General features: G+C 59.5%; 98 protein-coding genes, 1 tRNA gene, 3 rRNA genes and 4 pseudogenes (2 of these 106 cut by a window edge). 58 read left to right on the forward strand and 48 right to left on the reverse strand.

The window, feature by feature from the left end; translation table 11 throughout:
- The 3 genes from ACA067_RS00560 to rrf (ACA067_RS00570) form a co-directional block, all read left to right on the forward strand.
- A 23S ribosomal RNA gene (locus ACA067_RS00560) occupies window positions 1-485 on the forward strand; it begins 2,408 nt to the left of the window's first position.
- A 158-nt stretch (window positions 486-643) separates the two neighbouring features.
- Window positions 644-759: ribosomal RNA gene (gene rrf / locus ACA067_RS00565) — 5S ribosomal RNA — on the forward strand.
- Window positions 760-867: 108 nt separating this feature from the next.
- Window positions 868-983: ribosomal RNA gene (gene rrf / locus ACA067_RS00570) — 5S ribosomal RNA — on the forward strand.
- 93 nt (window positions 984-1,076) lie between these two features.
- Here rrf (ACA067_RS00570) and ACA067_RS00575 read toward each other — a convergent pair.
- The 10 genes and pseudogenes from ACA067_RS00575 to ACA067_RS00620 all read right to left on the reverse strand — a co-directional run.
- Window positions 1,077-1,556, reverse strand: a pseudogene (locus ACA067_RS00575) (PepSY domain-containing protein); the annotation flags it as partial.
- 99 nt (window positions 1,557-1,655) lie between these two features.
- Window positions 1,656-2,036: a hypothetical protein gene (locus tag ACA067_RS00580; protein WP_497460172.1), complete on the reverse strand. Its 381-nt coding sequence runs from the start codon at window positions 2,034-2,036 to the stop codon at window positions 1,656-1,658.
- 163 nt (window positions 2,037-2,199) lie between these two features.
- Window positions 2,200-3,018, reverse strand: a pseudogene (locus tag ACA067_RS00585) (STN domain-containing protein); the annotation flags it as partial.
- A gap of 88 nt (window positions 3,019-3,106) precedes the next feature.
- Complete coding sequence (locus tag ACA067_RS00590; protein ID WP_497462702.1) at window positions 3,107-4,120, reverse strand: FecR domain-containing protein; 1,014 nt, start codon at window positions 4,118-4,120, stop codon at window positions 3,107-3,109.
- Window positions 4,120-4,620, reverse strand: coding sequence for a sigma-70 family RNA polymerase sigma factor (locus ACA067_RS00595; RefSeq protein WP_497460173.1), 501 nt, complete (start codon window positions 4,618-4,620; stop codon window positions 4,120-4,122). Before ACA067_RS00595 ends, ACA067_RS00590 begins: the two co-directional genes overlap by 1 nt.
- 249 nt (window positions 4,621-4,869) lie before the next feature.
- Complete coding sequence (locus tag ACA067_RS00600) at window positions 4,870-5,337, reverse strand: SRPBCC family protein (RefSeq protein ID WP_497460174.1); 468 nt, start codon at window positions 5,335-5,337, stop codon at window positions 4,870-4,872.
- A 29-nt stretch (window positions 5,338-5,366) separates the two neighbouring features.
- The gene (locus ACA067_RS00605; RefSeq protein WP_497460175.1) at window positions 5,367-8,783 is read right to left on the reverse strand and encodes an amino acid adenylation domain-containing protein; all 3,417 of its coding nucleotides are present in this window, start codon (window positions 8,781-8,783) and stop codon (window positions 5,367-5,369) included.
- Between the two features lie 13 nt (window positions 8,784-8,796).
- Window positions 8,797-9,726, reverse strand: coding sequence for a diiron oxygenase (locus tag ACA067_RS00610; protein WP_497460176.1), 930 nt, complete (start codon window positions 9,724-9,726; stop codon window positions 8,797-8,799).
- On the reverse strand, window positions 9,723-10,499 hold the full coding sequence (locus ACA067_RS00615; protein ID WP_497460177.1) for a DUF3050 domain-containing protein: 777 nt from the start codon (window positions 10,497-10,499) through the stop codon (window positions 9,723-9,725). The genes ACA067_RS00610 and ACA067_RS00615 overlap by 4 nt, the downstream gene beginning before the upstream one ends.
- Window positions 10,500-11,160: 661 nt before the next feature.
- A complete protein-coding gene (locus ACA067_RS00620; RefSeq protein WP_497460178.1) occupies window positions 11,161-11,868 on the reverse strand; it encodes a GntR family transcriptional regulator in 708 nt (235 codons plus the stop codon).
- A 196-nt stretch (window positions 11,869-12,064) separates the two neighbouring features.
- Here ACA067_RS00620 and lapG point away from each other — a divergent pair, with 196 nt between their 5' ends.
- From lapG to ACA067_RS00635, 3 genes and pseudogenes are all read left to right on the forward strand, one after another.
- Window positions 12,065-12,757 (forward strand): cysteine protease LapG, encoded by a 693-nt coding sequence (gene lapG / locus ACA067_RS00625; protein WP_497460179.1) that lies wholly within the window; start codon window positions 12,065-12,067, stop codon window positions 12,755-12,757.
- A gap of 14 nt (window positions 12,758-12,771) precedes the next feature.
- Entirely contained in the window at window positions 12,772-12,972 is a 201-nt protein-coding gene (locus tag ACA067_RS00630) for a hypothetical protein (RefSeq protein WP_497462893.1), read from the forward strand.
- Window positions 12,966-13,220: pseudogene (locus tag ACA067_RS00635) on the forward strand (EAL domain-containing protein); the annotation flags it as partial. The gene ACA067_RS00630 and the pseudogene ACA067_RS00635, both read left to right, overlap by 7 nt.
- A 151-nt stretch (window positions 13,221-13,371) precedes the next feature.
- Here the strand turns inward: ACA067_RS00635 and ACA067_RS00640 are convergent.
- The 10 genes from ACA067_RS00640 to bcsE all read right to left on the reverse strand — a co-directional run bounded on the left by ACA067_RS00640 (window position 13,372) and on the right by bcsE (window position 27,683).
- On the reverse strand, window positions 13,372-13,710 hold the full coding sequence (locus tag ACA067_RS00640; RefSeq protein WP_497460180.1) for a tryptophan synthase subunit beta: 339 nt from the start codon (window positions 13,708-13,710) through the stop codon (window positions 13,372-13,374).
- Window positions 13,711-13,791: 81 nt separating this feature from the next.
- A complete protein-coding gene (gene bcsC, locus ACA067_RS00645; protein WP_497460181.1) occupies window positions 13,792-17,325 on the reverse strand; it encodes a cellulose synthase complex outer membrane protein BcsC in 3,534 nt (1,177 codons plus the stop codon).
- A gap of 29 nt (window positions 17,326-17,354) precedes the next feature.
- Entirely contained in the window at window positions 17,355-18,491 is a 1,137-nt protein-coding gene (gene bcsZ / locus ACA067_RS00650; RefSeq protein ID WP_497460182.1) for a cellulose synthase complex periplasmic endoglucanase BcsZ, read from the reverse strand.
- Window positions 18,481-20,799, reverse strand: a complete 2,319-nt coding sequence (bcsB, locus tag ACA067_RS00655; RefSeq protein ID WP_497460183.1) for a cellulose biosynthesis cyclic di-GMP-binding regulatory protein BcsB — start codon at window positions 20,797-20,799, stop codon at window positions 18,481-18,483. Before bcsB ends, bcsZ begins: the two co-directional genes overlap by 11 nt.
- Entirely contained in the window at window positions 20,796-23,363 is a 2,568-nt protein-coding gene (bcsA, locus tag ACA067_RS00660; RefSeq protein WP_497462703.1) for a UDP-forming cellulose synthase catalytic subunit, read from the reverse strand. Before bcsA ends, bcsB begins: the two co-directional genes overlap by 4 nt.
- Before the next feature lie 20 nt (window positions 23,364-23,383).
- Window positions 23,384-24,103 carry a cellulose biosynthesis protein BcsQ gene (bcsQ, locus tag ACA067_RS00665; protein WP_497460184.1) on the reverse strand — a complete coding sequence of 240 codons (720 nt, stop codon included), beginning with the start codon at window positions 24,101-24,103 and terminating at the stop codon, window positions 23,384-23,386.
- Window positions 24,100-24,363 carry a cellulose biosynthesis protein BcsR gene (gene bcsR / locus ACA067_RS00670; RefSeq protein ID WP_497460185.1) on the reverse strand — a complete coding sequence of 88 codons (264 nt, stop codon included), beginning with the start codon at window positions 24,361-24,363 and terminating at the stop codon, window positions 24,100-24,102. The genes bcsQ and bcsR overlap by 4 nt, the downstream gene beginning before the upstream one ends.
- Complete coding sequence (bcsG, locus tag ACA067_RS00675; protein WP_497460186.1) at window positions 24,333-25,964, reverse strand: cellulose biosynthesis protein BcsG; 1,632 nt, start codon at window positions 25,962-25,964, stop codon at window positions 24,333-24,335. Before bcsG ends, bcsR begins: the two co-directional genes overlap by 31 nt.
- Window positions 25,951-26,151, reverse strand: coding sequence for a cellulose biosynthesis protein BcsF (bcsF, locus tag ACA067_RS00680; protein ID WP_497460187.1), 201 nt, complete (start codon window positions 26,149-26,151; stop codon window positions 25,951-25,953). The genes bcsG and bcsF overlap by 14 nt, the downstream gene beginning before the upstream one ends.
- Complete coding sequence (bcsE, locus tag ACA067_RS00685) at window positions 26,148-27,683, reverse strand: cellulose biosynthesis protein BcsE (RefSeq protein ID WP_497462704.1); 1,536 nt, start codon at window positions 27,681-27,683, stop codon at window positions 26,148-26,150. The genes bcsF and bcsE overlap by 4 nt, the downstream gene beginning before the upstream one ends.
- 723 nt (window positions 27,684-28,406) lie before the next feature.
- On the opposite strand from bcsE, the gene ACA067_RS00690 reads away from it, so the two are divergent.
- Genes ACA067_RS00690 through ACA067_RS00705 form a run of 4 tightly spaced genes read left to right on the forward strand, consistent with a single transcriptional unit; the run spans window position 28,407 to window position 32,099 of the window.
- Window positions 28,407-29,303 carry a TauD/TfdA dioxygenase family protein gene (locus ACA067_RS00690; RefSeq protein WP_497460188.1) on the forward strand — a complete coding sequence of 299 codons (897 nt, stop codon included), beginning with the start codon at window positions 28,407-28,409 and terminating at the stop codon, window positions 29,301-29,303.
- A 17-nt stretch (window positions 29,304-29,320) separates the two neighbouring features.
- A complete protein-coding gene (locus ACA067_RS00695) occupies window positions 29,321-30,346 on the forward strand; it encodes an ABC transporter substrate-binding protein (RefSeq protein ID WP_497460189.1) in 1,026 nt (341 codons plus the stop codon).
- Window positions 30,347-30,351: 5 nt separating this feature from the next.
- A complete protein-coding gene (locus ACA067_RS00700) occupies window positions 30,352-31,212 on the forward strand; it encodes an ABC transporter ATP-binding protein (RefSeq protein ID WP_497460190.1) in 861 nt (286 codons plus the stop codon).
- Between the two features lie 20 nt (window positions 31,213-31,232).
- Window positions 31,233-32,099 carry an ABC transporter permease gene (locus ACA067_RS00705; protein WP_497460191.1) on the forward strand — a complete coding sequence of 289 codons (867 nt, stop codon included), beginning with the start codon at window positions 31,233-31,235 and terminating at the stop codon, window positions 32,097-32,099.
- A gap of 16 nt (window positions 32,100-32,115) precedes the next feature.
- On the opposite strand, the gene ACA067_RS00710 is transcribed toward ACA067_RS00705, so the two are convergent.
- Entirely contained in the window at window positions 32,116-32,967 is an 852-nt protein-coding gene (locus tag ACA067_RS00710; RefSeq protein ID WP_497462705.1) for an RHS repeat-associated core domain-containing protein, read from the reverse strand.
- On the opposite strand from ACA067_RS00710, the gene ACA067_RS00715 reads away from it, so the two are divergent.
- The 5 genes from ACA067_RS00715 to ACA067_RS00735 all read left to right on the forward strand — a co-directional run bounded on the left by ACA067_RS00715 (window position 32,872) and on the right by ACA067_RS00735 (window position 38,767).
- Window positions 32,872-33,162, forward strand: coding sequence for a hypothetical protein (locus ACA067_RS00715; protein WP_497462894.1), 291 nt, complete (start codon window positions 32,872-32,874; stop codon window positions 33,160-33,162). The genes ACA067_RS00710 and ACA067_RS00715 overlap by 96 nt on opposite strands.
- Before the next feature lie 244 nt (window positions 33,163-33,406).
- Entirely contained in the window at window positions 33,407-34,333 is a 927-nt protein-coding gene (locus ACA067_RS00720; protein ID WP_497460192.1) for a LysR family transcriptional regulator, read from the forward strand.
- 230 nt (window positions 34,334-34,563) lie between these two features.
- Window positions 34,564-36,102, forward strand: a complete 1,539-nt coding sequence (locus tag ACA067_RS00725) for an MFS transporter (protein ID WP_497460193.1) — start codon at window positions 34,564-34,566, stop codon at window positions 36,100-36,102.
- A gap of 26 nt (window positions 36,103-36,128) precedes the next feature.
- Entirely contained in the window at window positions 36,129-37,193 is a 1,065-nt protein-coding gene (locus tag ACA067_RS00730; RefSeq protein ID WP_497460194.1) for an HlyD family secretion protein, read from the forward strand.
- The gene (locus ACA067_RS00735) at window positions 37,190-38,767 is read left to right on the forward strand and encodes an efflux transporter outer membrane subunit (RefSeq protein ID WP_497460195.1); all 1,578 of its coding nucleotides are present in this window, start codon (window positions 37,190-37,192) and stop codon (window positions 38,765-38,767) included. The genes ACA067_RS00730 and ACA067_RS00735 overlap by 4 nt, the downstream gene beginning before the upstream one ends.
- 78 nt (window positions 38,768-38,845) lie before the next feature.
- Here ACA067_RS00735 and ACA067_RS00740 read toward each other — a convergent pair whose 3' ends face one another.
- Entirely contained in the window at window positions 38,846-39,604 is a 759-nt protein-coding gene (locus ACA067_RS00740; RefSeq protein ID WP_497460196.1) for a slipin family protein, read from the reverse strand.
- 2 nt (window positions 39,605-39,606) lie between these two features.
- The gene (locus ACA067_RS00745; protein ID WP_497462706.1) at window positions 39,607-40,137 is read right to left on the reverse strand and encodes an NfeD family protein; all 531 of its coding nucleotides are present in this window, start codon (window positions 40,135-40,137) and stop codon (window positions 39,607-39,609) included.
- Window positions 40,138-40,335: 198 nt separating this feature from the next.
- Between ACA067_RS00745 and ACA067_RS00750 the strand changes: the two genes are divergently transcribed.
- From ACA067_RS00750 to pgaD, 15 genes are all read left to right on the forward strand, one after another.
- Entirely contained in the window at window positions 40,336-40,797 is a 462-nt protein-coding gene (locus ACA067_RS00750) for an aminoacyl-tRNA deacylase (protein ID WP_497460197.1), read from the forward strand.
- A 106-nt stretch (window positions 40,798-40,903) separates the two neighbouring features.
- Entirely contained in the window at window positions 40,904-41,149 is a 246-nt protein-coding gene (locus ACA067_RS00755) for a DUF2789 domain-containing protein (protein ID WP_497460198.1), read from the forward strand.
- Between the two features lie 80 nt (window positions 41,150-41,229).
- Window positions 41,230-41,475 carry a type II toxin-antitoxin system Phd/YefM family antitoxin gene (locus ACA067_RS00760; protein WP_497460199.1) on the forward strand — a complete coding sequence of 82 codons (246 nt, stop codon included), beginning with the start codon at window positions 41,230-41,232 and terminating at the stop codon, window positions 41,473-41,475.
- Window positions 41,465-41,740, forward strand: coding sequence for a type II toxin-antitoxin system RelE family toxin (locus ACA067_RS00765; RefSeq protein WP_497460200.1), 276 nt, complete (start codon window positions 41,465-41,467; stop codon window positions 41,738-41,740). The genes ACA067_RS00760 and ACA067_RS00765 overlap by 11 nt, the downstream gene beginning before the upstream one ends.
- Window positions 41,741-41,880: 140 nt before the next feature.
- Entirely contained in the window at window positions 41,881-42,309 is a 429-nt protein-coding gene (locus tag ACA067_RS00770) for a MarR family winged helix-turn-helix transcriptional regulator (protein WP_497460201.1), read from the forward strand.
- Window positions 42,306-44,378 (forward strand): FUSC family protein, encoded by a 2,073-nt coding sequence (locus ACA067_RS00775; RefSeq protein WP_497460202.1) that lies wholly within the window; start codon window positions 42,306-42,308, stop codon window positions 44,376-44,378. The genes ACA067_RS00770 and ACA067_RS00775 overlap by 4 nt, the downstream gene beginning before the upstream one ends.
- On the forward strand, window positions 44,375-44,584 hold the full coding sequence (locus tag ACA067_RS00780; RefSeq protein WP_138963642.1) for a DUF1656 domain-containing protein: 210 nt from the start codon (window positions 44,375-44,377) through the stop codon (window positions 44,582-44,584). Before ACA067_RS00775 ends, ACA067_RS00780 begins: the two co-directional genes overlap by 4 nt.
- Window positions 44,581-45,468 carry an efflux RND transporter periplasmic adaptor subunit gene (locus ACA067_RS00785; RefSeq protein ID WP_497460203.1) on the forward strand — a complete coding sequence of 296 codons (888 nt, stop codon included), beginning with the start codon at window positions 44,581-44,583 and terminating at the stop codon, window positions 45,466-45,468. The genes ACA067_RS00780 and ACA067_RS00785 overlap by 4 nt, the downstream gene beginning before the upstream one ends.
- A complete protein-coding gene (locus tag ACA067_RS00790) occupies window positions 45,465-46,913 on the forward strand; it encodes an efflux transporter outer membrane subunit (RefSeq protein WP_497460204.1) in 1,449 nt (482 codons plus the stop codon). The genes ACA067_RS00785 and ACA067_RS00790 overlap by 4 nt, the downstream gene beginning before the upstream one ends.
- A gap of 82 nt (window positions 46,914-46,995) precedes the next feature.
- Window positions 46,996-47,631 (forward strand): NADH:ubiquinone oxidoreductase subunit N, encoded by a 636-nt coding sequence (locus tag ACA067_RS00795; protein WP_497460205.1) that lies wholly within the window; start codon window positions 46,996-46,998, stop codon window positions 47,629-47,631.
- Between the two features lie 292 nt (window positions 47,632-47,923).
- Window positions 47,924-49,429 carry a YdgA family protein gene (locus tag ACA067_RS00800; RefSeq protein ID WP_497460206.1) on the forward strand — a complete coding sequence of 502 codons (1,506 nt, stop codon included), beginning with the start codon at window positions 47,924-47,926 and terminating at the stop codon, window positions 49,427-49,429.
- A gap of 260 nt (window positions 49,430-49,689) precedes the next feature.
- Entirely contained in the window at window positions 49,690-52,170 is a 2,481-nt protein-coding gene (gene pgaA, locus ACA067_RS00805) for a poly-beta-1,6 N-acetyl-D-glucosamine export porin PgaA (RefSeq protein ID WP_497460207.1), read from the forward strand.
- Window positions 52,171-52,182: 12 nt separating this feature from the next.
- Window positions 52,183-54,183 (forward strand): poly-beta-1,6-N-acetyl-D-glucosamine N-deacetylase PgaB, encoded by a 2,001-nt coding sequence (gene pgaB, locus ACA067_RS00810; RefSeq protein WP_497460208.1) that lies wholly within the window; start codon window positions 52,183-52,185, stop codon window positions 54,181-54,183.
- A 1-nt stretch (window position 54,184) separates the two neighbouring features.
- Window positions 54,185-55,540, forward strand: coding sequence for a poly-beta-1,6-N-acetyl-D-glucosamine synthase (gene pgaC / locus ACA067_RS00815; RefSeq protein WP_497460209.1), 1,356 nt, complete (start codon window positions 54,185-54,187; stop codon window positions 55,538-55,540).
- A complete protein-coding gene (gene pgaD, locus ACA067_RS00820) occupies window positions 55,537-56,061 on the forward strand; it encodes a poly-beta-1,6-N-acetyl-D-glucosamine biosynthesis protein PgaD (RefSeq protein ID WP_497460210.1) in 525 nt (174 codons plus the stop codon). Before pgaC ends, pgaD begins: the two co-directional genes overlap by 4 nt.
- Before the next feature lie 119 nt (window positions 56,062-56,180).
- Here pgaD and ACA067_RS00825 read toward each other — a convergent pair whose 3' ends face one another.
- A complete protein-coding gene (locus ACA067_RS00825; protein ID WP_497460211.1) occupies window positions 56,181-57,710 on the reverse strand; it encodes an FAD-dependent oxidoreductase in 1,530 nt (509 codons plus the stop codon).
- Between the two features lie 139 nt (window positions 57,711-57,849).
- Between ACA067_RS00825 and ACA067_RS00830 the strand changes: the two genes are divergently transcribed.
- From ACA067_RS00830 to ACA067_RS00860, 7 genes are all read left to right on the forward strand, one after another.
- Entirely contained in the window at window positions 57,850-58,410 is a 561-nt protein-coding gene (locus ACA067_RS00830) for a YbhB/YbcL family Raf kinase inhibitor-like protein (RefSeq protein WP_497460212.1), read from the forward strand.
- Window positions 58,411-58,496: 86 nt separating this feature from the next.
- A complete protein-coding gene (locus tag ACA067_RS00835) occupies window positions 58,497-60,203 on the forward strand; it encodes a vWA domain-containing protein (RefSeq protein WP_497460213.1) in 1,707 nt (568 codons plus the stop codon).
- A gap of 17 nt (window positions 60,204-60,220) precedes the next feature.
- Window positions 60,221-60,802, forward strand: coding sequence for an RNA polymerase sigma factor (locus ACA067_RS00840; RefSeq protein ID WP_497460214.1), 582 nt, complete (start codon window positions 60,221-60,223; stop codon window positions 60,800-60,802).
- Window positions 60,799-61,434 carry a hypothetical protein gene (locus ACA067_RS00845; protein ID WP_497460215.1) on the forward strand — a complete coding sequence of 212 codons (636 nt, stop codon included), beginning with the start codon at window positions 60,799-60,801 and terminating at the stop codon, window positions 61,432-61,434. The genes ACA067_RS00840 and ACA067_RS00845 overlap by 4 nt, the downstream gene beginning before the upstream one ends.
- Window positions 61,435-61,454: 20 nt before the next feature.
- Window positions 61,455-61,724, forward strand: coding sequence for a hypothetical protein (locus tag ACA067_RS00850; RefSeq protein WP_497460216.1), 270 nt, complete (start codon window positions 61,455-61,457; stop codon window positions 61,722-61,724).
- Between the two features lie 1,196 nt (window positions 61,725-62,920).
- The gene (locus ACA067_RS00855) at window positions 62,921-63,550 is read left to right on the forward strand and encodes a hypothetical protein (RefSeq protein WP_497460217.1); all 630 of its coding nucleotides are present in this window, start codon (window positions 62,921-62,923) and stop codon (window positions 63,548-63,550) included.
- Window positions 63,551-63,695: 145 nt separating this feature from the next.
- Complete coding sequence (locus ACA067_RS00860) at window positions 63,696-65,129, forward strand: hypothetical protein (protein ID WP_497460218.1); 1,434 nt, start codon at window positions 63,696-63,698, stop codon at window positions 65,127-65,129.
- Between the two features lie 197 nt (window positions 65,130-65,326).
- On the opposite strand, the pseudogene ACA067_RS00865 reads toward ACA067_RS00860, so the two are convergent.
- Together ACA067_RS00865 and ACA067_RS00870 are read right to left on the reverse strand one after the other, a co-directional pair.
- A pseudogene (locus ACA067_RS00865) lies at window positions 65,327-65,488 on the reverse strand (integrase arm-type DNA-binding domain-containing protein); the annotation flags it as partial.
- A 167-nt stretch (window positions 65,489-65,655) separates the two neighbouring features.
- Window positions 65,656-65,732: transfer RNA gene (locus ACA067_RS00870), tRNA-Arg, on the reverse strand.
- Window positions 65,733-66,081: 349 nt separating this feature from the next.
- Between ACA067_RS00870 and gabD the strand changes: the two genes are divergently transcribed.
- The 3 genes from gabD to ACA067_RS00885 all read left to right on the forward strand — a co-directional run bounded on the left by gabD (window position 66,082) and on the right by ACA067_RS00885 (window position 70,363).
- Window positions 66,082-67,524, forward strand: coding sequence for an NADP-dependent succinate-semialdehyde dehydrogenase (gene gabD, locus ACA067_RS00875; RefSeq protein WP_054050229.1), 1,443 nt, complete (start codon window positions 66,082-66,084; stop codon window positions 67,522-67,524).
- Window positions 67,525-67,721: 197 nt separating this feature from the next.
- The gene (gene gabT / locus ACA067_RS00880; RefSeq protein ID WP_497460219.1) at window positions 67,722-68,999 is read left to right on the forward strand and encodes a 4-aminobutyrate--2-oxoglutarate transaminase; all 1,278 of its coding nucleotides are present in this window, start codon (window positions 67,722-67,724) and stop codon (window positions 68,997-68,999) included.
- A gap of 125 nt (window positions 69,000-69,124) precedes the next feature.
- Window positions 69,125-70,363 (forward strand): HDOD domain-containing protein, encoded by a 1,239-nt coding sequence (locus ACA067_RS00885; protein WP_497460220.1) that lies wholly within the window; start codon window positions 69,125-69,127, stop codon window positions 70,361-70,363.
- A 98-nt stretch (window positions 70,364-70,461) separates the two neighbouring features.
- Here ACA067_RS00885 and desA read toward each other — a convergent pair whose 3' ends face one another.
- Complete coding sequence (desA, locus tag ACA067_RS00890; protein WP_497460221.1) at window positions 70,462-71,649, reverse strand: delta-9 fatty acid desaturase DesA; 1,188 nt, start codon at window positions 71,647-71,649, stop codon at window positions 70,462-70,464.
- 446 nt (window positions 71,650-72,095) lie between these two features.
- Between desA and oscA the strand changes: the two genes are divergently transcribed.
- From oscA to ACA067_RS00915, 5 genes are all read left to right on the forward strand, one after another.
- Complete coding sequence (oscA, locus tag ACA067_RS00895; protein ID WP_497460222.1) at window positions 72,096-72,278, forward strand: sulfur starvation response protein OscA; 183 nt, start codon at window positions 72,096-72,098, stop codon at window positions 72,276-72,278.
- 149 nt (window positions 72,279-72,427) lie between these two features.
- On the forward strand, window positions 72,428-73,441 hold the full coding sequence (locus tag ACA067_RS00900) for a sulfate ABC transporter substrate-binding protein (protein ID WP_497460223.1): 1,014 nt from the start codon (window positions 72,428-72,430) through the stop codon (window positions 73,439-73,441).
- Between the two features lie 69 nt (window positions 73,442-73,510).
- Window positions 73,511-74,329, forward strand: coding sequence for a sulfate ABC transporter permease subunit CysT (gene cysT, locus ACA067_RS00905; protein ID WP_064675347.1), 819 nt, complete (start codon window positions 73,511-73,513; stop codon window positions 74,327-74,329).
- A gap of 12 nt (window positions 74,330-74,341) precedes the next feature.
- Window positions 74,342-75,211 (forward strand): sulfate ABC transporter permease subunit CysW, encoded by an 870-nt coding sequence (cysW, locus tag ACA067_RS00910; RefSeq protein ID WP_497460224.1) that lies wholly within the window; start codon window positions 74,342-74,344, stop codon window positions 75,209-75,211.
- Window positions 75,212-75,214: 3 nt separating this feature from the next.
- Window positions 75,215-76,204, forward strand: coding sequence for a sulfate/molybdate ABC transporter ATP-binding protein (locus ACA067_RS00915; RefSeq protein ID WP_497460225.1), 990 nt, complete (start codon window positions 75,215-75,217; stop codon window positions 76,202-76,204).
- 117 nt (window positions 76,205-76,321) lie between these two features.
- Here ACA067_RS00915 and ACA067_RS00920 read toward each other — a convergent pair whose 3' ends face one another.
- Window positions 76,322-76,840: an Mpo1 family 2-hydroxy fatty acid dioxygenase gene (locus ACA067_RS00920; protein ID WP_497460226.1), complete on the reverse strand. Its 519-nt coding sequence runs from the start codon at window positions 76,838-76,840 to the stop codon at window positions 76,322-76,324.
- Between the two features lie 118 nt (window positions 76,841-76,958).
- Here ACA067_RS00920 and ACA067_RS00925 point away from each other — a divergent pair, with 118 nt between their 5' ends.
- Complete coding sequence (locus tag ACA067_RS00925; RefSeq protein ID WP_497460227.1) at window positions 76,959-77,324, forward strand: response regulator; 366 nt, start codon at window positions 76,959-76,961, stop codon at window positions 77,322-77,324.
- 154 nt (window positions 77,325-77,478) lie between these two features.
- Here the strand turns inward: ACA067_RS00925 and ACA067_RS00930 are convergent, their stop codons facing one another.
- Entirely contained in the window at window positions 77,479-78,483 is a 1,005-nt protein-coding gene (locus ACA067_RS00930) for an AraC family transcriptional regulator (protein WP_497460228.1), read from the reverse strand.
- A 100-nt stretch (window positions 78,484-78,583) separates the two neighbouring features.
- Here ACA067_RS00930 and ACA067_RS00935 point away from each other — a divergent pair, with 100 nt between their 5' ends.
- The 5 genes from ACA067_RS00935 (at window position 78,584) to ACA067_RS00955 (ending at window position 84,281) form a co-directional block, all read left to right on the forward strand.
- A complete protein-coding gene (locus tag ACA067_RS00935; protein WP_497460229.1) occupies window positions 78,584-79,657 on the forward strand; it encodes a fatty acid desaturase in 1,074 nt (357 codons plus the stop codon).
- 565 nt (window positions 79,658-80,222) lie between these two features.
- On the forward strand, window positions 80,223-80,804 hold the full coding sequence (locus ACA067_RS00940; RefSeq protein WP_497460230.1) for an alpha/beta hydrolase: 582 nt from the start codon (window positions 80,223-80,225) through the stop codon (window positions 80,802-80,804).
- Between the two features lie 55 nt (window positions 80,805-80,859).
- A complete protein-coding gene (locus ACA067_RS00945) occupies window positions 80,860-81,789 on the forward strand; it encodes a sigma 54-interacting transcriptional regulator (protein WP_497460231.1) in 930 nt (309 codons plus the stop codon).
- A gap of 285 nt (window positions 81,790-82,074) precedes the next feature.
- On the forward strand, window positions 82,075-82,857 hold the full coding sequence (locus ACA067_RS00950; RefSeq protein ID WP_497460232.1) for a MetQ/NlpA family ABC transporter substrate-binding protein: 783 nt from the start codon (window positions 82,075-82,077) through the stop codon (window positions 82,855-82,857).
- A 323-nt stretch (window positions 82,858-83,180) separates the two neighbouring features.
- A complete protein-coding gene (locus tag ACA067_RS00955; protein ID WP_497460233.1) occupies window positions 83,181-84,281 on the forward strand; it encodes an RHS repeat-associated core domain-containing protein in 1,101 nt (366 codons plus the stop codon).
- A 16-nt stretch (window positions 84,282-84,297) separates the two neighbouring features.
- On the opposite strand, the gene ACA067_RS00960 is transcribed toward ACA067_RS00955, so the two are convergent.
- A complete protein-coding gene (locus ACA067_RS00960) occupies window positions 84,298-85,458 on the reverse strand; it encodes an AAA family ATPase (protein ID WP_497460234.1) in 1,161 nt (386 codons plus the stop codon).
- A gap of 182 nt (window positions 85,459-85,640) precedes the next feature.
- Here ACA067_RS00960 and ACA067_RS00965 point away from each other — a divergent pair, with 182 nt between their 5' ends.
- From ACA067_RS00965 to ACA067_RS00975, 3 genes are read left to right on the forward strand one after another with little or no spacing between them, the layout of a single operon-like run.
- Window positions 85,641-86,744, forward strand: a complete 1,104-nt coding sequence (locus ACA067_RS00965; RefSeq protein ID WP_497460235.1) for an efflux RND transporter periplasmic adaptor subunit — start codon at window positions 85,641-85,643, stop codon at window positions 86,742-86,744.
- Window positions 86,741-87,808 (forward strand): efflux RND transporter periplasmic adaptor subunit, encoded by a 1,068-nt coding sequence (locus tag ACA067_RS00970; RefSeq protein WP_497460236.1) that lies wholly within the window; start codon window positions 86,741-86,743, stop codon window positions 87,806-87,808. The genes ACA067_RS00965 and ACA067_RS00970 overlap by 4 nt, the downstream gene beginning before the upstream one ends.
- Complete coding sequence (locus tag ACA067_RS00975) at window positions 87,805-90,858, forward strand: efflux RND transporter permease subunit (RefSeq protein WP_497460237.1); 3,054 nt, start codon at window positions 87,805-87,807, stop codon at window positions 90,856-90,858. Before ACA067_RS00970 ends, ACA067_RS00975 begins: the two co-directional genes overlap by 4 nt.
- A gap of 119 nt (window positions 90,859-90,977) precedes the next feature.
- On the opposite strand, the gene ACA067_RS00980 is transcribed toward ACA067_RS00975, so the two are convergent.
- The gene (locus ACA067_RS00980; protein ID WP_497460238.1) at window positions 90,978-91,607 is read right to left on the reverse strand and encodes a class I SAM-dependent methyltransferase; all 630 of its coding nucleotides are present in this window, start codon (window positions 91,605-91,607) and stop codon (window positions 90,978-90,980) included.
- A gap of 149 nt (window positions 91,608-91,756) precedes the next feature.
- On the reverse strand, window positions 91,757-92,119 hold the full coding sequence (locus tag ACA067_RS00985) for a DUF6124 family protein (RefSeq protein WP_497460239.1): 363 nt from the start codon (window positions 92,117-92,119) through the stop codon (window positions 91,757-91,759).
- 444 nt (window positions 92,120-92,563) lie between these two features.
- Here ACA067_RS00985 and ACA067_RS00990 point away from each other — a divergent pair, with 444 nt between their 5' ends.
- Window positions 92,564-95,329, forward strand: coding sequence for an RHS repeat domain-containing protein (locus tag ACA067_RS00990; protein ID WP_497460240.1), 2,766 nt, complete (start codon window positions 92,564-92,566; stop codon window positions 95,327-95,329).
- A gap of 107 nt (window positions 95,330-95,436) precedes the next feature.
- Here ACA067_RS00990 and ACA067_RS00995 read toward each other — a convergent pair whose 3' ends face one another.
- The 11 genes from ACA067_RS00995 to ACA067_RS01045 form a co-directional block, all read right to left on the reverse strand.
- Window positions 95,437-96,081: a methionine ABC transporter permease gene (locus ACA067_RS00995; RefSeq protein ID WP_497460241.1), complete on the reverse strand. Its 645-nt coding sequence runs from the start codon at window positions 96,079-96,081 to the stop codon at window positions 95,437-95,439.
- Window positions 96,071-97,204, reverse strand: a complete 1,134-nt coding sequence (locus ACA067_RS01000) for a methionine ABC transporter ATP-binding protein (protein WP_497460242.1) — start codon at window positions 97,202-97,204, stop codon at window positions 96,071-96,073. Before ACA067_RS01000 ends, ACA067_RS00995 begins: the two co-directional genes overlap by 11 nt.
- A gap of 2 nt (window positions 97,205-97,206) precedes the next feature.
- Entirely contained in the window at window positions 97,207-98,016 is an 810-nt protein-coding gene (locus ACA067_RS01005; protein ID WP_497460243.1) for a MetQ/NlpA family ABC transporter substrate-binding protein, read from the reverse strand.
- A gap of 127 nt (window positions 98,017-98,143) precedes the next feature.
- On the reverse strand, window positions 98,144-99,496 hold the full coding sequence (locus tag ACA067_RS01010; RefSeq protein ID WP_497460244.1) for an LLM class flavin-dependent oxidoreductase: 1,353 nt from the start codon (window positions 99,494-99,496) through the stop codon (window positions 98,144-98,146).
- Window positions 99,496-100,689, reverse strand: coding sequence for an SfnB family sulfur acquisition oxidoreductase (locus ACA067_RS01015; protein ID WP_497460245.1), 1,194 nt, complete (start codon window positions 100,687-100,689; stop codon window positions 99,496-99,498). Before ACA067_RS01015 ends, ACA067_RS01010 begins: the two co-directional genes overlap by 1 nt.
- 38 nt (window positions 100,690-100,727) lie before the next feature.
- Window positions 100,728-101,969, reverse strand: a complete 1,242-nt coding sequence (locus tag ACA067_RS01020; protein ID WP_497460246.1) for an SfnB family sulfur acquisition oxidoreductase — start codon at window positions 101,967-101,969, stop codon at window positions 100,728-100,730.
- A 380-nt stretch (window positions 101,970-102,349) separates the two neighbouring features.
- Complete coding sequence (locus tag ACA067_RS01025; protein WP_497460247.1) at window positions 102,350-103,114, reverse strand: hypothetical protein; 765 nt, start codon at window positions 103,112-103,114, stop codon at window positions 102,350-102,352.
- A 483-nt stretch (window positions 103,115-103,597) separates the two neighbouring features.
- Window positions 103,598-104,353 carry an L-cystine ABC transporter ATP-binding protein TcyN gene (gene tcyN, locus ACA067_RS01030; protein ID WP_497460248.1) on the reverse strand — a complete coding sequence of 252 codons (756 nt, stop codon included), beginning with the start codon at window positions 104,351-104,353 and terminating at the stop codon, window positions 103,598-103,600.
- 4 nt (window positions 104,354-104,357) lie between these two features.
- Window positions 104,358-105,023 carry a cystine ABC transporter permease gene (gene tcyL / locus ACA067_RS01035; protein ID WP_497460249.1) on the reverse strand — a complete coding sequence of 222 codons (666 nt, stop codon included), beginning with the start codon at window positions 105,021-105,023 and terminating at the stop codon, window positions 104,358-104,360.
- The gene (tcyJ, locus tag ACA067_RS01040; RefSeq protein WP_497460250.1) at window positions 105,023-105,817 is read right to left on the reverse strand and encodes a cystine ABC transporter substrate-binding protein; all 795 of its coding nucleotides are present in this window, start codon (window positions 105,815-105,817) and stop codon (window positions 105,023-105,025) included. The genes tcyL and tcyJ overlap by 1 nt, the downstream gene beginning before the upstream one ends.
- A 317-nt stretch (window positions 105,818-106,134) precedes the next feature.
- Entirely contained in the window at window positions 106,135-107,127 is a 993-nt protein-coding gene (locus tag ACA067_RS01045; protein WP_497460251.1) for a D-cysteine desulfhydrase, read from the reverse strand.
- 191 nt (window positions 107,128-107,318) lie between these two features.
- On the opposite strand from ACA067_RS01045, the gene epsC reads away from it, so the two are divergent.
- Window positions 107,319-108,245 carry a serine O-acetyltransferase EpsC gene (gene epsC, locus ACA067_RS01050; RefSeq protein ID WP_064675376.1) on the forward strand — a complete coding sequence of 309 codons (927 nt, stop codon included), beginning with the start codon at window positions 107,319-107,321 and terminating at the stop codon, window positions 108,243-108,245.
- A gap of 430 nt (window positions 108,246-108,675) precedes the next feature.
- Entirely contained in the window at window positions 108,676-110,631 is a 1,956-nt protein-coding gene (betT, locus tag ACA067_RS01055) for a choline transporter BetT (protein WP_497462707.1), read from the forward strand.
- A gap of 25 nt (window positions 110,632-110,656) precedes the next feature.
- Here betT and ACA067_RS01060 read toward each other — a convergent pair whose 3' ends face one another.
- The gene (locus ACA067_RS01060; RefSeq protein WP_150747215.1) at window positions 110,657-110,917 is read right to left on the reverse strand and encodes a hypothetical protein; all 261 of its coding nucleotides are present in this window, start codon (window positions 110,915-110,917) and stop codon (window positions 110,657-110,659) included.
- Between the two features lie 334 nt (window positions 110,918-111,251).
- Here ACA067_RS01060 and mgrA point away from each other — a divergent pair, with 334 nt between their 5' ends.
- Window positions 111,252-112,289, forward strand: coding sequence for an L-glyceraldehyde 3-phosphate reductase (gene mgrA / locus ACA067_RS01065; protein WP_497460252.1), 1,038 nt, complete (start codon window positions 111,252-111,254; stop codon window positions 112,287-112,289).
- Between the two features lie 145 nt (window positions 112,290-112,434).
- Here mgrA and tauD read toward each other — a convergent pair whose 3' ends face one another.
- From tauD to tauA, 4 genes are all read right to left on the reverse strand, one after another.
- Window positions 112,435-113,277: a taurine dioxygenase gene (tauD, locus tag ACA067_RS01070; protein WP_497460253.1), complete on the reverse strand. Its 843-nt coding sequence runs from the start codon at window positions 113,275-113,277 to the stop codon at window positions 112,435-112,437.
- Window positions 113,278-113,414: 137 nt separating this feature from the next.
- Window positions 113,415-114,248, reverse strand: a complete 834-nt coding sequence (tauC, locus tag ACA067_RS01075) for a taurine ABC transporter permease TauC (protein ID WP_497460254.1) — start codon at window positions 114,246-114,248, stop codon at window positions 113,415-113,417.
- Window positions 114,245-115,039: a taurine ABC transporter ATP-binding subunit gene (tauB, locus tag ACA067_RS01080; protein ID WP_497460255.1), complete on the reverse strand. Its 795-nt coding sequence runs from the start codon at window positions 115,037-115,039 to the stop codon at window positions 114,245-114,247. Before tauB ends, tauC begins: the two co-directional genes overlap by 4 nt.
- A 15-nt stretch (window positions 115,040-115,054) precedes the next feature.
- On the reverse strand, window positions 115,055-115,343 hold the end of the coding sequence (gene tauA / locus ACA067_RS01085; RefSeq protein ID WP_497460256.1) for a taurine ABC transporter substrate-binding protein. Its footprint extends 689 nt past the window's final position; the window shows 289 of its 978 coding nt (coding positions 690-978); the start codon falls outside the window, past its right edge; the stop codon is at window positions 115,055-115,057.

The raw sequence follows: 115,343 nt of genomic DNA on the forward strand, positions 1-115,343 counted from the left end.
CGCTCAACGGATAAAAGGTACTCCGGGGATAACAGGCTGATACCGCCCAAGAGTTCATATCGACGGCGGTGTTTGGCACCTCGATGTCGGCTCATCACATCCTGGGGCTGAAGCCGGTCCCAAGGGTATGGCTGTTCGCCATTTAAAGTGGTACGCGAGCTGGGTTTAGAACGTCGTGAGACAGTTCGGTCCCTATCTGCCGTGGACGTTTGAGATTTGAGAGGGGCTGCTCCTAGTACGAGAGGACCGGAGTGGACGAACCTCTGGTGTTCCGGTTGTCACGCCAGTGGCATTGCCGGGTAGCTATGTTCGGAATAGATAACCGCTGAAAGCATCTAAGCGGGAAACTAGCCTCAAGATGAGATCTCACTGGGACCTTGAGTCCCCTGAAGGGCCGTCGAAGACTACGACGTTGATAGGTTGGGTGTGTAAGCGCTGTGAGGCGTTGAGCTAACCAATACTAATTGCCCGTGAGGCTTGACCATATAACACCCAAGCAATTTGCTGACTCGAAAGAGCACCAGATTGCGGTGTGTGAAGACGAAACGAACCGAAAGTTCGAGAGACTCACAAAACACCTGACTATCACATACCCATTCGCTGGAGCGTAAACCGAAAGGTGAACGACCTGGCTACCGAATTTCTTGACGACCATAGAGCATTGGAACCACCTGATCCCATCCCGAACTCAGCAGTGAAACGATGCATCGCCGATGGTAGTGTGGGGTTTCCCCATGTGAGAGTAGGTCATCGTCAAGATTAAATTCCGAAACCCCTATCTGCGTATGCAGGTAGGGGTTTTGTTTTAGTAGAAGTCACCATTTTTTGCTGGCCCGTTACCGCGGTAACGGGCTGGTCACAGAATTTCTTGACGACCATAGAGCATTGGAACCACCTGATCCCATCCCGAACTCAGCAGTGAAACGATGCATCGCCGATGGTAGTGTGGGGTTTCCCCATGTGAGAGTAGGTCATCGTCAAGATTGAATTCCAGAACCCCTGTCTGCTAACGCAGACAGGGGTTTTGTCTTTCCGGGATCTGTAAAAGCTTCAACCTTGACCTGGGTGACGACTATCCTTTGCGTGCCTTGCCGCGGAGCCACCCGCTTGCGCCACCAGATATAGATCCCCGTCCCCGCCAGGACTGCAATCAAAACGCCCAATACCGCGATCATGACCTGTCCGGTAAACCCAATGATCCGCCCGCCGTGTATGGATAATTGCAGCCGATAAAAACGTTCTCCCAGGGTGCCTTGCCCGGCTATTTCCTGCCCCAGTAAACGCCCGTCCGTACCGTGGAAGAATAGCCAGGACTTCCCATGGGCCTCGGTATCGTGTTGCCCGAACCCCGCCCCATAAAAATTGTACTCAAAGCTGTAATACAGCTCCCCGATCGCCGCTGTCAGTCCCAGCCTTTGCCCTTCCTGCGACGCCCGTTCATAAGCCTGTTGATAACTCAGTTGAGTAACCCCCAACGCTTCGGCAGGGATTCGCCCGCGGGCCTCATACACACTCGGTTCAATTGGCGAAAACAGTGACACCGCGGGCTTGAACACCGTAAGCGCTCCATAAACCCCACCTGCACATGAAGCGCCGATTCAAGGATGCTGAGCTCCCATTTCTCGCTCGGATCGATCGATCCCCCGGACGGTCTGTTAGTCGTTACGTGTCTGTTCAAGCCGCTTATCAATCTCGCTTGGCGGCAAGTTCGGCGTCGAGTGAAGCGTCAGCCAGACGGCCCGCAGAATGTTGATCGCGGCCATGTTCAGGTGTTGTTCGGCGGCGTGCAGGGCCAGTTCGGCTGCCAGGCGCTTGTCGGCAGCACTGAGGTGCGCCGTTTTGTGGGTCATGTCCGCATCGACGTTGGCCAACAGCCCCTGGAGTTCCTGCACCGCCTGATCCGATGCCTGACGCATGTCCGCCAGCAGGCGGCTGGCTTCGGCAGGCGTCATGGCCAAGGCGCGGACGCTGCGAAAAGTCAGGCGGGCGGGCAAGGTGGCCAAATTGAACCCCGTCGAAATTAACTTGCCAATCATGCGAACAACTCCTGTAAACGAGTGTTTCAGCAGCGTATCAGAGTAAATCGCAAAAAAATGTCTGCTCATCGCTTGCCAGAATCAACTCTCCGCCTCTTTTTGGCATCAAGCGTCTGATCGTCGTCAGAACCCTCGAACGATGGGCCCATAACAGCGTCGGCGCGCCCGGCGAACTGCGACCATAGAGCACCGACGACGGCCCCTTGAGGATATCGACCCGTTCGAGGAAATAGGGGTCCACCTGCATGGTGCTGTAGGTACCGCTGTCCCCCATCGACTTGAGGCCATCAAGATAGATGTTATCCACCGAACCGTCGTTGAAGCCCCGCATCGCCACATAGTCATAACGATGAGTCGCGCCGTACGGGTTGGTCAGCACTCCAGGGGTGTAGCGCATGGCCTGGGACACGGTTTGCGAACCCTGGTCGTCCATTTGCTCGCGAGTCACCACGGACACGCTTTGTGAGGTTTCCAGCAGCGCGGTACTGGTCTTGGTGGCGATCTGGCTGTGAGTCGCGTTGTAGCCCTCCATGCTGCCCAGCGCGTTGCCCAGGACGAAGCCTTTGATGTCTGTGGTGGGCAGGGCCAGGGCTTCGGGTTCAGCGCCGGACCGCAGCACATAGCTGCTGCCATCCTGACTGACGGCCACAAGCCCCGTGCCATCGAGCAAATGACTCAACGCCTGATCCGCCAAATAGTCGCCCTGTAATCCCGGCGATTGAAGGCCTTGGGTTTGAGCCGGAGTCGTCGACAGGGTGATGCCCGCCTGGCGCGCGAATTGGTTGAGCACATCGCTCAAGGGGCCGGCGGCAATGTTGTAGCGGTGGCTACTGGCCTCGCTGCCCTGTGCTGCAATGGCGAGTGTCGGCAGCAGGCCAACACCCAATGCGGTCGAGAACAGCGCCGCGCGGATGGCGTGGCGCAGGACGCCTGATTCCGCGGCGTAAAGGAGAGGGTTCTTGTTGAGGACGCGCGCAGTCATTGTAGGTTTCCGTAGTAAGTCGCTGAAGTCAGAATTGCAGTGCTTACTGACTAAGCCGGGCGTGCACGGAAAACCCGCCAAAAATAATTCAGGCCTGCCGCTCCAGCGTCACCCACCAGCGAGTGCGATAGCGCAGTTGCACCGGCAGGGTGTGCGGCAGGATGGCCAACAACTTATCGGTGTCTTCAAGACGGAAAACCCCGGACAGGCGCAAGTCGGCAATGTCCGCCGAGCACGTCAGATAACCGTGCCGGTAGCGTGCGACTTCATTGAGGAAATCCCCCAGGCACATGTTGCGGGTCACGATCAGGCCGTCGACCCAGGCACCGGCATCCATGTTCAGCGGCGGTACCGACTTGGCCTGGTGGTGATCGATCAAAAAACTCTGCCCGGCGTCCACCTGAATCGGCACACCGTCAGCGGCCAGCGGCGAATGGATCGCGACAATGCCACTGGTGACGCTGAGTCGAGTGCAGTCGGCCTCCTGGCGCAGGATGAAACGGGCACCCACTCCTTCATACACGCCGTGGCGACTGTGCACCCGTAACGGTCGATCAAACGAAGAGTCTTCGTCGATTCCGCCACAGGTCACGATGATTTCGCCGCGGGTCAGTTTGATCAGGCGCTGCTGCGCGGTGTAATCCAGATCCACCGCACTGGCGGTGTTGAGCTCCAAGCGTGTGCCATCGGGTAGCTGGAAGCCACGTCGCTCGCCGGTGGCGGTGGCGAAGTCGGCGGTCCATTGCTGCCAGCCCACCGCATCCTTGCTCAGCCAGGCGGCAGAGCCCATCAGCAATACACCCGACAGCAACTTCAGCGCCTGGCGTCGGCCCAGTCCCTGGGCGCTGTTTTCCAGCGTGTTGAAGGCGACCTGTGCGCCAGGCACCGCCCGCAGGTTGATGCTCAGTTCGGCATGCAGGGATTGCACTCGTTGCCAGGCCAGTTCGTGTTCATGGTGTTCTGCCCGCCAGCTATCGCATTGCTGACGCAGTCTTGGATTGGCCGCGTTATTACGCAGCCGCAGCAACCAATTGATGGCTTGCCTGACCACCTGCTGATGCGGCTCGCCGCGGCGATTCAGCACTGAACTATCCACCGGCATCATGCTTCATACCGCAACACGTAGCAGTGATACAGCGCGTCGGCCACATAACGCTCCACCGAGCGCAAGGACAAGCCCATCTGTTCGGCAATCTGCTTGTGGGTCAGGCCTTCGCACTGGGCCAGCAGAAACGCCTGACGCACTTTCGGTTTCAGACCTTCAAGCATGCGAGCGATGCTTTCCAGCAGTTCGAGCACCAATGCCCGAGCCTCGGCGCTTGGGGTTTCGGCCTCGGGCAAATGGGCGATGGTTTCCAGGTAGGCGCGTTCGATTTCCTCTCGGCGCCAATGGTCGATCACCAGGCCGCGGGCAATGGTGCGCAGAAAGGCGCGTGGTGCCTTGAGCTCCAGGCGTTCGGTGCGTTGCAGCAGGCGAACGAACGTGTCCTGGGCCAGATCCGCCGCATCGGCGGCATTGCCCAGTCGAGCGCGCAGCCATGTGTTGAGCCAACCGTGATGGCTACTGTAAAGCGCCTGTACTGCAAACTCAGGTGAGGACATGAACGCGACAGCCCGGACGTCACAAATGATAATTAGTCGCATTGTCATCAAGGGCTGGGGAATTTGCAACTGCTGCTGAGCGGAACGTCAGTGAAACCGCGTTATCGTTCTTCGCGAGCAGGCTCGCTCCCACATTGGATCTTCACTGAACACGACACATGTGAACGACTGAGATCCCTTGTGGGAGCGAGCCGGCTCCGGGCGGCGTTCCGACGAAAGCGGTGGACCATTCACCGCTAAATGAAAGCCCTACGCAAACAGCTTCAACACATTGTTCATCGCATCATCGGCAAACCCCTGCACGAATTCCTTGAACCCCGACAAGGCTTCGGCACCACCCTGCGCCGGTTCGGCAATGATGGTCCAGGTCGCCCGCGACTTGTCCGCCCCCAGCGCTTCAACACTCATCGCCGCCCACAAGTTAGCCACGCCCAAAGTGTTGTAGATCGTGGTCCAGGTCATGCTCCGTGCCTGCTCATCCCGGGAATTGAGTTGTTCAACTACCAGATTGCCGTCCCTGAAGAATTTCTTGCGCAGGGACGACACGCCTTCGCCGGTCATCTCGATGTGCGACAGCGCCGGAATGAAGCGGTCGAAACCGGAAAAGTTGCCGACCACCGCCCAGACTTGCGCGGCATCGGCCGGTACTTCCACCGAAGACAAGACCTGGCAGCCTTGAGGGTTTTTGATCAGGGTATCGGGTTGCAGAGTACTCATGGTATTGCTCCGTTCGGGGTTGAGATGAATCAGATGAAATTGATTTCTTTGAGGTAGTCGCAGCCGCGACGCAGCAGTGCCGGGGATTTTTCCGGGTAGTGCGTGCCCATCTGGCGCACGCCAGCGTGGGCGTTGTCGTGGCCAATCATCGAGATATCGCCGATGTCTTCTTCGAAGCCGTCGAGGTAGAAGCCGAGTACGCCGAACAGCGCGTTATCGCTGTCGACCCGGCCCAGTTGCTGCTGCCAGTCGGCGACGCTGACCATCGAAAACTCCCGGCCGGCCTCGCGAAATGACGCAACGTAGGCGTCCCAGCTCAAGGGTTCGGGGTTGTGCAGGTTGAACACCGCTTTGTCGAACTGATAACGGCTGGCGTGAAAGGCAATGAAGCGGGCCAGAAAATCCACCGGCATCAGGTCGAAATTCAGCGTGAACTCCGGTACCTGACCGAGCTGAATCGACCCCTTGAGCATCAGCATTAACCGATTTTTGTGCGGTTGGCAGACCCCCGTGAGGCTGTTGAAACTGATGTTGCCGGGGCGATACAGATTGACCCGGACTCCACGCTCGCGAGCCCGCTCGAGGATGCGTTCAGCGACCCATTTCGACAGGTTGTAGCCGTTTTTGATGTAGATCGGTGGGGTCTGTGCGGCAGGCAACTCAAGGACCCGACCATCGGCGGAAAGGGTGCTGGAGGCCGAAAGCGTCGAGACGAAGTTGAAGATCTTTTTGCTGCGCCCTTCGCACAATCGCAGGCATTCGAAAATCGGCTCGACGTTATCCCGCGCCAATGACTCGTAATCGAGGACGTGATTGACGTTGGCGGCGTTATGCACCAGTGCGCCGAACTCCCGGTCCAGTCGCTCATAGACATCCGCGGCGAGCCCCAGCCCGGGGCGGGTAATATCCGCGGCATAAACCCGCACCCGGCTCAGGTCCAGATGCTCCAGGCGGTTCTCTCGCAAGGCGTGAGTGAAACGTTGCACCGCCGATTGCCCGCCACCCTCACGCACCAGGCATGCGATTTCACTGGCGCCCCAGGCCAGCAATGCCTCAACGATGTGCACACCGACAAAACTGTTGGCGCCAGTAACGATCACCCTGTGCACATCACCCATGCGGCTGACCGGCAAGGGCTGCATATCCAGTTCGCGGAAGGCATCGGCCATGGCCTGTTCGCACAACACTTCTTCGGTGCCGGAGCCACGAACCAGCGTCGCCAGTTTGCTGATGGTCGGCAGTTCGATGAAGCGGTTGATCGAGATGCTGCGGCCGAATTCTTCACGCAGTCGCAGGAGCATGCGCGACAACAGGATCGAGTGGCCGCCCAGGTTGAAGAAGCTTTCGTCGGTGGAAATATCACTGGCCGGCAACTCCAGCAACTCGGCCCAGATCGCCAATAACAAGGCTTCATCGGCACTGGCGGGCAAGCGCCGTGGGTGGTGCTCGGTCATGCTGACGGGCAGTTCCAGCAGCGCCTTGCGGTCAACCTTGCCGTTGCTGGCGAACGGCATGCTCGCCAGTTCGGTCCATGCCGTGGGTTGCATGTAATCCGGCAGGCACTCGATGGCGTGTGCTTTCAGCGCTTCGCGAGCGGTGCCTGGGTGGTCCTCCCGAGGCTGCGCGAGGAACGCCAGAATCCGCCGTTGGCTGTCGATGACTACCGCCACCTGACGGTACATCTGACTGTCGCGCAGGAAGCGTTCGATCTCTTCCGGCTCGACCCGAAAACCACGAATCTTCACCTGATTGTCCCGGCGCCCGCAGAGCTCGATACCTTCGCTGGTCCACTTGGCCATGTCGCCGGTGCGGTAGGCGCGCAGGCGCTCACCATTGGCCAGGCTCAGAATCAGATAGCGTTCGGCGGTCTGCTGCGGGTTGTTCAAATAACCCAGGCACACCCCCGGGCCGACGATGTACAACTCGCCTGTGGTCTGTTCAGGCACCGGTTGCAAATCCTCATCGAGAATCAGCACCTGGCTGTTCGCAATCGGCGCGCCGAGGGTACGGTTGCTGTCGCCGCTGCGCAGCTGTCGCGCGGTGATCAGCACCGTGGCTTCGGTCGGGCCATAGAGGTTGTAGAGTTTGCCTTGGCGAGTCAGTTGCTCGATGACCCAGGGCTCGCAGACATCGCCGCCGGTCATGACATGCTCCAGGCACTGCAATTGATCCAGCGGCAGGATGCTCAATAGCGCTGGCGGCAAAAAGGCGTGGCTCAGTCGTTGGTACCGGATCAGTTCCACCAGTTGCAACGGGTCGCGACGTTGATCGTCGCTGGGCACGATCAACTCGGCACCCTGCAGCAGGGTCGGGAAAATATCGATCAGCGACGAGTCGAAACTCAATGACGAAAACTGCAATACCCGGCTCTGTTCGGTCAGCTGCACGTAGTCGGCGTACCACGCGGTGAAGTGGGCGAGGTTGGCCTGGCTGAGCACTACGCCTTTGGGATGGCCGGTGGTGCCCGAGGTGTAGAGCGCCATGCAGGGGGCGTCGAGATCGGGTCGCTGGCGCATCAAGGGTTGATCGAAATCTATATCACCGATGTCGATGCGGCTGATATCCAGCCCGGGGATTTCGTCCGCGAGCGGATGTTGCCCGTCATGCAGCAGCAACACCGCCCCGGCATTCGACAGGATGTACTGCTGGCGTTGCAACGGATGGCTCGGCTCAAGGGGCAGATACACCGCACCGCTGCCAAGAATCGCCAGAATCCCCGCATACAACGCGCTGCATTTAGGCAGGCAGATCCCGATCACCGATTGTCCCTGGCGCTGATCGAGCAATGGTTGCAAACGCTGTGCAATGGCGCGGCTCAGGGCATGCAGTTCGCGATAACTCAGAGAGGTGCCGGCGACATTCAGCGCCAGTCGCTCGGTGGACTGAATGAAGCGCTGCTCCAGGCGCTCGATCATTGGCGTTTGCGCCAGATGCAGCAGCCAGGGTTCTGCGGTGGTGTTGAGTCGATGGACGAAGGCCAGGCTCTCCAGAAACAGGAGATTTTCCACCTGCTCGAATGAGGTGCAGGTTGCAGGCGCGGCGAGCAGAAAATACTCGGCATCCCGGGAGTAGCGGCTGATCAACAGCGCCACGTGGTCCATTAGTTCTGCCACTGCTCGCACACGCAGCGCCTGACCGTTACCCGAAGGCTCATCGGCGATAGGCACCCGATTCAGCAGCGTCGAACCGTACTGGCACAGCAGTTCCAGCGGCGGCAGGCCTGAGGCTCCCGGAGCGCCGACGCCCAGTTGCAGTGTCAATCGCGGTGCATCGCCAAAGGAATGAACGGGGAGGCTGGCGTCATCGATCAGCAAATCGACGTGACCCGTCGGTTGCTCGTCGAGGGATGTCAACTGCCGTGGCGAATGACCCTGTTGTTCGAGCTCCAGCGTCAGGTCGATCAAAGCCTGGCTGCGTCCAATGAGCAGAATGTCGAGACGTCTCATGATGTGCTCCTCGTTAAGCCAGGTAGTCGCCCAGGGCGTCTTGCACGCACGGCGAGTCGAGCAGTGAACTGCTGCGAAAAAACCGCACGATGTTGGCGACCAGCGGGTGATGGCGATTGATCGGGAAGGCCAGCCCCGAGACTTCGCGCTTGAGTGCGCGGCGTGCGACATCGCTGATCGGCAAGGACTCGATCAGCTGCAAATCAAAAGACTTCTGGATGTCGTTGGTCAGGTACTGGCCGATGAACACCGGCAGGATGTGCGCAATGCATCGACGGTCGTCTTCGCTTGCGGTGTGCCAGTAGATGCGTACCAGCCGCGTCCAGAAGCCGGAGTGGCGGCCCTCGTCGAGCAAATGGTCGGCCATCAAGCCCTTGATCGACTGCTTGACCGTGTCGTCCTTGGCGAACGCCGCGACATCTCCAGTGACGGTGTTCTCGGCGATGGCCACACAGATCAGTTCCACGGCGCTGCGCAGATGCTGCGGTGCGAGTGCGACGGTCGCTGGAATTGCCCGGCTCAATTCGATTTCATCTGGCAGCGCGATCGGCGTGATGCCGGTCATGGCGATGGTCTGCTGCATGAAATCCATGGCCACGAGCGCGTGGTAATCCTCGTCCACCACCACCGTCATGGCGTCGTAACGACAGGCGAAGGGGAAGGCCAGCGGGAAACGGTTTTTCGCGATGCTGCGGGCGGTCTTGTCGACGATCTCGGTTTCGAAGATCACCACGTCGTTGATGAACTTGTAGAGCGTCTGCACCAAGGCAAAATCGCGCTGCTCGGGGCACTCGCGCAGGAAGGGTTCGCTCAGCACCAGCGGCTGACGGCTCAAGGGATATATCAGCTTGTCGTCGTTCTCCAGCACGCGGCGTGGGCGGGTGCGGATGGTGGCGCGGCTCTCCCAGGCGTCGGCGAAGGATTGGTAGTCGGCGGCGTTCATGCGTTCACCTCGGCCACTGCTTCGCTCATACTCAGGCGCAGGCCATCCCACAAGGCGATGCGGCTCTCCACGGCAGCGATGGCGCTGGCGTAGACATCTTCTTCACGTTGCGAATCGCCATCGACCAACCGCGCGAGAAGTCTTTGCGCCGCCGGGCCGTGGTCTTCGGAATCGACTTCGATATGCCGCCGCAGGTAATAACGAAAGGTCGGTGCTTGCTCGATGCCGATGCCCCAATCATCGAGAATGCGCTGGAACATCTGCGGGATCACGCTTTCGCGACCGTGCAGAAAGGCCGCCGCGACGCTATGGCCCGGCGCGTGCAGTGCGGTGTGCAAGGTGTGGCGCACAAACTGCGCAGCCGCCGGCTCGACATCCACACTTCGCAATGCGACGTCATAGCTGACACCTTCCCGTTGCAGCGCCACGAAGCGCTCCACGGCGGCCGTACTTGCACCGACTTCGCGCATGGCATCCAGGTACAACTCGAAGTGGCTGTAATGACCCCGCGCCGGACGGTCATCGGACTCTTCACCCAACACTATCTCGTTGATCAGGCGCGCAGCCTGCGGATCTCGTGGCGGTAACCAGGGCAGTTGGACGCAGGTCAGTTCCTGTTGCAGGCGTTTGGTCAGCGACATGAAATCCCATACCGCAAACACATGGGATTCCATGAAACGTTGGAGTACCGGGAGCGAATGTATTTCAGAAAATATCGGGTGTGCGCTTAGTTCTGCTTTTTTCTGATTAAGACGGTCTTTAGTCGTTGTCATGGGTGAGCCTGTAAGTGATCGGGGAATAACGCGTGATTAATAAGTAACGGGCGCTTCAAGTTTTTACTGGCGAGCGAGCGCCTCGAACTAATTGATCCGAATGGGTGTATGTAAATCGCCTGATTACGGCCTGTCAGCCAATGTTTATTGGCAGCGGAAGAAAATTAATACACGAATAAAGTTCCAGGCAAGATATTTTTTTATTATTTTAAAGTTTAACTTTATTTGGCGTGACAAGTTCCAATAAGACTTTTCATTTAAGTTTTATTTGGATGTGGTTACTCCTTCCGGCTTATATAAGTCAGAATCGAAAAAGAGAGTGAATGCCTCACTCGAAGTAACTTTCTAATTAAGAGCGTCAAGGTGATCTGAGGGGGTGGAAGTGGGCCGGGAATGCCGCCGATTCTTCCTTTTCCCGTGACAAGACTCCTTCCGTTGGTTCTGGGTGCGAGGACTGCTCCGCTTCGTGCGGTGCGTCACCCGTTCATTATTTATCGACAACCCAAAGAGTGAGCGTAATTCAAGGCAGCCGCCATCACCGACGCGTGAAAGCTGTCGGTGCAATGATCCGGCTGGAGGGGGGGAGCGAAGGCAGCGGGCGCAATCGCGGCAAACAAGAACGAGCAGTTTGATTTGCTTGCTCAGGCCTGCCGCTGGGTTACTACGAGATTTTCCTGTTCTTTGCCTCAGGGCTATCGAGGTAACGTGTGATGACCTCGACCGCGCGATTAAGATGCTTTTCGAGCATCTTCACCGAGCGTTCGATGTCGCGGTCTTCCACGGCCCGTAACATCGCCCGGTGATCTTCCTGGGACAGTTTGCCCAGGCCCATGGCTTCCAGGTTGAAGCGCAGGAAGCGTTCTTCCTCGTTCAGGCCGTCTTCCACCAGCTTCAACAGCCGCCGGTTCGGCGCCTTGCAGTAAAGCGACATGTGGAACAGCCGGTTGAGCCGGCCGATTTCGGTATAGTCGTGTTGCGTTTCCAGTTCATCGATATAGCGGGCGGCCTGTTCAAAATCCTCCTGGGTCAGCAACGGGATCGACAAGCGCAGGGCTTCGGATTCCAACAGGATCCGCAGCGCGTAAGTTTCAACGGCATCGCCCTGAACCAGCGGTGCGACCACCGCCCCTTTATGCGCGATCACGTTGAGCAGCGATTGGGCTTCGAGCTGGCGCAAGGCTTCGCGAACCGGCATGCGGCTGACGCCGAACAGGTCAGCCAGGTCCTGCTGGCGAAGGGCGGCGCCGCAAGGGAGGCGACCATCGAGGATGGCAGCACGCAGGGTTTCTTCGATCACCGAGCGGGCCAGATGAGCAGGAATCGGCCCGTGGACCTTGATGCTGCTGAGAGGGTTGGGCTTCTGTGTCACTACAACGCACCCTGATTGATTGAGATAAATTTTGGATCCAAAGGACACTAGTTAGTGTTGTACAAGATGTCAAACAATGTAGAGGACCTGTATCAAGAGTTTAGCGCGTCACCAGTGATCTCACCGTGCCATTGTCTTTTACCGGGCCAGCCTTCACCATCAATCGACCCTATCTGCCCAACCTGGAAGCCTCGCCTTGGCGGCATGTTTCGCGATTCCCCGGACATTGCGCTGGCTATGCGGCGCGTTGCTGCTGGCTGGCGTCATGCCGGGCGGGCTGCACGCTGACTGGGACTTTTCCCAGATCAGCCGTCGGGCGCAGGCATTATACGGACCGCTGGGCGAAGGTCAGCAACGCATCAATGCCTGGCAACAATTGCTGGCCACGCAGAAGCAAATCAACGAGCCGGAACAGCTCAACCTGGTCAACCAGTTCTTCAACAGACAGCTGCATTACGAAGAAGACATCGACCTGTGGCGTCTGGTCGATTATTGGCAAACCCCGATCGAAGCCTTGTGGAAAGGCGCCGGCGATTGCGAAGACTTCGCTATCGCCAAATATTTCAGCCTGCGCCATCTCGGTGTTTCCAGTGACAAGTTGCGCATCACCTACGTCAAGGCCGTGAGCCTGAACCGCGCCCATATGGTGTTGACCTATTACTCGAGTCCTGAGGCCGTGCCGCTGGTGCTCGACAGCCTGATGGATGCGATCAGGCCCGCCAGCCAACGAACCGACCTGCTGCCGGTCTACGCTTTCAATGCCGAAGGAGTGTGGCTTCCGGGTGCCAAGGGCAACAAACAGATGGGTGACACCAAACGTCTGTCCCGTTGGCAGGATGTGCTGAAGAAAATGCAGGCAGAAGGTTTTCCTGTCGAGACGACCCACTAGGAGCACGCCCACAGATGTCTCTGTGCAAACAGCTGTTGATCGCTATCTGTCTGTTCCTCGTGGTCGCGTTCACCGGCAACTTTATCGTCAGCCTGGAAAGCTCGCGTGCCCAATACGTCAACCAATTACGCTCTCACGCCCAAGACGCCGCGACCGCACTGGCGCCCTGCCATGGCTCGAGCGCTTTGACTGGACCGCGCGGCTGGACCGTCTGATGGTGATCGGCAACCTGGCGCGGCTTGGGTTGGCGTATCTGAAGATCGACGGCAGCTGCATCCGGGCGATTGATCAGGAGAGTGACAAGCGATTGTTCATCGAGGCGATTCAGCGGGCTGCCCATAGCATTGATCTGCCGTTGATTGCCGAACGGGTCGAGACTGAAGGAGAGTTGTTGGTGATGCGTGAGCTGGGGGTGTATGGGGTTCAGGGGCGGTTGTTTGGGGAGCCCAAGCCTTGGGAGTAAGGCTTTCGACTTTGCGTCGTCAGTGAGTCCGCCTTCGCGAGCAAGCTCGCTCCCACATTGATTCTCGATCGAGCACAGAACTTCATTCACTGGAGATCCCTTGTGGGAGCGAGCTTGCTCGCGAAGACGTCAGCGTAGGCAACGAAGAAGCTCAGATCAAGCCCGCCTCATCATCATCAACCAAACGACTCAACCCACCCAGCGCCTCACGGGCCTGGGACCGGTCCATGAGCTTGGCTTGCGCGGCGGCCGGCAGGTCGGTCACGCGGATCACCCCTTTGCTGGTCAATACCTGGATCAAGTCGTCGAGTACCCGGATCATGTCCAGGTCGCTCTGCTTGAGCTGTTTGAGGCTGGTGGCCATGACCTCGCTGGCGAACCAGACCTGCAGGTCAGGGTGGTCGGCCGACAGCGTTTCGGTAGCCTCGGCGTAGGCCTGGGCTTCCACGCGCATCAGTCGGCCTTCTGTATTGCGTTGCACATAGAACATGGCGCATCCCTCGGAGTTGATTCCATGACAGCCAAGAGCAGCATAGGCCAACGCTGGCCATGCATGGAGTGATCGGAAGGGTCAGCGCATGTCCGCGTACGGGGTGACCGGCTCGATGGGCATCGGCAGATTGCCTTGCCATTCATCGAAGGTGTATCGCAGATACAGCAGGGCGCGGCTGGGAGCATAACCTTCGCTGTGTTGATAAGTGATGCCCGAGCCCAGCACCAGATGATCGGACAACCTGCGCTCGATCAGGGCTTGCAGGCGGATACCGACACCATTGCTGCTGCTGGCCTCCTTGGTCAGGCTGGCGTTGCTGTCAGTCGCGAACCCGGCATCGTTGAGCTGGTTCAGCACACTGTCGACTGGCTCGTGTGGGTAAAGATCGCTGGCGCTGGTTTTCGAATAGGACCAACCGACAGAGCTTTCCAGCGTGGCCGACCAGTTGGCGTTGCGCCAGGCATAGTTTAACGGCACCCCGATTGAATAATACTGCTGCGGGCTGTAGTAGCCGCCTTGCCCCAGTGTGTATTCACTCAGGTCCTTGTCATAACCCCAGTACATCAGGGTCAGACCGGTACGCATGCGTTCATCGGCTGTGTCGATGAGCCGGTAGTAATAGCCGCCCATGGCCGAGAGGCGCTGATTGTCCTCCACATTTTTGCCAAGCAACCAGTGTGCGCCCAGGCTGGCCCAGACCCCATCGACACCACCTTCGTCATGGCTGAGGCTCAAGGTCAAGCCATTGCTGGTGACACCTCCCCAGCGAGTGCCGGTCAGTGGGTCGACGGCGCCGGCATACGACACCACCGAGTTGCTCATCGGCCGTCGCGAACCGGTCAGGGTCCAGCCCACACTTTGCCAGTCACTGCTGTAGCCGACACCACCCAGCCAGTTGCCGATTTCGAAGCCTTGTGGGGTGTGACCGAGATCGATGGCCCACTGGTCGTTCTTCCAGCCGACCGCAAGGCCGGGGCCGCTGGTGCTGAGCGACGTGCTGGGACAGCCACCGGTTGCCAGCGCACAGGTACCGAATGCCTCTTGGTGCCGACCATTGGCATCGGTATCGAAGCGAGTCGCTTGCAGGTCGACCTGTTCGGCCTGGACAAAGCCCTGGCCTTCGGCAAGCGGCATATCGATGCGCAAAATTGTGGTTTGCGTGGTGAGGTCGGAAATGCCCGGGTCAGAATTATCAGTGCGCCAGGCAAAGTCCTGATAAAGGTTCACGGTCGGATTTTGCTGTTGGTACAGCTCATCGACATCTGCGCGCAGGCTGCGCAGCATCCAGTCATCACTATCGTTGGCGCGGCTGGCTTCGGTCATCGCGACGTTGTTGCGCGGGGTGGACTGTGCTGACTCGGTCAAGCCAGCCGCCACCATGCTGCGGGCATAGTTATCGAGGGCCTGTTGTGGCTGGTCCTTGGTCATCAGTCGTGCGGCGTCGCGGTAAATCAGCGGATCGGTCTGCGGCGATTGCAGCAGTTGCGCGTACAGGGCGTTGGCCTTGCCCGGTTCTCCGACCGAGGCCCAGGCATTGGCCACGCGTCGGTGCCAGCCTGGCGTCGGGGCAACTGGAGCTTTGAGATTGCCCAGTGCCTCACGGGCTTGAGGTTGGCGAGCGGTAGCGATCCAGGTTTCGATCAACCCCAATTGCGCGTCGGGGTCCTGTGGTTGTTGCTTGAGCACCGCGCGGTAGTACTGTTGCGCCTGTGGGTAGTCTTCGCGCTGGAAAGCCCAGTCGGCCAACGTCGACAGATCATCGACGGTTGGCTTGCGCAGCAGCAAGGCAATGGCTTCGGGCTCGTGGCCGGCATCGCGCAAGTTCTGCGCCTGGGCCAGTAACTGTCGACGCTCGCTCCGGGCGGCCAGGTCGCGCATGTTGTCGGTCCAGTCGGCCTTGGGGATGTGCCCCAGGCTGGCGAGCACCTCGCTGTCGCGATTTTCGGTGGCCAGGTACAAGGCGTGGGCGTAGCGGGCTTCGGGGTTTTGGCCCTGACGCAACAATAGCTGGCGGAACGCATCGTCGGCTTCGACCGGTTTGCCCAAGGCAAGCTCGGCCCCAGCCAGGCGATAAGCCAGCCAGGGGTTGTCCAGGTCCAATACGCGCATCTGTTTGAGCAAGGGCACCAGTTGCGCCCAGTCCGAGTGCTGCGTCACCGCGTCGGCCTTCAGGCTCAGGCGTTCAAGTTGAATGCTCTGACGCAGGCCGGTGAATTCGGCTTGATTGCCGGTGGGCAGCGTGTCGAGAAACGCTTCGGCCTTTTCGCTGGACTGGGCTCGGTACAGACGCACCAGCCTGCGCACAGCGCTGGCGTTGTCCGGCTCCAACTTGCGTACCTGCAGCAGCAGCGCTTCGGCGGCGATATCGTCCGACTCGGCGCTGGCGACGTCACTCAGGCCAATCAATGCGTCGGTATTGCCAGGGTCGAGCGTACGGGCTTGCGTAAACGCCACGCGTGCCGCTGACAAGTTTTTGCCTTGCAGCGCCAGGTTACCTTTTTGCAGCGCCATCCAGAGGCGAGAAGCGTCTTGCAGATCGCGCCATTTGGTGATGTAGAAAGTGTCTTGCTCAAGGCTCAGTGCGCGGCTGACGGCCTCGTTGGCGGCCGCGTATTTGCTTTGGCGCATAAGCGCAACGCCCAAGGCACCGTGCAGGCTCGAGTCTTGGGGGTAGGCCTTGAGTGCACGACGCAACATGGCTTCAGCGCCGACTGGATCGGCATCGTTTTCAAGCAGGACCTTGGCCTTGCTGCCGGCCAGCCAGGCGGGGTCGGCAAGCAGCCGACGCTGTTCGGCCAACTGCCTGGCGGCTTCTTTGGCTAACGGTGAGTAAGGGTAATAGCTCGTGAATGCCTGCCAAGCCTTGGCCGTTTCGGGGCTGACCGGCAGCTTGACCAGGTAGTTGTATTCAGTTTCTGCCGCGCCAGCGCTTGCCAGCGGATCGGCAGCCAATTGGTGCAGCACCGCCAGGGCCTCGTCATCTCGATCCTCGGCGAACAACAACCCGACCAGCATCTGTCGCAGGCTGGCGCTACCCGGGTAGTTGTTGTCCAGATTGCGCAACGCAATGATCGCCGGTTGCCGCTGCCCGGGCAGACGGCTACGGATACTCCAGTACTCCACGGCTGAGGCAAGGTCGGGTGGCTCATCGCCGAACAGCTGCTCGTACGCCGCGGTGGCTTCGTCGAAGCGCCCGGCCGCTGCAAGCAGGCGAGCCTGCTGCAAGTCCCTGGCACCGTTGGCACTCTGCAGTTTGACCAGCGCCAGGGCTTGGCGCAGCGCAGGTGAGCCGGGGGCCTGCTGGCGCAGGCGATTCATCAGTTGTTCGATCCATTGCGCGTTTACGGCCGGGTCCTGCCGGGCAGGATTGGAGCGCAATGCCTGGCGGATCTTGCCGACCAGCACCTGCGGGTGGTTGGGCGCGATCAGTTCCAGGCGCGCCAGCGAGTCATTGATGAGCTCTTCACGGAACATTGCCTCGCCAACACGCATCTGCTGCAGCAACCATTGTTGCTGCGCCTGTTGCGTGTCCGGGGCTTGCGCGGCCAGTGCCGACGGGCACAGGTAAAGGCTGGACAGGAGCGTGCCGCAAGTCAGAAGGGATCGCAGCATGGATATTTTCGCCGCTGTTTTTCGCAGGACTAGCCTTTGCATGAACCCTTCCAATTTGGCACCAGCCGTCCGTCTTTATCGAATCGGTAACGTTGTTCGTCCCAGCCTTGGCCGAACATCAGCAGCGATTGGTTGTAATAGGCGTCTGCCGGCGGAGGGGCCTGTTGCACACGTTCTCGCTGAACGGCAGCCGCTGCATTAGCGCCACTGGCGGACAGCAGTGGCAGCATTGCCGCGGAAAAACCGACAGGCCCGGTGCCAGTGGCGATGCCGCTGACACTGTTCACATGCTCGGGCGTATAGCCCAATTGGGTGGTCGCCTCAACCATCGGTTTGAAATGCGCCATCAGTTGCGTGCGGTGTGGAGCGTCCTTGGCCAACATGCCGAGCCACAGGTACACACGGATGGCGTCATAGCTGCCGTCCGTGCCCTTGGCATCCGGGCCCCAGCGCTGGCCGGCCTGCCACATCAGCCAATCGGGCGCGAAGCCTTTGGGCGAGGTTTCAACCAGCATGCGCCGAGTGTTGTCCGCCAGCTCTGCCCAGACCGGCGCTTCGCTGGAAAACCGCGAGAGCAGTTGCAGTGGCAGGTAGCTTGGATTCAAGCGCACGCCCTCGGCGGACTGGAAGCCCACATCGCCCGGCAGCAGCATCAGCCCCAGGCCAGGCAGCTTGTGCAGGGTTTGCGCTGCGCTACGCCAGAGTAGATTGCGACCTTGAGTTTCGAGCTCCGGGCGTTGCCACAGACGCGCTGCTTCCAGCAGGCTGTAGGCGATCCACAGATCAGCATCGCTAGCATTGTTGCTGTCCAGCACCTGCCACTGTTCATTCTGGGACTCGCCCCATTTCCAGGCCGGCAGATGACGGTTCAAGTCGCCCGCGGACAGGTTGTTGCGGGTCCAGGCCAGTAGCCGGTCGAACGACTTGCGGTCGTTGGCGACCAGGGCGAAAAACAGCCCGTAGCTCTGGCCTTCCGAGGTGCTGATGTGCTGCTCGGAAGACCCGTCGATGACGCGCCCGTCCTCGCTGATCATCGCCTGTTTATAGCGTTCCCAGGCTGGCCACGGACAACTGCTCGCCGCCGCCGAGTGTGCTGGCTGCAGCGCAAGTGCAACAGCCAGCGCCAGGCCTGGCAATCCGCCAAGTACTGCACGCTTACTCTTCATAAGCCAGACGTCGACGCGCCGCCCACTGCAGGACTCGCCAGACCAGGAAGGCGGTCAGCAATACGCCGGTTGCGGCCATGAAGGCCAGCAGGATCGGGTGGTCCGACAGCTTGAACCAGAGCATCAACCACCATGGCAGATGACCGACGTAGTACGGCTCACCCACCATTTGGCTGCTCACGCCACTGCTGCGGATCAGCACCACGGAACCGGCTACGGCGCCCATCTTGCCGCTGTCGGCGAGGGTCTCGCGCAATAACTGGTAGTCGCTGTCCTGGGTGGCCAGCAGCGCAACGATGCTGCGCTGCTCATGGAAGGGTGACTTCATGCCGACCATGGCCGCGATAGGGCCTTTGGCGGACACCTCGACCCGGCTGGCGGCCAGGTTACGCTCACCGCCGTACTGCCATTCCTGCGCAGCAGTGCGGCCAGGCTGAGTATTGCTGGCCTGCAGCAACCAATCGCGGGAGCGGTCGAGCAGCAGGTTCAAGTCACGACTGTCACGCACGTCCGGGGCCAATGTGCCGAGTATCAGCAAGTCGGCATCGAGCTTGGCGGCATCGCTCCAGTTATCGCTGACATGCAGACCGAAGGCCGGAAGGCCGGAGCGTGCGGAAATACCCGCCAACGCCTCCAGGTAAGTACTCAACTGAATGGTCGACGGTTGTGGCGACAGCAAGACCATGGTTTCCGACAGGTCGGCCATGCGGCTGTAAGGGAACCCACTGCGGGCGAAGGTCTTGAGGTCAGGCATCGCAATGTAGTGGTGATAACCGGACATATCGATGCTGGACTGATCGTCGATCACTGCCTGGGTGTCGACCGGCAACGAGCTTTGGCAGCGGTCGCGCTGAGAACTGCTGGCGGTGCTGGCAAAGCTGAAGTTGAAGCTGAGGGTATTGCGGTCACCAATTTTCAGCGCCGGCACCGACAGGCGCTCGCTGGTGTTCGCCGATTCGCTGGAGAGTACGGCCAGGCGCAGTTCATCCAGTCGGCTGTTGCTGTTGCCCGGCAATGGCAGGCTGGTGATGAATTGGTTGTTCAGGCTGACGTTCAGCCGTGAGCCGTCATTGGTCACTGCCGGTGGTGTGTAGCGGTACTTGGTCTGCAGTGGGATCCCCTGGTTACGCCAGACGAACAGGTCCGGCGGCAGGTTGATGTCGAGATTGATCGGCAGCGGCTGTACACCGCTGACACGCAACTGCTCGGGGTATTTGACCAGCTCGGCGAAGCGCACCGGGCGATCGGTGCGCATCCAGTTCGGAGCGTCGTAGGGTTTGCGGGGCAGAATCTGCTGGACCTTGTCGACCGTCACGCGTGAGCCGCGAAACAGGTCGCCACCCAGGGCCAAGGCCTTCACCGCGGTAATCAGGTCGGCCTCGTTGCGACCCATGACCAACAGCACTTTGCTGTAACGATTGGCGGGGTTGTCGATGATTTGCACCACCGGTGCATCCACTGCCGGAAATGTCTTCAGGTCGGCGAGAAAGGCTGGGCGATGATCGTTGGTGGCGAAGACGATCGAAGGCAGAGCCTTGTCCTTGGCTGTGGCGCCGGGCAAGTGATCGAACGCTACCGGGAATCGGGTCCCGCGCCAGCCGGCCTGGCTGCCGAAATACGACGCGAGGATACCGGCCGCGCGCTGCTCCTCCAGGGTCGGGTTCGCGGCAAATACCATGTTCAACACCGGGCTCTGGTAGTCGCGTGCGTCGAAGAACGGCAGCGGGAACCAGGCCAGATCATTCTCCGCGCTGAGCGCCTGCTCGGTGACCGAAATTTGGCTGACGCGGCTGATGTTGACCCACAAGGCGCTGTTTGACGGTTCTTCACAGATGTCGGTGTAGTGACCGACGAATTCCAGCCGTACACGATTGAAGTCACTGATCAGGCGAGGGTCGAGCGCCACCTGCCGAGTGACCTTTTTACCCAGCTGGTCTTTTTCGATCGGCAGCACATTCATCAACACATCGTTGAGGTAGATACGCAGGTGGGACAAGGTCGGGATCAGTGCGGGGGATGGGGTGTATTCCAGTTGCAGTTTCGCATCGCTGGCGATGCGGTCGCGGCGCATGGTGAATTCGATCTGATCGGTGTTGTTCGTGCCCAGCAACAGGCTGTCAGCCGGGCGCCCCAGCTGCGCGAAACTGCGCTGTACATCCCAGCTTGGCATTACCGATGTGGCCACAGCGGGCTCCAGCACGGTGGCAGCCGTCGCGGGTGGCTGAACCTTCAGGGTCTGCGCCTGAGCACAGCCAACGGCCAGCAACACCAGGCATGCCAATAAGGATTTTTGCAAATAGCGGCTCATGATGCGCTCACCGGACGAAAAGAAAGAGAAGAGACAGCCTTCGGAAAGCGCGGTACATAGCTGATCACCCATGCGCCCAGGCGCACGAATGGAGAGGCCAGCTTGCGGGTCCAAGCAGGCAGGTATTGGTAGAGGCGGTAGTAGCCCATGGTGCCCAGCTTGAGCACATCGATGAAGCTGCGCAGGGGCCGGTCCTGGATGAAGTCTTCATTCCAGTTCAACCAGGCATCGGCACGGGCAAAGGTGCACTGTACGTAATCGATTTTTTGATCGGCGGGCAGGTCCTGCAGGCTCACACCGACAAAGTTCTTGTGGCTGCGGCTGACGAAGCACGGGAACAGAAACTCCCGTTGGCCGCGCTGCATCAGCAGCGACACGCGGCTACCAACCGGCAGCGACAACGGTACTTCAAGCTCGATACCCGCCCCGCCGTCGGAGTAGTCCACCAGCATGCCGGGATAGAAATGGCCGTTCTCCAGCCGAATGGCAACCGGAAGACGCGCCTGGACCCGGTGCGTTTCCCTGACCTGGCGAACTTCTGCAGCGATGGCCACCGCGGCACCGACAATCAACAGGTTGTAGATCACCCAAAGGCTGCTCACCAGGGTGGTGCCGATCTCGTTGGCCGGGCCGTAGATCAGGCGCCATACCGCGAAACCCAGGCCTACTATGTTGAGCAGTGCGAGCACCAGATAAGGCTGCGCGATGCGCCAGTCGAACTGGTTCTCGGTCATCAGGCCGCCTTTGGCGGTGACGTTGAACTTGCCTTTTTTCGGGTTGAACAAGGCGACGGTGGTCGGGCGGGCGATGTACCAGGCCAATACCGTTTCATAGACTTCGCCCCAGAACGTCAGGCGATGTTCGCCCTGCATGCGTGAGTTGGTCAGGCTGGCATGCAGCATGTGCGGAATCACATACAGGACGATCATCATCGCCGGGGCGTAAATGATGTAGGCATGCAGCAACAAAAATGCCAGGGGCGCCGTGAGGAACACCAGGCGCGGCAAGCCTGCCAGGAAGTGCATCATGGCGTTGGCGTAGCAAATCCGTTGAAAGATCGTCAGGCCCTTGCCCAGCAACGGGTTGTCAGTTCGGAATATCTGCGCCATACCCCGCGCCCAGCGAATTCGCTGGCCAATATGTGCGGACAGGCTTTCGGTCGCGAGCCCGGCGGCCTGTGGAATGCGCACGTAGGCCGAGTTCCAGCCGCGGCGGTGCAGGCGCAACGCGGTGTGCGCATCTTCAGTCACGGTCTCGACGGCAAAGCCGCCGATGTCGTCTATCGCCGAGCGACGCAGTACCGCGCAGGAGCCGCAGAAAAACGCGGCGTTCCACATGTCGTTGCCGTCCTGCACCAGGCCGTAGAACAGCTCGCCCTCGTTCGGCCGTTGGCGGAAGGTGCCGAGGTTGCGCTCGAATGGGTCCGGCGACAGGAAGTGGTGGGGCGTCTGCACAAGTGCGAGTTTGGGGTCGCGCAGGAACCAGCCGACGGTTAGCTGCAGGAAGGAACGGACCGGTACATGGTCGCAGTCGAAAATGGCAATCAGCTCGCCGTCGAGCTTGAGCAACGCCTGGTTCAGGTTGCCGGCCTTGGCATGCTTGTTGTCCGAACGCGTGATGTAGTTCACCCCGGCCTCGGCGGCGAACAGGCGAAATTCCTCGCGCTTGCCGTCGTCGAGAATCGAGATTCGCAACTTGTCATGGGGCCAGTCGATACCCAGTGCTGCGTAAACGGTGCCACGAACAATCGACAAGTCTTCGTTGTAGGTCGGGATCAACAGATCGACCGTTGGCCACAGGCGGGTATCGGCCGGCAATTGCGCCGGGATGCGTTGCAAGGGCCAGCAGGTCTGGATATACCCCAGTAGCAGTACCAGCCAGGAATAGGTTTCGGCAATCAGCAGCACGACGCCGCAGACCAGGTCCAGCGGGGCTGCCCAATTCAGCGTCGAGGTATAGCGCCACCACAGATAGCGGCAGGAAACGATGATCGACAGCACAATCAGCAGCAAGGTCGGGAACCGCCCGGGAACGCGGCGAATCACCATCGCCACGACCCAGAGCAAGAACACGAACATCAATTGCGAACCGTAACCGAACGGCTCGGTGATACACACAACCACCAGAACCAGGCCGACAGCAGCGCAGATATAATTCAGCCAGTGCTGTTGGCGAGGGCTGAGGGTCTGCCACCATTTCTTGCCGGCATGGACCGTTACGCTGTGTTTCGCCTGCTGCGGCAACCTATTGAGAAACAAGGCCACGCGATCCCATAGCCGCAGGTTCGACTGGCCCAGGTCCTGAACCCATTGCGGTTTGCTTCTGCGGCGACGCTCGGGCATCGGCCTGGCCACCAACAGCCACAGACTTTGCAGGACGATACGTAGCGGGTCACCCACACTCGGCGCCTTGTTGGCCACGTGCGGGTACCAGCGTTGGCGCTGCTCCAGCAGCGGCTGCCAGACAGGCGACTCAAGGCGCAGGAATACCCAGGCCAGCGTGGTCAGTGTCGCCAGCCAGAACGCCGTCGGTGGGTAACAGTCGTACCGTCGACGTAAATGCATGTAGGGAAAAATCCGCGCGATCATTGCGCCTCCCGGCGTCGGGTCAGGCACCAGGTCGCCAGGCTGAGGGCGTCCTGGGCAGACAGGCTGGCGGGCGCGTATTGACCGACAGGCTGCTTGAACGCCAGGGCTTCGCGCAGGGCTTCGTCGCTGTGCACGGTAAAGGGCAGCAGACGCGAGGCCAAATGCTTGCGCCAAATCAGCAACAAGTCGCGCTGCAACTGGCTGCCGGGGTCAAAACGGTTAACCAGCAGCGGCGCCGTGCCGCCTTCCTGCAGCATCAATACATGGCAGGCGGCGTCGGCTTCGGTCACGCGGATCGGGAACGGGCACGGGCCGATCGCTGAGTGCCCCGGTAAACGCTGGGGCAGATCGAACAACACCCAATCGTAGTGCGCCGTCAGGCTTGCCTGGCGCCGAGCCCAAAGAATCGGGTCGTCGAGCAGCTGCTGTTCGATACGCATGGATTCTTGCCAGGACAGGCCGCCATAAGGCAAAAGGGCAAACGTGGGTGCCAGGCTCCAGGCCTGGGCATGCCAATCGTCGCCATCGAGCATGGCGCGCGCCCAGCCGAATTTCTCGCTGGCGACCAGATTGAAGTGCAGGCGCAGCAGGTTTTCCGGGCACATATCAACCATCAGCACCCGCTCCCCAAGCGTGTGCAGCGCATAGCCGACAGCCGCCAGAACCGAACTGGTCCCCACGCCGCCACGCACGCCACGCAGACTCAACGCTGTCACCTCAGTGCTCCGAATTTACTCTGCCGGATCGGCTGAGCCACCGGCAATGGCGGCTCCGACGACGCCAGCGTTGGAAAGCCGAACTCTTCGAGCAGCGGCCAGCGGCGCATGGCACGGTTGAGTTCCAGCTGCGCCGAAATATCGACGTATTCAAGGCCGGGCAGCTTCAACTCGACCTTGAGGCGGGCGATGTCATCGGCGCGCTCGGTGCGTGACAGCGCCTGGTTTTTTACTGGAATCTTTGCGGGTAAGGCAGCCATGTACCTTTCTCCTTGATTCGAACATAAGGCTTGCCGGCATAGTCGACTACGACTGTCCCGGCGTTTTCCGATACCGCCGGCGTTTGCGGCAGATTGGCGAGCAGGGTCTGCCAGTCGGGGCTTTGGCCGTCAGGCGCAAGGGGGGACGCGTACAACCGCGAAATGATTTCCGAGAGGGCCAGGTAGCTGCTCGGCTGGGTGACATGGACCGGTCCGCTGCGCAGATTCTTGCCCATGCCCACCAGCTTGATGCCCACCGGAACGTGGGTGATCGAAGGGCTCGGGATCTCGCGCATGCCGGAAATCTGCATGCGGTCGCCATGCAGGGCCGCACCGTGTTCCGGCACGATCACCACAGCCACCCGGCGCCCACTCTTCTCCAGTTCCTTGAGGAAGACATTCAGGTCCTCCAGCAGGGTTTGCGCGCGCGGCTTGTAGTCGGCACTTCGGGTGCCGCCATCGGCGGTCAGGGCACGGTTGCCGTCATGCAAGGTGGTGGTGTTGTAGAACAGCGCCACGCGTGCGCTGTCCTGGCTTTCACGATGTTCCCACCATTTGTCCAGCACATCACGGTCCCGCCAGATCGGCGAGCCGTCGAAGGCGACCAGCGCGCGCTGTAAATCGGCGGTGCTGACAGCCGGCGCCGGCAATGCACCTTGCGCGCGCACTTCATCGATGAAGCCTTCAAACTGGCCGGTGTGGTTGAGCATGACTTCGTTCTCGAAGCCCAGCTTGCGCAAGTCATCCATCAGCAGGCATTGCTCGGGTGCTATCGCGTACAACTTGCTGTGCGATTGCTGGCCGCAACTGGCGCGCAACAGGCGAATCGCCGCCGGGCCACTGTAGGAGGTAGCGGAGTTGAAGTTGTCGAACACCACGTCCATCTGTGCCAGCAGGGCGTTATCGCGCAGGCCGACAGAGTCCAGGTCATCCCAGGCCAGTGAGCAGATGTTGATCAGCAACAGGTCGAACGGCTGCGCCGTGGCGTCCGCCGGCTTGAACTCGACATGCCGTGCGGCTTCGGTGTCATAAAATTTTTGCAGGTAGGCCTCTAGCGTCTTGCTGTCCGGTTCGCCTGACGTGATGGCCTGGGCAGGTGTGGCCGACTGCGCCAGCGACTGCGCTGGCACTTGCAAGGGCCACAGGTTGCTGGCGCTCAGCCAGGCAAAGGCGGCCAGCGTAAAGGTGGTGAGGCGCAGCCACTGGTGGATGAAAAAGTACGCGACCACTATCAGCATCAGCGCGCCGCACAGGTTCCAGTCGATGAAGCGGCCGGCCAGCTCAAGCAGGTACTCCGGGGTGAAATTCAATACCCCGGGCTGGTCGAGCAGGCGACTGAAGGGCGGCAGCCAAGTGTCCTGATAGAGCAGCGCCACTCCCACCGGAACGGCAATCAGCGTGCGCAGGGCGGCCAGATGGCGCTGGCGCACCGGAACCAGCAGCACGGCGGCGAAGACCAGGTTGGGCAATACCTGCAGGTTCAGGTAACCGCCCCACAGCAAGGCCAGCTTGATCAGAAAATACAGATTCCAGCGCCCGAGACCCGGCCAGGTCCAGGCGTTTCGCTGGACGGGCAGGTCGGGTTTTTCAAACTGGCTCATCGGTATCACTCGCAGCAGGCGCTTGAGGCGCGCGCCGACGCATGCCACAGGGCTTCAAATAACGGGGCGACAGGTGTCGCCGCGACCAGCGCAGAGCGCGCTGTTCAACAGCACGCAGCAGCAGGACCAGGGCCAGGGTCATCAGGCAACTGGCCAAGATGACTTGCAGCAGTTGGGAATACATCATGGGCACGGTTCCGACAGTGGCAGGCTGATGCGTTGCGGGGTGTAGCCGGCACGGGCAATCGCCTGGACCAGGTTATCCGTCACTTGTTCGCTGGCCATGCGGTGCGCCTCGGATTGATGGGGCGCGTCGAGAAAGGCCTGGCGAGGCAAGTCATCGACGGTCGACAGCGGCGTGATTGCGCTGAAAATATCGCGCCACGGCAAACGGCAGATATTGCCCAGTGCAGGTTCCAGTCCATCGGCCCGGCAGGCGAACAGAAACAGATAGAAGTACCCGTCGAGCACGCAGGCGATGTCGCCAAAACGGCGCAAGGTGATCTGGTTCAGGTATTGGTCGATGTCCAGGTCACCGCGTGGACGTAACCGCAGCAGTTGGTGGGTGACCTCACCCGAGGCGCCGCTGTAGATCTGGTCCAGCGTGGTGATGAATGCCAAGGGGGCCAGCAAGCCACGTTGGGCAGGGGGGCGCAGGCGATCGAACAGCATCTCGACGTTGGTCACTTGGCGATGCCGCCAGATCTGACCCTGAACGCTGTCCACCAGGCTCAGGAAATGCGCCAGCGGTGTCTTGAACGGCACGATCAGGTTAGCGCCGCAGGCCAGCAACAGGCGCTCGTCGCGATAGCGCAGGCAGGGCTCCATTTCGCGCACGATGACCTTCAGAGCAACGCCGCAACGCTCGCGCAGCGCGTGAAGACGGCGGGCCAGTAGCTCGACTTCCTGGTTGCTGTTCAGCGCCATGATGACACTGGCCGCCCGCGCACGACCCGCCTGCTCCAGCAAGTCATCGCGATGTTCGAACAGCCGCCATTGCTCGGAAAGCGGCGGTGCGCCTTCGAGGACCGAGCGCTGAGTCAAGTAAATGCGCTGATCGTCAGTTCGCGTCTGCGGCGGGTTGGATAGCTGTGTGACGCTCAAGCCGAAGACATCATTTTCAAGTACAAGGTCGAATGCCTGAGCGGCGCATACACCCATTTCGCTGTGCCAGAAGTTCAGCTGGTAGCAAATGCCGCCGTCGCGTCGATAAAGCTGGGCAAGTCCGGAAATATCTTCATTGAGTGCCAACAGGCGTTCGTGCAGCGCAGGCGCCTGGCCGTGGCAGAGCACCAGTAAGGTGCAAGCCCGTTCACTGAGCCATTGGCGCATGCCGTCGATCCATTGTTGCAGCTGGGCGTCGGAGAGGTTTTCCACGTGGCTGGCAGCGAGCATCAACACCAGGTAGCTGCCTTGGCGAATGTTGATACGTGAAAGATCATTCGCGAATGCATTGAAGGCAGCACGAATGGCGGCCTCATCAGGCACCGAAAACATTCTCAGCGCACCGGGGCCGGCATCGCTGGCCATTGAGTCGACCACGGTGGTCGGGTCTTGGCCGCAGCAGGTCAAGGTCGCCGCGTGGGTTTGCTGCAGCGCCGACAAAAACTGACGGGCAATAAGGGTCGCATCGGCCGGGTGATCCAGCGCGATCCAATACAGACCTGCCTTTCGCAGGCATATGTGCTCATCCTGCAGGTGCCGGATGGCCAAAGTCACTTGACTCAAAATCTGCTACTCCCCTGATCCTGAATGCATAGGACGCGCCGGGCTGACTGACAGCCGTGCGAGCCTGACGACAAGAAACCATCCAACGTCCGCGCACAGCCGCATGGCTTCGCAAGCGGGCAGCAGGGAGTTCACGATTGGGATTAAAACGTCTGAATATTGGCGAGATCTGTCCCACAAACTATTTGTGTGTCAGGAAATCGACGATTCCTACCTGCCAAGGATGTGGGTTTTTTCTTAGTTCTATTAGACCTAAGGCACATGGCAGTTATTGCGATGAGGAATGGGCGCGCAATGTGTGATATCAGGTTGGGGGTGTCAATAATTTGGACGTTGGTGCAAGTTTTTTTCCGACGAGCGGTAGGTGTTCTGACATCGCGTCATGAAACTGACGCCATTTTTTGCTATTTCGTTGTCGCCGCTTCGCATGGAGCAACTCAGAACAACACTCTGAATCGGTTTCGGATCCTGAGTGTTCCATTCACGAGACATGTTTGAAGCAGCCTGTTGTTCGCTAGAGGCAAATTCTGCCGAGGCGATCGCCTGAAATATATATATTCCTTATTGATATTTAAAATAACTCTTTTATTCCTATATCTTGCAGTTCTGCGTACCTGCCGACCAATCGGCGCGCCGCACGACACGAACCAACACGGGACCTCCGTGAGTTTCTGATCGACGCGCGCCATTGAGCGCCGTGCGTGGGAGTGATTTATGTCTGCAGCTACCGCTAGCCCAAGCGCCGCGACCATCGCGCCGCAAACCTTCGAAATTCGCCCGTTCAGTGGCGCCGTCGGTGCCGAAATCATCGGCCTCGATCTGTCCCGCCCGATCAATGACCAGGACTTCGCTCGCATTCACCGGGCGCACCTGGATCATCACGTGGTGGTGTTTCGCGACCAACGCATCACCCCCGAGCAGCAAATTGCCTTCAGCCGCCGGTTTGGTGTGTTGCAGATCCACGTGCTCAAGCAGTTCCTGCTGGCCGGGCACCCGGAAATTCTCATCGTTTCCAACATCATCGAAAACGGCCAGTCCATCGGCCTCGGCGACGCGGGCAAGTTCTGGCACTCCGACCTTTCCTATAAGGAACTGCCGAGCCTCGGCTCGATGCTGCACGCCCAGGAACTGCCCGCCGAAGGCGGCGACACCTTGTTCGCCGACCTGCACAAAGCCTGGGACAACCTGCCCGAGGCACTGCGCAAAGCCGTCGAAGGTCGCTCGGCCGCGCACTCCTACACGGCGCGCTACAGCGAAACCAAATTCGAAGGCAACTGGCGCCCGACCCTGACACCGGAGCAGCTCGCTCAGGTCGCGGAAGTGGTGCACCCGATCGTGCGCACTCACCCGGAAAACGGTCGCAAGGCGTTGTTTGTCAGTGAGGGTTTCACCACGCGCATCGTCGGTTTGCCGGAAGACGAGAGCCAGCAACTGCTCGCCGAGCTCTACGCCCACAGCGTGCTGCCGCAGAACATCTATCGCCATCAATGGCAGGCCCACGACCTGGTGTTCTGGGACAACCGATCGCTGATCCACCTGGCAGCCGGATGCCCGAGCCATCTGCGCCGCAAGCTGTATCGCACCACCATCCAGGGCGACGCGCCTTTCTGATTTGTCGGAGAATTTCCATGTCCAAACGACTTCCATTTGCGCCCTTGGCCGCGGCCATCGGCCTGGGTTTCAGCCTGATTGCCGGCAGCCTGGTGGCGCCGACCGCAGCCCATGCCGAAGGTGAAATCCGCATCGCCGAACAGTTCGGCATCGTTTATCTGTTGCTCAACGTGGTGCGCGATCAAAACCTGATCGAGAAGTACGGCAAGCAGGAAGGTATCGACATCAAGGTCGACTGGACACAGCTCTCGGGCGGCGCGGCGGTCAACGATGCGCTGCTCTCCGGCTCCATCGACATTGCCGGTGCTGGCGTCGGTCCGCTGCTGACCATCTGGGACCGCACCCACGGCAAGCAAAACGTCAAAGCCGTGGCCTCTCTGGGCAATTTCCCTTATTACCTGGTGAGCAACAATCCCAAGGTCAAGACTATTGCCGACTTCACCGAGAAGGACCGCATCGCGGTGCCGGCGGTGGGTGTCTCGGTACAGTCGCGCTTCCTGCAATACGCCGCTGCCAAGCAGTGGGGCGACAAGGAATTCAACCGCCTCGACAAGTACACCATCGCCGTTCCGCATCCTGACGCCACGGCGGCACTGATCGCTGGCGGCACCGAATTGAGCGGGCACTTCTCCAACCCGCCATTTCAGGATCAGGCGTTGGCCAATCCCAATGTGCATGTGGTGCTCAATACCTACGACCTGCTCGGCCCGAACTCGCCGACGGTGTTGTTCGCCACAGAGAAATTCCGCAACGAGAACCCGAAGACCTACAAGGCCTTCGTCGAGGCGCTGACCGAAGCGGCGCAGTTTGCCCAGAACGATAAAGGCGCGGCGGCCGATACTTACATCCGGGTCACCAAGGCGAAAATTGATCGCGCTGCACTGTTGAAAATCATCGACAACCCGCAGTTCGAATTCAGCGTCACGCCGAAAAACACTTACCCGTTGGCCGAGTTTCTCTACCGTGTTGGCGCGATCAAGAACAAACCGGACTCGTGGAAGGATTATTTCTTCCAGGATGCCAAACCACTGCAAGGGAGCTGATCGAGATGAACGCCCCCTTGCAAGGCCACACGGCCAGCAACCCGATCGCCGCAGCCCAGGCGCTGCTGTCGGTCGACAAGGTCAGCCTGGAGTACCGCACGCCGCAACGTGTGGTTCGGGCGACCCATCAGGTCAGTTTCGAAATCGATCCGGCGGACCGTTTTGTGCTGCTCGGCCCGTCCGGTTGCGGTAAATCAACGTTGCTTAAAGCAGTCGCCGGATTCATCCAGCCGTGCGAGGGCGAAATGCGGCTGCAGGGACAAACCGTCACTGCGCCGGGGCCCGACCGGATTGTGGTGTTCCAGGAGTTCGATCAGCTGCCGCCATGGAAAACCGTCAAACAGAACGTGATGTTCCCGCTGCTGGCCTCCCGAACCCTGAAGAAAAAGGAAGCCGAAGAGCGGGCGCTGCACTACCTGGACAAGGTCGGGCTGGCGGCGTTTGCCGATGCCTACCCGCACACCTTGTCCGGCGGGATGAAGGCTCGGGTGGCCATCGCCCGGGCATTGGCGATGCAGCCGAAAATCCTGCTGATGGACGAACCTTTCGCGGCGCTCGATGCGCTGACCCGGCGCAAGATGCAGGAAGAGTTGCTACTGCTCTGGGAAGAGGTGCGCTTCACGCTGCTGTTCGTCACGCACTCCATCGAAGAAGCGTTGGTGGTGGGCAATCGGATTTTGCTGCTGTCACCCCATCCGGGTCGCGTGCGGGCGGAAGTCCACAGCCATCAATACGATTTGCACAGCCTCGGCGGCGTGGCATTTCAGGCGTCGGCGCGGCGCATTCATCGCTTGTTGTTCGATGAAGGCCAGTCTCCGGAAACCGAGCGCGAGCTGGATTTTTCCGACATCCGCATCGCTTATTGAGCCATTGAGAGGAGTGCCCGATGAGCCAGTTTTCATCTGCGCGACAAGAATTCGAAACCGTGTTGCAACCCCTGACGAGCGTGCCGCTGGAGCGGGAATTGCCCCTTGGTCAGCGTCTCTGGCAACAGGGCTGGATTCGTAAAAGCCTGATCCTGATTTTGCTGGCGGTGCTGTGGGAAGTGGTTGCCCGTATTCAGAACAACGACCTGCTGCTGCCGAGTTTCGTGCAAACCAGCAATGCGCTGTATGACGGCCTGCTCAGCGGCGAGTTGCTGGGCAAGGTGTGGATTTCCCTGGTGGTGTTGCTCAAGGGGTACCTGATCGGCATCGTGCTGGCGTTTGCCTTGACCACCTTGGCGGTGTCGACGCAATTCGGTCGCGACCTGCTGAGTACGCTGACCTCGATGTTCAACCCGTTGCCGGCGATTGCCCTGTTGCCGTTGGCGTTGCTGTGGTTTGGCCTGGGGCAGAACAGCCTGATTTTCGTGCTGGTACATTCGGTGCTTTGGGCGTTGGCGCTGAACACCTATGCCGGGTTTCTCGGCGTCTCGGAAACCTTGCGCATGGCTGGGCGTAACTACGGCTTGAAGGGCATGCGCTTCGTATTGTTCATCCTGATTCCCGCTGCGCTGCCGTCGATCCTCGCCGGGTTGAAAATCGGCTGGGCCTTCGCCTGGCGCACGCTGATCGCCGCTGAACTGGTGTTTGGTGCTACCAGTGGTAAGGGTGGCTTGGGTTGGTACATTTTTCAGAATCGCAATGAGCTGTATACCGACAAGGTGTTTGCCGGGTTGGCGGTGGTGATTCTGATTGGGTTGCTGGTGGAGAATCTGGTGTTTGATACGTTGGAGCGGGTGACGGTGAAGCGGTGGGGGATGCAGCGGTGAGATAGAATTCCCGTGTCTATCTCCTTTGTCGAATGGTCATTCCCGAGGTTGACAGACCATCTATTCGATTCAGTTCTTGTCGATGAAGTCGAGCGGAATGCCCAATAGCCGGAAAATCTCCTCCGACGGTTACTGTATCAACAGGAGCTATTGAGAATGGTGAGGACGCTTCATCTAATGGACTTGAGAACAAGGCAGGGTCTTGTCTTGAGTAAGCGGGCGGTCTTTGACCAGCGGTTGCGGGCAACATCGTTGAACTGTTGAGAGGATAGGCGGGGGGTGGTAATGGGGGCGCAGCTCCCGGGGTGCGACGAGGGGGGGAGGAGGCGAAGTAAGCAGGGGGGCTGCCGCTAGGCCTCCGGAAGGGAGCCTCGTACCACCCTGTATGTCTAAAGTCGGTGCGCAGTGCCCGAGTGCCAAGATAAGTTGAGGCTGCACTCGATATCACACTTGTAGCGGAAAGTAGTTGAGTAGCTTGGGGGGCATAGTCAAACATCGCCGAAGCTCCGGCAGCGAGACCTGTCAGTCCGGATATCGTCCCGAGACCGTTTGCCAGGCTAAGTCGCCCGCCATTTATAACTAAGCTACTAAGATTTAAGCCTATTCCTAGAATGGAAGTAAAATATCCAAATGCACCGATATCCCTTGCACTGGAAAGCAGTGCAAGTGCGCTCCAATGTCCTGTCGGATCCGAACGATTTACCGGATCCCCCACGCAATACATATACGGATTCAACCCGCCCCGCCCAAACGGACTCCAGCTGTCCGGGCTATGGAAACGCATCAATCGCGGGTTGTACGCACGATAACCGTTGCCCAGCAAATACCAGCAGGTTTGCGCCTCGCGCAGTCCGCCGTTGAAGCCCAACCGCGTCGCGACTTCCTGTTGCGCAGACTGATGGCCGTAGACGGTGTAAGCCAGGCGATTGATGTCATCACCAGCCATTTCGACAAGCACCGATTTTTGGCTATCAGTCGCCAGCAAAACCGTGCGTTGCGTGTTCGATTTCTGTTTATCAACCGGATCTGTTGGGGGCATGGAGTGGCCTTCCCGGGTAAATGAGCGAAGTTAGTGCCGTCCTTTGGTTTTACGCGCTTGCGCCGAGGTTGAGAACTATCAGAACTGCTAGGGTGCCGCATCGCAGGAACACGCTCATTTGTAGGAGCGACGCTTGGTCGCGATGGGGCGGCGCGGTCCCTAGGTAGACCGCGTTATCGTTCATCGCGAGCAAGCTTGCTCCTACAGCGGGGGGATAGGCTGATAGCATTGCGTCTGAATCAATCCTGGTCAGTTAAGAGTGCTCAACATGCAACTCCCGGACATGAACCTCCTGGTCGCCCTCGATGCGTTACTTGACGAAGGCAGTGTGGTGGGCGCGGCGCGGCGTATGAATCTCAGCCCGGCGGCCATGAGCCGTACGTTGACGCGGATTCGCGAGGCGATTGGCGATCCGATTCTGGTGCGGGCCGGTCGTGGCCTGGTGCCGACGCCCAAGGCATTGGCGCTGCGCGAGCAGGTGCGGGATGTCGTCGAGCAGGCGGCTTTGCTGTTCCGCTCCGCCGATGAAGTGGAGCTGGGGAGCTTGCGGCGGCGGTTCAGTATTCGCGCCAACGATTTCTTCGTGGGGGTCTACGGCGGCAAGCTGTTCGACACGATGGAGCGCCAGGCGCCGCACTGTGAGTTGCGTTTTGTCCCGGAGGGCGATGGGGATGACGAAGCCTTGCGTGAAGGCCGCATCGATTTAAGTGTCAGCAACAACCGGCCGCTGATGCCGGAGGTGAAGGTTCAGAACCTGTTTTCCACGCACTTTGTCGGGTTGGTGCGCGAGGACCACCCGTTGTTTGATGAAGAAATCACGGCTGAGCGCTTCGCTGGTTTTTCCCACATCAGTATGTCCCGCCGTGGCATCGCCCGTGGCCCGATCGACACTGCGCTCAACGCGCTGGGATTGGAACGGCGGGTGGCGGTGATTGCGCCGAGTTTCCATGCGGCGATGTTTGCGTTGCCTGATTCCGATCTGATTCTGCCGGTACCCAAGGAGGCGTTGCTGAGTGTGCGGCGTCTGGGGTTGAAGCTGCGTTCATTCACCCTGCCGATTCCGCTGCCGACCCTCATGCTGACCCAGGCGTGGCACCCGCGTTTCGACAAGGATCCGGCGCATCGGTGGATGCGCGAGACGCTCAAGGCATGTTGCGATGCGACGTGGCTGGCCGCACAACCGCCTTCCAACTGAACGCTGACCCCCTGTAGGAGCTGGCTTGTCGGATCGCCGCACCGCAGCGAAGGCGATTTTTCATCCTGCATCTTCATTGACTGGTCCACCGCTTTCGCTGGCAAGCCAGCTCCTACAGGGGGTTTTGTATTGCTGCACCGGACGCACTTATAACTTGCCGATAAGTTGATTTTCGTCAGCTCCCGCACTTCTTAAAATGCTTCGGTAACCCATTCCGGAGCTTGTAACAGATGACTTCCCTCACGGTCACGGCACCTCTTGCCGCGGCCACCCCTGCGGCCGCGGTCACCCCGCCGGCGTTCGGCCCGCGGATCATCATCGGCCTGGTAGGCGTGTTGCTGGCGGTGCTGGTGTCGGGCCTGAACGAGATGGTGACCAAGGTTGCCCTGGCCGACATTCGCGGCGCATTGGCGATCGGCTACGATGAAGGCACCTGGCTGGTTGCCAGTTACACCGCGACTTCGGTGGCCGCCATGGCGTTCGCGCCATGGTGTGCGGTGACGTTCTCGTTGCGGAGGTTCACGCTTTGCGCGATCAGTGCGTTCACCCTGCTGGGCGTGCTCTGTCCGTTCGCCCCTGACTACGAAAGCCTGTTGGTGATGCGTACTTTGCAAGGCCTGGCCGGCGGCGCGTTGCCACCGATGCTGATGACCGTCGCGCTGCGTTTTTTGCCGGCCAGCGTGAAGCTCTATGGCCTGGCCGGTTACGCCTTGACGGCCACCTTCGGTCCCGGCCTTGGCACTCCGTTGGCCGGGTTATGGACCGAACATGTCGGCTGGCAATGGACCTTCTGGCAAATCATCGCACCCTGCCTGATTGCCATGGTCGCGGTGGCCTACGGCTTGCCCCAGGACCCTCTGCGCCTGGAGCGTTTCAAGCAATTCAACTGGCGCGGTTTGCTGCTGGGTTTTCCGGCGATCTGCATGCTGGTGATCGGCATCCTGCAGGGCAATCGGCTGGACTGGTTCGAGTCGAGCCTGATCTGCGGATTGCTCGGTGGCGGGCTATTGCTGTTGGTGCTGTTCCTGATCAACGAATGGTCGCAGCCGATCCCGTTTTTCAAGATGCAGATGCTCGGCATCCGCAACCTGTCGTTCGCCTTATTGACCCTGGCCGGGGTGCTGGTGGTGCTGTTGGCGGTGATCATCATTCCGTCCAGCTACCTGGCGCAGGTCCAGGGTTATCGCCCGGTGCAGACCGCGCCGATCATGCTGCTCGCGGCATTGCCACAGCTGATCGCACTGCCTTTGGTGGCAGCGCTGTGCAACCTGCGCTGGATCGATTGTCGCTGGGTGCTGGGTATTGGGCTGAGCATGCTGGTGCTGTCGTGCATCGGTGGTTCGCAGCTGACGTCGGTGTGGATTCGTGACGATTTCTATGCGCTGCAACTATTGCAGATCTTCGGTCAGCCCATGGCGGTGTTGCCGCTGTTGATGCTCTCCACCGGTAGCATCAGCCCGCTGGAAGGGCCGTTCGCCTCGGCCTGGTTCAATACCGTGAAAGGCCTGTCGGCGGTGATCGCCACCGGTGTGATCGAAGCGCTGACCACGTCCAGGCTGCACTTTCATTCGACCATGCTGGTGGACAGCCTCGGTAACTCACCCCTGGCCGACAGCGACAGCGCGGGCCTTGCCCACCGGCTGCACGAACAGGCCGTGGTGCTGACGGCTTCGGACCTTTATCTGTGCATGGCCGGTGTCGCCCTGGCGCTGATCCTGCTGATTTTCTGGTTGCCGACGCGGATCTATCCACCGCGCGCGCCGACTTGAATGCTCCACTGAAACAGAAGGTTTTTATGATGACTCAAGCAAAGCAAAAAGTGGCCGTTGGCGCCGTCGCGATGGTGGCGATCGGCGTGCTGGTTTATCTGCTGGTGCCGGGGATTTTCGGCCAGCGTACGCAACAAAGCACCAATGACGCCTTTGTCTCGGCGGACTTCACCCTGGTGGCGCCGCGCGTGGCCGGGTTTATCAAGGACGTGCTGGTGGAAGATAACCAGCAGGTCAAGGCCGGGCAGTTGCTGGCGGTCATCGATGACCGCGACCTGCGCGCCGCCGCGCAGGCCGCTGACGCCGAGATGATGATGGCGAGGGCGCAACTGCAAAATGTGCGGGCGACTCTCGAACGTCAGACTTCGGTGATCGCCCAGGCCCAGGCCACCGTCGTATCCGCCAAGGCAGAGATGGCCTTCGCCGAGCATGAATTGAACCGCTACAACCACCTCGCCGGGGTTGGTGCCGGTACGGTGCAGAATGCTCAGCAAGCACGCACGCGCATCGACCAGGCCAGCGCGCGGTTGGCCAACGCCACGGCGGTACTGGCCGCGGAGCGCAAGCAAGTGGAGATCCTTGGCGCCCAGCGCGACGCGGCCGATGGTGGCTTGAAACGGGCGCAAGCGGCGCTGGAAATGGCCAGTTATGAGCTGTCCTATACGCGCATCATTGCGCCTCAGGACGGCATGGTCGGCGAGCGTGCGGTACGCGTCGGCGCGTATGTCACGCCCGGGAGCAAGATTCTGGCGGTGGTACCGCTCGCTCAGGCTTATGTGATCGCCAATTTTCAGGAAACCCAATTGACCGACGTGCAGCCGGGGCAGGACGTGCAGGTTCGCGTCGACAGCCTCGGCGGTGAAGCGCTGCGCGGACGTGTCGAGAGCATCGCCCCGGCCACCGGCGTGACCTTTGCTTCGATCAAACCGGACAATGCCACCGGCAATTTCACCAAGGTTGTGCAGCGGATTCCGGTGAAGATTGTTCTGGAGCCTGGGCAACCGCTGGCTGAGCGGTTGCGGGTGGGGATGTCGGTGGAGGCGAGGATCGATACGGCGAGCTCTGGCGAGCATGAGGTTGCTCAACGATGAAGATCTTTGTCGACTGTTCAGGCGCCTTCGCGAGCAAGCCCGCTCCCACATTTGATCTGCTGAGTGCCCAAGCTTCATGCACAAAAGGAGATCCAGTGTGGGAGCGGGCTTGCTCGCGAAGAGGCCGGTTGCCTCAACTAACCCTTTGCGCCTTACTCGTCCTGAGCCTGTCAGCCTGCACCGTCGGCCCGGACTTCGAGAAACCTCAGGCGCAACAAATCGCCGAGTGGAACAAACCTTCCAATGCCGCCACCAGCCAAGCCGTCACCGAAACCATGGACGAACGCTGGTGGGAGGTGTTCCACGACCCGAAACTCTCGGCCCTGACCCAACGCGCCCTGACCGACAACCTCGACCTGAAACTCGCCAGCAGCCGCTTGCAACAAAGTCGCGCCGCGCGTCAGGTGATCACGGCCGAGCGCTATCCAAATACCGCCGCCACGGGCAGTTACGGGCGTAAACGCAACAGCGGCAAAGGCCTGAACGATCCGTCGGGCAACAACGGCGACTCTGCATTCAATCTGTGGGACGCCGGTTTCTCCGCGTCCTGGGAGCTGGATTTCTGGGGCCGGGTGCGTCGCGAAACCGAGGCCGCCGATGCCACCCTGGAAGTCGCGGAAAACGACCGCCGCGGCGTGCTGTTATCAGTACTCGCCGACACCGCCCAGGACTACATACAGCTACGCGGTGTGCAAAGTATCCGAGTCGTCACCGAGCAGAACCTCGACGTCGCTCGCCATAGCCTGAAGCTCTCGCAACTGCGCCTGGCCGACGGCGTCGCCACCGATCTGGATGTCGCCGAAGCCGCCGCGCAGGTCGCCGCCATCGAATCGCGCCTGCCGGCACTGGAGCAGCGTCAGTCGCAATTGATCAACGCCCTGAGCCTGCTGATGGGCGAGCCGCCGCAGGCACTGCATGCCGAGTTATCCACAGATGCGCCGGTGCCGCAAACCCCGCGCCAGTTGGCCATCGGGCTGCCGTCGCAATTGGCCGAACGCCGCCCGGACATCCGCCAGGCCGAAGCCCGCCTGCATGCCGCCACCGCCAGCATCGGTGTGGCCAAGGGCGATTTCTATCCGCGCATCACCCTCTCGGGCAATGTCGGTTCCCAAGCCATGCAGCTGAGCGATTTTGGTTCCTGGGGTTCGCGCTCGTTCGGCATCGGCCCGCAGTTCAGTCTGCCGCTGTTCGATGGCGGGCGCCTGCGTGGCATGCTGCATCTGCGCAAAGCACAACAGCAGGAAGCGGCACTGGCCTACCAGCAAACCGTACTGCGCGCCTGGCATGAGATCGACGATCAACTGTCCGCCTACAACGCCAGCCAACTGCGCCGCGACCGCCTCGCCGAAGCCGTACGCCAGAACCGGATCGCCTTGCGCACCGCGCAACAGCAATATGTGGAAGGGGTGGTGGATTTCGTCAACGTCCTTACCGTGCAAGGCGAGTTGCTGGCGACTCAACAACAGTGGGTCGAAAGCTCGACCGGGGTTTCGCTGGCGATGGTCGGGTTGTACAAGGCGTTGGGCGGGGGATGGGAGTCGGTGTACCCGGCGGTAGAGACGGTGCAGCGTTAAGGTTTGGTACGGCCAAAAGATCGCAGCCTTCGGCAGCGCCTATAAAGGCTGCGATCTTTTGAGGCTGTCACGTTCAACTCATTCCTGCGCCGACAAATTCGCCATGCCCTTGAGCAACTCGATAGGCAGCGGGAAGACGATGGTCGAGCTCTTGTCTCCGGCGATCGAACTCAGCGTCTGCATGTACCGCAGCTGCATGGCACCCGGCTGGCGGCCCAGCATTTCGGCGGCCTGCATCAGTTTTTCCGAAGCCTGCAGTTCACCTTCGGCATGGATCACTTTGGCCCGGCGCTCCCGTTCGGCCTCGGCCTGTTTGGCAATCGCGCGAACCATCGATTCGTTGAGGTCCACGTGCTTGATCTCGACGTTGGCGACCTTGATGCCCCAGGCGTCGGTCTGGGCATCAAGCACTTGCTGGATATCGACGTTCAAGCGCTCGCGTTCGGCGAGCAGTTCATCCAGTTCGTGTTTACCGAGCACCGCCCGCAACGTGGTTTGGGCCAGTTGGCTGGTGGCCATGAGGAAGTCTTCAACCTGGATGATCGCCTTCTGCGGATCGAGCACGCGGAAATACAGCACCGCATTGACCTTGACCGAGACGTTGTCGCGGGTGATCACGTCTTGCGGTGGCACGTCGAGGACCACGGTACGCAAGTCGACGCGAACCATCTGCTGGACCACTGGAATCAGCAGGATCAGGCCGGGTCCCTTGACCTGCCAGAAGCGCCCGAGCTGGAACACCACCCCCCGCTCGTATTCGCGCAGGATACGAAAGGTCGACCCCGCCAGTGCAATCAGCAGTAACAGCAGCGCGGCAAAACCCAGTTGCAAGCCCATGGTTATTCTCCACCCGGCGCCGCGTCAGCCGCGGCCACTTCCAGCAGTAATCCCTTGCGTGCCACCACCCGGACCCGTTGTCCGGGTTGCAGCGGTGTGGCGCTGAGTACCTGCCACTTTTCTCCTTGCAGGTGCACCCAGCCGTTATAGGCATTGCCGGTCAGCGACATTACCGGCGTCACGCTGCCAACCAGTCCTGCATCGCCACTGACGGTGTCGCGCGGTCGGGTTTGCAGTGCGCGGATCAGCAGGAAAATCAACAACAGGGCACTGATCAGGCCCAGGCCGATCATCAACGGGACCGGCACCTCGGTGTTGGTCAGGATCACTGCGCCGATCACGAACAACACAATGCCGCCCAAACCGATCACGCCGTAATTGGGCAATGCCGCCTCGGCAATCAGAAACGCGATGCCAAAGGTGATCAGCCAGATCCCGATGGGGTTGGGAGCCAGCAGGACAACCGTGTCCGCAGCGAAGACCGACCCGCTCAAGGCCAACAACAGCGCAACCGCACAGCAACGAATGTTCACTTGACCCTCCGGGAGAGTCATTGATGGTTCTTTATACAGTCTAGCTGAGCTGCATGTTGTACGAATTTTGATCAGTTGTTGACCCTGTCCGGCGGGCAGATTTCCCTCGTGATTGCACCAGCGGGCCTAGACTTTCAGTACAGAGAAAAGTGTTAACCATCGTCCACCAGACACTGTCTGCAGACATCGAGGTGAATCATGCGTATGGCAAAAACAGTGCAGAGCAGCCTGGAAAAGGCCAACTGCGAATTTGACGTGGTCAGCCACCCACACTCGGCCAGCAGCCTTGAAACGGCGCGGGTCGCGGGCATTCCTGCCGAACGGGTAGCCAAATCGGTGATCCTCGACGATCGCCACGGTCATTACCTGATGGCCGTGCTGCCGGCGAGCCGTCACCTGGACCTGAGCAAAGTACGGGGCAGCGGCGAATGGCAGATCTCCCGGGAAAGCACCCTGGCGCATCTGTTCACCGACTGCGAACGCGGCGCCGTGCCGGCGTTGGGTGAATCCTATGGCCTGGACATGGTCATCGACCCCTTGCTGACCCGGCAGAAAGACATCTACCTGGAGGCGGGAAACCACAACAATCTGGTGCACATGAGCGTGCCGGAGTTCCTGAAAATGGTGCCGCATGCAGAGGTTTGCGAGTTGAGTCAGTAGTTTTTCGGCGTCGTCATCGCGAGCAAAGCTGGCTCCTACAGGCGTATGAATACCTGTGGGTGCGGGCTTGCTCGCAAATAATATGTCCGTCACCAAGGAGCCCGACATGGAATCCCCAACCCACAGCCTCCCCTCGCTATTCAAACAACTCGGCCTGGACAGCGACCCGGTCAGCATCGACAAATTCATCGCCACTCACTCACCGCTCAAACCTGAATTGCATCTGGCGGACGCGTTTTTCTGGTCAAAAAGCCAGGCGGAATTCTTGAGGGACGAGATACTGGATGACGCCGATTGGGCGGAGGTGGTGGATCAACTGGATGTACTGTTGAGGAAGGGGCGGGGGGTATAAATCTGACAGAAGGTATTTTCCTTGATTGTTCGAAGAGCAAAAAAAAGACCAGAATTACGACCTTATTTGAGGTCTTAATTATGCAAAATGTTCTAGCCGATATGGCCGTCAGTGTTTCCGAGCTGAAGAAGAACCCATCTGCGGTACTGAGCGGTGCTCTAGGTGGACCAGTGGCTGTACTGAATCACAATCGAGTCATGGGGTACATGGTTCCCGCGGATGTTTTCGAGCGCATGGTCGAGCGTCTAGATGACCTTGAATTGGCAGAAATCGTTCGTTCTCGCCGTCACGAAACGCCGGTTCCGGTAACACTGGATGACTTATAAGCTCGAATTTCTGCCATCAGCCCGTAAAGAGTGGGACAAGTTGGGGCATACGCTGCGTGATCACTTCAAAAAGAAACTGGCGGAAAGAGTCCCTCGAGTCCCGTCAGACTCGCTGCACGGCATGCCTGACTGCTACAAAATAAAGCTGAAGTCATCGGGATACCGACTTGTTTACGAAGTTATCGATGAGCGTCTAGTCGTTTCTGTCGTCGCGGTCGGTAAAAGCGAGCGCGGCGATGTTTATGAGCGAGCCAAGAAACGTTGAATTCTTCTACTCGCAGGCACAACGCTCGGCACAAATTTGTTACAAAACTTGACCAGGTTTCCCTTCAAATGTCATATTGATAGTTAGCAAACTAACAGTGTGTATTGTCCTTCGTGCCGAAAAACCTCGACGCTCTCCAGATGAACCTCAGCAGCTCCATGGTGGTGGCCGCCCGGCATTGGCGAAAGATCTGCCAGACCACGCTGGTCAACTATGGAATCTCCGAAGCCTGTGCCGTCCCGTTGTTGATGATCGGGCGTCTGGGCGAGGGCGTGCGACAGGTGACGGTGGCGCAGGCGGCGGGGATGGAGAGTCCGTCCCTGGTGCGCCTGCTGGATCAACTGTGCCATGACGGTTACGTCTGCCGCACCGCGGACGCTCATGACCGGCGCGCCAAATGCCTGAGCCTGACCGAGAGCGGTCGGGTGTTGGTACAGGCGGTCGAAATCGAATTGGTGCGCTTGCGTCACGAGGTGCTCGAAGGCATTGAGCAGAGTGATCTGGAAGCGGCACTGCGGGTGCTCAGGGCGTTTGAATCGGCCAATCACTCAGCGGTGGCCAATTCTTGAACGGTTTTTTTTCCGGAATGCCTCCGGCGCGGGATTGGTTCTACGGTGTGCGTACGTTCGCGGCGTCGATGATCGCGTTGTACATCGCCATGCTCATGCAAATGCCCCGTCCTTATTGGGCAATGGCCACGGTCTATATCGTTTCCAGTCCATTTGTCGGTCCCACCAGTTCCAAGGCGTTGTACCGCGCTGTCGGCACCCTGCTCGGCGCCGCCGCCGCGGTATTTTTCGTGCCGATGTTCGTCCAGAGTCCGTATGTGTTGGTGGTGGTCATCGCCCTGTGGACCGGGACGCTGCTGTTTTTGTCCCTGCACCTGCGCACTGCCAACAGTTACGCCCTGATGCTTGCGGGTTACACCTTGCCGCTGATCGCCTTGCCGGTGGTGGATAATCCCCTGGCGGTATGGGACGTGGCGGAAGCGCGCACTGAAGAAATCTTTCTCGGTATCGCCGTTGCGGCAGTGGTAGGCGCGATGTTCTGGCCAAGGCGGCTGGCGCCGGTGTTCAACGATTCAGTGAGTAAATGGTTTACCGATGCTTCGACCTACAGCCTGCGATTCCTCAGCCGCAGCGTGCAGCCGGACGAGGTCAGCGCCCTGCGTTCATCGATGGTCGCGACCTTCAACACCCTGGAATTGATGATCGGCCAGCTGCCCCATGAAGGCGCACGGCCGCAAACCGTGCGCAACACCAAGGAACTGCGCGGGCGCATGATTCACCTGTTGCCGGTGATCGACGCGCTCGACGACGCGCTCTATGCCCTTGAGCGACGCACACCCGAGCTGGTGGACAGGTTTTCGCCGCTGCTGACTGCAACCGCCGAATGGCTGAATCACAAAGATGCCGATCTCGGCCGTTGGCAGGCACTGAAAAACCAGCTCGAAGCCCTGCAACCCTCCGCCGAGGCCTTGGACGATCGCAAGCAGTTGCTGTTTTCAAACGCCCTGTACCGCCTGGGTGAGTGGATCGATTTGTGGCAGGACTGCCGCAGCCTGCAATACGCCATCCAGTGCGAAAGCCAGGACAGCTGGCGCGCGGTGTATCGGCACTGGCGATTAGGGCGGTTGTCGCCGTTTCTCGACCGTGGGCTGATGCTCTATTCGGCGGTGTCCACAGTCACTGCAATTATTGTCGCGTCGGTGCTGTGGATTCTGCTCGGCTGGACCGACGGCGGTGCCGCGGTGATTCTGGCGGCGGTGGCGTGCAGCTTCTTCGCCTCGATGGACGATCCGGCACCGCAGATCTACCGGTTCTTTTTCTGGACGGCGATGTCGGTGCTGTTCGCCAGCCTTTACCTGTTCCTGATCCTGCCTAACCTGCATGACTTCCCGATGCTGGTGCTGGCATTCGCCGTACCTTTCATCTGCATCGGCACCCTCACGGTAAAGCCGCAGTTCTACCTGGGCATGCTGCTGACCCTCGTCAACACCTCGTCTTTCATCAGCATTCAGGGGGCCTACGACGCGGACTTCCTCAGCTTCGCCAATTCCAACCTGGCCGGCCCCGTGGGTTTGCTGTTCGCCTTTGTCTGGACCCTGATCGCGCGGCCGTTCGGTGCGGAACTGGCGGCCAAGCGCCTGACCCGTTTCAGTTGGCGCGACATTGTCAGCCTCACCGAGCCGGCCTCGTTGGCCGAACACCGGCAGTTGGGCGTGCAGATCCTCGATCGACTGATGCAGCATCTGCCGCGGCTGGCCATGACCGGCCAGGACACCGGCATCGCGTTGCGCGAAGTGCGCGTGGCACTGAACCTGCTCGACTTGCTCGCCTACACGCCGCGAGTGTTCGGTGTGCCGCAAGCGCTGTTGCACCAGGTGGTGGTCGAAGTCGGCGAGTACTTCAAAGCGTGCCTGAACGCGGGGGAACGCTTGCCAGCGCCGAGTCCGTTGCTGATGACCATGGACCGCGCGCGTCGCGCCCTGAATCGCGATTGCGATGACGGCACGCGTCTGCACCTGCTGCATGCCCTGAGCGGGCTGCGCCTGGCGTTGTTGCCGGGTGTGGAGTTCGTCGGCGCAGGCGAACTCGAAGAACCGCTGCCCCATGGCATCGATGGAGCGCCTTTATGATCGGTGATCTGGATATCAGCGGCGTGTTCCTGCCGACGCTGCTGGTGCTGATGGGTATTACGTACATGTTGTACCTGTTGGTGCACGGGTTGCTGACGCGCCTGCACTTTTACCGTCTGGTCTGGCACCGGGCATTGTTCAACGTGGCTCTCTACGCTTTGCTGCTCGGCGCCGTGGACTCACTCAGTCGATACCTGATGACATGAAAAAACCGTTTTTGACCATCGGTCGCGTGGTTCTGACCCTGCTGATCGTGACCTTCGCCGTTGTCGTCGTCTGGCGCATGGTGATGTATTACATGTTCGCGCCCTGGACCCGGGACGGGCACATTCGTGCCGACATTGTGCAGATCGCCCCGGACGTCTCCGGTCTGATCCAGCAGGTGGATGTACGCGACAACCAGTGGGTAAAACGTGGTCAGGTGCTGTTCAGCATCGACCAGGACCGTTTCAAACTGGCCCTGCGCCAGGCGAAGGCGGCGGTTGCCGACCGCAAGGAGACCCTGGCTCAGGCGCAACGGGAAGCCAAACGCAACCGCGGCCTCGGCAATCTGGTACCGGGCGAGCAACTGGAAGAAAGCCAATCCCGGGTGGCCCGGGCCGAGGTGGCGCTGATGGAAGCCCAGATCGCAGTGGACAGTGCCCAGCTCAACCTCGACCGCTCGACCGTTCGCAGCCCGGTGGATGGCTACGTCAATGACCGTGCGCCGCGCAATCAGGAATTCGTCACCGCCGGACGCCCGGTGTTGTCGGTGGTGGACAGCCATTCCTTTCACATCGATGGCTATTTCGAAGAGACCAAGCTGGATGGCATTCATGTCGGTCAGCGCGTCGACATTCGGGTGATCGGTGACCGTGCACGCCTGCGCGGGCACGTGGAAAGTATCGTCGCCGGCATCGAAGACCGCGATCGCAGCAGCGGCAGCAACCTGTTGCCCAACGTCAACCCGGCGTTCAGTTGGGTGCGGCTGGCCCAGCGGATTCCGGTGCGGATCGCCTTCGACGAGGTGCCGGCGGACTTTCGCATGATTGCCGGACGCACGGCCACGGTGTCGATCATGGACGATCAAACCCGGGAGACTGCGCAATGAGCAGGGCCCCGGGTTTGGCGGTCGCCGGATTGGGGCTGTTGCTCTCGGCCTGTCAGGTGGTCGGGCCGGACTATCATTTGCCGGAGGAAGCCGCCGTCCACCGTGAAGACCTGCAGGGTGATCTGGCAGTGAACGGCACGCGTGTCGTCTCCGCGCCGGTGCCCGGCGATTGGTGGCGTTTGTACCAGGATCCGCGTCTGGACCAATTGGTGCAGCAGGCCATGGCGTCCAATACCGACTTGCGGGTGGCGGCGGCGAATCTGTCCCGGGCCCGCGCACAGGTCGACGAAGCACAGGCGGCGGGCGGCTGGAGTGGCGGGGTGAAGATCGGCGCCCAGCGTTTGCAGGAGTCCGGCGAAGCGTTCTTGTTACCGGAGAAAGTGCCGGTGGCCAACGTGGGCGACATCGGCATTACCACCTCGTATCAGTTCGACCTGTTCGGTACGTTGCAGCGCGGGATCGAAGCGGCCAAGGCTAATGCCGATGCGACTCAGGCGGCTGCGGATACGGCCCGAATCACCCTGGTGGCCGACGTCGTTCGGGCCTACACCCAGGTCTGTGCGGCCAACGAAGAGCGGGAAATCGCCCAGCATTCCCTCGACCTCCAAGCCCAGGGCACCACGCTGATCCAGCGTTTGCGTGACGCCGGGCGTGGCGATGAAACCCAGGTCACCCGCTCGCAAACCCAATTCAAATCCTTGCGCGCCGACATGCCTCGGTATGAGGCGGCGCGTCAGGCCGGGTTGTTCCGGTTGTCGATGCTGCTGGCCAAACCGCTGGATCAGCTACCGGCCGGCACTGCCAGCTGCGTCGAGCTGCCGAAAATTACGCAGTTGTTGCCTGTGGGTGACGGCGCCACCTTGCTCAAACGCCGTCCCGATATTCGGCAGGCCGAGCGCCGACTGGCTGCCGCGACGGCTGGAATCGGTATCGCCACCGGCGAGTTGTACCCGGACATCAGCATCGGCGCGTCCGTCGGTACCGTTGGCATCCTGGAGAACCTCGGCAAACCGGCGACCAATCGCTGGGGCTTCGGCCCATTGCTGACCTGGACCGTTCCATCCAACGGCTCCCGGGCGCGAATTCGTGAGGCCGAAGCGACGACCCAGGGCGCGCTGGCGCATTTCGACGGCGTGGTGCTCAACGCCATTCGCGAAACCCAGACCGGCCTGGCCCAGTACTCCGCCTTGCTGCAGCGCCGCGATGCCTTGGCGGATGCAGAGCAGTCGGCGCAACTGGCCGCGGAGCAGACCCACCGCTTTTTCACCGCCGGTCGCGCCTCGTTCCTGGCCGATCTGCAAGCCACGCGCACTTATACCGACGTACGGGCGCAACTGGCCGCCGCCAACACCCAGGTTGCCATGAGTCAGATCGATTTGTTCCTGGCGTTGGGCGGTGGTTGGGAAAGCGGACGAACGCAAGCCTCGAACCCCGGCAAACCCTGAGGCCGTTGCTATGCTTTGACTTGATGAGATCGCTCGCCGAGCTCATCGATCCAGGCACGCGTTGGTCATGGGGATACCAATAATGAAAAACCCTTATGCTCCCGGCTTCTGGTGCGCTATTGCGGCGTTGGTGCTGCTTTCGGCCACTTATTTCTACGGCATCATGTTGGCCCATCAAATCGACAAGGCGCTGATTTTCCTCGACAGCGCCGCTGCGCTGATTGCCGTGATGGCTATCGTGGTGGTGGCTTGGGCGTCGGTCCAGAGTCAGCGCATCAAGAAAAGACAATGCGAACAAGGCAAGACGCTGGTGCTGATCTGGGACACCAAGGTGGCTTTGCGTCGCGTCGAAACAGTGTTTGACCGGTATTTCTGGGGCAGCTACTGGCAACCGGGGCGCACGTTCCAGGAGGTCATGGGCGAACTCACCGGGACGCCGCTGGAAAAAAGCCTCGAAGCGCTGAAAAAGCAATGTCTGGAGCTGGACAAGCAGATCGCCGAAGACGGCCGGCACTGGCTCAATAACGCCCGTGAACTCTCCGATGTCGCCACCGCCATGGCGCGGGAACGCTATCAACTGGACTTCTGCGACCCGCGCGCGGAAGTGACGGGCGGGGCGGTGATCAATCGGGATTTTGAGGTGTTGGTCTATACGTGGACGGCGCGGCTTAAAAGCTTTGATCATCAGTTGGACGAAATTGAGGTTCAGTATTCCTGAATTGATGTTGCCTGGGCTGACGCCTTCGCTGGCAGGCTCGCTCCCACAAGGGTTATGTGTCGATCACGAATCCCCTGTGGGAGCGAGCCTGCTCGCGAAAGCGATTGAATGACCACCGAAACTCTCACCCTCCACGCGCGGTCCATAGACACTCTTTAACCTTTAAACATTGGGTCGCCCGGTGCGCCTGATGCTAATCTGCATTCCACTTTTAGCGGAGTCGAGCCGTGACCCGTCAAGGGTTCAGGGAAGACGACCACACCTTCAACAATGGACATTGACTGGGTCATTCATGAATAAATCAGCAGGCGTGCTTCTGGGAATTGTCGTCGCCATCGGTGCAATCAGTGCCGGCGGTGCCTGGTACACCGGTACCAGGCTAGAAGGCGTGCTCAACACTTCGATCGCCGACGCCAACAAGGAATTGCAGGCCGCGCTGGTGGGTTCCAACGGCACGGCGTCCCTGGAACTGGTGTCGCTGGAGCGCAACGTATTCAGCAGCACCGCGCACTATCGCCTCAAGGGCGAAGGCGAGATGTTCGGCGAAGCACCGGTCGAACTGTTATTCGTCGATCACATCGAACACGGTCCGCTGCCGTTTTCGCGCCTGGTGTCGCTGAAGTGGCTGCCGGTCATGGCCACCAGTCACTACGAACTGGAAAGAACCCCGACCACCGAAAAATGGTTCATTGCTGCCAAGGATAAATCCCCGGTCACGGGCGTGGTCAACCTCGGCTACGACAACTCCACCAACGGCACCCTGCAAATGCTGCCGCTGGACGTGGCCCTGGATGACAAGTCCAATCTGAAATTTTCCGGCCTCAACCTCGACGTCGCTGCCAGCGCCCAGGCGCAGAAGGTCAAGGCCAACGGCTACATGGATAGCCTGACGCTGACCACAGTGGCGCAAGACCAGACGCCAGTGAAGGTTGAACTGAACGGCCTGACGTTGGCCAGCAACCTGGAAAAAAGCACCTACGGCTACTACACCGGCGAGAACACCCTTGAGCTGACCGATAGTAAAACCACCTTCGGCACCAGGCAGTCGATACTGGGTTTCAAGAAATTTGAAATGAAGAACAAGACCGAAGAGTCGGGCACCAGCGCTTCAGGGCGTGCCGATTACAAGGTGGGCGAAGTGTCCTTCAACGGCAAGGCTGTCGGCTCTGCGCAGATGGCCATGAGCCTGAAGAACCTCGACATCCCGGCGACTCTGTCGCTGGTGCAGATTTACCAGACCAAACTGCAACCGTACGAGAAAGCCGCCGCCGAGGCCGCTGCCGCCGGTGAGCCCGTGCCAGAGCTGGTCCTGACCCCGGCCGAAGAGGCCCAGGTCAAATCCGGTCTGGAGAAATTGCTGGCCGCCGGTCCGCAGGTTGCTCTGGAGAATCTGTCGTTCCACACCACCAACGGTGAAAGCCGCGCCAATCTGGTGCTCGACCTGACAAAGCCCAAGTCCATGGACTTGCCACCGGATCAACTGACCCGGCAACTGATCGCCCTGCTGGACTTCAATCTGCAGGTGTCCAAGCCGATGCTCGTTGATTTGCTTAGCGTCCAGGGGCAAATCGACGGTCAGACCGACGCCAAGCTGATTGCCGACCAGGCCACCGCCACCGCCGACATGTTTGGCAGCATGGCGGTCGGTACCCAGCTCGCAAAACTCGAAGGCAGTAGCATCGTCACCAAACTGCACTACGCTAACAACCAGGTGGAGTTCAACGGCCAGAAAATGACGGTCGAAGAATTTGCCGGCTTCGTGATGAGTAAGCTTGGGGGGGCTGGAAACATCCAGTAAAACCGGGGCTTACACACTGCACGCCCGGCCTCTGCTCCAAGCAGACGTCGGGCGTTTTGCTGTCTGGCATTTAAGACGGGACGATGGACGACGCCTGTAGTTTCACGATTCTGAACAATTATTGTGTTCCCAATTACCCAGCGAGCTCGCATGCAAGACTGCCCTCAATAAAGTTTGGCTGGGTCACCTGGACCAGCTTTCCGTTACGAAAGGGCAAAGAGGGCGTTGCGGCCCGGCTGGCCATGTAAGGATGCTGACGTATGCCGAGTATTGTTGCCCCTTTTGTTCAACGTGGTATGCGACCGCTGTTTCGCGTCGCGTTGTGCAGCCAGTTGATCTGGCCGATGTTAGCGTTTGCCTATACCCCTTACGACGAAATGGTGCTCGATGCCCGAGCCGGTCACTACACGCCCGCGCTAACCGCGTTGCGTCAGGTACCACCGGGCCAGGCCACCACCGATCAGATCAGCGACCACTTGCAGATCGCCAGTTGGGCCGGCCTGGACGCCGAAGTGATCAAGGTTTATGAAACCCAGGGGCGCAATCTGGACCTGCCGGTTGCAGCCCTGACCGCCACTGCGCGGGCCTACCGCAACCAAAAGCGCTGGGACGATGCGAACCGGGTCTACAACAAGGCCCAGGCCATCGAACCGGATAACCAGGAAGTGCAGCTGGGGCTGGCGCTGAACCAGGCTGACTCCGACAAGCCCGACCAGGCGGTGACGCGTGCCAGAGCGCTGGTGGCGGCCCAACCCAATGACGTCTCCCGCCGGATGGCCCTGGGCTACGCCTTGAATCGTGCCGGCAAACAATACGATTCGTTGTTTGAATACGATCAGGCGTTTGTCCGTTCCGGTAACGATCCGCAAGTCGCCAGGGAGTATGTGGGTGCGATGCAACGTGCTCACCTGCCGGAACCGGCCTTGCGCCTGGCCCGCCAGCGGCCGGGTTTGATCGATCCGGTCACGACTCGTCGCCTCGAAGGTGACCTGGCCGCAGAACGCGTGCGCCTGGCTGAAATGCCTACCCGCAGCGAATCGGAGCGTTATGTGATCGCTGATCGGGCCCTCGCCGATTACGACAAATTGATTTCCACCTGGTCCTCGGATCCGCAGGCTCACGATGACGTCATCCGCTGGCGCATCGACCGCATGGGTGCCCTCAAGGCCCGCTCGCGCACCGCCGAGGTCATCAGCGAACACCACACACTGCAGGCCGAAGGTGTGGAAACTCCGACCTACGCCCAGCGTTGGGTCGCCGCGTCCTACCTGGACCAGCGCGAACCGGAAATCGCCAGCGATATGTATCGCGAGATCCTGCTCAAGCCGGATGCCGATCCTGCCAACCGTTTGATAGACACCAGCGCGCTTTACTACGCCTTGCTCGAAAGTGGCGAGGCTGACGAAGCGCGCATAGTCGCCGAGGAGCTGGCCAAAACCCAGAGACCACGCGTCGAGCTCAAGGGTCTGCCCGGAGGCAACCCCAACGACGAATGGATGGACGCGCAACAACTCGCTGCCCAGGCCGGGACCTACAGTTCCGATCTGCCGCATGGCGAGGAGCGCCTGCAGGCCTTGGTCGAGCAGGCGCCGGGCAACGTCAGCCTGCGTGTGGCTCAGGCCGATCTGTACCTGGCGCGAGGCTGGCCGCGGCTGGCCGAGAGCAAGCTCAAGGAAGCCGAGAGCATGGCCCCGCGGGACATTAACCTGGAGGTCGCCCAGGCCCACACCGCCACGGACCTGCAGGAATGGCGGCAGATGGATGCGCTGACCGACGACGTGGTCGCGCGTTTTCCCGATAATAGTCAGGTCCAGCGCTTGCAACGTCAGCGTGAGGTCCATGACATGTTCGAGCTGCGTGTAGAAGCGTTCGGCGGCAAGACTTATGGCGGCGATGACGACAACGTCGGCGCGGTCAACGGCAGTAAAGATTTCGGCATCGAAACCACGCTGTACAGCCCGCCCATCGGTGAAGACTGGCGTGTGTTCGCCGGTGCCGGTTATGCCGAAGGCGACTTCCAGGAAGGAACCGGTAACCATAACTTCCAGCGCGTCGGGCTCGAACGCCGGACCCGGGACTTGACCCTGGAAGCGGAAGTCTCCAACCACTCCTATGGCTTCGGTTCCAAACAGGGCGCGCGTCTGGCGTTCGCCCATGACATCAACGATTACTGGCAGTACGGCGCCAGCCTGGAATACTTCGCCGCGGCGACGCCGTTGCGGGCCTTGAACAGCGACATCACCGCCAATGGCGGCAGCGGTTTCATTCGCTGGCGGGCCAATGAAAGTCGCGAGTGGAAATTCGCGGTCAGCCCGTCCCACTTCAGCGACGGCAACAACCGCGTCGAAGCCTTGCTCACGGGGCGCGAAGGCATCTACAGCGCACCGAACGTGCAAGTCGATCTGGGATTGGAAGTCGGCGCCAGCCACAACTCCCTGTCTGACGACGTACCGTATTTCAATCCCAAGTCCGATCTCAGCGTCCTGCCGATGGTTAGCGTCAATCACATGCTCTACGAGCGCTATGAAACTCGATGGAGTCAGCAGTTCCAGGCCGGCGCGGGTACTTACACCCAGCAAGATCACTCCACCGGAGGCATGGCGCTGTTGGGCTATGGCCAGCGTTACAGCTGGAACGACGTGGTGGAGGTCGGCGGTATGTTAAGCGCAATCAACCGGCCATATGACGGAGAGCGGGAAACCGATCTGCGTCTGATGGTCGATCTTACTTTCCGCTTCTAGAGGGGTTTGAAAATGGCCTTGATGTCGCGTTTCTTCCTCCTGCTGGGAGTGCTGTTGATCAGCGCATGCGCCCAGCAAGCTCCGGCGTTTGCGCCGCCGACCGAAAGGCCGGTGATGGAAAGCGAAGCCCCGTGGCCGAAAAACCATGTACTCGGCATCGCCTATCACGATGTCGATGACAAGGACCCGGACCAGGCGGTGGTGGCCGTGCGCACCGAACGCCTGATCGAGCAGCTGGCCTGGTTGCGGGAGAACGGCTACCAGCCGGTCTCCGTCGACCAGGTCCTGGCGGCACGCAAAAAAGGAGGCCCCGACCTGCCTCCCAAAGCGGTCATGCTCAGTTTCGACGACGGATATTCGAGCTTCTATACCCGCGTGATGCCGGTGCTGCGTGCCTATAACTGGCCTGCCTTGCTGGCGCCAGTCGGAACCTGGGTCGACACACCGCTGGACAAACCGGTGGATTTCGCCGGCATGCCGCGCAAGCGCTCGGAATTCCTGACCTGGGATCAGGTAAGGGAGGTTTCCCAGTCCGGACTGGTGGAAATCGCTGCGCACACCGATGCCAATCACAAGGGTATCCTGGCTAACCCCCAGGGCAACCTGGAGCCGGCCGCCACAACCCGGCGTTACGATCCAGTCGCCAAACGCTATGAAACCGAAGCCGAGTTCCAGGCCCGCCAACGCGTGGATATCTTGGCGATCTCGGAGAAAATCCACAAAGTCACGGGTAAAAAGCCGCGAGTCTGGGTCTGGCCGTACGGCGCGGCGAGCGGCACCACGCTGCAAATCGTCAATGATCAGGATTACGAGATGGCCTTGACCCTGGAAGACGGGCTCGACACTCTGGATACCCTGATGAACAGCCCGCGTTACCTCGTTTCTGCTGACCCGGAAGGCGCGCGCTTCGCCAACAGCGTCGTCTCGGTGCAGTCGAAGAACGCAATGCGCGTCGTGCACGTAGACCTGGATAACGTCTACGACCCGGACCCGGCCCAGCAGGAAAGAAACCTGGGTAAACTGATCCAGCGCATGTCCGACATGGGCGCCAATACGGTGTTCCTGCAAGCCTTCGCCGATCCGAAGGGTGATGGCCTGGTGCGTTCGCTGTACTTCCCCAACCGTCACCTGCCGATGGCCGCCGACATTTTTGACCGCGTGGCCTGGCAGTTGCGCACTCGGGCCCATGTCAAAGTCTACGCCTGGATGCCAGTGCTGAGCTTTGCCCTGGATTCGAAGCTGCCGCGAGTGACGCGCTGGGACCCGGAAACCGGCACGACGGCGGTCGATCCGAACCAGTACAAACGCTTGTCGCCCTTCGATCCGAACGTACGGCGCATCATTGGTGAAATCTACGAAGACCTCGCACGCATGTCATCGGTGCACGGCATTCTGTTTCACGATGACGCGCTGCTGTCGGACTTCGAAGACGCAGGCCCCGATGCCCTCAAGGTCTACGCCGCCAACGGTCTGCCCGGCTCGATTTCCGCGCTGCGCGCCGATCCTGCCGTGCTGCAGCGCTGGACGCGTTTCAAAAGCCGCTACCTGATCGATTTCACCAAGGAGCTGACTGCCAAGGTTCAAGCCATTCGTGGTCCGCAACTGAATACGGCGCGCAACATTTTCGCCGAGCCGATGCTCAATCCCGAGAGTGAAACCTGGTACGCACAGAATCTGGATGACTTCCTCGGCACTTACGACTGGACGGCGCCGATGGCCATGCCGTTGATGGAAAAACAGTCGTATGAAGATTCCGAAGCCTGGCTCGAGAAACTGGTCGCCACGGTCAAGGCTCGCCCCGGCGCGCTGGATCGCACAGTGTTCGAACTGCAGGCACGGGACTGGACGAAAGAGACCCAGGCCGACATCGAGGGCGAACAGTTGGCCGAGTGGATGCGAGTTCTGCAGCGTCAGGGCGTGACCAGTTTTGGCTACTACCCCGACAACTTCCTCGACAATCTGCCCGACCTGAAATCCGTACGGCCGGCCCTCTCCAACAAGTGGAATCCATAACATGCTGGATAGACTTCTGGCTTTACTGGTTCTGGCGATCGTCCTCGGGATTCCTCTGGGGCTGATCTTTCTGCTCACCGGACAATTCCTGATGGACTTCGTGTTCTTCTATCCACTGTTCATGTCGGGACTGTGGATCGCGGGGGGGCTGTATTTCTGGCTGCACTGGGAGCGGCACTGGCCGTGGAACGAAGACACCTTGCCGCCACCGCTGGCCGGCGAGCCGCTGATTTCGATCCTCGTCCCTTGCTTCAACGAAGGCGACAACGTCACTGAAACCATTCATGCGGCGCTGGGCCAGCAGTACCCGAACATCGAGGTCATTGCGATCAACGATGGCTCGAAAGACAACACCGGCGCCATACTCGACGCCTTGGCCGTGCAGGATCCGCGTTTGCGGGTGCTGCACCTGGCGGAGAACCAGGGCAAGGCCGTGGCCCTGCGCATGGGCGCCATTGCAGCGCGTAGCGAGTACCTGGTGTGCATCGACGGTGATGCGCTGCTGGCACCCCATACTGCGGCTTATCTGGTCGCGCCGTTGCTTGAAAACCCGCGCCTCGGCGCAGTGACCGGCAACCCGCGGATCCGTACCCGTTCGACCCTGGTCGGCCGGGTGCAGGTTGGCGAGTTCTCCTCGATCATCGGTCTGATCAAACGTACCCAGCGCGTCTTCGGGCGGATCTTTACCGTCTCCGGCGTGGTCGTCGCTTTCCGTCGCACGGCCCTGCACCGGGTCGGCTACTGGAGCACGGACATGATCACCGAAGACATCGACATCAGCTGGAAGCTGCAACTGGATCACTGGAGCATTTTCTACGAGCCCCGTGCGCTGTGCTGGATCCTGATGCCCGAAACCCTGGGTGGCCTGTGGAAACAGCGTCTGCGTTGGGCCCAGGGCGGTGCGGAAGTGCTGTTCAAGAACATTCGTGGCATCTGGCAGTACCGTCATCGTTATCTCTGGCCGTTGCTGTTCGAATACTGCCTGTCCACCGGCTGGGCGTTCACGTTCCTGCTGTCGATAATTCTATGGCTAGTGGGTCTGTACATCGCGTTGCCGGAAGTCATCTCGGTGCCCCAAATGTGGCCACCGGCGTTTACCGGCTTGCTGCTGGCAGTGGTCTGCCTGATGCAGTTCGGGGTCAGCCTGCTGATCGATCGCCGCTACGAAAAAGGTTTGGGCAAGACGATGTTCTGGGTGATCTGGTACCCGCTGGTGTTCTGGTTGGTCAGCCTGCTCACTACGTTGGTCAGTTTTCCCAAAGTGCTGTTCCGTTTACGTCAGAAACGTGCGCGCTGGGTCAGTCCAGATCGCGGCATTCGGCCGCCAGGTGCCGATGAAGAGGAGATCGCCAAATGAAAATCATCACAACCCGGCAGCGGCCAGTGCTTATCGTGGTCGATACCTTATTCACCGTCCTGGCATGGGCCGGATTCCTGTATTTATTGTTCTTGGGGATCTGGCCATTGATCGGACCCCACGAAGGTGCCCGATTCAGCGGCCCAGCGTTCGACGCCCTTGGCACCCTGCAGGTTTATTTATGGGTGGCGGTGTTCAACGCCTTGGTGCTGATCGGGTGGGCACGTTATCAACAACGTAAAAGCAAAAGCTTCGCTCAGCGTCGTATGCCGGCCCCGGTCATCGACGATCAGGGTTTGAGCAAAAGCTTCAAGCTGACCCGTGAACGGCTGCACAAACTGCGCAGCCCAGGTTCGATGACCATTCACAATGATCACGATGGCGATATCTCGCACGTGGTCAGCCACTTCTTTACTATCGATCCCCGGCAGCCGCTCTCCCTGCATCCTCTGGAGAATCCAAAAGTGGTCCGTCGTCCATCCGACGATGACGAAGGCAAAGAGCCGGTAAACCGCGCCTGAGCCTGACACGTACGCCCGTGTAGGAGCTGCCGCAGGCTGCGATCTTTTGATCTTGCTCTTTAAAGATCAAAAGATCGCAGCCTGCGGCAGCTCCTACACCGGTTATGCGAGGCTCATGGTCAGCCAACATCCCGAATCAAGCGCCACGCCTCGTCCACCGGCAGTGGTTGTTTCATCCGTTCAGCGAGCATCGCCATTGCCCGTTCTTCATCGCAGGCTACGGCGGCCGCCACCACACCGTTCTTGCAGAACAGGCCGATAAAGGGCGGATGGTACGGGTCGCCCTTGAATTCGACTTCGTCCCCCGCCTCGGCATGGCCAAGGTAGTCGTAGTTTTTGCCGAAGTGCCAGGTCCAGAAAAACGGCACGTCGAGGTAATGCTCGTCGCCGCCGAGCATGTTCGCTGCCGCGATCCGCGCCTGTTGCTGTGCCAGGCGCCAATGCTCGATGCGCTGAGGCTGGCCATTGAGCGGGAAGGTCGCGATATCACCGGCGGCCCAGAGCCCATCGGTCACGCGCATACCGCCGTCCACTGTCAGTGACTGATCTTTTTCCTTGGGCAAGTCGGCAAACGGTCCGGTTGCCGGGCTGACGCCAATGCCGACCAGCACCAGGTCCGCTGGCAAACGTTGACCGTTGTCCAGTTTCACCGCCTCGACCTTGTCGGTGCCTTCAATCTGCGCGGCTTCGCCATCGGTGTGGAATACCACGCCGTGGGCCACATGCCGGGCACGAATGGCCTTGCCGACCGTGTCGCCGAATTGTTTGGCGAAGGGCACGGCATGGCGGGCCAGGACAGTGACGTCCAGACCGTATTCGCGCAGGGCCGAAGCCGACTCCAGGGCAATGAAACTGTCGCCGATGATCACCGCGCGCTGGCCAGGTTTCGCAGCGGCCAGAATCCGCTGCGCCTGATCCTTCGAGCGCAGCACGAAGACCTGCGGCAAATCGGCACCGGGCAGCGTGAGCGGGTTGGGCGTACCGCCGGTGGCGAGCAGGGCGGCGTCATACGTCAGCGACTGACCGTCAGCCAGTCGCAGGGTTTTATTCGCCGCATCCAGGCTGGCTACTTCACCCTTTATTCGTTCGATTCGCTGCTCCTGGTAGAAGTTTTCATCTCGCAGCGGTGGGACTTCTTCCGGCGGCATCTCACCGGCGATCACGAATTTGCTCAGCACCGTGCGGTCGTAGCCGGCCTCGGCTTCGCGGTCGATCAGCAGCACGCGGCCGCCGAAACCTTTTTCGCGCAGTGCCGCCGCAGCCGCCGTACCTGCGGCACCGGCACCGACGATCACGAACGTGCGCGCATCGTCAGCCGGCGGTGTGCTGCCAGCCGGCAGTGGCCGGTCATCGACCCAGACCTCGTCTTCGCGCAGTTCAAGCGGGTAGCGCTTCAGGCTGTCCAGCGACGGCGGTTCACACAGCGCACCGTCTTCGATCCGGTACGCTGCCTTGTGCCAAGGGCAGATCAGGCGCCCATGACACAGCGCACCCTCGGCCAGCGGCGCCCCGGCGTGGGGGCATTCACCCTGATAGGCGCGCAATTGATCGCCGACTCGCAGCAGGACGATTCTGGTGTCCGCGATCCGGACTTCCAGGCCACGGTTCTCGGGCACATCGGCGAAACGGGCGACGCGGTGCAGGGCCATGATCGCTCTCCTGACGGACGTTTCAGTTAAGAGTCCGGGGTTTCTCCCGAGGTTCAGCCCATTCCCGCTGCCAAGGCACGAACGGTCCGGCTATAGTTTGCACGCCGACCACGGCCCCACCCGCACAAGGTGCTCCGGTATGACCCGATTGACCTCCCTGAACCCTTGGCTGGCGGCCGTTGCAGTCGCCCTTTGCATGCAATTTCCGGCGCAGGCCCAGGAGCGCTTCACCCTCAGCATTCCCGGTGTTTCGGACAATCGCCTGTTCACGTCGGCAGCCGCCAGCGATGCTGCCGGTTGTGGCGGCAAGAACCAGTCCCCGGCCCTGAGCTGGAACGCCGGTCCCCCGGGCACCTTGAGCTACGCCATTGTCATGCACGACCCGGACGGCCAGAAAGGCCTGGGGGTCGACCACTGGATTCACTATGGCATCAAAGCCACGACCCACCAGGTCCCGGCCGGTGTCGGCGCCAAATCCGCCCTCGAAGGTGTGGGCGGCAGCAACAGCAAAGGCACCACCGGCTACGTGGGTCCTTGCCCACCGGTCGGCGACAGCTCCCATCACTACATCATCCAGCTCTATGCCCTGGATCTTGCGCCAGACGCCTTGCCCGCCGGCCTGAGCCGCGCGCAGCTGATGGAACAGATCAAAGGCCATGTGCTGAAAAACAGCAGCGTGGTGCGGCGTTACCACCGCTGAAGTTTTTTCACATCGGTTTAACCCGAACCGGTCGGGCTGCCCGTCTCAGAGGATGAATGGATCAATTTCTTCCTGAGGTCAGCCCCATGTCCCTCCCTCTGCATTTCCTCCGCCTGGCCGCCCAGGGTTTCGCCGCCGGATTGTTGCTGGCCGTTGCCGGTTGCGGTGTTTCGTCCAAGCCTGATTCGGCCTCGGTTTCACCACCGGTTCAAGGTGCGATGAAGACTGAGTCGCTGGTGCGTCACGAAGCGGTCATGGCGGACACCTCGATGGCCAAGCGCAGTGTGCGACCGGCACCGATGGCCGGCTATGCGCCAATGCCTGAATCTGCTCCGGGAGGTTATCGGGACGAGCTGCGTGAACAGTATCAAGCGCTGGCCGACAATCCGATTCATAGCGTGACCGAAGCGCCAGTATCGACGTTCAGCGCCGACGTCGATACCGGCGCCTATGCCAACGTCCGCCGCTTGCTCAATCAAGGGCGTTTACCGCCCGAAGGCGCGGTGCGCCTGGAGGAAATGGTTAATTACTTCCCTTACGATTACGCCTTGCCCACCGACGGCTCGCCCTTCGGTGTGACCACTGAGCTGGCGCCATCGCCGTGGAACCCGCATACCCGATTGCTGCGCATCGGCATCAAGGCGTCGGACCGCGCAGTGGCCGAGCTGGCGCCGGCAAACCTGGTGTTTCTGGTGGACGTGTCCGGTTCGATGGACCGTCGCGAGGGGTTGCCGCTGGTCAAAAGCACCCTGAAACTGCTGGTCGATCAGTTGCGCGACCAGGATCGGGTGTCATTGGTGGTCTACGCCGGCGATTCGCGCGTGGTCCTGGAACCGACTTCCGGACGGGAAAAAGCGAAAATTCGTACAGCCATCAATCAATTGACCGCAGGCGGCTCCACCGCTGGGGCGTCGGGGATCGAGCTGGCTTACCAAATGGCACAACAGGCGTTTATCCCCAAGGGTATCAATCGCATCCTGTTGGCCACCGACGGCGACTTCAACGTTGGCATCAGCGACTTTGACAGCCTCAAACAAATGGCTGTGGATAAACGTAAGACGGGCGTGTCCCTGACCACCCTGGGGTTTGGTGTGGATAACTACAATGAACACCTGATGGAACAACTGGCCGATGCCGGCGACGGTAACTACGCCTACATCGACAACCTGCGCGAGGCGCGCAAGGTGCTGGTGGATCAGCTCGGTTCGACGCTCGCCGTCGTGGCGAAGAACGTGAAGCTGCAAGTGGAGTTCAACCCGGCACAGGTCAGCGAGTATCGGTTGTTGGGGTATGAGAATCGCACGTTGAAACGCGAGGATTTCAGCAATGACAAAGTCGATGCGGGTGAAATCGGAGCAGGACACACGGTCACGGCGTTGTACGAAATTGTGCCCAAGGGTGAGAAGGGTTGGCTGGAACCGCTGCGATATGGCCATTCCGCAGCAGTTGTCTCCGCAAAGACCGGGGAAATGGCTATGTTGCGCGTGCGATATCAGTTGCCTGAGGGTGGGAGTAGTCGCTTGATCGAGCGGCCGATCGTCAACGGTGATGCCGGTAAAGCCAGTGGCGACCTGCGATTTGCCGCTGCCGTGGCAGCGTTTTCCCAGCAGCTTAAGGACGGGCGTTATACCGGTGATTTCAGCCTGAAGGACACCGAAACTTTGGCCCGTGGCGCGCGGGGGGACGATCGATTCGGTCTGCGCGCAGAGTTCGTGCAGCTGGTGGAGTTGGCGCAGAGCCTGCGAACCTCGACCGCGTCGAATCAGCAGCCCAATGACAACCGGATAGAGTGAAAGAGGCCAGCGCTGACATGTCCGATCCTGAAATCAGCTCAGCCGCCAGCAGCGACGAATCGCTGCTAGCCCGCTATCGCTCCGGCGACGGGCCGGCGTTCGAGATCTTGTACGCCCGTCATCGCCAGGGGCTTTATCGATTCCTGCTCGGCCTGAGCGGCAAATCCGAACTGGCCGAAGAGGTCTATCAGGAAACCTGGCTGAGCCTGATCCGCAGCAGTAGTCAGCCACAAGGTCGAGCGAATTTTCGTACCTGGCTCTACCAGATTGCCCGCAACCGCCTGATTGATCACTGGCGCAAACACGGCATCCACAACCCCTTGCACGACAGCTATGACGAACAACTCCATGCCCTGAGCGACGAGGCGGCAGATCCCGAACAACTGCTGAGCCTGAGTCGCGACAATCAACGTCTCGAAGCCGCCCTGCAAAACCTCCCCGCGGACCAGCGCGAAGTGTTCCTGCTGCGCGCTCATGGCGAGCTCGACCTGCCGCAGATCGCCACCCTCACCGAAACACCGCTGGAAACCGTCAAGAGCCGCTTGCGCTACGCCCAGCAAAAACTGCGTCGGCTGCTGGCCGAGGAGGTACTGACATGACTGACGCCCGCAAAACGCCGCAAGACCAGGTGCTCGAGCATTACCGCGAGCATGCGACTGGCGAACCATCGTCTCATCTCGACGCCTTCATCCTGGCCACCGCACACCGGGAAGTGCCCGTGCCAAAGCCGAGCCTGTGGCAACGCTGGGTCCAAGCTTGCCAGAAGCCTCGTTGGCAGGTCGCATTTGCCAGCCTGATCGGCGTTGCGCTGATGTTGGCGCTGGTGCAGCGCACACCGGAGCAAGTGCCGAGCTACGACTTCGCCCCAGCGCCAAAAATGTCTGCACCGGTCGCAAAAAAAGAAGCGGCAGAAGCGCCACCGTCCGTTGCCCGCTCCTTGGCTGCTCCGGCAGGCGCCATGTCCGCACCGGCACCCGCACCAGCGGCGCCAACGGCCGATTTCGCCGCCCCTGCGCGGAGCGAATCGATCAACGCTGAAATGGCCGATGAAGCAAAGGTCAGCAAACGTGCAACAGCTCCGGCGAAAACGCTGGATGAGCAACTGCATGAGGTTCAGCGCCTGCAAAATACCGGTCAGCAACAAGCCGCCGATGCGCTGTTGAAAACATTGCACAAGCGTTTCCCTGACGAAAACCTCACAGCCCGAATGAAGGAATTACAGAAAAACTGAGGTGCACAGCGGTCGCCAATTTGGCATCGACACCCGAAAGCGCGCACTATCGGCCCATAGCCGATGCGCTGGAGGATGCCGTGGCAAAAAAAATCGACCGCATCGCCCAAATGCTCAATTGCCCGGTCAAGGGTGAAGAACTTCGGCGAGCAGTAACTGAGAGTCGTAAGGAGTTTCTGCTGGCGAAGCAGGAAGAAGAGGCGCTTGAGAAAGAAGTCCTGGATGAAGAGTTGATCGAGGACGAAGAAGACGATGACGAATACGACGAGTTCGACTGGACGACCGAATGAAAAAACGCCATGTCGTCAAACGCCAACCTGTGGGGTGGACGCTGCGCCGTTGTAGGAGCAAGCTTGCTCGCGATGGTCGTTAACGATAACGCGTTTCTTCTGAATAAACGCTCGCCCTCGAGACCCTCGTCCGAACGCCGCCCGGAGCAAGCTTGCTCCTACAGAGAAGTCAGAACGTGTAAACCGTATTCAGGACGAGACAGCACCCACAAAAAAGCCCCAGACCCTAAGATCTGAGGCTTTTTCGTTTCTACGTATGGTGCCAGGCGTCGTTTGAACTGAGCTCTGCGGGCCCGTTATATAAGGGTTTGGTTGGTGGTGTTTCGGTTAGGCATACACGTGGGCATACACGGTCCCGGCTACTGCTAGGCTATCGCCCTGAAAATTTACCCTGTGCAAGACCTAGCACTGGTTCCAAGATCCTGCGGGTTTCCGACCCCGTACCCACTGAACATCCCCAGGGTCCCAGGCGAGTCGGTGCCCCAGTCGATGCCTCTCCCTGTTCCTTTGTTGGCAGACGGCACCTCAAGCGTCCTGGTGTTCGGTGACCCAGCGCTCGAATTCTCCATTAGTCGATACCAAGCCAGTATTGCTTTCGCTGGCGGCGCTATCACTGATGGGGTGTGGGGCTCGAAAAGACGTGTTACAGGTGTTGCGGGTGATACAAGCTGTGCTAACTAATTGAATTTATTAGACTTTGTTGGTGTTACACACCATACATCTTACGCGTGCAATGGGTGTTACAAACCAAATAGGTGTTACAGCAGCGTTTACAAATTTGGGTAAATCGTTGGCCGCGATCGGCCAAAAGCAGACGTTGAATTGTCGTTTTCCTGCTTGCACTACGTCGAAGGGATGACGTACACCTCTCGAAGGTGCGATAGGGACTCAGAAAAGGTTCGCCTTACCAGTCACTTCAAGGACGAGCTGATTGAGCGCTATGACGAGCAAGGCGAACAACTCAACATTCGCTCAATCTCACAATTTGTCTCACCCCTCATACCCATTCCGCACCCCTGCTGCTTCAGAAACAGTGCAGATTCTGAACAAATGTGTCACGTAACAACCTCAAGTAACTTTAACGGCTAACATCCCCACGTGAGGAAATTGCCAGCACGGTATAGCGAGTAGAGCACTAGAGATCGGCAGGCGATCCATGACTCATTCCAAACTCAATAATCGACGGGAGCCGCGATATGAACAAGCTGGGTGCGATTTTTCTTCTACTCGTGGCAGGTAGCACCCATTCTGCTGAACGACTGAAAACCGTTCAGGTGTCGGGACTCTCCGTTCCCGGTACCCAGGCGCTGGTGAAAGCGCAAGGATTTACAGAGTGTGTTGATTTCCAAAACTACCTATCGTGCACACGCAGCAAGCCGATGGTCATTTTTGGCGCAACGGCCAATAGCGCTGAAATAACACTGGATGTCACCGACAACTTTGCCAGCGTGGCGGATCCTATGGGAAGCCCCAAGATCGCGGGTGTGGCACTGGAGAAACTGACCTATCGATCCATTCGCCTGGAATTTCAACCAAAAGAGCGCGAGGCTCTGGAAAAAGCACTGCGCGCTGATGGATGGTTCGCCGTAGGCAGCGTAAAACGTCTTGAGTTTTATAAGGAAGGCATCCCGGCAACCTTCCGCGTCGGCAGCGCCTATACCACGTTGAGTCCCGTCGACATCAACGAGGTTAGAAAAAAGGCTTCCAGACTGGAGGCAAAGGCCGACTATTCAAGCATCAACTCGGACATACCCGATCCGGCGCGGGCAATGCAGCGTGACTCAGAGCCTCATGGCGCCGGCTCAACTCGCCCGCCGCGATTTTAATCAGCCCCATTATCAGTCCTTCCATAGCACCTGAAGCACTCTAGGCCAGCAGGTCTAGCCGTTGGTCGCTTGTCGACGACGCGTATTGGCCGCTTTGGACTCAGAGTGTGTAAAAACTTCGTCAAAATTGAATTTTTGCGCGCCTATGCGAAATCTGAAAATTATCGGCTGCTCAAAAACCTGGATTTTTGGCTTCAGTCCCCGGAAAACCTTGGATCGGCATGTATGGAAAATATACGATCGGCGCGAACAACAAATGAGGATTTTATTGGCTGGCGAGAAGTCGATACCGCACAGCATTGCGACACTCGACAAGGTCCACGGTGTAGCGCTGGTGAGGGATATTGTGGGATGGGAAAACACACACATGAACAGTAACCCACATCAGCGGTTCGCTCACTCTTTGGCACGCGCCGCGTTATGCGCTGGTGCGCTCTGCTTAAGCGCGGCAAATGCGCAAGCACGGCCGCACGACCAGGAAGATTTGCGCTCCTATATGCATGGCATCGAAGCGGTCAAAGGGGCCGACGGCCGTTTTTTGATTTTCATTAGCAGTTCCGGAATTCCACCAAAAGGCGAGGATGAAAACGGCAACTGGCCGCACGACATCTACCTTTCGAAATGGGGAATCAATGATACGCGGATCAGTCCGCCCACACTATTCATCCAAAAGCGGGAAGCGCAAGAACCGGTGTCGGTCGCCCAAACAACTGACGGCAATGTCATGCTTTCGTTTGAAGACGGCTGGAATACCACGAACGAAGTCAATCAACGTTATGGCGTTTACGATGCGAAGCTGCGACCGATCGCGCCGTATCCGCGCGTCGTTGCGACCGGCGGACATTCCGGCCATGTTGCCGCGGCAGGAAAGCATTTCGTCGTGTTGTATTCCGAGGACTGGGTCAACGGTGGCGGTGTCGATGATCTCGGTACCGGCAATGGTGTATATGCAAAGGTCTTCGATAGTCACGGCCACCTGCTCAGTACGTCCGATGTCGCACCCCAGCGGCGTGAATGGTGGCCGATGATTGCTGGTTCCAGCAATCGCGCGCTACTGGTCTGGCAACAATTCGTACCTGATCAAACCTCTGCAAATTTGAAGATAACGGTACTCGATCCTGAGACCGGGAAACTCTCCGCCCATAAGATCCTGAGATCCGGCTTGAATTACTACACCTACAAAGCCAAATATATTCCATTGATCGATCGTTTTCTCGTGACCGGTACAACGGTGAACGGTAAAGGTTTTGCGTACTTGATCAACAACGACGGCGAAGTCAGCGCGACGTTGGAATGCATGCCGGCAACTGTGAGGGGAGCCGATGTTGTCGCCAGCGAGAATATCGCCTATACGCCTTCGCAAGACAACCGCCTTCTGCACCTGGAGCTCACACCCTCTTCAATCAAGCTGAAAGCTGTGCAGCGCTCGCCGCTAACTTGGTCCTATATCGGGAGCCTCGGATTGATGCGAAATCCCTCTTCAATTCATTGGATATCGCTGACAAAGAATGGAGTCGAGGAAACCGATTTTGATTTGCGCAATGCGGTGCAACCCGATCGATCCGACCTGTGCCGATGATGGTGCTGAGGACGATGAGCCGTTTTGATCTGCACCGGAAATACCCCGCCGCATGCCTGCATGTGGTGGGGTCTAGTGCCTCTGTCACTGGGGCACGACTGCTAAGCTTATCCACAACTGCTAATGCAAAAATCAGCAATCCGCCCTGGGTCAATTTTCAATCGGCAGGGTGGGTCAGTTTTCAATCAGCGCCAACAGTCTGGTTTTTTGTAGCGCAATTCCCAAGACTTCTGCCCATTGGCTTTGACCCGAAAATACAAGCCGTTGCCGTCTTGCTCCCGGTACGTCGCACTCTCAGGCTCCAAGCCTGCAAGAGTAGTGTCAGCCAGTGGGCGGCGTTTGATTTCAGTACGCTTCACTGCGTGTATGCCTCCAGTTCAATGAATCTCAAAGCATACACGTGGGCATACACGGCGTGCAGTTATAGGGGTAGACAGGGATGGATAGCCAGAAACAAGAAAGCCCGCACGGGGCGGGCTTCTTGGGGTGTTTCGTAGACTGTCTGAGACAGGCCTAGACTGCTATATGGTGCACCAGGCGGGATTCGAACCCACGACCCCTGCCTTCGGAGGGCAGTACTCTATCCAGCTGAGCTACTGGTGCAATGCGGGCGCCATGATACTCATATGCGGTGCGGGCGTCCATGCTGCTGAATCGCCTGTGTTTTTAAGCGCCAAACGACCGTTCGCTACGCTGATCAGAAAAAACACGCAAATGCGGCGTTTTCGTTCTTTTTTTCGAACAGGCTATTGTCCTTTACCCCCTTTGATCCTAGGATTCGTTTGAGATTTCAAACGCTCTTGTCTGGGTGCTGAACCGCACGAGTTTCAATCAGTGCGCTATTTATGTGCTTCAGCCCGGTGAATGATTTCCCTGACGGCAGCCTATAAGGCGCCTTTCTACAATCATAATTCGCTCCGCGCTTGCCGCGGTGCTGTTAAGGAAAGCCGACATGCAGCTTAAAGACACCCAGTTGTTCCGCCAGCAAGCCTTTATCGATGGCGCTTGGGTTGATGCGGACAATGGTCAGACGATCAAGGTCAACAACCCGGCAACGGGCGAAATTCTGGGCACCGTGCCGAAAATGGGCGCTGCCGAAACCCGCCGTGCGATCGAAGCCGCTGACAAGGCGCTGCCGGCCTGGCGTGCACTGACCGCCAAGGATCGCGCGAACAAGCTGCGTCGCTGGTTCGAACTGATCATCGAGAACCAGGACGACCTGGCTCGCCTGATGACCCTCGAACAAGGCAAGCCATTGGCCGAAGCCAAGGGCGAAATCGTTTACGCCGCTTCCTTTATCGAGTGGTTCGCCGAAGAAGCCAAGCGCGTCTACGGTGACGTGATTCCGGGTCACCAGCCAGACAAGCGCCTGATCGTGATCAAGCAGCCAATCGGCGTGACCGCAGCGATCACTCCGTGGAACTTCCCGGCCGCGATGATCACCCGTAAAGCCGGCCCGGCCCTGGCCGCCGGTTGCACCATGGTGCTCAAGCCTGCTTCGCAAACTCCTTTCTCCGCATTCGCCCTGGCTGAACTGGCCCAGCGTGCCGGCATCCCGAACGGTGTGTTCAGCGTGGTTTCCGGCAGCGCCGGCGACATCGGCAGCGAGCTGACCAGCAACCCGATCGTGCGCAAATTGTCCTTCACCGGCTCGACCGAAATCGGTCGTCAGCTGATGGCTGAATGCGCCAAGGACATCAAGAAAGTGTCCCTGGAATTGGGCGGCAACGCACCGTTCATCGTGTTCGACGACGCGGACCTGGATAAGGCCGTCGAAGGCGCGATCATTTCCAAGTACCGCAACAACGGCCAGACCTGCGTCTGCGCCAACCGTCTGTACATTCAGGATTCGGTCTACGACGCGTTCGCCGAGAAGCTGAAAGTGGCCGTGGCCAAACTCAAGATCGGTAACGGTCTGGAAGAAGGCACCACCACTGGCCCGCTGATCGACGAAAAAGCCGTGGCCAAGGTTCAAGAGCACATTGCTGACGCGATCAGCAAAGGCGCAACCGTTCTGGCCGGTGGCAAGGTCATGGAAGGCAACTTCTTTGAGCCGACCATCCTGACCAACGTGCCGAAGAACGCTGCCGTGGCCAAGGAAGAAACCTTCGGTCCATTGGCTCCACTGTTCCGCTTCAAAGACGAAGCCGAAGTGATCGCGATGTCCAACGACACCGAGTTCGGTCTGGCTTCGTACTTCTATGCTCGCGACCTGGGTCGTGTGTTCCGTGTGGCTGAAGCCCTGGAATACGGCATGGTCGGCGTCAACACCGGGTTGATCTCCAATGAAGTCGCGCCGTTCGGCGGCATCAAGGCGTCGGGCCTGGGCCGTGAAGGTTCCAAGTACGGCATCGAAGATTACCTGGAAATCAAATACCTCTGCCTGGGCATCTAAGCTCGAAGGGATAAGCCCGGCAAGGCATTGCTTCAAACGCAAAGGGCACGAGAGCGCTGTCCCTTTGCGTGCAACAAACGGAATTTTCTCTGTGGTCGGGAAAGCTGTGGCAGTCGATCATCGCATGCTGCCGTAGTTGCCTCCCCGCCGCATTTTCCTTGAGCCACGCCGCCCGATGAGCGGTGAATGAGGACTTTATGAGCAAGACTAACGCATCCCTGATGAAACGCCGCGAAGCCGCAGTACCACGCGGTGTTGGCCAGATTCACCCGATCTTCGCCGAGTCCGCGAAGAACGCCACCGTGACCGACGTTGAAGGTCGCGAGTTCATCGACTTCGCCGGCGGTATCGCCGTGCTGAACACCGGCCACGTGCACCCGAAAATCATCGCCGCCGTGACCGAGCAGCTGAACAAGCTGACCCACACCTGCTTCCAGGTGCTGGCTTACGAACCGTACGTAGAAGTGTGCGAAAAAATCAACGCCAAGGTGCCGGGTGATTTCGCCAAGAAAACCCTGCTGGTGACCACCGGCTCCGAAGCCGTGGAAAACTCCATCAAGATCGCACGTGCCGCCACTGGCCGTGCCGGCGTGATCGCGTTCACCGGCGCTTACCACGGTCGCACCATGATGACCCTGGGCCTGACCGGTAAAGTCGTGCCTTACTCGGCCGGCATGGGCCTGATGCCAGGTGGCATCTTCCGCGCGCTGTACCCGAACGAGCTGCACGGTGTGAGCATCGACGATTCGATCGCCAGCATCGAGCGTATCTTCAAGAACGACGCCGAGCCGCGTGACATCGCTGCCATCATCATCGAGCCGGTTCAGGGCGAAGGTGGTTTCTACGTTGCGCCTAAAGCGTTCATGAAGCGTCTGCGCGCGCTGTGCGACCAACACGGCATCCTGCTGATCGCTGACGAAGTACAAACTGGCGCTGGTCGTACCGGCACCTTCTTCGCCATGGAACAGATGGGCGTTGCTGCCGACCTGACCACCTTCGCCAAATCCATCGCTGGCGGCTTCCCGTTGGCCGGTGTGTGCGGCAAGGCCGAATACATGGACGCCATTGCTCCAGGCGGCCTGGGCGGCACTTACGCTGGTAGCCCGATCGCTTGCGCCGCGGCCTTGGCAGTGATGGAAGTGTTCGAAGAAGAGCACCTGCTGGATCGCTGCAAAGCTGTCGGCGAGCGTCTGGTCACTGGCTTGAAAGCCATTCAGGCCAAGTACCCGGTGATCGGCGAAGTCCGTGCCCTGGGTGCGATGATCGCGGTCGAGCTGTTCGTTGACGGCGATAGCCACAAGCCGAACGCTCCAGCGGTAGCCGCCGTTGTGGCCAAGGCTCGCGACAAGGGTCTGATCCTCCTGTCCTGCGGCACTTACGGCAACGTTCTGCGCGTCCTGGTACCGCTGACTTCGCCGGACGAGCAACTGGACAAAGGCTTGGCGATCATCGAAGAGTGCTTTTCGGAGCTCTGATCGATTGGTGAGCTGATCGACAAAAAACCCGCTTCGGCGGGTTTTTTTGCGTCCCCGGAACACCTCGTACTGTTTCGAGCGACCCGCTTTGATTAAGGTGCGCGCCTTGCCAATGGGGTGTGCAGATGACTGCTATGGTTTTACCCGCTGTACCGCGTGTACCGCGTGTACCGCGTGTGCTGATTGCCGAGGCCGACCCCTGGTCTCGTGACCTGCTCAAGCAGGTGTTGTTGAGTGTGCGCTGCGACGCACGGCTGGATCTGTGTGCCGACGGTCAGGAAGCGTTGCGCTTGCTGGCGGAATATCCGTACGACCTGACGATCGTTGATCGGGAGTTGCCCGGCATCGATGGCTTGAATGTGTTGCGCAATGTTCGCCAGCGCAAACGCAATCCGCCACTGCCGTTCATACTGATGAGCAGCCGTAACGACAGTGCCAGCGTGCGCGAAGCCTTGCCCCTGGCGCCTACGGCCTATTTGACCAAACCCCTGAACGTGGAAAGCCTGACCCAGCGACTGCAGGGATTTCTGCTGAATGCTGGCGAAGAAGTGTTCTGCGAGGTGCCGACGCTGGCGCCGGGCATGACCCTGTCGGTTTACCTGGAGCAACGACGCGAACTGACCGACGGCGCCTCCCTGATGACCGACGTACAGTTGGCGGTCAAGCGCAGTCTCCATTCCAACAGCTTCGATCTGACACTGCTGCATGACGAGATTCGTACCGATCCGCAGATCACCGCCGTGCTGATCGCCGCCGCCAACAGCGCGGCCCAGCATCATGGTGCTGCCGTACAAACCCTGCCCCAGGCGCTGCACCGCCTCGGCATCGGACAAAGCAAGAACCTGATTCTGGGTTTGGCGCTCAAGCGCAGTGCCCGGCTCAGCGATCCATGCCTGGCGGATTACGCCGAGCGTTATTGGGAGTTGTCGCTGCACACCGCCGACTATGCGCGGGCCCTGGCGCGCCTGCTGGATCTGGATCAGGAGCGCTGTTATTGCGCTGGTCTGCTGCATCGACTGGGCGACCTGGCGTTGTTGCGGTGTTTGCAGGAATGGAAGCAGGCCGGGGGTGAGCTGGATGAGTGGGAGGAGGTGGGTGATGCGCTGGCGGCATTCGGCGCGGCCTATGGTTCGGCGTTGCGCACGCGCTGGCGTTTGCCGCTGGAGTTGCGAGGGTTGATTGCGGCGGTCTACGCGCTCGGTGGCGGCGTTTACTCCCGTGAAGCGCTGGTGATGAACATGGCTGCGCAGTTGGCGCGTCTGACCGAGCATGAGGGTGTTGAGGTGCTGGCGAAGAGCCGGACGGCGCGGTTGCTGAAGATCGGAGTGCCGGAATTGACGCGTTTACGCCAAAGGGAAGCCTGACAAAAACCCTGTAGGAGCTGGCAAGCCAGCTCCTACAGGGTTTTGTGTTGGGTCCGCTAGCCGGAGGGTGCGCGAACGGGGCGCACCGATCAACGGTGTCAGGCGGTAGCGGCAGGACGCAGGGAGTAGGTTTTCAACTGGTCGGCGAAGTCGCGCAGAGACTGGATGCCGCTGGCTTCGGCTTCGTGCACCCAATCCTTGATGGCGGCCAGCATGTCGTGACCATTCGAGCTGGTCTTGACCCAGATCTGCTGCAAGGCCAGGCGTTTCTCGTAGATAACCTTCAGCGCCTGACTGTGCTCGAGCATGGCCTGGATGCGCATGTGGTGTTTGTCATCCAGCAGGCTGGTTTCCCGCGAGAGCAGGCGTTTGGCCCGGTGGAACTGGTGACGGACCGAGTGATCGACCTTTTCCAGCTCTTGCTTGACCAGCGGGGCGATCACCAGCTTGCGGTACTGGGCCATGATCTGGAAGCGGTTGTTGAGGATGGCCATGGCGGTGTCCATGTCCAGGTTGCCTTTACCTTCGACCCGGTGGGCAATCGGCGCGACCCGCTGGACCTTGGCCAGACGGAAGAAGCTGAAGACTTGTATCCAGGCCCAGCCGAGATCGAACTCCCACTTCTTCACCGACAATTTCGCCGAGTTCGGGTAGGTGTGATGGTTGTTATGCAGTTCTTCGCCACCGATCAGGATGCCCCATGGCACCAGATTGGTCGCCGCATCGCGGCATTCGAAGTTGCGGTAGCCGATGGCATGGCCCAGGCCATTGACCACGCCGGCCGCCCAGACCGGGATCCACATCATCTGGATCGCCCAGATGGTGATGCCGATGGTGCCGAACAGCAGCAGGTCGATAACACCCATGATTGCCACGCCCAGCAGCGGGAAACGGCTGTACAGGTTGCGTTCGATCCAGTCGTCGGGGCAGTTCTTGCCGTAGATGCGCAGGGTCTCGGGGTTTTCCGCTTCGGCGCGGTACAGCTCGGCACCTTTTCGCAGGACAGTGGACAACCCCTTGACGACCGGGCTGTGCGGGTCATCTTCGGTTTCGCATTTGGCGTGATGCTTGCGGTGGATAGCGGTCCACTCGCGGGTGTTCTGGGCTGTGGTCAACCACAGCCAGAAGCGGAAGAAATGTTTCAGGCCGGCATTGAGCTCAAGCGAGCGATGGGCTGAATAACGATGCAGATAGACCGTGACGCCAACGATCGTCACGTGGGTCATCAGCAGGGTGACTGCCACCAGTGACCAGGGCGACAAGCCGAGAAAACCTTCGTACCACATAGGCTATTGGGCCCTCGATAAAGAAAAAAACAGCCGTTGCATTATCACTGAGCCTACAGATAAAACCAGTCACCCTTTCAGATAAGAGTGGCTGGATGTTTCTTTGACTGATAATCCGATCCTTTTTTGAAGGGACATGGACGGCCGAATGTCTGCTACCTCTCGCGATGCTCTGCGCGCCGCGCTGCTCTACCTTCTGGTTTCAATAGGCTGGCTGCAATTGAGTAGTCATTTATTTGAGCAGTTTCTTCGATAGCTCCGAGGCGTTGCAGCGATGGCAACTGATCAACGGTTACGCCTGGGGCATGCCCCAAGCAAATCTATTTTGTTATATAAACATTCTTAAATAGTCTTTTTAAGAATATCCGCGCTTATCTACTATTGCTCTCACGCCGCAAGCAGTGCCGCCCACTGCCAGGCAACCTCTCAGTTGAAGGAGCAGCACCATGAGCGCATCCCTGCGTAGCGTTGACGGTCAAGACGAAGCCACCATCTTGCGTGAGATCCAGAGTGCCTTGCGCGACCTGCGGTTCGGCGCCGTGGAAATCACCGTGCACAACGCTCAGGTGGTCCAGATCGAACGCAAAGAAAAATTCCGCTTGCAGAACCCGAACAACAAGCCGGGCTGAAACGAAGATCAAAAGATCGCAACCTGCGGCAGTTCCTGCGGGGGATGTGTGTAGGCGCTGCCGCGGGCTGCGATCTTTTAACAAGCAACCGCGATTCCAACAAACCCATAAGAAAAGCCATCACCAACAGAATTCCAGGAGCTTTCACCATGTCGTCGATTCGTCAATTCGCTTTGGCCGCCCTGGCCAGCGCCCTATTTGCTGGTACCGCGGTTGCCAAGGATTACGAACTGCTCAACGTGTCGTACGACCCGACCCGTGAGCTGTATCAGGATTACAACACCGAGTTCACCAGTTTCTGGAAGAAAGCACATCCGGGCGACAACGTGAAAATCCAGCAATCCCATGGTGGCTCGGGCAAGCAGGGCCGAGCGGTGATCGACGGTCTGCGCGCCGACGTGGTGACGCTGGCCCTGGCGGGTGACATCGATGAAATCGCCAAGCTCGGCAAGACCCTGCCGACCGACTGGCAGAAGCGTCTGCCAGAGGCGAGCACGCCGTACACGTCGACCATCGTGTTCCTGGTGCGCAAGGGCAACCCCAAGGGCATCAAGGATTGGGGCGACTTGACCAAGAGGGGTGTAGAAGTCATTACCCCGAACCCGAAAACCTCCGGCGGTGCACGCTGGAACTTCCTGGCAGCCTGGGCCTATGGCCTGAAAGCCAATGGCGGTGACGAAGCCAAGGCCAAGGAATACGTGCAGACCCTGTTCAAGCACGTTCCCGTTCTGGACACGGGTGCTCGCGGTTCGACCATCACCTTCGTCAACAACGGTCAGGGCGACGTATTGCTGGCCTGGGAAAACGAGGCCTTCCTGGCGCTGAAAGAAGATGGCGGCGCCGACAAGTTCGACATCGTGGTGCCTTCGCTGTCGATCCTCGCCGAGCCCCCTGTGGCCGTAGTCGACAAAAACGCCGAGAAAAAGGGCAACACCGAAATTGCCGAAGCCTATCTGAAACACCTGTACAGCCCTGCGGGTCAGGAAATCGCGGCGAAAAACTTCTATCGTCCACGTGACAAGGACGTGGCCGCCAAGTACGCCAAACAGTTCCCGACCCTGGACCTGGTGACCATCGACAAGGACTTCGGCGGCTGGAAAACCGCGCAACCGAAATTCTTCAATGACGGTGGCGTGTTCGACCAGATTTACCAGGCGCAGTAATCTGCACCAGGTCAAAACGAGCCCCGATTTAACCGTCGGGGCTTTGCGCGTTCTCAACCAAGGACTTTTATGTCGCGTCGTATCTCCCCCGTCATACCCGGCTTCGGGCTGACGCTGGGCTACACCTTGGTGTACCTCAGCCTGATTGTGCTCATTCCACTGGCGGCGATGTTCGTGCATGCCGCTCAACTCACCTGGGAACAGTTCTGGGCGATCATTTCGGCGCCTCGGGTGCTGGCGGCGTTGAAGCTGAGCTTCGGCACCGCTCTCTACGCCGCGATCATCAACGGCATCATCGGCACGCTGTTGGCCTGGGTGCTGGTGCGCTACACCTTCCCTGGACGAAAAATCATCGATGCGATGATCGATCTTCCGTTCGCATTGCCCACTGCCGTTGCAGGTATCGCGTTGACCGCACTCTACGCGCCGAACGGCTGGGTGGGGCAGTTCGCGGCCGACCTGGGGTTCAAGATCGCGTATACCCCCCTCGGCATCACACTGGCACTGACTTTTGTAACGCTTCCATTCGTGGTACGTACAGTACAGCCAGTATTGGCCGATATTCCGCGTGAAGTGGAGGAAGCGGCGGCGTGTCTCGGTGCGAAGCCCTTGCAGGTTTTCCGCCATATCCTGGTGCCTGCCTTGCTGCCTGCCTGGTTGACGGGCTTCGCTTTGGCCTTTGCCCGCGGGGTTGGCGAGTATGGATCGGTGATTTTCATCGCTGGCAACATGCCGATGAAAACCGAGATTCTCCCGCTGCTGATCATGGTCAAACTCGACCAGTACGATTACACCGGCGCTACGTCCATTGGTGTACTGATGCTGGTGGTTTCCTTCATCCTGTTGCTGCTGATCAACTTGCTGCAGCGGCGCATCGAAACCCCATAAGGAGGCGCACAAATGTCCCAATCGTCTATTGCTGCTGCTGCCTCGAACGCCTCCCGCCGTGGCAGCGCCTCATCGCGGCGACTGCTGATCGGCCTTGGCTGGCTGATTTTTGCCCTGTTCCTGCTGTTGCCGCTGGTTATCGTAGTGTCCCAGGGCCTGAAGCTCGGGATCGGTGCGTTCTTCACCGCGATTTTTGAACCCGATGCATTGTCGGCCCTGAAGCTCACGGTGATCGCCGTGCTGATTTCGGTGCCGCTGAACCTGGTGTTCGGCGTCAGTGCGGCGTGGTGCGTGAGCAAGTATTCATTCCGCGGCAAAAGTATCCTCGTGACCCTGATCGACCTGCCGTTCTCGGTGTCGCCGGTGATCGCCGGCCTGGTCTATGTGCTGATGTTCGGCGCCCAGGGCTTGTTCGGGCCATGGTTGCAGGACCACGACATCCAGATCGTCTTCGCCTTGCCAGGCATCGTGCTGGCGACGATTTTCGTCACCGTGCCGTTCGTGGCCCGCGAGCTGATTCCGCTGATGCAGGAACAAGGCACTCAGGAAGAAGAGGCCGCGCGCCTGCTCGGGGCCAATGGCTGGCAAATGTTCTGGCATGTCACCGTTCCCAATATCAAATGGGGCCTGATCTACGGCGTGGTGCTGTGTACGGCGCGGGCCATGGGTGAGTTCGGTGCGGTGTCGGTGGTTTCCGGGCACATTCGCGGGGTGACGAACACCTTGCCGCTGCACGTCGAGATCCTCTACAACGAATACAACCACGTGGCCGCGTTTGCTGTGGCGAGCCTGTTGCTGATCATGGCGCTCTTCATCCTGCTGCTGAAGCAGTGGAGCGAAAACCGTATTAACCGCCTGCGCGCCAGCGCCGCGGAGGAATAAGTCATGTCGATCGAAGTGCGTAACGTCAGCAAGAATTTCAATGCGTTCAAGGCGCTGGACAACATCAGCCTGGACATCCAGAGCGGCGAGCTCGTGGCGCTGCTCGGCCCGTCCGGTTGTGGCAAGACCACGCTGCTGCGGATCATCGCCGGCCTGGAAACGCCGGATCAGGGCAACATCGTGTTTCACGGCGAAGACGTTTCCGGCCACGACGTGCGTGATCGCAACGTCGGGTTCGTGTTCCAGCACTACGCCCTGTTCCGCCACATGACCGTGTTCGACAACGTCGCGTTCGGCCTGCGCATGAAACCGAAAAACCAGCGTCCCAGCGAGAGCCAGATCGCGGTGAAAGTCCACGAGCTGCTGAACATGGTGCAACTGGACTGGTTGGCGGATCGCTATCCGGAACAGCTGTCCGGCGGTCAGCGTCAACGTATTGCCTTGGCCCGCGCCTTGGCGGTGGAGCCGAAGGTCCTGCTGCTCGACGAGCCGTTTGGCGCCCTCGACGCCAAAGTCCGTAAAGAACTGCGCCGCTGGCTGGCACGGCTGCACGAAGACATCAACCTGACCTCGGTCTTCGTGACCCACGACCAGGAAGAAGCCATGGAAGTCGCCGACCGCATCGTGGTGATGAACAAAGGCGTGATCGAGCAGATTGGTTCGCCGGGCGACGTCTATGAAAACCCGGCGAGCGATTTCGTCTATCACTTCCTCGGCGACTCGAACCGCCTGCATTTGGGTGAAGACAACCACGTGCTGTTCCGTCCTCACGAAGTGTCGCTGTCGCGCCATGAACTGGAAGATCATCACGCCGCCGAGGTGCGGGATATCCGTCCATTGGGCGCGACGACTCGGGTAACGTTGAAGGTTGAAGGCCAGAGCGATTTGATCGAAGCGGAAGTAGTGAAGGATCACGACAGCCTGGTCGGGTTGGCGAAGGGCGAGACACTGTTCTTCAAGCCTAAGGTCTGGCAAAAAGTCGCCAACCTCTAAGAGCAAAAGATCGCAGCCTGCGGCAGCTCCTACAGTGGATTTGTGTCGATCACAAAATTGTGGTCAACCCAAATCCACTGTAGGAGCTGCCGCAGGCTGCGATCTTTTAAAGCGGCCCTAGGTCGCCGCGTTTTTCTGACGAAGGCGCACCCCCCCCGCCCGCGCCTCGATCTGCTCTTTGAGCTCCCGCCGCAGCCCCAGCAAAAACGCCAGCTCGACCACCACAAACAACGGCCCGACAATCAACCCCGTCACATCATCGACAAATGCCGGCTTGCGTCCTTCATAGTGATGACCGACAAACTGAATCGCCCAGCCGATCACAAACATCCCGACGCCGCTCGCCAGCCAGACCAGCGTGCTTTGCTGCGCCAGCGCCTGACCTGCCCAGATACACAGCCCGAGCAACACGCTCATCAACACCCCTAGGCGCAGTTCCAGGCGCAGGTAAAACCACGCCGACCCCAGCGCTACCAACACGGCCGGTGACAGCCAGCCCCCGGCCCATTGCGGGCGGGACAGCAGCACCGCCACCGCCACTACAATCAGCGGGATCCCGACGAAGTGGGTGGCAATATTGCGTGGGTCACGATGGTAGGTAGCGTATTGACCGAGATGATCGACGAGGCTTTTCATTGTTGTTCCTCCTGCAGGGTGCTGGATCATGCCCCGGGTTCATGTTTTCGGGCGTTTTTTTTGATGGGCTTTGTCCGCGAAGGCGCCTAGCCTGTGTTGACGACAATCGAGGTGTGCCATGCGTGTGCTGTTAGTGGAAGACGAGCCCGAACTCGCCAAGGTCATGGCCAAGGGCCTGAGCGAGGCGAGTTATGCGGTGGATGTGGCCGTCAACGGGATGGCAGGCCGTCGCTTTATCGAGTCCGGCGAGTACGAGCTGATCATCCTCGACGTGATGCTGCCGGGGCTCAACGGCTGGCAGTTGCTGCAACAGATCCGCCAGCTGGGTGATACGCCGGTGTTGCTTCTGACGACCAAGGATGGAATCGAGGATCGCCTGCGTGGGCTGGAGTTGCATGAAGATGATTACCTCCTCAAGCCGTTTGCGGTGAGCGAGTTAGTGAAGCGGGTGCGCAAGGTGTTGCGGCGGGATCGGGGGCGCTGAGAGTTTTTTTGGTGTCTGGTGTGGCCTCTTCGCGAGCAGGCTCGCTCCCACATGAGTTCTGTGGTGTTCACTGATTTTCGTCCGTTGGAAATCAAAAGTGGGAGCGAGCCTGCTCGCGAAGAGGCCGGACGAAGCAACACTCCTCCCGGATCTGTCACCGCAACCCCTCCCGAAACTGCCCCGGCGTCATCCCCGTCCAGCGCTTGAACGCGCGACTGAAGCTACTGGTATCTGCAAACCCCAACAAATAGCTGATCTCACTCAACGAACACTGCGGATCACGCAGGTGCAGCAGCGCCAGGTTTTCGCGGCTTTCATTGAGCAGCGTATCAAACCGACAGCCCTCGTCCGCCAGATGCCGTTGCAGGCTGCGCAAGCTCAGGTGCAGGGCCTGGGCGATGCGTTCGGCGCTGGGTTCGCCTTCGGGCAATTGCTCTTCAATGGCGTCGCGGACCTTGCGCTCCCAGGTCAGGGGCTTGAGTTGCGCGAGCGTGCGCTTGAGCACCGCTTCGTTATGCTCGGCCAGTTCCGGGTTGGCATCGTCAAGGTGGCTGTCGAAATCCACCAGGGCAAACTCCAGGCGGTCTTCATCGGCGGCGAAGTACACCGGCGAGCGAAAGACCTTGTGCCATTGATGTGAGTCGCTGGGTTCCGGGCGCCGCAGATACACCGCCAGTGGCGCGTAGTCGCGCCCGAGACGATTGCGACAGGTGCGTACGTAAATCGCCGCGAAGGCATCGATGGCTTCGAAAGCCGGGGCCGGATTGCCGGGTGGGATTTTCAGGCGGAAGCGGTAGCGGTCTTCGGCGCGGATCAGTTCCAGTTCCAGGGCATCGCTGACCACCTGGTGATAACGCACGATGCGCTCGAACACTTCCCGCAGACTGCCGCTGGCCACCAGCGCATAACCGAGCGCGTGAAACGTGGTCGGGCTGACAAAGCGCGACACCCGCAAGCCGATCGCCGGGTCGCCACTGACCTGCACCGCGATTTCCCACAGGCGCGTCGTTCCGGACAGCGGATAGCGGGCGTTCGGGTCGTCCATCAGTTGCGGGTCGAGCCCCGCCTGCTGGCACAGGGCGGTGCTGTCGAGGCCAAGCGCATCGAGCTGCTTGCGCAGGGCGCGGGTCCAGCTGGCGAGGGAGGTCGGTTCAGTCATGCTGATTGGCGCTTCCGGTCAACAGGTTGGCGTTCACAGCTACCACATTGCGAGGGTTCGCAAGGCAGGATGCGGACATCAATAACCAGAGGATGGAAGCATGGACGGTACTTCTGCAAGCCCCCAGCGACTGAATGCAGCACAGCGATCGGCACATATTCGTCAGGTGGTGCTGGCCAGAGGCGTCGAGCTGCGTCAGCGCTACCCGATTCTCAACCATCAGGACGCCCTGGGCGCGGGCATTCTGGCCTTCGCATTGGCCGGGATGATCGGCTCGGCGACACTCTACATCACAGGGCACATGGCGTGGTGGGTGTGCCTGTTGCTCAACGCGTTCTTTGCCTCGCTGACCCACGAGCTGGAACACGATTTGATACATAGCATGTACTTTCGTAAACAACGTGTACCGCACAACCTGATGATGGCGCTGGTTTGGCTGGCGCGGCCGAGCACGATCAACCCGTGGATTCGTCGGCATCTGCACCTCAATCATCACAAGGTCTCCGGTACGGAAACCGACCTGGAAGAACGGGCGATCACCAACGGCGAACCCTGGGGATTTGCGCGGTTGCTGATGGTGGGCGACAACGTGATGTCGGCGTTCATCCGCATGTTGCGAGCCAGGACCTGGGCTCATAAATTCAGCATCATCAAGCGCACCCTGAAAGTCTACGCGCCGCTGGCGCTGGTGCATTGGGGTGCGTGGTACGTGTTTCTCGGTTTCCATGTGGCAAACGGCCTCGCTCATCTGCTGGGAGCACCGATTGAATGGTCGGCAACGACCTTGTCGGTGATGCAGGTGATCGATATTGCGACGGTGGTGATCATCGGGCCGAACGTATTGCGGACCTTTTGCCTGCATTTTGTCAGCTCGAACATGCACTACTACGGTGACGTGGAGCCGGGCAACGTGATCCAGCAGACGCAGGTTTTGAACCCGTGCTGGATGTGGCCGTTGCAGGCGTTTTGCTTCAATTTCGGCAGCAGCCACGGCATTCATCACTTTGTGGTGAAGGAGCCGTTTTACATCCGCCAGATGACCGTGCCGGTGGCGCACAAGGTGATGCACGAGATGGGGGTGCGGTTCAACGATTTCGGGACGTTCGGGCGAGCGAACCGGTTTTTGCGCAAGGAGCGGCGGACAACTGAAAGTGTCCGGTCGGCACAGGCCTAGGCTGTTCCCGCGCTCCGCGAGGGAACAGGATTTTGCAGGTGCTGCTCACAGAAACGCCTGCTCAGTTGCCTGTGATCAACATCGTCGGCGAGCTTCGATGCTCGTATTCAGTAATATATTTCTTTTTGGTCTATAAATAACGCCAAATATTCTTTTAAAGAATAATAGTTTGGAGCAATGATTGGTTCATCGAAGCAAGGCGCCAAGTGGCGAATTCATCAAACCGAAACCTTTGCACGCTAAACATTTACTGAGGGCACACCTCGCGACGTTGCAGGTGTCTTCATTGGATATATCAGTTTCCGGGACCGTCTCCTTGGCAGGGTGCGGTCCCTTTTTTTTCCGGGCAACCACCAGACCCTGTAGGAACTGGCTTGCCAGCGAATACGTCCTGTCAGTCGATAAATGCATTGCCGGATACTCCGCTTTCGCTGGCAAGCCAGCTCCTGCAGGTCGCGTGTTATATTCGATAAAGGTATTAATAAATAGCTTCTTATTCCTTAACGAACATAGCTCTCCTCCCTATACTTGACCAGGAACAGACACGCAGCAGGAGAGCTCCCCCATGCGCAACGAATCCATTCGCTACCTGATTGTGCCGGGCTGGCAAGGATCGCCAGATGATCATTGGCAGAGCCACTGGCAGAACAGCCTGCCGAATAGCGCACGGGTGGAGCAGGCCGACTGGCTGACTCCGCGTCGTGAAGACTGGGTCGCGGCGCTGGCCGAGGCGGTTGCCGCCGACAGCACGCCGGTAATCCTGATCGCCCATAGCCTGGGTTGCATCACGGTTGCTCACTGGGCGGCCACTGCTCCCTTGCAGTTCTTGCGTCAGGTTCGTGGTGCCTTGCTGGTCGCGCCCGCGGACGTCGAACGTACGGCCTGCGCGCCGGCGCTGCGCAATTTCGCCCCCATTCCGACCAACCTTTTGCCATTCCCCAGCCAGGTCGTCAGTTCCGACAACGACAGTGCCGTCAGTGCACCGCGTGCTTTGGAGCTGGCCCGCAACTGGGGGGCCGAGGCGGGGATTTTGTCGGGGGCAGGACACATCAATGTGAAGTCCGGTCACCAGCGCTGGGAGCAGGGTTTTGCTTATCTCTATCGCCTGCAAAACCGCATGGAGCACCACGCCCTGCGCCGCGCTTGACCTTTTATTTTTTCAACGCCCCCCGTCACCTGACGGTTTTGGGCGGGAGTCTGTCATGAGTTTCGAAGCGTTCGGTCAGCCGCTGCTGACCTTCCCCGATGCAGAAAAAAGTCCCCTGAGCATCCGCGCCAAGGCGTTGGTGTTCGTCGATCCACGTTCGCGACAGTTGCGCCAGGAGCTGGAACAACTGGCGCCGCGTTCGATCTCCGTGTTGATCCGTGGCGAAACCGGCAGCGGTAAAGAATTGCTGGCGCGGCACATTCATCGGGCCAGTGATCGCGGCGGCTTGTTCGTTTCGGTGAATTGCGGCGCGATCAGCCCCACTTACGCTGATGCCGAATTGTTCGGCTATGCCGCCGGCAGCTATAGCGGTTCGGCCAGCAGCCGCGCCGGCTGGTTCGGTTCGGCCAATGGCGGGACGCTCTACCTGGACGAGATCGGCGACCTGCCGCTGCCGATCCAGATCAAACTGCTTGCGGCGCTGGAAAACCACGAAGTCACCCGTGTCGGCGCTCAGCAACCGAGTCCGGTGGACGTGCGCCTGGTGGCCGCCACCAGCATCGATCTGGCGCAGGCGGTTGCTGCTGGAAAATTCCATGAGCGGCTTTATCACTACCTCAGTGAAGGTCAGCTTGAACTGCCCGCCTTGCGCGAACGGGTGGGCGATATCCTGTCGCTGTCCGAGTACTTTCTCGGCATCTATAGCCAGCGCCTGGACTTGCCAGTGCCGCTGATCAGCGAGGCTGCGCAGCATGTGCTGGAACAGCACAGTTGGCCGGGCAACACTCGAGAGCTGGAAAACGTCATTCATTTTGCGTTGCTGGTGAGCACGGGTGACGAGATTTTGCCGGAGCATTTGAATTTGCCTGAAGTACCTGCCTCGCTGGTGGCGATCGAGCGGCAACTGAAGCACATCCTCAGCAAAGGCACTGCCAGCGACCAGGCAGCGCTGAAACACCTCTTGAAAGACGCCGCGCTCTTGTAGGAGCAAGCTTGCTCGCGAACCAGACGCCGCGGTGCATCAGGCAGGACGCCTTCGCTGCGGTGCGGCGATCCGACAAGCCAGCTCCTACAGGTCAATGCGGTGGAATGCGGCCGAAGCGTGAGTTAGCGCTGTATGAACAAAATGGAATATGAAAGTGAATAAAAGATATTGTTCGGGAATAAAAAATACCGGTATTGTCCGCGTCACGCCAGCAGTAGCACATCACTGGCACTCGTACTAATAGCCGTCGTCGACGACGACCGCGATTTTCGATAAGGACACTGCATGAAAAAGGTTCTGTTGTTCACCGCACTGGCGGCTGCCCTGACGGCGAGCCTGGCCCAGGCTGGCGAGAAACTGGTGGTGGCGGCGACCCCGGTCCCGCACGCCGAGATTCTTGAACTGATCAAGCCAACCCTCGCCAAACAAGGCGTGGACCTGGAGATCAAAGTCTTCACCGACTACGTTCAGCCGAACGTACAGGTCGATCAGAAGCGCCTGGACGCCAACTACTTCCAGACCCTGCCGTACCTCAAAAGCTTCAACGAAGGCAAAGGCACCCACCTGGAAACCGTGATCGGCGTGCACGTCGAACCGTTCGGTGGCTACTCGAAGAAAGTCAAAACCCTGGCTGAATTGAAAGACGGTGCGACCATCGCCATCCCGAACGAAGGCAGCAACAGCGGCCGTGCGCTGATCCTGCTGCAGAAGGCTGGCCTGATCGAGTTGAAAGACCCGAAAAACGCCTTGGCCACTCCGAAAGACATCGCCAAGAACCCGCACAACTTCAAGTTCAAGGAACTGGAGTCGGCCATGCTGCCGCGAGTTCTGGACCAGGTCGACCTGGACATGATCAACACCAACTACGCACTGGAAGCGGGCCTGAACCCGGCTAAAGACGCGCTGGTGATCGAAGGCGCTGATTCGCCTTACGTAAATTTCCTGGTGGCTCGCCCGGACAACAAGGACAGCGTTGCCATCCAGAAACTGGCCAAGGCTTTGACCAGTCCTGAAGTGAAGGCATTCATCGAGAAGAAATACAGCGGCGCGGTACTGCCGGCGTTCTGATTCGCGAGGTAAACCCCTTCAAGGTTTCAACGCCGACGGCTTTCGCTAGCGTCGGCGTTTTTTATGCAGAAAATCAAAGATCGCAGCCTTCGGCAGCTTCTACAGGTGTACACAGAATCTTGTAGGAGCTGCCGAAGGCTGCGATCTTTTGATTTTCACGATTGCGCGATGACACCAGGCCGCAAGGGGTGATTGTCGAGCGTGGCAACGGGTGATTGACCTGACTACGTAGTGATTCTGCACCACGCCACCTAGCAGTTCTGCTAGGTGGCGTGGTGCCGTCGTTGGTGCACACTAAGTGCCCGACGGTAAGGGGTTCTGTGATGGAAACGTTCAACCACGGCTCGTGTCGTTATCGCTACAACGCACTGGATCAGCTGACTGGGCTGGAGCCCGTCGGGCAAGCAAGGTTGCAAAGGTTCTATCGTCTCGAGCATCTGACAACCGAGCTTGAAGATCAGGTCAGCCGGAGCGTGTTCCAGCATGGCTTGTATTTGCTCGCGCTGCATTCGCGGCGGGGGGCCGTAGTCAATACTCAACTGCTGGGGACCGATCAACAACGTTCCGTGTTGCAGGTCACCGACCCCGCCGGATCAGTGAATTGCAAGTACACGCCTTACGGTCATCGACCTGCCGGGCCCGGACCTGGCGACCCCTTGGGGTTTAATGGCGAAGCGATTGACCCCACCACCGGACATTACTTGCTGGGCAATGGCCATCGGGCCTTCAACCCGGTGCTGATGCGTTTCAATAGCCCTGACAAACTGAGCCCATTTGGTCGAGGCGGGCTCAACCCGTATGCGTATTGCCTTGGCAATCCGGTGAGTTTCAGAGATCCGACGGGGCGAGCAACCAAACAGACCTGGCAGACCTGGTTCATGGTAGCGCTGAGCGCTTTGAACTTGGTGTCCGCAGTGGGCGGATTGTTCTCTATGGGGCTTGCATTCAAAGGTTTGAAGGTAGCAAGCGTCGATGCTTCTGCTGCGGCCTCGAAAAACGCCGCCCGCGCCGGTGCCATTGCAGCTGTTGCAGGTTTTGCCGGAGCCGTTGTGGTAGGGACAAGAGTGGGGCTGAATACGGCTGATCCGAGTAATACCGCTCAAGATGCTCTGTTCATTGCCTTAGGCGCACTGAGCGTTGTCTCTTTCGCAGGCGCAACCGCTTCAATGGGCTTCACATGGCAGAAGTACAGATTGAACAAGGCTGCAGCACAGAGCGCCTCGATCAACCAAACAGTAGATGCTGCAGTGAGAATACCTCGTGCGAGGCTCCGTCAGCCGCCTCCCTCAGCTCCTCCCCTAACGCCTCACGCTGACCCCTCAACGCTGCGCCCCATCGGTTTTGAACAATTCACGCCTGTTCAACGTGGCCATACTGAGCAAATGCAGCACGCCCGAAACATTCGGCGTAATCATCGTTTGTGAGCGACGCACTTGCGATTCAATCCGGCCAATACCAGGCCGGCTCATCCAGCATCCGCTGCCCGACTATCCCGGTCTGGCCCAATGTCTTTTCCAGCACGATGCAATTGCACTCCTCATCCTCCTGCAACGCCGAGATCAACCGGCGCGCATGGGACACCACCCACACCTGGCACTGCGCCGACGCCCGGATAATCAGCCGCGCCAACGCCGGCAACAGGTCCGGGTGCAGGCTGGTTTCCGGCTCGTTCAGCACCATCAGCGAAGGGGGCCGGGGCGTCAGCAGCGCTGCAACCAGCAGCAAGTAGCGCAACGTCCCATCGGACAACTCGGCCGCCGATAACGGTCGCAGCAACCCTTCCTGATAAAACTCAATGGCAAACCGTCCGCCCTGCAACGGCGCGATGTTCAACCTCGCGCCGGGGAACGCATCGCTGACCGCGGCCTGCAAGGCTTCGGAATCACCGATTTCACGGATGGTCTGCAATGCGGCAGCCAGATCACGACCATCATGGTGCAACACCGGTGTGCGGGTGCCCAATTGCGGTTGACGCACCGGCGCATCGGCGTCGCTGCGAAAGTGATCGTAGAAACGCCAGCGACGGATGAACTCGCGCAGTTGCAAGACTTCTGGCGAGGTGCGAAAGCTGCCGACCTGATCGAACAGACTGTCGAAATTTGGCGTGTGCTGGGCCAGTACTTCCCAGCCGCGACCTTCACGCGCACGAATCATCGGGCCGTCGCGATCCACCAGCAGGCTGGCCGGGCGGTAGAAAGGTCCGGACCAGATGCATTCCTTTTTGATTTCCGGGTCCAGGGAGAAACAAGAAAGGGTCTTTTCCGGCAGACCCAGCGCAATGGAATAACTGAAGTCTTCCCCGGCAAACCCCAAACGCAGGCGTTTGACACCCTGTCGAACAGTCGCCTCCATCGGGACTTCGCCGTTGCGCATGCGTCGGCTGATGTTTTCCGGGCCGGCCCAGAAGGTCGAATCCAGCCCACCCTCGCGAGCCAAGGCATTGACCACGCCACCCTGGGCGGTTTCCGCCAACAGGCGCAACGCGCGGTAGAGGTTGGATTTGCCGCTGCCGTTGGGGCCGGTGATCAGGTTCAACCGGCCCAGCGGGATCACCAGTTTATTGATCGAGCGGTAATTGGCGACCGCGAGGGTTTTGAGCATAAAGGACTTTCTCTGTGGTCGCGAAACGGCATCAGGATAACCGCGTTGGCGAGTTTGACTTGTAGGATCTATCTGCATCCCCTATAGGAGGAAATGCCTATCAGCGTAGGCGAAGGTGGAACCCTGTTATAAGCTCACAGTCGTATCGAACTGGCACGCCCGTACAACGCAAAGGAGTCTGCATGGCTGGTCCCGGATTGAAAACAGTGGTTGGCCTGAGTTTCCTAGCTTTGCTGACCGCCTGCGGCGATAAACCCCAGGTCGAAAAGGAGCGTCCACGGGTTTTCGTGCAAGAGGTGAAGTCGGCCGACTACGCTGCCTCGGTGACCCTCACGGGGGATGTCCAGGCGCGCGTACAGACCGAGCTGTCGTTTCGTGTCGGTGGCAAGATCATCCAGCGCACGGTCGATGTCGGTGACCGGGTTTCAGCCAAACAGGTCCTTGCCAGGCTCGATCCGAAAGACCTGCAAACCAACGTTGATTCGGCCCAGGCGCAGGTGGTTGCCGAGCAGGCCCGGGTCAAACAGACCGCCGCGGCTTTCGTGCGCCAGCAAAAACTCCTGCCCAAGGGCTACACCAGCCAAAGCGAATACGATTCGGCCCAGGCGGCCTTGCGCAGTAGTCAAAGCGCCCTGACCGCCGCACAGGCGCAATTGGCCAACGCCCGTGAACAACTGAGTTACACCGCGTTGATTGCCGACGCGCCGGGGGTGATTACCGCCCGCCAGGCGGAAGTCGGCCAGGTGGTGCAGGCCACGGTGCCGATTTTCAGCCTGGCCCGGGACGGTGAGCGCGACGCGGTGTTCAACGTGTATGAGTCGCTGCTGGCCGAACCGCCGTCGGATAAATCGGTGGTGGTCAGCCTGCTCGAAAATCCGGCGATCAAAACCACCGGCACCGTGCGCGAAATCACCCCGGCGGTGTCCGCGCAGACCGGCACAGTGCAGGTCAAAGTCAGCCTTGCCAGCCTGCCGGAAGGCATGCAGCTGGGCTCGGTGGTAAGCGCCACCGCCAAGACACCGGGTAAATCCGCCGTGGAACTGCCCTGGTCGGCGTTGACCAAAAATCTCAGCGACCCGGCCGTGTGGCTGGTGGACGACGAAGGCAAGGCCCAACTGCATACCGTCACGGTCGGCCGTTACCTCACCGGTAATGTCGTCATCAGCGCTGGCCTCAAGGGTGGCGAAAAAGTCGTCATCGCTGGCGGCCAGTTGCTGCACCCCGGTGTAAAGGTGGAGATTGCCGAAAACACCTATAAAGACTTAGGCGCGGGAGACCAACCATGAAGCGTCTATTGCTGGTATGCGCCGGTGTGATGCTGGTGGCGTGCTCGAAAAAAGAACCGCCACCGGAGCCGATACGCCCGGTGCTGTCGATCAAGGTCCAATCCCTGGACGAGGAAACGCTCGGCCGCTTCGCCGGCAGCATCCAGGCTCGCTATGAAAGCAACCTGGGTTTTCGCGTCCCAGGCCGCATCGCCAGCCGAAACGTCGATGTCGGCGCCGAAGTCGAGAAGGGCGCCTTGCTCGCAACGCTTGACCCCACTGACCAGCAAAACCAGTTGCGCTCGGCCCAAGGCGATCTGGCGCGCGTCCAGGCGCAGTTGATCAACGCCCAGGCCAACGCCCGCCGCCAGCAGGAACTGTTCGATCGCGGAGTCGGTGCGCAGGCCCAGCTGGACATCGCCCAGACCGACCTCAAAACCACTCAGGCTTCCCTCGACCAAGCCAAGGCGGCCGTCGATCAGGCCAAGGATCAGCTCGATTACGTCGAACTGCGCACCGACCACAAAGCCATCGTTACCGCGTGGAACGCCGAAGCCGGGCAAGTGGTGACCGCCGGCCAGCAAGTGGTGACCCTGGCGCAGCCAGACATCAAGGAAGCGGTGATCGACCTGCCCGACACCCTGGTCGATCAATTGCCGACGGACGTGGTATTTCAGGTTGCTGCACAACTGGACCCGAACATCACCACCACCGCCATCGTTCGCGAAATCGAACCCCAGGCGCAAAGTGCGACCCGTACCCGTCGTGCCCGCCTGAGCCTGACCGACACGCCACCGGGCTTGCGCCTCGGCACGGCCATCAGCGTGACCATCAGCTCCGCGATCAAACCGCGCATCGAACTGCCGCTGAGCGTGCTGCAAGAGGTGGATGGCAAATCGCGGATCTGGGTCGTCGATCCACAGACGCAGACCGTTTCCCCGCGGGACGTCAGCCTCGTCAGCCGGACTGACACCACCGTGGTCCTGACCAATAGCGTGAAGTCCGGCGAGCGGGTTGTCAGTGCGGGAGTGAACAGCCTCAAACCGGGGCAGAAAGTGAAAATCGACGAGGACAGCCCGCAATGAAAGGGAGTTTCAACTTATCCGAATGGGCCCTCAAGCATCAGTCGTTTGTCTGGTATTTGATGTTCGTCGCGCTGCTGATGGGCGTGTTCTCGTACATGAACCTCGGCCGTGAAGAAGACCCCTCGTTCACCATCAAGACCATGGTGATCCAGACCCGCTGGCCCGGTGCGACCCAGGAAGAAACCCTCAAGCAGGTCACCGACCGCATCGAGAAAAAACTCGAAGAGCTCGACTCCCTCGACTATGTGAAAAGCTACACCCGGCCCGGCGAATCGACGGTCTTCGTGTACCTGCGCGACACCACCAGTGCCAAGGATATTCCGCAAATCTGGTACCAGGTGCGCAAGAAGATCGACGACATTCGCGGCGAGTTCCCCAAGGGCTTGCAAGGGCCGGGGTTCAACGACGAATTCGGTGATGTGTTCGGCTCGGTCTACGCCTTTACCGCCGACGGCTTGTCGATGCGCCAGTTGCGCGATTACGTCGAGCAGGTCCGCGCCGAAATCCGCGAGGTGCCGGGGCTGGGCAAGGTCGAGATGGTCGGCGAGCAGGACGAAGTCCTCTACCTGAATTTCTCCACCCGCAAACTGGCGGCGCTGGGCATTGATCAGCGCCAGGTGGTGCAGAGCCTGCAGTCGCAAAACGCAGTGACCCCGGCCGGGGTGATTGAAGCCGGCCCCGAGCGGATCTCCGTGCGTACCACGGGGCAGTTTGCTTCCGAAAAAGACCTGGCCAACGTCAACCTGCGACTCAACGATCGCTTCTATCGCCTGGCCGACATCGCCGACATCAGCCGTGGTTATGTCGACCCGGCAACCCCGCAATTCCGCTTCAACGGCCAACCCGCCATCGGCCTGGCCATTGCCATGAAAAAGGGTGGCAACATCCAGGAGTTCGGCAAGGCCTTGCACCAGCGCATGAGTGACCTGACCGCGGACCTGCCGGTGGGCGTCGGCGTGCACAACGTGTCCGACCAGGCCGCCGTGGTGGAAAAAGCCGTCGGCGGCTTCACCAGTGCGTTGTTCGAGGCGGTGGTGATCGTGCTGGTGGTGAGCTTCATCAGTCTCGGTGTGCGTGCCGGGCTGGTGGTGGCGTGCTCGATTCCGCTGGTGTTGGCGATGGTCTTTATCTTCATGGAATACAGCGGCATCACCATGCAGCGGATTTCCCTCGGCGCACTGATCATCGCCCTCGGCCTGCTGGTGGACGACGCGATGATCACGGTGGAGATGATGGTCACCCGGCTGGAGATGGGGGAAACCAAGGAGCAGGCGGCCACCTTCGCCTACACCTCGACCGCGTTCCCGATGCTCACTGGTACCTTGGTGACGGTAGCCGGTTTCGTGCCCATCGGGCTGAACGCCAGTTCGGCGGGCGAGTACACCTTCACCCTGTTTGCGGTGATCGCAGTGGCAATGCTGGTGTCATGGGTGGTCGCGGTACTGTTCGCGCCGGTCATTGGCGTGCACATCCTCAGCGCCAACGTGAAACCCCACGACGCAGAACCCGGTCGCATCGGCCGCACGTTCAATTACGGCATGCTCTGGGCGATGCGCAATCGCTGGTGGGCCATCGGCATCACCGTTGCACTGTTCGCGGCGTCGGTGTACTCCATGCAGTTCGTGCAGAACCAGTTCTTCCCGTCCTCGGACCGTCCGGAAATCCTCGTCGACCTGAACCTGCCGCAAAACGCCTCGATCGCCGAAACCCGCAAGGCGGTGGACAAGCTCGAAGCGACCCTCAAGGACGATCCGGACATCGTGCACTGGAGCACCTACATCGGCGAAGGTGCGATCCGTTTCTACCTGCCGCTGGACCAGCAATTGCAGAACCCGTACTACGCGCAATTGATCATCGTCAGCAAAGGCCTGGAGTCGCGCGAGGCCTTGAGCCAGCGCCTGCGTGAACGGCTGCGCAAAGACTTCGTCGGCATCGGCAGCTACGTCCAGGCACTGGAAATGGGCCCGCCGGTGGGGCGGCCGATTCAGTACCGGGTCAGCGGCAAGGACATCGATCAGGTGCGCAAGCACGCGATCGCCCTGGCCACCGAACTGGATAAAAACTCGCACATCGGCGAGATCATTTTCGACTGGAACGAGCCGGGCAAAGTCCTGCGCATCGACATCGCCCAGGACAAGGCGCGGCAACTGGGGCTGTCGTCGGAAGACGTGGCCAACCTGATGAACAGCATCGTCGTCGGCACGCCCGTGACCCAGGTCGATGACGATATCTATCTGATCAATGTCGTGGGTCGCGCGATCGACGCGGAACGCGGTACGCCGGAAACCCTGCAGAACCTGCAGATCGTCACACCGGGCGGCACCTCCATTCCGCTGCTGGCTTTTGCCACCGTGCGCTATGAACTTGAACAACCGCTGGTGTGGCGCCGTGACCGCAAGCCGACCATCACCATCAAGGCAGCTGTACGTGACGAGATCCAGCCGACCGATCTGGTGAAGCAGCTGAAACCGGACATAGAGAAATTCGCCGCCAGTTTGCCGGTGGGCTACAAGGTCGCCACTGGCGGTACGGTGGAGGAAAGCGGCAAGGCCCAGGGACCGATTGCCAAGGTGGTGCCATTGATGCTGTTTTTGATGGCGACCTTCCTGATGATCCAGTTGCACAGCGTGCAGAAACTGTTCCTGGTGGCCAGCGTCGCACCCCTCGGCTTGATCGGCGTGGTGCTGGCGCTGATCCCGACCGGCACGCCCATGGGCTTCGTGGCGATCCTTGGCATTCTGGCGCTGATCGGCATCATCATCCGCAACTCGGTGATCCTGGTGACCCAGATCGAGTCGTTCGAGAAAGACGGCTACGCACCGTGGGACGCGGTGCTGCAAGCGACCGAGCATCGGCGCCGACCGATTCTGCTGACAGCGGCAGCGGCGAGCCTGGGGATGATCCCGATCGCCCGGGAAGTGTTCTGGGGGCCGATGGCTTACGCGATGATTGGCGGGATCATCATCGCCACCTTGCTGACGCTGCTGTTTTTGCCGGCGCTGTATGTGGCCTGGTACAAGATTCGCGAGCCGAAGAAAGAGACGGCATGATCACAAGCAAAAGATCGCAGCCTGCGGCAGCTCCTACATGAATTGCGAACACCCGCATAACCACAGGTGTACTCGATCAATGTAGGAGCTGCCGCAGGCTGCGATCTTTTGATCTTCCCCTAGGCGACACGACGCCAAACGCTGGCCAACCAAGGCTGCTGCTCCCGCGGCAGCCCCGCCGGCCGGTAATAATGCTCCAGCTCGACAAACCCCGCTTCAGTCAGCAATTGCTGCCACGCCTGAAGATCGTGATACGACCCATAACGCGGTCCATTCCAACCCTCCTGATTCTCCCCACGCGGATTGGAACTGAACAACACGCCACCCGGTTTCAACGCCCCACGCAGTTCCTTCAACACCCGAGGCAACTCCTGACGCGGGATATGAAACAACACCGCATTGGCAAAAATCCCGTCGAAGCGTTCGGCCGGCAGATCGAGTTTCAGAAAGTCCTGCAGCCAGACCTCGCAACCGCTGTCCTCGCGCGCCATTTGCGCAAGCTTCTGCGATCCATCAAGCCCGACAGCGCTATGGCCCATGCGCGTGAAGGTCTGCAAATCACGCCCCGGCCCGCAGCCAAAGTCGAGTATGTCGAACGGCGCCTCGCCGTGAATGTGCCGCAACAGGGCATCGATGTTCTGGCTGACATCGTGATCACGAGTCCCTTCGCGAAACCCTTCGGCCACCGAGTTGTAATGGCCCAGGGTGGTGGAGGTGATTTTTTCGAGGTCGTCGGGGGTTTGTTTCATGGTGGGCTGCGCGGGTAATTGGGATGTGCCGAATATACGCCATGAAGCCAGTGGCTGCTGCGCAGCCAATCGTTGGCAAGCCAGCTCCTACAGATGACCGCGTATTCCTGTAGGAGCTGGCTTGCCAGCGAAGGCGATATCACTGGCGCCTAATGACTTGGATCAGACTCAGCTTTCTTCATCCCCTGACAATCAATCGACCGATCAACCATGGCCTTGGCGATCTCCAGCAGATGCCAGATGGAAAACACCATGGCCCTGTCGGCGCCCTTGAGGTGGTCGCCACATTGATAGGCGGTGACCGAGGCACAGCGCAGCAAATCGGCGACGTAGAGTTGGGTGTCTTCGAAGCTCACGTCGTTGCTGACGTTGTAGAACCGTAGCTCATCCGGTGCCGAGGGTTGTTCGCCGGTCAGGTAGAAATCGATCGCACGGTAGAGTGCGGAGCGGTCTCTGAGTAGATCGTCGTTTCTGGTTGAATTGGAGGGTGGATCGGGGACTGGTTTTTTCATCGTGTTGCTCCTATTTCTGCGTGGGAGCCGACACTTCTCGCCTACTAAACGATGGGTGGCAGCTGTGCGCAGGTTAGTAGGCCGGTCAATAGGAAAACCGGTGCACCCGAAGATGCCCCACGCACAGCCGCCATATTCAGTACCCAGCAGAGTTGCCGGGCATGAGCATGAAATCGCTATGCGCCTAGTGATCCGGGCTGCCAAGCCCGATCACTGATGAGCAGTGACGGACGAAGACTAGGCACGGAAATCTGTCGGCGCAAGCGTGCGGAATGATCTAGGAAACGTCCTGCAAAGGGAAGGGATTGGCCTTGTAGGAACGCTGGTTTTTCTGTGCGAAAACTTCCCCTTTGGAGTCGGCACTTACCTGTTACTTCTTACAGTATCCGTCAGCTGAAAAAGCGTTCAGTCTTTCCTCTACCAGAACGAAGGACCGTCGATACCGTGAACGCTCACCATCACACACCGACTTTATCGGTCATGGACCCACGTGCGCTGGCCCTCCGCAGCGTGAGCTACTGTCGTCATCCGGATAAGCCAGATATTGACTCGCGCATTACCCGGCAAGTGTTCGACGCTGCGGGACGGTTGCATGAGTCGTGGGACCCACGGCTGTGGGGAGCGACACCGAAGCCAAACCTGTCCACGCTCTACGGTTTCAGTGGTCAGCCTTTGCTGACAGACAGCGTCGATGCCGGTTGGCAGCTGAGCCTGCTGGATCAGGCCGGTTTACCCTGTTCGTTCTGGGATGCCCGAGGCAGTCAGCGCCACACCGACCATGACAACCAACAACGTCCGATCACGGTCACGGAGCAGGCTATCGCGCAGCTGCCCCGTGTCGTGGAGCGACTGACTTACGGCGGTTCTACTGAGGCATTCATTCAAAACAATCAATGCGGACGTCTGATTCGTCATGATGATCCTGCGGGCAGTCAATGCTTCATCGACTATGCACTTGCCGGTTCTGCGCTAGTTGAGGAACGGCGATTCCTCACCGACCTTGAAACACCCGACTGGCCGGATGAGCCAGATTCCCGAGAAGCGTGGCTGGAAGATCAATCGTTCGTCACGCAGCACGTGTTCCATCCAACAGGCGACATTCAATGTCAGGCCGATGCCATGGGCAATGACCGGACGTTTGCCTACGATGTCGCGGGTAGCCTGAGCGAGGCTTGGTTGTTGCAGGCGGGGGATGGCAAAACACCGCAGCGACTGGTCAGCGACATCCAGTACAACGCCTACAGTCAGATCGAAAGCGAAACCGCCGGCAATGGTGTGGTGACTCGTGCCGTTTACGGTGCCGATGACGGTCGATTGATCAGGCTGATGGCGCAAGTCGGCGATCAAACGCCATTGCAGGACCTGAACTACAGCTACGACCCGGTGGGGAATATCGTCGAGCTGGAGGACAAGTCCCAGGCCGTTACTTACTTCAGTAACCAGCGTATCGACCCGATCAACCGCTACCGCTATGACAGCCTGTATCAGCTGGTCGAGGCCAAGGGCTGGGAGGTCAGTACGCCCAGCCATGGACCCGCGTTACCGCAATTGCTGCCGACACCGCTGGACCCTAATCAGCGGCGCAATTACACCCAGCACTTCGACTACGACGCGGCGGGCAATCTGATCACTCGCCACCACAGTGGTGCGCCCGGACTCTCGATGTTCACTTCGGCCACCTGCAACCGCAGCCTGGCTCAACGGGATGACGGAACCTTGCCGGGTGAGCCTGAAATCGCCTCAGGCTTCGATGCCTGCGGTAACCAACTGGAACTGCAACGCGGGCTGGCCATGCTCTGGGACATCCGCAACCAGTTGAGCCGGGTGACCTTGGTCAAGCGTGAAGGTGAACCTGACGATTATGAATGTTATGCCTACGACCGACCCGGCCATCGGCTGCGCAAGGTGTTTTTCAGCCAAACCAATCGCCGGACTTTGCGCGCTGAAGTGCGCTACCTCCCTGGACTGGAAATCCACCGACAGGCCGATGGCGAAGTGCACCATGTCATCAGCGTCGAAGCCGGAGGTTGCAGCGTTCGAGCCTTGCACTGGCCCGAAGGTGCCCATGCCGATCAACAGCGCTACAGCCTCAACGATCATCTTGGTTCCAGCACGTTGGAACTGGATGACGAGGCGGGCGTGCTGACGCAGGAACACTATTATCCTTTCGGTGGCACAGCGTGTTGGGCGGGTAAAAGTGCGTTGGTGGCAAAGTACAAAACCATTCGCTACTCGGGTAAGGAGAGGGATGCGACGGGACTTTATTACTACGGGTATCGCTATTGCGCGTCGTGGCTACAGTGTTGGATTTGCCCCGATCCCGCAGGACCCATAAATGGTCTGAATTTATATGGTTTTGTCTCCAATGGTGCGATTTCAAGAAAAGATATTGATGGGCGAGTATACGAAGGACGGGATGATGAAGTCGAATACCGGGTTAAATCATTAGGCTACAGCATGAACAGTCGCGGTATCACCGGGTTCTCGGAAGATGAGGGGAAAATTGTTATTGGAGCACTTTCGATAACTGAAAAAATATTCCGTAATGCTTTTGGGATGGCGCAAAAAACTCCAGCTATTGCCAAACAGGTCATCACTAGGATGACCGGTGACGATGGCACCCATTTTGAACGTATAGTTAAGGCATGGGGAAATATCGCTGAACTGGCCAAGTCTTATCAGACTTCGGCAGGTCTGGAAAAGCTTGTCAGGGTTGACAATCCGTTCAATACAACTGTGTTTGGATTGATCATGAGTGACGACGCCCATGGTCGTATTTTTATTCAGGGAAATAAAATTAAGGGAGGTGCGGTCTTTGATTTTTTCATGGCTCATGAAATTAGCCATATTGGCTCTGTGTCGGGATTTTCCGTTGAGGGGCCCGAGACTAAAGATTATCTATATTTAAAGAAGGACCCAAAACAGCAAGCCGACTCTGCGAGTGAAATTGCACAAGGTAAATTAAGTGTTGAAAGTTTCAAGTCATGGCCAAGAGAAGCGAAACTTAATTTTATTGGAAAAGTAAATGAGCTGACGGAAGGAAAATATGAGTTGGACGAGGCAGTTATGGTGTTCAATAATCAGCCAAAGTTACGCGCTGAGGTGCTTTCGAATACCGCCGATGTGGTTGCTCGGTCAGCCTACATGTTGAATGATGTTTACAGGCAGGCAGCGGCTAAACGTAAAGCAAGCACAGCCGTTGCATTGTGAAGGAGGGGCTGACAAACCACAGGAGCCATCACTTATCGTCTATTAAACGATTGCGTGGACAGCGCCGCTAGGATCGCAGCCTGCGGCTGCGATCTTTAGATCTTTGCTTAACGCCTGTTCAAACCCCGAGCCAATCGATCCCCACCCAACTGAATCACCGCCACCAACACCACCAGCAACACAATCACCGTCAACATGATCTGGCTGTCGAACCGCTGATACCCATATCGATAGGCAATGTCTCCCAACCCACCGGCACCAATCGCCCCGGCCATGGCCGACGAATTGATCATCGTCACCAAGGTAATCGTGAAACCCCCGACAATCCCCGGCAACGCTTCAGGCAACAGCACATGCCAAACGATATGCCAACGCCGGCAACCCATCGCCTGCGCCGCTTCGATCAGCCCATGGTCGACCTCGCGCAGGCTGACTTCGGCAATACGCGCAAAGAACGGCGTGGCGGCAATGGTCAGCGGCACTACGGCGGCCCAAACACCGTAAGTGGTGCCGACGATCAACCGGGTAAACGGAATCAGCGCCACCATCAAAATCAAAAACGGAATCGAGCGGAACAGGTTCACGAACGCGCCCAGCGCGCGGTTCAGTGCCGGCGCTTCGTAGATGCCGCCCTTGGCGCTGGTCACCAGAATTACCGCCAAGGGAATTCCCGCCAGCAGTGCGATCAACGACGACACGCCGACCATCAGGAAGGTGTCGATGAAACCTTGCAGCAAGCGATCAAACCACATAACCCAACACCTCCACCTGTTGTGCCCAACTGCCGGCGCGTTGACGCAATTCTTCGGCACCGAGGGACGAACCGGTCACCGCCAGCAGCAATTGCCCGAGTGCATGGCCCTGAATCCGTTCGACGCCACCTTGCAGCAAGCGCACGCGGCCACCGAGGGCGCTGAACAGTGCGGCCACGTCTGGTTCCTCATGAGCGGCTCCGGTGAATTGCAGTCGCAGCACCACGGCGTCCTCGGCGGACGTTGGCTGCGAGCGCAACCGGCTTTGCAATTCTTCCGGCAACGCGTGCTGCAACGGCGCGAGCAACGTCTTGCTGACCTCATGCTGCGGGTTGCCGAAGACTTCCCACACTGGCCCTTGCTCGACGATTCGTCCGTGCTCCAGCACCACGACCCGGTCGCAGATATCGCGAATCACCGCCATCTCATGCGTGATCAGCACAATGGTCAAACCCAGGCGTTGATTGATCTCGCGCAGCAGGCCGAGGATCGATTGCGTTGTCTCCGGATCCAGCGCTGAGGTCGCTTCGTCGCACAACAAAATCGCCGGGTCATGTACCAGCGCCCGGGCGATGCCGACACGCTGTTTCTGCCCGCCGGACAGCTGCGCCGGATAGGCTTTGTGCTTCTCTTGCAGCCCTACCAGTTCCAGTAATTCACGGACCTTCTGATCGCGTTTTTCCTTCGGCACCCCGGCCACTTTCAGCGGCAACTCGACGTTCTGCCAAACGGTCTTGGCCGACATCAGGTTGAAGTGCTGGAAGATCATGCCGATGCGTCGACGCAGCGTTACCAGGCGGTCTTCATCGAATTCGCCAATATCGACCTGGTCGATCAGCACTCGCCCCGTGCTCGGCTGTTCGAGACGGTTGATGGTACGGATCAACGAAGACTTGCCGGCACCGCTGCGGCCGATGATGCCGAACACTTCACCGCGTTGGATCGCCAGGTCGATGCCGTGCAATGCCGCCACTGGACCTTGCTGGCCGTTGTAGGTTTTGCCCAGGCCGATGAATCGCACGTGGGCGCGATTAAGGTCCGGGTGCAGTTCGGTCTGTTCGACATGCTCTGGAATATGGCGGGGCTCTGGAATTTCCAGTCGCCGTTGGATGGCGGCCGTCATGCTCAGCTTTCCCAGCCGGCTTGGTAGAGCTTGCCATGGGATTTATCCAAGGCTGCGCGAACGACTGGCGAATGCTGGTAGATGTCGATGAACTTGATCAGGCGCGGGTCGGTTTTGCTGTTCGGCTGGATCACGAACTGAATCACGTATTCCTTGTGATCGAGACCGTCGAACAGCAGGGCAGAGCCGGCATCGAAGGTCTTCGACAGGCGGATGTAGGCCGGATAGCCCTGGACCAGGTCGGCGTCGTCATAGGCGCGCACCAGTTGCACGGCTTCGACCTGGAGGATTTTGATTTTCTTTGGATTGGCAATGATGTCTTCTTCGGTGGCTTTGTAGCCGACCCCCGGTTTTAGCGTGATCAGGCCTGCCTTGGCCAGTAGTTGCAGGCCGCGACCGCTGTTGATCGGGTCGTTGGCGATGGCCACGCTGGCGCCTTCTGGCAGTGCGTCGAAGCTTTTGTATTTCTTCGAGTAGAGGCCGACGTTGTTGATGATCCCCGGGGCGAATGGCACCAGGTCAAAACCGGCGGCGGCCTTGGCGTTTTCCAGGAACGGGATGTGCTGGAAGTAGTTCACGTCGATGTCGCCGGCGGCGAGGCTGACGTTGGGGGCGATCCAGTCGCTGAACTCCACGAGGTCGACCTGGAGGCCTTGTTTTTTGGCTTCTTCGACGGCGGCCTCCAGGGGGATGGCGAAGGCGGCGGTGGTGCCGACTTTCAGCGGCGCGTCGGCGGCGAAGGTGATGGAGCTGAAGAGGCCGAGGGCCAGGGCCAGTGCTTTGACTGGGTGAGAGAGGTAGTTCTTGGTCATGATGGGGTTTCCAGTCAGTGCAATAATTTTTGGTGTCTGTTCGGGCCTCATCGCGGGCAAGCCCGCTCCCACAGGGATTGTGTGAACACCCGAGAACACTGTGGGAGCGGGCTTGCCCGCGATGCTGTTAACGGCGAAACGCCGAGCCCGTGTGTTGCGCAGGCAAATGCGCCCCTTCGTGAAACAACTTTTCGCGCAAAGAACCGTTGTCGTAAGCCGTCTTGTACGACCCTCGACGCTGCAACTCCGGAATCACCAGTTCAATGAAGTCCTCATAACTTTCCGGTGTGACAATCCGCGTCAGGTTGAAGCCATCGAGCCCGGTTTCGGCGATCCACGATTCCAGCTCATCAGCCACCTGCTCAGGCGAACCAACCACGGTGATGTAGCGCCCGCCGAGGGCGTGCTGCTCGAGCAATTTGCGCCGGGTCCAGTCGTTGTTTTGCAGGTTCTTGGTCGCCGACTGGATGGCGTTGCTCTTCACGTACTGGATCGGTTCATCGATCTCGTATTCGGAAAAATCGATCCCGGTGGACGCCGAAAAATGCGCCACCCCGGCCTCGGCACTGGCGTAGCTCAGGTACTCGGCATGCTTGGCCCAGGCATGTTCTTCAGTGGCGCCGACAATCACATTGAGCCCCATGAACACCTTGATGTCCTCGGGGTTGCGCCCGGCCTCGACGGCGCTGGCGCGAACCTTGTCCACTTGAACCCTGGTCGACGGTTTGTTCTGGCCGCTGATGAACACGCATTCGGCATGATGCCCGGCGAACTGCAAACCGCGATCGGAACTGCCCGCCTGGAACAGCACTGGCGTGCGCTGCGGCGATGGTTCGCAGAGGTGATAGCCCTCCACCTGATAGAACTCGCCCTTGTGCTCGACCTTGTGCACTTTTTCCGGTTGGGCATAAATTCGCTGTTGCGGATCATTCAGCACCGCGCCGTTTTCCCAGCTGCCTTCCCAGAGTTTGTAGAGCACTTGCAGGTATTCGTCGGCCTGGTCGTAGCGGCGGTCGTGCTCGACCTGTTCGCTCAGGCCCATGGCCTTGGCCGCGCTGTCGAGGTAGCCGGTGACGATGTTCCAGCCGACCCGGCCGCGGCTCAGATGATCGAGGGTCGACATGCGACGGGCGAATAGATACGGCGGCTCGTAGGTCAGGTTGGCGGTCAGGCCGAAGCCGAGGTTTTTCGTCACCGCGGCCATGGCCGACACCAGTAGCAGTGGGTCATTGACCGGCAGTTGGATAGACTCTTTCAGCGGCACGTCCACCGAGTTTTGGTAGACGTCGTAAACCCCGACGATATCGGCGATGAACAGACCATCGAACAGCCCGCGTTCCAGCAGTTGTGCCAGTTCGGTCCAGTATTCGATGGTTTTGTATTGGGTAGAGGTGTCCCGTGGATGCGTCCACAGGCCATGGTTGATATGTCCGATGCAGTTCATGTTGAACGCGTTGAGCAGGATCTTTTTCTTCGCCATCAGATGGTCCCCCGCAGCGGCGGGTTTTCATCGTTGAGGTAGTAGTTACCGACGGCGTGATACTTCCAGCGCACCGGGTCGTGCAGCGTGTGCACCCGAGCGTTGCGCCAGTGCCGATCCAGACCGTGTTCGACCAGCGTGGCCTGACTGCCGGCCAATTCGAACAGCGTGCTGCCCGCGGCGAGAGAGATTTCGGTGCTGATGGCCCGGGCTTCGGCGACGGCAATCGATGCAGCGGCGACGGTTGCGGCACCGGTCTCGACCTGAGCCTTGTCGAGGAATTCGCCGGCGCGCTCCAGCAAGGCTTCGGCGGCGTGCAGGCGGATGCTCAAGTGGCCGAAGCTTTTGATGGTCAGGGGATCTTCGGTGGCTTTGTCGTTGCCGGAATCGATCCACGGCCGGGTCTTGGTGCGTACGAAATGCAGCGCATCTTCATAGGCGGCGCGGGCGATGCCGGTGTCGATGGCGGCGTGCAGAATCTGCGCCAGCGGGCCGACGGTGGTCGGACGCTCGAAAGCGCTCTGAAACGGGATCACGTCTTCGGCGGCGACGTAGACGTCTTCGAATACCACTGAACCGCTGCCGGTGGTGCGTTGGCCGAAACCGCTCCAGTCGTCGATGACCGTCAGGCCTTTGCTATTGCGGGGCACGAAAGCCAGTTGCTGCACGCCGTGTTCGTCAACGACCGAAGTCGGGATGCGTTGGGCGTAGATGGCGCCGGTGGCGTAGAACTTGCGGCCGTTGATGCGGTAACCATTACCGTCGCGCGTGAGGCTGGTGACGCGGTCGTGGGCGGTTTTTGTACCGAGTTCGGCAAGCGCATTGCCGAAGCGTTGGCCTGCCAATACTTCTGCGTACAGACGTTTTTTCTGCTCGGCACTGCCATTCACGCGCAGCACTTCGAGGGCATAGAAATGGTTCTGCGGAATTTGTCCAAGAGAGCCGTCAGCCTGCGCGATCAGCGCGATCACCTTGGCCAGCGTGACGTTGGAAACGCCGGCACCGCCGTATTCTTTTGGCACGCTGATGCCCCACAGACCCGAGCGGGAAAACACTTCCAGCTCCGGGTGTGGCAGACGCCGTTCACGGTCGCGCACGGCGCTGTCGCGTCTGAAATCTTCCGCCAGGTCACTGGCGACAATAAGGGCTTGCTCATCGCTGGTTATGACCGCGACGTGGTGAGAAAGAGTCATGTGTTTCTCCAGAGATCTGGTCAAAAGGGTTCTGGTCGTCAAATCCAGGAGTGGCGCGCGGGTAGAGTGCCGTTGAGGTGATAGGTGCCGACGGCGTGGTATTTCCAGCGAACGGGGTCATGCAGCGTGTGCACGCGGGCGTTGCGCCAGTGGCGGTCGAGGTTGAATTCGGCGAGGGTGGCGCGGCTGCCGGCCAGCTCGAAGAGCTTTTCGCTGGCCAGCAGCGAGATTTCGGTGGTCAGCACTTTGGCTTCGGCCACGGCAATCGAGGCGCGTGCGGCGGACTCGGCAGTGAGCGGCGCGGCGTTGACCTGATCAAGCACCTGCCCGGCCTTGCGTAATAGCGCTTCGGCGGCGTGCAGTTCGATTTTCAGTTTGCCGATGTCAGCGATCACGTAGAGGTCATCGCTGGCTCTGTCGACCTTGGCATCGATCCATGGCCGGGCACGGGTTTTCACGAACTCGATGGCATCGTCGATGGCGCCCCGGGCGATGCCGGCATCGATGGCCGCTTGAATCAACTGCGATACCGCGCCCTGGATGTTCGGCTTGTCGTTGATCTTCCAGGTATCCACCACCAGCTCGGCGTCGACCCGCACGTTGTTGAGCAAAATCGTGCCGCTGGCGGTGGTGCGCTGACCGAAACCGGACCAGTCATCGACGATGCGCAGGCCCGGTGTGCCTCGACGGACAAAGGCCAGCACTTGCTTGCCGTCGTCGTTCAACGCCTTGACCGCTACCCAATGGGCGAACAGCGCGCCAGTGGAATAGAACTTCTGGCCGCTGATGACGAAACCGTCACCGTCGGCAGTGATTCGCGCCTTGAGTTCGAGGGTGTTTTTGGTGCCGCGTTCCGGTCCGGCATTACCAATCCGCCAGCCTTCGAGCACGCTTTTGAACAGCTGCTTTTTCTGTGATTCGGTGGCGCTGCCGAGCACCAGATTCAGGATGCCGAACTGGTTCTGCGGGATTTGCCCGAGTGCCGGATCCGCCGCGGAAATGATCGCGAACACATCGGCGACAGTAACGAACGAAACCTGCGGGCCACCGTACTCACGAGGGATGGCAATGCTGCCCAGGCCGCTGCGGGTGAACTGTTCGATTTCCGACCACGGCAGCTTGCGCTGCTGGTCACGCTTGGCTGCCTGCAGGCGGGCGACCTGCGCCAGCTCATGGGCGGCCTTGATGGCTTGTGCGTCGTTGCGCAAAACCTGCGCGGGCAACAACAGGGGGGCGATATCCAGATCACTCTGGAGGGTTGCTTCTGCCAGACTGGACATCAGTGCCGCTCCTTGGCTGCACGCAATGCCCTGGCGATCTGCACTGGGGTGATTGTGTTCCGGATCATACCTACCTCACATCTCATGGAACGCCGCGATGGTTGCGGCGAAGTAAAAACAAGAATGTCCGGTGGTCCGGTCCATATACCCTAAGCGCGTATAAATAATAAATAAACTAACTTTTAGGAATATGGATAGAAGGCTGTTGTCAGTGCGGCGACGCGGTCCCCTGTGGCGAGGGGAGCTTGCGCCCGCCCGACTGCGCAGCAGTCGCAAAAATCATCGCTATCCCTTGACCGAAAGCGTGCGACTACAGATTTTGGGGGCGCTTCGCACCCCGGCGGGAGCAAGCGCTCTCACCAAAAGTTTTCTATGCGTCATCATCTCGTGCGGGGCTCAGCCGCTTTCAGTTCTTCCTTGAGCGGGACTTTGAGGTAGGGATTGGCGCAGCCGATTCTCAGCATGCGAGCCGGTGCCCAGCGCGAGTTGTTACCGACCCGATCGAGGATGCAGTAAGTCACTTCCAGCCGAAGGTCTTCCCCGGCCTCGAGAATGATCGCCGGGGGCACCCAGACCTGGATCGGCTGGCCGACGTCGCACGCCTTGAGCCTTGGCAGGTCCATGCGCACATCGCCCCAGCGCAGGGTGATTTCGTCATCGGCGGCCATGTTCAGGTACGGCTCGATGGTCACCGGGACGCCGCGCTTGATCTGATTCGGATTGACCCCCTGGCGGCGAATGGTCTCGGGGAGGCTCACTGGCGCCAGGCTCTGGTTCTCGTCGCCGAACATTGCAGAGGGTTGGCCACCGGGGCAGTCGAGTTTGATCTGGACGCGCACGGCGGGTGACAGGGCTGCCCCCTGCCCGACTTGCATGATCCGGTAGTGGATGCGTGAAGCACCGTTGGCAATAAAGCTTTCCGGCACTCGCAGGCTGACGGTGTTACCGACATCATGGGCATTCAGCACCCTGGAGGCCACGTAGCAGTTGTCCCAGAACAGTTCGACCAGGTCGCCTTCATCCATGCCAGGATAGGGCGCCACGTCGATCAGCAGGTGAGCCGCCGAGGTGATGTTGATGCCGTTCTTGTGTGATTGCGCCAGGGACGGCACAGCCAGTTCGGGTTTGTTCGAGATGCTTTTCATGGGTTCTCCTTGAAGTCTTGCAACGAAGTCCATTTCTGAAAATCAAAAATGCGAATTCCGAACAGCAAAACCGTTCATTACTTTGAATTGAAATAATGAGTGGGCGTGATGAGAATCAATTGCTGGAGACTAGATAAGAGTGAGCTTGAATACCTGTCAATAGAGCGTACTAGTCAAATACAAAATCCCGCGTAATTCAGAAGCTTCCTACGCGTTGAAGTTAATAAGCCATGTCAATCTGTCGAACATACCTGTCAAGCCTCCCGTGGTTACCGGAGATGAGACGGTGGCTGTACGTCTGTCAGCAAATTTCAGGTTTCAGAGTATTAGAGGTGGTCAATCTGTGACAGGGCATATATTTGTATCGCGCACGCTGACAAGAAGTTATAGGTCGTGCGGACATATTCAATCAAGTGCGGGGGATTTGATAGAAAGGAGAAGGGACTTCCATCCATGGAAGTTGACCTGTCTTGCGCGGGTGTTTCAGGAGTGGGGGTTATTCAGAAACTTACTGAGGAACTGTTTCGTCCGTTCTTCCTTCGGGTTGGCAAACAATGCCTTGGCTTCGCCTTGCTCGACGATCACCCCTTTATCGAAAAATACCACACGGTTGGCCACGTCCCGGGCGAACCCCATTTCGTGGGTGACAATGACCATGGTGCGTCTTTCTTCGGCCAGGCTGCGGATGGTCGCCAATACTTCGCCCACCAACTCGGGGTCGAGGGCCGAGGTGGGTTCGTCGAACAGGATTACTTCCGGCTCCATCGCCAGCGCGCGGGCAATGGCCACACGCTGTTGCTGACCACCTGACAGGCGACGCGGGTAAGCGTCTTCCTTGCCCGCCAGACCGACCCTGGCCATCAGCTTTTTACCCAAGGCAATGGCTTCGGCCTGTGGGATTTTTTTCACGATGATCGGGCCTTCGATGACGTTTTCCAGGGCGGTCCGATGGGGGAACAGGTTGAAGTTCTGGAACACGAAGCCCACGTGCTGACGCAGGCGACGCACCAGGCTCTGCTGCTGGTTCAAAGGGCGGCTGCCATCGATCTCGATGTCACCGACCTTGATCCGGCCGCTGGTGGGTTCCTCCAGGAAATTCAGGCAACGCAGGAACGTGGTTTTCCCCGAGCCACTGGGCCCGATGATCGCCACCACCTCACCTTCCTTCACTTCCAGATCAATGCCGTTGAGCACCACTTGACCCTTGAACTGCTTTGTCAGTTTTTCCACGACAATCATTGGGTCAGGACTCCTGGTCGTGCCGATTGACCCGTGCTTCCAACTGGTTCTGCAAGTGCGACAGCACCGTGGCCAGAACCCAGTAGATCAGCGCGGCGGCAAGATACATGGTGAAAATTTCAAAGGTACGGGCGGTAATCAGCTGCGCCTGACGGAACAGTTCCGGCACCTGGATGGTGGCTGCCAGTGCGGTGTCCTTCACCAGCGAAATGAAGCTGTTGCCCAGCGGTGGCAGTGCCGTACGCATGGCTTGCGGCAGGATGGCCCGACGTAAGGTTTGCGCCCGGGTCATGCCGATACTGGCTGCGGCTTCCCACTGGCCGCGTTCGATGGAGCTGATCGCGGCACGCAGGATTTCGCAGGCGTAGGCGGCCATGTTCAGCGAGAAGCCGATCAGGGCCGCCGGCAACGGATCAAGTTCGATGCCCAATTGCGGCAAGCCGTAATAGATCACGAACAGTTGCACCAGCAACGGCGTGCCGCGAAAGAACGACACGTAGATGCGGGCGATCCAGCTCACCAGTTTGAAGCGCGAGAGGCGCATCAACGCCAGGCCAAACCCCATCACCAGGCCGAAGAACATCCCGCCCAGGCTGAGGATCACCGTGTAATACGCGCCCTTGAGCAGAAAGGGCGCGGAATCCAGTGCGAGTTGGAAAGCTTCTTCCATTATTGAGTGACGTCAGCGCTGAAGTATTTTTCCGAAAGCTTTTTCAGCGTGCCGTCGGCGCGCAGCTTGTCGATGGCCTTGTTTACCGCTGCCAGCAGCTCAGGCTCGCCTTTGCGCAGGGCAATACCGGCTTCCTGACGGGAGAACGCTTCGCCGGCGGCGGCAGTGTCCTTTGCTTTCTTGGCGTATTCCAGCGCGGCGAGGCGGTCGATCAGAATGGCGTCGATGCGGCCGACGCGCAGATCCTGGAACTTGGTCGGATCATCTTCGTAGGTGCGGATGTCGGCCTTAGGCACATTCTCTTTCACCCACTGCTCGTAGTTGGTGCCCAGGCCGACGCCGACTTTCTTGCCGGCCAGGTCGGCGGCGGTCTTGATGGTGTCTTTGTTCTTGGTCAGGGTCAGCGCCTGAATCCCGGAAACGGTGTACGGCTCGGAGAAGTCGTACTTCTTCTTGCGCTCTTCGGAAATGGTCACCTGGTTGATCACGGCGTCCAGGCGCTTGGATTCCAGGGCTGCGAGAATGCCGTCCCATTTGGTCGGTTGCAGTTTGACCTTTACGCCCAGCTCTTTGGCCAGGGCTTCAGAGAACTCGACTTCGAAGCCGGCCAGTTTGCCGTCGGCGTCGACGAAACTGAACGGTGGGTAAGTGCCTTCCAGACCCACGTTGATCACGCCGGAGTCCTTGATTTTTTGCAGCTGCTCACCGGCAACCGCTTGGCCCAACAGGCCGGCGCTGAGTGCCAGGCCGAGCGAACCGACCAGCAGATTTCGACGTAGTACGGAAAAATTCATGACAAGCCCCTGTGTTTTCTTATGAGAACGCTTTTAGGAAAGTTGGCAAATTCGGGATTTGAACGACTGCGATATCCTGCCCTAAAGCAGTCTGTGCGTCTTGTTTCAAATTCGCCTGCGGCGCGACTATATGACGAGGGTTTTAGATTGGAAAATAATAAATATCAATTTTGTTATTCTTTTTTAGAATATGTCTTGGTCCTCTTTTTAAGATCGTTCCAACGCTCCGCGTGGGAACACCTCAAGGGACGCTCCGCGTCCAGTGACGCGGAGCGTCACGGGCTGCATTCCCACGCGGGAACGTGGGAACAATCAACTTACAGAAAATCTTTATAGGCAAACAACGCCGGCGCTCCACCTGTATGCAAAAAGATAATCGGCCCCTCATCGAAACGCTGACGCCCCATCCCGTCCAACAACCCGGCCATGGCTTTACCGGTATAAACCGGGTCGAGCAGCAAACCTTCCTGACTTGCCACCAGCTTTACCGCCGCCAGTGTCCCGGCATTCGGCTCGCCATAGCGCGGGCCGAAATATTCGTCCCACAGCTCCACTTTGAAACTCGCAGGCAGGCTCACTTCCAACAACTTCGCCGTTCGCTCGGCGAGGCCCTGGACCTTCGGTCGCTGATCTTCATCGCTGCGCGAAACCGTGACGCCAATCACCGGCAATTGCGGCAGTGCTTCGCTCAATGCCAGCGCCAAGCCACTGTGGGTGCCGGCGCTGCCCGAGGCCAAAACCACGGCGGCGAATGTGATGCCGGTGTCCTTGATCTGCTCGGCCAGTTCCAACCCGGCGCGCACATAACCCAAGGCACCCAACGCATTCGAGCCGCCAATCGGAACCAGATACGGCTTTTTACCCTTGCTGCGCAGTCGTGCGGCCAACGCCTCCAACTGTTCGTCGGCGTTATCCAGGTTTTCTACCAACTCAACCTTGGCATCGAATAGATCCAGCAACAGCCGATTGCCATTGCCGACATAGTTGGCGTCGTCGGTGCCAAGGGGATTTTCCAGCAGTGCCACGCAGCCGAGACCCAGCCTGGCCGCAACGGCAGCGGTTTGACGCACATGGTTGGACTGAAGCGCACCCGCGGTAATCAACGTGTCTGCGCCTTGTGCCAGGGCATCGGCCGCCAGGTATTCGAGTTTGCGCAGCTTGTTGCCACCCATTGCCAGCGGCGTCAGGTCATCGCGTTTGACGTAGAGATCGCGGCCCAGCCAGGTCGACAGGCGTTCGAGTTTTTCCAGTGGCGTGGGGTGGCCGAGTAGATCGAGGCGGTCAAAACGGGCGAGCTGTTGTTTGATCATGGTTTCCATACTGGCGCAAAAAGATGTCAGGACTATAGGCACGCCTATTTATCGGGGCAACCGCCAATCGCTTATAGCCAAAAGTGTGCGTGTCAGCACTATTGGTTCTTAATTCGCCGTCCAGACCTTGCCGTAAAGTAATCGCCGTCAGCGCGGCCAGACAGTCCGGCCGCCCATGAGGAGTTTTTACCGTGAGCGAGCGTTCCAGCCATTGGCAATTGCAGACCATCGTCAGTCAGCTGCGTTCGGCGCGTGACGAATGGCGTGCCCAAAACGGCCGCGCCAGCGGCGAGCAGGGCGGTCGCGAGTTGCCTTCCCGAGCAGCCATGGCGGAGATTCTTGAAGCCTTGTGTGGTGCGTTGTTTCCGATGCGCCTGGGCCCGGTGGACCTGCGCGAAGAGAGTGAAGACTTCTATGTCGGCCACACGCTGGACGTGGCGTTGAATGCGTTGCTGGCTCAGGCGCGACTGGAACTGCGCTACGCCGCCCGCCACGGCGCCCGGGGCGAGACCGAAGTCGAGGCCAGGACCATTCAGATCATTCAGGACTTCGCTCTCGCCCTGCCAGGCTTGCGCAGTCTGTTGGATACCGACGTGCTGGCGGCCTATCACGGCGACCCGGCAGCGCGTAGCGTCGATGAGGTGTTGCTCTGCTACCCGGGCATCCTGGCGGTGATTCACCATCGCCTCGCCCATCACTTGTATCGCGCCGGGCTGCCGCTGCTCGCGCGGATCAGCGCGGAAATCGCCCACTCCGCCACCGGTATCGACATTCATCCGGGGGCGCAGATCGGCCGCAGCTTCTTCATCGATCATGGAACGGGCGTGGTGATCGGCGAGACCGCCATCATCGGTGAGCGTGTGCGGATCTATCAGGCCGTGACCCTGGGTGCCAAGCGCTTCCCGGCGGATGAAGACGGCCAGTTGCAGAAGGGGCAGCCGCGCCATCCGATTGTCGAGGATGATGTGGTGATCTATGCCGGGGCGACGATTCTGGGGCGGATTACCATCGGCAAGGGTTCGACCATTGGCGGGAACGTCTGGCTGACTCGCAGCGTGCCGGCGGGGAGCAACCTGACTCAGGCGAATCTGCAGCATGATGACGGGACGCAGAAGTAAATCCCGAAACCTCGGTTAACTGACCCGGCCTCTTCGCCGGCAAGCCGGTCTCGCTCCCACAGTGGATAGGTGTTGCACACAGATTTGTGAACGACACTTCTCCTGTGGGAGCGAGCCTGCTCGCGAATGGTTTCAAGCCGAACCTGGATAATGGCATTTAGCTGATTTCCTGGTGAACGAATCCCCCCAACCCCGCGTCATACCCTTCCTTGAGCTAGCGTACAAACAGCACCGCCGAGCCTTGCGATTAGTCCTTAGCAGGCTATTTATGGTTAACTTGAACGCTCATTCAAGTTAAACCGCCGGTTTGCTGCCCGCTCACAACAGGAGGCTTGCCTTTGCCGAGTCCGTTACTGATTGCCCCGCTTCACCTCCCAGAGGTGCACCTTTCATGAGTGCATCGTCCCTCCCTCCAAGCGGCCAGGTCCGCATGAATCCGCCGGTGTTCTACTTTGCGGCGAGTTTCATTCTGTTGTTCGGCATTGTCGTGATCGCCATGCCCGAACAGGCCGGTGCCTGGCTGCTGGCGGCGCAAAACTGGGCGGCCAACACGGTCGGCTGGTACTACATGCTCGCGATGACCCTGTATCTGGTCTTCGTGGTGGTCACCGCCTTGTCCGGCTACGGCAAGATCAAGCTCGGTGCTGACCACGACGAACCCGAATTCAGTTACCTGTCCTGGGCCGGCATGCTGTTCGCCGCCGGGATCAGCATCACGCTGTTTTTCTTTTGTGTGTCCGAACCGCTGACCCACCTGGCGCAGCCGCCCCAGGGCGAGGCCGGTACGGCGGATGCGGCGCGTCAGGCCATGCAGATTCTGTTTCTGCACTGGGGCTTGCATGGCTGGGGCGTGTTCGCCTTCGTCGGCATGGCCCTGGCTTACTTCGCCTATCGTCACAACCTGCCGTTGGCCCTGCGCTCGGCGTTGTACCCGCTGATCGGCAAGCGCATCAACGGCCCGATCGGATACGCGGTGGACGGCTTCGGCATCATCGCCACGGTGTTCGGCCTCGGTGCCGACATGGGCTTTGGCGTATTGCACCTCAACTCGGGACTGGACTACCTGTTCGGCATCGCGCATACCCAGTGGATTCAGGTCGGCCTGATCACGCTGATGATGGGCGCGGCGATTCTCGTGGCGGTGTCCGGCGTTGATAAAGGCGTGCGGGTGATGTCGGACATCAACATGCTGCTGGCCTGCGCGCTGCTGCTGTTCGTGTTGTTCGCCGGACCCACTCAGCACTTGCTCAACACCCTGATCCAGAACATCGGCGACTACCTCGGCGCCTTGCCGATGAAGAGTTTCGATCTTTACGCCTACGATAAACCCAGTGACTGGCTGGGCGGCTGGACGGTGTTCTACTGGGCCTGGTGGATTGCATGGTCGCCATTCGTGGGCCTGTTCATCGCGCGGATTTCCCGTGGCCGGACCATCCGCGAATTCGTCTTCGGCGTGCTACTGATTCCGCTCGGTTTCACCCTGGCCTGGATGTCGATCTTCGGCAACAGCGCCATCGATCAAGTGCTCAATCACGGGATGAGCGCGTTGGGCATTTCGGCCATCGACAATCCATCGATGACGCTTTACCTGCTGCTGGAAACCTATCCGTGGAGCAAAACCGTGATCGCGGTCACGGTGTTCATCAGCTTCGTGTTCTTTGTCACCTCGGCAGACTCCGGCACCGTGGTGCTATCGACGCTGTCCGCCAAGGGCGGCAATCCAGATGAAGACGGGCCGAAATGGTTGCGGGTGTTCTGGGGCGCGATGACCGCACTCGTGACCAGTGCACTGCTGTTCTCCGGTAGCATCGATGCACTGAAGTCAGCGGTAGTGCTGACCTCGTTGCCGTTCTCGCTGATTTTGCTGTTGATGATGTGGGGGCTGCACAAGGCGTTCTATCTGGAATCGCAGAAGCAGATCGCGCAGCTGCATTCCCTGGCACCGGTTTCTGGCTCGCGCCGTGGCGGTTGGCGTCAGCGCTTGAGTCAGGCGGTGCATTTCCCTTCGCGGGATGAGGTTTACCGTTTCCTCGAAACGACGGTACGTCCGGCGATTGAAGAAGTGACTGCGGTGTTCGTCGAGAAGGGTTTGCACGTTGTCGCGCAACCCGATCCGGCCAATGACAGCGTCAGCCTGGAAATCGGCCATGGCGAGCAACATCCGTTCATCTATCAGGTGCAGATGCGTGGCTACTTCACGCCGTCCTTCGCCCGTGGCGGCATGGGTTCCAAGGAACTCAACAACCGTCGTTACTACCGGGCTGAGGTGCATTTGAGCGAGGGCAGTCAGGACTACGATCTGGTGGGTTACACCAAGGAGCAGGTCATCAACGACATCCTCGACCAGTACGAACGGCACATGCAGTTCTTGCACCTGGTACGTTGATCCCACAGGCGGCGGGCTGGATTGTTCAGGTGTCAGTGCTCAACACCATGAACAACACCAGCGCCGCCACCGGCACGCCAAACACAATGCTGCCGACCACCAGTTCCGTCGTGACGGACTGGCCGGCGGTGACCACGCCAATGGCACCGTTGATCATCGTCAGCGCCAGCCATAGCACGATGAAGCTGTAGGTCAGCGTCTGGCGGCTGAAGCCGATCTTTTCGCCGATGAACAGCATCAGCGCCAGCAGGACCAGGCCGAAGAAAATGATGATGGTCGTGTGCATGGTGAGTTTCCTCCCTTCGAATGTGTGCTGCCTTTGAGGCCGCTTTCGCGAGCAGGCTCGCTCCCATAACGATCACCGCAATCCATGTGGGAGCGAGCTTGCTCGCGATTGGGTCACTGCGGTGTCAGCAAGCGCATGTCATCAGTACCGCCTCCTCCAACCAGCGTCGCTCCTAGAGCATAGGCGCCGCAAGGCGCGGCGCTACCGCTTAAACCATTTATGAAACGTTTCAGCATTTTCTCGAATCCGGGGTTTATCGGCGTTTGTCCGCGCGTATGCTGGGCAACTTGCAAAGCAGTCGATACCAACTTCAAGACAGACAAGAGAGGATTCGATGACCTACACCGCTGCCGAAAACCGCTACGACTCCATTCCTTACCGCCGCGTGGGTCGCAGCGGACTGGTGCTGCCTGCACTGTCCCTGGGCCTGTGGCACAACTTCGGCGACAGCACGCCGATCGACACCCAGCGCGCCTTATTGCGTACTGCATTCGACCTGGGCATCAACCACTTCGACCTGGCCAACAACTACGGCCCGCCGTACGGCAGCGCCGAGATCAACTTCGGTCGCTTGCTGCGCGAAGACTTCAAACAGTACCGTGACGAGTTGATCATCTCGAGCAAGGCCGGTTGGGACATGTGGGCCGGTCCTTATGGCCAGGGCGGCGGTTCGCGCAAGTACGTGCTGGCCAGCCTGGATCAGAGCCTGCAGCGCCTGGGCCTGGACTACGTGGATATTTTCTATTCCCACCGCTTCGACCCGGACACCCCGCTGGAAGAAACCGCCAGCGCACTGGCCACCGCGGTGCAGCAGGGCAAGGCGCTGTACATTGGCATCTCGTCGTATTCCGGGGCGAAAACCCGTGAAATGGCGACGCTGCTGAAAGAGTGGAAAGTGCCGTTGCTGATTCACCAGCCTGCTTACAACCTGCTCAACCGGTGGGTGGAAAAGGACCTGCTGGACACCACCGACGAACTCGGGACGGGCGTCATTGCCTTCACTCCCCTGGCGCAGGGATTGCTGACCGACAAGTACCTCAATGGTGTGCCGGCGGATGCGCGGGTCAATCGTCCGGGCGGTGGTTCGTTGCAGGCGTCGCACTTGTCCGAAGCCAATATCGCTCACGTGCGTGCATTGAATGAAATCGCCCAGCGTCGTGGCCAAAGTCTGGCGCAGTTGGCGTTGGCCTGGACTTTGCGTGATCCACGAGTGACTTCGGCACTGATCGGTGCGAGCCGGCCGGAGCAGATTATCGAGAACGTCGGGGCGTTGAAGAATCTGAGCTTTAGCGCAGAGGAACTGGCGGAGATTGACCGGTTTGCCCAAGAGGGTGGGGTTAATCTTTGGGAGAAGCCTTCGACGGCTGAGTAAGTGTTCGGCGCCGGATTTTTCGGCGCCTGTTCCGGCCCCTTCGCGAGCAGGCTCGCTCCCACAGGATTTGTGTTTGACGCAGATCCAGTGTGGGAGCGAGCCTGCTCGCGAAGAGGCCATCACAGGCAACAAAGAAGTCAGGAGCTCAGCGAAAGAAAGGCACATCCCCCAACACCGTCGCCCGCTGCATCACCCGCCGCGCCGGCCGGTAATCATCTACCGCGTAATGCTGGGTCACGCGGTTATCCCAGAACGCCACGTCATCCTTCTGCCAGCGCCAGCGAATGGTGAATTCCGGCCGAGTCGAATGGGCGAACAAAAATCTCAGGATGGTGTCGCTTTCGGTTTCCGACAGCTCATTGATCTTCGACGTGAAACCTTCATTGACGAACAACGAACGGCGCCCGCTCACCGGGTGCGTGCGAATCACCGGGTGCGACAGCGGCGGATTCTTCCTGCGCGTTTCTTCCCACTGGGCCAGCGCTTCGGGCGTGTTGCCATAACGCTCCAGCGGGAACGAGCGGGTGAAGTCGTGGGTGGCGGTCAGTCCTTCGAGCAAGCTTTTCAGCGGCGCAGAAAGTGCTTCATAGGCCGCAATGCCGCTGGCCCACAGCGTGTCGCCACCAAACTCCGGCAACAGCTTGGCGCTGAGCACGGCGCCCATGGCCGGGGTTGGCAAGAAGGTCACGTCGGTGTGCCAGATCGCGTTGTCACGCACATCGGTGACGGCTGTATCGAGGATCAGCACTTGCGGCTGTTCCGGTACATTCGGGTAGATCGGGTGTATGTGCAGGTCGCCGAAATAGGCCGCGAAACGCGCCTGTTGTTGCGGCTCGATCGGCTGGTCGCGGAAAAACAGCACCTGATGTTTGAGCAGCGCCTGCTCGATGGCGTCGCGCTGTTCCAGGTTCAGCGGTTGGCTGATGTCGACGCCGCTGATTTGCGCGCCGAGGGCCGAGCTGAGGGGGACAATCGTCAAGTTACTCATGGTCTTTCTCTTCAATCCTGGGCGCCAATTGTGGGAGCGAGACCGGCTTGCCGGCGAATGCGGCGTGTCAGGCGACATTTCTGTGACTGATAGACCGCTTTCGCCGGCAAGCCGGTCTCGCTCCCACAAGGCTTTAGTTAGTGAGCCTGGCCGTGCCACGGCACCAGTTTGCGTTGCAGGGCGCGCAGGCCCATTTCCAGGGCGAAGGCGATCAGGGCGATGACCAGAATCCCCAGTACCACCACATCGGTGACCAGGAACTGCGCGGCCGACTGCACCATGAAGCCCAGGCCGCTGGTGGCAGCGATCAGCTCAGCGGCGACCAGGGTCGACCAACCCACACCCAGACCAATGCGCACACCGGTCAAGATGTCCGGCAACGCGCTTGGCAGAATCACATGGCGAATCAACTGCGCCCGGGTCGCGCCCAACGACTGCGCAGCGCGCAACTTGGCCGGGTCGACGGTGCGCACGCCAGTCGCGGTAGCGATGGCGATCGGGGCGAAGATCGCCAGGTAGATCAGCAGGACTTTCGATAACTCACCGATGCCGCACCAGATCACGATCAGTGGCAGGTAGGCCAGTGGCGGGATAGGGCGGTAGAACTCGATCAGCGGATCGAGAATGCCCCGAGCGATGCGGTTGTGGCCGATGGCAATGCCGACGGGTACAGCGGTCAACACCGCGAAACCCAGGCCCAGACCGATACGACTCAGACTTGCGCCTAAGTGCTGCCATAAGGTGGAATCCATGTAGCCGGTGGTCACCAGCAGCCAGCCCTTTTGTAATACGGCAGACGGCGGCGGCAGGAACAGCGGCTCGATCATTCCAGTGGCGGTGACGGCCCACCAGATGGCCACGAGCGCGACCAGCGTCAGCACGCTGATCCAGCGCGTACTCAGGCTGCGGCGCAGCGCAATCACCGTCGAACCCGGTTTCACCGCCGCGGCGGGAATTTCATAGCTGCTCATGCGCGCTCCTGCCGCGTGGCGGCGCTGCGTTGGGAGAACACTTTGGCGAGCACGTGTTCGCGGGTCTCGATAAAACGCGGGTCGGATTTGATCGATCGTGCGGACTCACCGGCGGCGTAGCGCTGGCCGAAATCCAGGCTCAGGCGCTCGACGATCTGTCCAGGATTGGGCGCCAGCAGAATCAGATCCGTGGCGAGGAACACCGCTTCTTCGATGTCATGGGTAATCAGAAAAACCGGTTTGGCGGTGCGCTGCCAGACTTGCAGCAGCAGCTCCTGCATCTGTTCGCGAGTGAAGGCATCGAGGGCGCCGAAGGGCTCGTCCATCAGCAATACGCGCGGGTCGGCGGCAAGCGCACGAGCCAGGCCGACGCGTTGCTTCTGCCCACCGGACAGCTGCCAGATGCGCCGGTTTTCGAAGCCGGAAAGGTCCACCAGCGCGAGCATATCCCGGGCGCGGATGTCGCGTTTGTCCCGGGAAACACCGGCCAGTTCCAGGCCGAATCCGACGTTAGCCAGCACGTCCTGCCAGGGCAGGAGGGCATCGTCCTGGAACACTACGCCACGTTCGGCGCTCGGGCCTTTGACTGGCACGCCATCGAGCGTGATGCGTCCGGCGCTGGGCTCGACAAAACCGGCAATCAGGTTCAACAGTGAAGTTTTGCCGCTGCCGGATGGGCCAAGGGCGACCAGCAATTGCCGGGGGCCCAGGCTCAGGGAAATATCCGCCAGCACCGGTTCGGCGGCACCGGGGTACTGTGCGCTGATGCGCTCCAGCTGAAGCAAAGCCATTGCAGTTAACTCCGTTCAGTTGGTGATGTATTTGGCGCTGACGTACGGGGCGTAGTCCGGCAGCACGGCTTCGACCTTGCCCTGTTCCTTGAGGAACGTGGCGGTGTCGGTGATGGCCTTGGTGGTCGGCGCGCCGAGACTGATCACTTGATCTGCCGCCAGCGGGTAGACGTTGCCTTGCAGCAGCAATGGAATGTCGCTGGCCTTGGCGCCAGACAGTTTTACAAGCTTGTCGACGTTGCTTTGGTTGGCGAGCCAGGCTTTCGGGTCTTTGCGGTAATCGGCGTAGGCATCGAGCGTCACT

Source organism: Pseudomonas sp. LBUM1674, from assembly GCF_059695635.1.

What these genes read in the sequence shown, in the direction of transcription:
- cysW (WP_497460224.1), top strand. Translation starts at nt 74,342, where the DNA reads ATGTCCCAATCGTCTATTGCTGCTGCTGCCTCGAACGCCTCCCGCCGT.
- ACA067_RS00690 (WP_497460188.1), top strand. Translation starts at nt 28,407, where the DNA reads ATGTCTGCAGCTACCGCTAGCCCAAGCGCCGCGACCATCGCGCCGCAA.
- ACA067_RS00740 (WP_497460196.1), bottom strand. Translation starts at nt 39,604, where the DNA reads ATGGGCTTGCAACTGGGTTTTGCCGCGCTGCTGTTACTGCTGATTGCA.
- ACA067_RS00920 (WP_497460226.1), bottom strand. Translation starts at nt 76,840, where the DNA reads ATGAAAAGCCTCGTCGATCATCTCGGTCAATACGCTACCTACCATCGT.
- ACA067_RS00980 (WP_497460238.1), bottom strand. Translation starts at nt 91,607, where the DNA reads ATGAAACAAACCCCCGACGACCTCGAAAAAATCACCTCCACCACCCTG.
- mgrA (WP_497460252.1), top strand. Translation starts at nt 111,252, where the DNA reads ATGACCTACACCGCTGCCGAAAACCGCTACGACTCCATTCCTTACCGC.
- ACA067_RS00925 (WP_497460227.1), top strand. Translation starts at nt 76,959, where the DNA reads ATGCGTGTGCTGTTAGTGGAAGACGAGCCCGAACTCGCCAAGGTCATG.
- ACA067_RS00970 (WP_497460236.1), top strand. Translation starts at nt 86,741, where the DNA reads ATGAAGCGTCTATTGCTGGTATGCGCCGGTGTGATGCTGGTGGCGTGC.
- ACA067_RS00975 (WP_497460237.1), top strand. Translation starts at nt 87,805, where the DNA reads ATGAAAGGGAGTTTCAACTTATCCGAATGGGCCCTCAAGCATCAGTCG.
- oscA (WP_497460222.1), top strand. Translation starts at nt 72,096, where the DNA reads ATGAGCGCATCCCTGCGTAGCGTTGACGGTCAAGACGAAGCCACCATC.
- ACA067_RS00960 (WP_497460234.1), bottom strand. Translation starts at nt 85,458, where the DNA reads ATGCTCAAAACCCTCGCGGTCGCCAATTACCGCTCGATCAATAAACTG.
- ACA067_RS00640 (WP_497460180.1), bottom strand. Translation starts at nt 13,710, where the DNA reads ATGTTCTATGTGCAACGCAATACAGAAGGCCGACTGATGCGCGTGGAA.
- ACA067_RS00995 (WP_497460241.1), bottom strand. Translation starts at nt 96,081, where the DNA reads ATGTGGTTTGATCGCTTGCTGCAAGGTTTCATCGACACCTTCCTGATG.
- ACA067_RS00715 (WP_497462894.1), top strand. Translation starts at nt 32,872, where the DNA reads ATGGAAACGCATCAATCGCGGGTTGTACGCACGATAACCGTTGCCCAG.
- ACA067_RS00835 (WP_497460213.1), top strand. Translation starts at nt 58,497, where the DNA reads ATGTCCCTCCCTCTGCATTTCCTCCGCCTGGCCGCCCAGGGTTTCGCC.
- ACA067_RS00600 (WP_497460174.1), bottom strand. Translation starts at nt 5,337, where the DNA reads ATGAGTACTCTGCAACCCGATACCCTGATCAAAAACCCTCAAGGCTGC.
- tcyJ (WP_497460250.1), bottom strand. Translation starts at nt 105,817, where the DNA reads ATGAATTTTTCCGTACTACGTCGAAATCTGCTGGTCGGTTCGCTCGGC.
- ACA067_RS00935 (WP_497460229.1), top strand. Translation starts at nt 78,584, where the DNA reads ATGGACGGTACTTCTGCAAGCCCCCAGCGACTGAATGCAGCACAGCGA.
- ACA067_RS01025 (WP_497460247.1), bottom strand. Translation starts at nt 103,114, where the DNA reads ATGAAAAGCATCTCGAACAAACCCGAACTGGCTGTGCCGTCCCTGGCG.
- bcsR (WP_497460185.1), bottom strand. Translation starts at nt 24,363, where the DNA reads ATGGCTGCCTTACCCGCAAAGATTCCAGTAAAAAACCAGGCGCTGTCA.
- ACA067_RS00630 (WP_497462893.1), top strand. Translation starts at nt 12,772, where the DNA reads ATGTCTCTGTGCAAACAGCTGTTGATCGCTATCTGTCTGTTCCTCGTG.
- tcyN (WP_497460248.1), bottom strand. Translation starts at nt 104,353, where the DNA reads ATGATTGTCGTGGAAAAACTGACAAAGCAGTTCAAGGGTCAAGTGGTG.
- bcsG (WP_497460186.1), bottom strand. Translation starts at nt 25,964, where the DNA reads ATGAGCCAGTTTGAAAAACCCGACCTGCCCGTCCAGCGAAACGCCTGG.
- ACA067_RS00855 (WP_497460217.1), top strand. Translation starts at nt 62,921, where the DNA reads ATGAACAAGCTGGGTGCGATTTTTCTTCTACTCGTGGCAGGTAGCACC.
- ACA067_RS00705 (WP_497460191.1), top strand. Translation starts at nt 31,233, where the DNA reads ATGAGCCAGTTTTCATCTGCGCGACAAGAATTCGAAACCGTGTTGCAA.
- gabD (WP_054050229.1), top strand. Translation starts at nt 66,082, where the DNA reads ATGCAGCTTAAAGACACCCAGTTGTTCCGCCAGCAAGCCTTTATCGAT.
- ACA067_RS00885 (WP_497460220.1), top strand. Translation starts at nt 69,125, where the DNA reads ATGACTGCTATGGTTTTACCCGCTGTACCGCGTGTACCGCGTGTACCG.
- ACA067_RS01000 (WP_497460242.1), bottom strand. Translation starts at nt 97,204, where the DNA reads ATGACGGCCGCCATCCAACGGCGACTGGAAATTCCAGAGCCCCGCCAT.
- ACA067_RS00720 (WP_497460192.1), top strand. Translation starts at nt 33,407, where the DNA reads ATGCAACTCCCGGACATGAACCTCCTGGTCGCCCTCGATGCGTTACTT.
- ACA067_RS00845 (WP_497460215.1), top strand. Translation starts at nt 60,799, where the DNA reads ATGACTGACGCCCGCAAAACGCCGCAAGACCAGGTGCTCGAGCATTAC.
- ACA067_RS00825 (WP_497460211.1), bottom strand. Translation starts at nt 57,710, where the DNA reads ATGGCCCTGCACCGCGTCGCCCGTTTCGCCGATGTGCCCGAGAACCGT.
- ACA067_RS00730 (WP_497460194.1), top strand. Translation starts at nt 36,129, where the DNA reads ATGATGACTCAAGCAAAGCAAAAAGTGGCCGTTGGCGCCGTCGCGATG.
- ACA067_RS00605 (WP_497460175.1), bottom strand. Translation starts at nt 8,783, where the DNA reads ATGAGACGTCTCGACATTCTGCTCATTGGACGCAGCCAGGCTTTGATC.
- ACA067_RS00900 (WP_497460223.1), top strand. Translation starts at nt 72,428, where the DNA reads ATGTCGTCGATTCGTCAATTCGCTTTGGCCGCCCTGGCCAGCGCCCTA.
- bcsB (WP_497460183.1), bottom strand. Translation starts at nt 20,799, where the DNA reads ATGAGCCGCTATTTGCAAAAATCCTTATTGGCATGCCTGGTGTTGCTG.
- ACA067_RS01015 (WP_497460245.1), bottom strand. Translation starts at nt 100,689, where the DNA reads ATGACTCTTTCTCACCACGTCGCGGTCATAACCAGCGATGAGCAAGCC.
- ACA067_RS00735 (WP_497460195.1), top strand. Translation starts at nt 37,190, where the DNA reads ATGAAGATCTTTGTCGACTGTTCAGGCGCCTTCGCGAGCAAGCCCGCT.
- tcyL (WP_497460249.1), bottom strand. Translation starts at nt 105,023, where the DNA reads ATGGAAGAAGCTTTCCAACTCGCACTGGATTCCGCGCCCTTTCTGCTC.
- pgaA (WP_497460207.1), top strand. Translation starts at nt 49,690, where the DNA reads ATGCCGAGTATTGTTGCCCCTTTTGTTCAACGTGGTATGCGACCGCTG.
- ACA067_RS00860 (WP_497460218.1), top strand. Translation starts at nt 63,696, where the DNA reads ATGCGAAATCTGAAAATTATCGGCTGCTCAAAAACCTGGATTTTTGGC.
- ACA067_RS00765 (WP_497460200.1), top strand. Translation starts at nt 41,465, where the DNA reads ATGACTTATAAGCTCGAATTTCTGCCATCAGCCCGTAAAGAGTGGGAC.
- ACA067_RS00785 (WP_497460203.1), top strand. Translation starts at nt 44,581, where the DNA reads ATGAAAAAACCGTTTTTGACCATCGGTCGCGTGGTTCTGACCCTGCTG.
- bcsA (WP_497462703.1), bottom strand. Translation starts at nt 23,363, where the DNA reads ATGCATTTACGTCGACGGTACGACTGTTACCCACCGACGGCGTTCTGG.
- ACA067_RS00780 (WP_138963642.1), top strand. Translation starts at nt 44,375, where the DNA reads ATGATCGGTGATCTGGATATCAGCGGCGTGTTCCTGCCGACGCTGCTG.
- ACA067_RS00955 (WP_497460233.1), top strand. Translation starts at nt 83,181, where the DNA reads ATGGAAACGTTCAACCACGGCTCGTGTCGTTATCGCTACAACGCACTG.
- cysT (WP_064675347.1), top strand. Translation starts at nt 73,511, where the DNA reads ATGTCGCGTCGTATCTCCCCCGTCATACCCGGCTTCGGGCTGACGCTG.
- ACA067_RS00790 (WP_497460204.1), top strand. Translation starts at nt 45,465, where the DNA reads ATGAGCAGGGCCCCGGGTTTGGCGGTCGCCGGATTGGGGCTGTTGCTC.
- tauD (WP_497460253.1), bottom strand. Translation starts at nt 113,277, where the DNA reads ATGAGTAACTTGACGATTGTCCCCCTCAGCTCGGCCCTCGGCGCGCAA.
- betT (WP_497462707.1), top strand. Translation starts at nt 108,676, where the DNA reads ATGAATCCGCCGGTGTTCTACTTTGCGGCGAGTTTCATTCTGTTGTTC.
- ACA067_RS00950 (WP_497460232.1), top strand. Translation starts at nt 82,075, where the DNA reads ATGAAAAAGGTTCTGTTGTTCACCGCACTGGCGGCTGCCCTGACGGCG.
- ACA067_RS00965 (WP_497460235.1), top strand. Translation starts at nt 85,641, where the DNA reads ATGGCTGGTCCCGGATTGAAAACAGTGGTTGGCCTGAGTTTCCTAGCT.
- ACA067_RS00795 (WP_497460205.1), top strand. Translation starts at nt 46,996, where the DNA reads ATGAAAAACCCTTATGCTCCCGGCTTCTGGTGCGCTATTGCGGCGTTG.
- tauB (WP_497460255.1), bottom strand. Translation starts at nt 115,039, where the DNA reads ATGGCTTTGCTTCAGCTGGAGCGCATCAGCGCACAGTACCCCGGTGCC.
- ACA067_RS00755 (WP_497460198.1), top strand. Translation starts at nt 40,904, where the DNA reads ATGGAATCCCCAACCCACAGCCTCCCCTCGCTATTCAAACAACTCGGC.
- bcsC (WP_497460181.1), bottom strand. Translation starts at nt 17,325, where the DNA reads ATGCTGCGATCCCTTCTGACTTGCGGCACGCTCCTGTCCAGCCTTTAC.
- ACA067_RS00580 (WP_497460172.1), bottom strand. Translation starts at nt 2,036, where the DNA reads ATGATTGGCAAGTTAATTTCGACGGGGTTCAATTTGGCCACCTTGCCC.
- ACA067_RS00615 (WP_497460177.1), bottom strand. Translation starts at nt 10,499, where the DNA reads ATGACAACGACTAAAGACCGTCTTAATCAGAAAAAAGCAGAACTAAGC.
- ACA067_RS00915 (WP_497460225.1), top strand. Translation starts at nt 75,215, where the DNA reads ATGTCGATCGAAGTGCGTAACGTCAGCAAGAATTTCAATGCGTTCAAG.
- ACA067_RS00940 (WP_497460230.1), top strand. Translation starts at nt 80,223, where the DNA reads ATGCGCAACGAATCCATTCGCTACCTGATTGTGCCGGGCTGGCAAGGA.
- ACA067_RS00610 (WP_497460176.1), bottom strand. Translation starts at nt 9,726, where the DNA reads ATGAACGCCGCCGACTACCAATCCTTCGCCGACGCCTGGGAGAGCCGC.
- ACA067_RS01020 (WP_497460246.1), bottom strand. Translation starts at nt 101,969, where the DNA reads ATGTCCAGTCTGGCAGAAGCAACCCTCCAGAGTGATCTGGATATCGCC.
- ACA067_RS00725 (WP_497460193.1), top strand. Translation starts at nt 34,564, where the DNA reads ATGACTTCCCTCACGGTCACGGCACCTCTTGCCGCGGCCACCCCTGCG.
- pgaB (WP_497460208.1), top strand. Translation starts at nt 52,183, where the DNA reads ATGGCCTTGATGTCGCGTTTCTTCCTCCTGCTGGGAGTGCTGTTGATC.
- tauC (WP_497460254.1), bottom strand. Translation starts at nt 114,248, where the DNA reads ATGAGCAGCTATGAAATTCCCGCCGCGGCGGTGAAACCGGGTTCGACG.
- ACA067_RS00770 (WP_497460201.1), top strand. Translation starts at nt 41,881, where the DNA reads ATGAACCTCAGCAGCTCCATGGTGGTGGCCGCCCGGCATTGGCGAAAG.
- ACA067_RS00750 (WP_497460197.1), top strand. Translation starts at nt 40,336, where the DNA reads ATGCGTATGGCAAAAACAGTGCAGAGCAGCCTGGAAAAGGCCAACTGC.
- pgaD (WP_497460210.1), top strand. Translation starts at nt 55,537, where the DNA reads ATGAAAATCATCACAACCCGGCAGCGGCCAGTGCTTATCGTGGTCGAT.
- ACA067_RS00840 (WP_497460214.1), top strand. Translation starts at nt 60,221, where the DNA reads ATGTCCGATCCTGAAATCAGCTCAGCCGCCAGCAGCGACGAATCGCTG.
- bcsF (WP_497460187.1), bottom strand. Translation starts at nt 26,151, where the DNA reads ATGATGTATTCCCAACTGCTGCAAGTCATCTTGGCCAGTTGCCTGATG.
- desA (WP_497460221.1), bottom strand. Translation starts at nt 71,649, where the DNA reads ATGTGGTACGAAGGTTTTCTCGGCTTGTCGCCCTGGTCACTGGTGGCA.
- ACA067_RS00830 (WP_497460212.1), top strand. Translation starts at nt 57,850, where the DNA reads ATGACCCGATTGACCTCCCTGAACCCTTGGCTGGCGGCCGTTGCAGTC.
- bcsZ (WP_497460182.1), bottom strand. Translation starts at nt 18,491, where the DNA reads ATGAAGAGTAAGCGTGCAGTACTTGGCGGATTGCCAGGCCTGGCGCTG.
- ACA067_RS00695 (WP_497460189.1), top strand. Translation starts at nt 29,321, where the DNA reads ATGTCCAAACGACTTCCATTTGCGCCCTTGGCCGCGGCCATCGGCCTG.
- ACA067_RS00800 (WP_497460206.1), top strand. Translation starts at nt 47,924, where the DNA reads ATGAATAAATCAGCAGGCGTGCTTCTGGGAATTGTCGTCGCCATCGGT.
- pgaC (WP_497460209.1), top strand. Translation starts at nt 54,185, where the DNA reads ATGCTGGATAGACTTCTGGCTTTACTGGTTCTGGCGATCGTCCTCGGG.
- ACA067_RS00590 (WP_497462702.1), bottom strand. Translation starts at nt 4,120, where the DNA reads ATGCCGGTGGATAGTTCAGTGCTGAATCGCCGCGGCGAGCCGCATCAG.
- ACA067_RS01005 (WP_497460243.1), bottom strand. Translation starts at nt 98,016, where the DNA reads ATGACCAAGAACTACCTCTCTCACCCAGTCAAAGCACTGGCCCTGGCC.
- ACA067_RS01045 (WP_497460251.1), bottom strand. Translation starts at nt 107,127, where the DNA reads ATGATCAAACAACAGCTCGCCCGTTTTGACCGCCTCGATCTACTCGGC.
- ACA067_RS00945 (WP_497460231.1), top strand. Translation starts at nt 80,860, where the DNA reads ATGAGTTTCGAAGCGTTCGGTCAGCCGCTGCTGACCTTCCCCGATGCA.
- ACA067_RS00700 (WP_497460190.1), top strand. Translation starts at nt 30,352, where the DNA reads ATGAACGCCCCCTTGCAAGGCCACACGGCCAGCAACCCGATCGCCGCA.
- ACA067_RS00595 (WP_497460173.1), bottom strand. Translation starts at nt 4,620, where the DNA reads ATGTCCTCACCTGAGTTTGCAGTACAGGCGCTTTACAGTAGCCATCAC.
- ACA067_RS00930 (WP_497460228.1), bottom strand. Translation starts at nt 78,483, where the DNA reads ATGACTGAACCGACCTCCCTCGCCAGCTGGACCCGCGCCCTGCGCAAG.
- gabT (WP_497460219.1), top strand. Translation starts at nt 67,722, where the DNA reads ATGAGCAAGACTAACGCATCCCTGATGAAACGCCGCGAAGCCGCAGTA.
- ACA067_RS01060 (WP_150747215.1), bottom strand. Translation starts at nt 110,917, where the DNA reads ATGCACACGACCATCATCATTTTCTTCGGCCTGGTCCTGCTGGCGCTG.
- ACA067_RS01010 (WP_497460244.1), bottom strand. Translation starts at nt 99,496, where the DNA reads ATGGCGAAGAAAAAGATCCTGCTCAACGCGTTCAACATGAACTGCATC.
- ACA067_RS00985 (WP_497460239.1), bottom strand. Translation starts at nt 92,119, where the DNA reads ATGAAAAAACCAGTCCCCGATCCACCCTCCAATTCAACCAGAAACGAC.
- ACA067_RS00760 (WP_497460199.1), top strand. Translation starts at nt 41,230, where the DNA reads ATGCAAAATGTTCTAGCCGATATGGCCGTCAGTGTTTCCGAGCTGAAG.